Here is a 115343-nt window from a genome sequence, read left to right on the forward strand (position 1 = left end):
AAACTGCAGTGTATTATGCGGGATAGTCAGCCGGTTGCGCACCGCCAGTATGGTGCCGATGGCCGCAATAAAAATGGCATAAAAGTAGCTGTTATTGTTAATCCAGATCACCGGCACATCTAGAATAACATCACGCAAGGTGCCACCACCTATAGCGGTAACACTGGCCAGTACAATAACGCCAAAACCGTCCATCTGGTTACGCCAGGCGGCCAGTGTGCCAGAGATAGCAAACACTGCTATGCCCAACAAGTCTATCCAGTGAAAATACTGTTCCATACCGTCACCCCACTGTTATCTGGCTGCAACTTAACAGGCTTTGTACGCAGCGTAAACAGCTATAAGCCGCTAAAAATACGCGGCTATAAGGCTGTTCGCCCTCACAGCACTGTGTTAACATTTCAGCGTTTTATTAACAAAAACCAGTAAAGGATTAGTATGAAGAAGTCAGTGATTGCTTTGGTCGTGCTTGCAGCTGTTGCAGGTGGTGGTGTGTATTTTGCCAATCAGTATGCCGAAGATGTAGTAAAGCAGCAGGTTGAACAGGCAAACCAGAGCTATCGTCAGTTAGCGGCCAATGGCGACATGCCTCTTATTTCACTGACATACAAAGATGTGTCTGCCAATGTACTGACATCAAGCTACAGCATTGCCGGCTTAGAGGTAAGCATGGCTGAACTGGGCACGGTTGCTACGGTTGAACAGATTACCGCTAAAGGCGTGAAACCGCGTGAACTGGCAGACGAAGGCAGTGTGCATCTGGTTGGCGCCAAAGCCGCGCCGGCAATACTGCAATTACTGCCGCCACAAACCAGTGCTTTTGTGCAAAGCCTGGCGTTACATGGCGACTACAGCTATCAGTACCAAAATGACGGTCAGCTGTTATTTAACCAGCAAACCCGCATTAATGACGAATTCAGCCTCAGTTACAACTTCACCCTGGCGCAAATGCAGCAGTTCTGGCAATACGCCAAAGAGATCAGCGCCCTGGCACCAGAGCAGCAACAGCAACTGGTTGGCTCTGAAGCGTATGCCGAGCAAATCGTCGAAAAACTGCTGACCGGTGCGCTGAGTAATGGTGCTGTCAGTATTGAAAATAACGGTTTTATCGAGCGCGCTATCGCCATGACGGCAGAGCAAGGGCAAACGCCGGATTTAGAAACCATCAAAGGTATGGCGCTGATGAATATTTCGATGCTGGAGCCGCTGCCGCAAAATATGAAAGATGCGCTGGCACAGTTTGTAAACCAGCCAGAAAAGCTGCAGCTAAGCTTCAATTTTGCTGAACCACTGCAATTTGCCAAAGTACAAAGCGGCGAACTGATGCCAGAACTGGGCTCGCCCGAGGCCATTATTGAATTTGCTAATTTGCAACTTAAAGCCAACTAAACTGCAGACCAAACCCGCTGCGGCTTAATGCCAGTCAGTTAAGCTTGCAGCCGCCATCGGTTTGCCCACACCAACACGCCGTGAACCCAACCCCTGGGGGCTCCTCTCAGCCCATCCAGGGCTGAGACGGTTGGCTTAGGACAAACCAATTCCGCTTAAATGATTAGCAGCACGCTACAGCGGGTTTTGTTTTGTCCGGGCCCGCGGCTTACCTTGACATTTGTTAACAGCACAAGTATAAATGCGAACCATTTACATTTATGCTAACTGGTACTCTATGAAGCCGTTATCTGCGCTATCTCTTGCTTTACTTGTTTCCTCTTCGTTTGTTGCTGCTCAGCAGGATATTGAGCGCATTACCGTGAGTACCAGCCGCAGTAATGCACCGGTCAGTACAGTGCCGGCCACGATTACCGTTATCAGTCAGGAACAAATTGCCAGCCAGCTGGCGTTTACCCAGGATATCTCTGCGATTCTCGGCAACCTGTTACCGGGCTTTTCACCCAGCCGGCAAAAGCTGACCTCAGCCGGTGAAACACTGCGCGGCCGCGAGCCGCTGTATATGATTGATGGCGTGCCGCAATCTAACCCGCTGCGTAACGGCTCGCGCGATGGCAAAACCATTGACCCGGCAATGATCGAACGGATTGAAGTGATCCGCGGTGCAAATGCCATTCAGGGCATGGGCGCCAGCGGCGGGATCATTAATATCATTACCAAATCTGCCGGCGATAACCGCCATCAGCTCAGTGCTGGTTTTACTACACCTACTACCGGCGGCAGCGACAGCCAAAGCTACAAAGCCAGTTATCTGCACAGCTATCAACAGCAGGGTTTTGCCGTGGTAGCCGGTGTGTCGGCCAGTGATACCGGTATGTACCGCGATGGCAACGGCGATTTAATCGGCGTCGATGGAACCCAGGGCGACACCATGGACTCGCGCAGCATTGATGTGTTTGTTAAAGCGCGCCAGCAACTGAGTGGGCATGAAAGCCTGCAGCTGATGGTAAACCACTACAAATTACGTGGTAACGGAGACTATGTTCAAGTTGCCGGTGATGTTGACGCAGGTACTCCAGCCAAGTCTGAGCGTGGCGAAATAGAGGGCATGGCACCTCAAAACAAAGTGACCACAGCGACGCTGGATTACAGCAATACTGCAATCTTTGGCGGCAGCTTAAACTGGCAGCTGTTTCTGCAAGACTTCGCCGCACTATACGGCGGTGGGCGTTTTGCTGCCTTTCAGGACCCGGCACTGGGCGCCAATTTTTACGATCAGTCACAGAATAAATCGACCAAATACGGCAGCCGCTTAACCTGGTTTAAACCTAATCTGGCATTGAACGGGCTGGATTTAAGTACCGGTGCCGATTGGCTGCAGGACGAAACTTATCAGGAATTGGCGCTGAGTGGTCGTAACTGGGTACCGGAAACTGAATTTACCAACCTGGCCCCTTTTGCCCAGCTGCGATACAGCGCGCTGCAAAACTTTACCTTTAGCCTTGGTGGCCGCTACGAATATGGCAAGCTGAAAGTAGATGATTTCACCACGCTGGACGCTTACAAAAACACCTTTGTTGCCGGCGGCGAGCCGGACTTTAACGAGCTGCTGACCAATGCCGGTGTAGTGTGGCAATTTCACCCTAATGTGCGTTTGTACGGCAGCTACAGCGAAGGCTTCAGCATGCCGGATGTTGGCCGGGTATTGCGCGATATCAGCACACCGGGCTTATCGGTAGACAGTTTTTTAACGCTGCAGCCGGTGCTGTCAGACAATCTGGAACTGGGCATTGAGTTTAGCTTTGACAACTGGCAACTGCGCGCCAGCGCTTACCGCTCAGATTCGGATCTGGGTATGCGTTTACAAGCCGATGCCGATGGCATTTACAGTGTAAGACGCGAGAAAACCGAAATAGACGGTATTGAAGCCGAAGGCCAGTATTACTTCAGTACTGATAACCAAATAGGTTTCAGCTATGCCCGCACCAATGGTCGCTATGATAGCGACAACGATAACAATGTCGACTTTGATCTAGGCGGCGTGAATATCGCACCAGAGCGGTTAAACCTGTACTGGCAGCAGCAATGGCTGCCGCAGCTTAGCAGCCGGTTGCAGGCCAATATCCTGTTTAGCCACACATTGCATATCAGTAATAATTTAACTACCGGCAAACCTGTATATGAGCACTTTGACGGTTACACCACGCTGGATTTCAGCAGCAGCTATGACACGGCGTACGGCCGCTGGACGCTGGGTATCGAAAACCTGGCCGATAAACAGTACTTTACCTATTATGCGCAAAGTACACCTGCAGCAGCACGTTACTTTGCCGGTATCGGCCGCACAGTAAACCTAAGCTGGTCACACGCGTTCTGATATGCCAACTGCACGCACGCTGCACCGCTATCTGGGCTGGCTGATTGGCATCTGGTTGCTGCTGATCAGCCTAAGCGGTGCTGTGCTACTGTTTAAAAACGATTTGCTGCGCTGGCAGTACCCGCAGCTGCAAAACCTGCCGTTGCCGTCAGACATCAGCCAATGGGGACTTTTGCTCAATCAGTTGCAGCAAAATCCCGATTTTCGTTATGTAAAGTATCCGGATCAGGATGCGCACTGGCTGGAAGCCGTCACCCACAGCAATCAACGCCACTACTACAATGCCAGCCACACCTTAATGCTGACACGCGCGCCGCGTGGCGACTGGATAGACTGGCTGTATGATTTTCACCTGCATTTGCTGGGTGGCAAAACCGGCCATACAGTGCTGGGCGTCATCGGCCTGATTTGCCTGGTGCTGCTGGTTGCCGGCATAGTGCAGTGGTGGCCTAAGCGTTTTAACCGCCGGTTACTGGCCTTACCCAAGCCGGCACTGAATGCCCGCACGCTGCGCCAGTGGCACAGCCTGTTGGCGTTAAGTTTTGCCCCTTTACTGCTACTGACAACGGTAACAGGCAGCCTGATGGTATTTAATGCAGAATTTCGCAGTGTGCTGAGTGTATTTTCGGCCACGGCAGCGCCAGCAGCACCATTAAAAACCGCCGGTTATCAACCGCTGCCAGACACTGACTGGACAGCCGCGCTAACACAGGCGCAAGCACAATGGCCAGATGCCCAGCTAAGATTAAGCAGCCTGCGTACCGCTGCCGAGCAACCTATTAGTTTTCGCGCCCGTATGGCAGGCGAATGGCATCAAAATGGCCGCAGCGTGGTACAGATAGATGCGCTTAGCAATAAGACTATTTATGCCACGCCCGCCAGCGCTTTTGGTGCTACTGGCGCTATCGCCAACAGCCTGTATCCGTTGCACACTGCCGCAATCGGCGGCAAAATATACTTCTGGGCGCTGGCAATAAGCGGCCTGCTACCGCTACTACTGCTGCTAACCGGCCTGATGTACACCTGGGTTACCCGCCCCGGCAACCGAGCTTCAGCCGCCGCCTCGTCACTTAAACCAGAAAGCAACGGCTAATCAGCGCCAGCCAACACTTGCTGCACCCGCTGTTGCAGTAAGGGCAGAAGTTGCTGGGCAAACCAGGGGTTATGTGTTAACCAGATATTGTTGCGTGGGCTGGGATGCGGCAGCGGGATAATATCCGGCCAGTACTGCTGCCAGGCCGCAACAGTGTCCGTCAGCGAACCTGTCGCATCCGGCAGATGCCAGGCCTTGGCATACTGCCCAATCACCAGTGTTAACTTTAAATGCTTAAGCCCGTGCAGTAGTGTTGGCCGCCAGCTTGGCGCGCACTCTGGCCGTGGTGGCAGGTCACCACTTTTACCACGGCCGGGAAAACAAAAGCCCATCGGCAGTATTGCTATCAGTTTAGGGTTATAAAATTGTTCTGTAGTTAACCCCAGCCATTGCCGCAAGCGATCGCCACTGGCGTCAGCAAAAGGCTTTGCTGCATCATGTGCCTTTTGGCCCGGTGCCTGACCAGCAATTAAAATCCGTGCAGCTGGGTGCCACTGTAAAATTGGCCTTGGAAGCTGCGGCAAATGTGCTGCACATAAGCTGCAGTCACGTACCGTATCAGCGAGGTTGTGCGGCGGCATAAATCCAGCACTCGGTACCTGATTTCAGGCGGGCACTGACCCGCTGATAGGCATCGACTTCGTAATCATCAGCCTGATTAAGCTCTGCATCGGTCAGCTCAAACACCGTGCCAGCCACTTCATCGGCAAGGTTACCGGTATAACGCAGAATAGGATGAAACGCCTTACCGCTTTCATGTAGTACGCGCTCATCGGTAATTTCCACTTCACCCACCACATAACCCTGCAGCGTATCTTTACTGCCGCTTAGCTCACGGCCAAAGTTAGCCAGCTGCACGTTTTTTTGCTGCAAAGTGCCATAAGAAAACAGTTTTGGCATAACCTCTCCGCTCTGCATTACCTGATAAGGTTGATTCTGCGGCAAAGCTGGCAGTAAATGCAATCAGGTGTTGCTGGTTGCTCGGCAGTTTCCGGCATGCCTATCACTGGATATAGGCCGCAAGTTCCTCTGGCTCGCCGGTCGGAAAAGCGGCTTTTAAATGTTCAAGAAAAGCTGAAACCCGGGCATTGAGTAAACGACGGGATGGATAAAGTGCCCATAACTCGATTGCTGCCGCGTCGGCATCACCCCAGCAGACCAGTTTTCCAGATTGAATATCCTTAGCAACTAACGAGACCGGCAACAAGCCGGCACCGACGCCAGCGCGCACAGCGTCGCGCACCATTATCATTGACGAAAGTACAAGCACAGGGGTCACCGCAATACCGGACGTTACGTTCTCAGACATTACCTGCCAGACAGTGGTCGGTTTTTCAGACCCGCGCAGCACTACAGGTACGGGCGTATCGCCGGAAGGCCGCTGCAGATCAGGGTGGGCCACCACCACCAGGCGGTCATGTAAAATCGGCCGGCCGTACAGGTTCTCATCCGGCGCAGGGTTAACTCTGATCACCAGATCATAGCCCTGGTCGACCATATCGACCGGCTGATCGTCGGATATCACTTCCAGTTGTACATCCGGATATTTAAGAGCGAACTCTGCCGCCAGTCTGCCCATTGCCAGCTGGCAGAACAACAAAGGCGCGCTGATACGTAAGCGGCCCCGAGGCCGGGCGACGCCGGACGAAATAGCCAGCACGGTTTCATCCAATTCCGTCAACAGTGTAGCGGTGCGCTGATAAAGTGCCTCTCCCTCTTCGGTCAATACCAGCCTGCGCGCACCGCGTTCGAACAGCCGCAGCTGCAGGCTGTTCTCCAGTTCAGCGATCCGCCGGGACAGCGTTGCCTTAGGCCGCCCACTCTGCCGGGCGGCACGGCCAAAGCCACCATGCTTGGCAACCAGGTTGAAATCTGCAATAGCGGCTAAGTCCATAAAGTGTTCCATATGCAAGACAGTAAGTCCAACTTTAGCACCTATCGGCGAGAATATGAAACACCTAGAATGTGAATCGTCAGCAGACAATAACCTAACTGAATCGGAGTGAACTATGACTATTCTTGTAACTGGCGCAACCGGCCGGGTTGGCCAACACCTTGTAGCACAACTGGTTAAACGCAATGCAAACGTGCGGGTTCTGACACGGACCCCGGCAAAAGTTAACTTTGATGACGCGGTAGAAGTAGCGCAAGGCGATCTGCTGGATATTGATTCGCTGCGGCAGGCATTCAAAGGTGTGCGCAGCTTATTTTTGCTAAACGCGGTAACCGGCGACGAATTTACCCAGGCGCTTATCACGCTGAATATTGCGCGCGAAGCGGGTGTCGAACGGGTAGTTTATCTGTCGGTATTTGATGCCGATCAGGCGGTTAATGTGCCGCACTTTGCCGTCAAATATGGTGCAGAACGTATGCTGGAGCAGATGGGTTTTAGCGCCACTATCCTGCGCCCGGCTTACTTTATTGATAACGAGCTGATGATTAAAGACGTGATCGTAAACCACCACATTTACCCGATGCCGGTTGGCAGCAAAGGTATTGCAATGGTGGACGTGCGGGATATCGCTGAAGTCGCCGCTATTGAGTTACTGCGTCGCGATAACGCGCCGGATAAATTGCCGGTTGAAACCATTAATTTAGTCGGGCCCGACAACCTGACGGGTGAAGAAATTGCGGCAATCTGGTCAGACACACTGGGCCATACCGTTAACTATGGTGGCGATGATCCCAGTGGTTTTGAACAGAATATGGCGTCATTTATGCCCAAATGGACAGCTTACGAGATGCGCCTGATGGCTGAACGTTATGTCAGCCACGGCATGATAGCCAAAACCGGTGATGTGACGCGGCTAACCCAGATCCTGGGCCGCCCACTGCACAGCTATCGCGAATTTGCACGTACTGTGCGTGCACAAACACTCTGAGGACAAGGCACTTCGATCACGCCGCAGGATGTTGCATGTCAGTTAAGCAACACCCTGCCGTTGTGCTGGTGCCGTTCAGTCTTTATTCGCCACCATAATCAGCTTCACATTAACAAACTCGCGCAGGCCAAAGCCGCCATGTTCGCGGCCGTAGCCACTGTCTTTTACACCACCAAACGGCAGGTTAGGTTGTGCCAGCCCATAGCCATTTATGTTTACCATACCGGTATCAAAATGCTGTTTTGCCAGCGAAATAGCATGCTCAACATTGGCAGAAAAGATACCGCCACCTAAACCATAGCGTGAGTCATTGGCTATCTGCATGGCCTGGACATCGTCTTTCGCCCGGATCAGGGAGGCCACCGGGCCGAACAGTTCATCATCATAAGCAGGCATCTGCGGGCTGACATTTTCCAGAATCGACGGTGGATAGAAAAACCCTCTCTGTTCAGGAATTTCACAACCACATACCACAGTCGCGCCAGCCTCTATTGATTCTGTCACTTGCTGATGCAGTTTATCGCGTAAGTCGGCTCTTGCCAGCGGGCCGATATCAGTATCTTCTGCATTAGGGTCACCCATTTTTAAATGCGCCATCGCCGTGGCAAAAGCATGTTTAAAATCGGCGTAGTTTTTCTCTGTCACAATAAAGCGTTTTGCCGCCACACAGGTTTCACCGTTATTCACCATCCGGCCTTCAACACAGGTTTTCACCGCTAATTCAATATCGGCATCATCCAGGATCAGGTAGGCGTCGTTGCTACCCAGCTCCAGAACGGTTTTCTTCGCCAGTTTTGCAGCAGCACCGGCAACCGACTTACCAACTTCGTCGCTGCCGGTAAAGCTAACACCGCGTATCTTAGGATGGCTGATTAAACCGGTAGCGGTATCGCCGTCAATCAGTAGCGATTGATAGCAATGTGTCGGAAACCCTGCTTCAAGAAACATTGCGGCAATTTTTTCTGCCATGCCAAACACGTTGGACGCATGTTTTAACACTGTGGTATTGCCGGCTACCAGGTTAACAATGCTGTAGCGGATCACCTGATACAGCGGAAAATTCCACGGCTGTATGCCCAGAATCACGCCAATTGGTTGGTAGCTAATGATGGCACGGCCGTTTTCAGTGTCGCGCTGCTCGTCCGCTAAGACCTCTGCCGCCTGATTAGCGGTGTAACGACAAATTTCGGCGCAAAGCTGCACTTCCTGTAGCCCCTGCGTTTTAAGCTTGCCCATTTCATCAGTCATTAACTGCGCCAGCTGCTGTTGCTGGCTTTCCAGCACCTTTGCCAGGTTCAGCGCTAACTGTGCCCGCTCTTTAATACTGACAAGCTTCCAGCTCTGAAAGCATTTATCGGCATTATCCACCGCCTGCTGCGCGGCTTTTTCATCCAGTAAGCGATACTCTTTAATCGGATGTTCGGTGTAAGGGTTAATAGTAATAACAGTGTCAGCCATGGTGCTGCCCCTCCGTTTATGCAAATGAAGCTAAAAGGGTGCAAAGGCAGCGCCAAGTCTGACGCTATGGCAGATATAATTCTAACAAGATGATTATTCTGACTTTTAGTGCAACATCACTTTGCCTCTATCGGCATTTCAGCAACGCTGTATGAAAGATTTGCACTCAGCGGCCCCTGTTTTACAAAGCTGTTGGGATGGGTTGGCAGCTGACCTGGCGGCGATTGCCAGACGTTAACCGCCGTCTTTAATATCTTTAACCACTTCCCTGGTGGCGTGCCCTATTTCTTTGGCCGCATCACGCGAAGCGTGTCCCACTGCTTTGGTGACATCTCTGGTGGTATGGCCAACGGTGCGGCCAGCCTCTTTGATACTGGCGCAGGACGTTAACACTAAAACGAAAGCGACTACTGCCACTTTGGCGCTGGATAACTTCATGATTAACTACCGAGGGGAATAATTGTTAGCTTTAGATTACACCCAAACGTCATTTTCTGCCGTAAGTTCACCACCCGAGTCACCTGTATTAACAACACCCTTAGGCTCTACAAGCATAATTTTGCATTCACTGGCAGCAACAGGCTTGTGCTCTATCCCTTTGGGTATCACAAACATTTCACCAGAATTCAGGCTAACAACACCGTGCCGAAATTCAATATTTAGCGTGCCTTCAATAACAATAAACACCTCATCGGTATCCGGGTGGTCATGCCAAACAAATTCGCCCTCGACTTTTACCAGCTTAAATTGATAGTCGTTCATTTCTGCGATAACACGAGGGGACCAGTGCTCAGAAAATTTAGAAAACTTATCTTTAAAATTTATCGGGGTTAGCTTCATCGTTATTCCATATATTAAAGTACTGCCACTAACGCAAAGCTTCGGGGCGGCTGGAGCGCAGCGTAAGCCGTCCCAGCCACGATAGTGGCGACAACAGCGCCTTGTTAGTACTCAAGTTTATCCCATGCGATAACAATGTTTGGAACAACTTCCCGCACCCTATTACTGATATCTAGTACTATGTCATGGTTTATATCTGATGCTGCCAAAACATTAATACGTTGGATTTCACAATCGTTGTGAGCTTGTAATAAGTGCTTAGCAAACTCATCAGGGGATAACAGAACACTTTGAAAACGCACATTTTGTGCATCAACTATTTCAATTTTATGAGTCTCGCAACGAGTTAGACAACACATGCCCGGGCATTCTGTACTTGTAGATATCTCCAAGCCTAAATCATCTTTCTGGAAACTAAGGATTGCAAAGTACATAACTAGCGCTAGTAGAACTGACATAAAACCTAGCTGCATAGAGTTGTTCATCGGTCTTCGCCTTGATTACTAACACCTCAATAAGAGGCTTTTATTAGTTGGCTACAATGTGAAGCGAAGCGGAACTCAGCCAACTGATAAAAGTCCTGCTTGATTGGCTTGTTAGCTATTCTCTTACAAAGTTCTTACAGCTTACTCGGTATAGATTACCATTAGAAGTAAGCACTGAAGATGCATGACCTCTGTGATTAATCAATAATTCCCCAGATGATGTTAACCACGAAGTTTTTGGTGGAGCTACTAAACTATGAAGCTTTTCAGCAATATATTTTCCATTTTCGATTGTAACGAGATAAATAGAACCACGACTAAGTCCCATATGGCCTAGCCCTGCGGTAACAATGTAGCCGTAAGAAAACTTATAAATATCCTCGATATTATCGTCGATAATGTTTTGCTGTTCACCGCTGTTACTTTTAAAAACTAAACTTCCTCCCCATTCACCACGACCGCTGCCTAATAGCCACCCATTTTCCACAGGAAAAGCGACATGAGGAGTTTCATCAATTTCTTGAACATTTCGACCGTTTTCTCCATAACCAATAACATTAAACTTAAAAGTTAATTCAGCTAATTGGTCTTTGGCATTTCGCTGCAATAGTTTTGTAGGGCTTTGTTGGTCTGCGAAATCGGCATTAAAAACCTCACATTCTTGTTCTCTAATAGGAGAAGAATCTCCTGCAAAAAGATGAAATGAACACAATGAAAGTAATAATAATTTAATTCTAAACACTGAACCTCCCTGATAGCTAACGCCTAAATTTAGCGCGGAAAGCCGCGCAGCGGGTTGACGTCGCAGCCAGCGTTGTTTGCTGGCGATAAAATTTGATTGTTATGTACGTGCTTATTCATTGCCCATTTCCCAGAATGTATATCCTTTACCACCAACACGCTTCCACCATTTGGCTTGGGATATTTCTTCCATGTAAACCATTGGAGAATATTCAGATTTTTCGATTAAAGCACTTTGAAGCCATTTGTCATTTCGAATAAGTTGAACAGCTTTTTTTTCAGCGTCTTCTCTTGAGTCAGCCTTCACCCATCTCGTGGTGAAAAAGCCAAGATTTTTGATTTTACCTTCCCAGTTTAATTCAAAGTTTTCACCGCGAAGTAAAACCTGATATTTCATGGCGAACCTCTAAGTACATAACGCAAAGCACACGGGCGGAAAAACGCGTTAGCGTTTGACGTCCCAGCAGCCGCAGGCTGCGCGTGATGCGCCTTGTTATGTGTTTTTATAAGCTGCATAGTATTACCAACCACACAGCAATGTTTTTAGCCGACTAACAAAAGTAGCGGGCCTAATATTTTCAATATCTGAACTTTCAAAGTCATACTTACCGCAATCCTCTCCCGATGCAGGAACAAAAACCTTGGCTGAATGTACCGATAAGCTACGGATGACCTTACCACTTTTTAACCTGACATCTACCCGATAAAAGTCCCAATGTAGATTGCGGCCACATTTTTTCTGCAAGTGACTAGGGATAGATATAGAAATGTCAGGATTCACAGAACTTCCTTAAACACATAACGTTTGGTTAAGGGGCGGGCTTTAGCCCGTCCCAGTGAGCGAAGCGAGCGGTTTGAACCACTTGTTAGGCAACTTGCCGCTATTCGCAAAAAGTAAGTATTTTGGCAACGCAGGCCTCCACTAGAAAGGCCTCGACCTGCTCTTGAGCCGAAGGGGAAAGATTCGGGTACTCATCCGCTAAATATTCGATCACCTCGTCATGTTCCCAAGGGCCTAGCGAAGTTTTATAGCTCTCGTACTCGTCCTGAATTTCACGCCAAGACGTGTATGGATGTTTTGAGAGCAGCATATTGGTTTCGGTGTAAACGATGTGTAGCTGCACTGAGCCTTCCCTAGCTGCCTAACGCCTCAATAACCGGCGCAGCTTTGCTGCGTCCGGCGCCGTAGGCGCGAAGTTGATTGACTTGTTACGTGTTTTCATAGGCGATAGTCGATAAAGCCCTGCTCGGAGAATCTAGGTGAGTAAATTGGCTGCGACTCACCTCCATTGGGAATAACAGACCATCTATCATCACGGTCTAGTTTCAGATCCTCCCAAGAAATACAAAGCTCCTTTAACTTGGCCTCCCACATTATTTCTTCTTCAGCGTCATCTAGTCCAAGCTCATCCATTTCTAGATCGAAGGATGACATAGAAGATACTGCCACTAATTTTTCAAATAGTGAGTTGTCTTTGAACTTAACCTTTCCGGTAGCCCAAGGAGTCTCATAGCTAAAACTGAGAATTTCCCCTACGGTGATACCGTCTAATTTTAACTCAATTGGTGTTTTCATAGTGACACGTAACGCTGCAATAAAAGGCGAGCGTTAGCGAGTCCAGCCCACGTTTTTTGTGGGCGATTTTTCATTGCCTTGTTATGTGTTTTAAGCACGGACTAACCTCTATTAACCTTACCGGTGCCATTACAACGGTTACAGGGCACGAAACCCCACGATTCGGATTTTGCGATGTCTCCACAGTGACTACAATCAAAAGGCCTGCCTTTACCTTTGCATGCAGGACATTTGACTTGCCCTTTACCACTGCAAGAAGGGCAGTCTTTCACAGGTATATTTTTGTTATTCCCAACAATCATAGTTAAGAGATAATTCACCAATTAAACATAACGCCTTGCTTAACGGCGCGCGATTAGCGCGTCCGGTGGAGGCCACGTTTTTTGTGGCCGGAACGAATTACAGCAACTTGTTAACTGTTTTTAGTATGTAGTAACAGCAATCGTGGGAACCAGTAACTTTAATATTATTCATAGCCGCTTCATATAGCCACTCTACCGCCCCTTCTAGCGATACATTTTCCCACTGTCCACTTGACCCATGCATGCCCTGATACTTTTGTAGGGTTCCGCCATTTGTTTTTCGGATCTCTCTGGTGCAATCACCTACACTCATCTCTTTATATGGGATATGAGTAAAAGAAACTTCACATCCGACGATTAGTGATGAGAGAGCTTTTTCGATATCCTCCTTCTCTTTCCCTTCAGTGATTATCAAATCTTGGGAATCAATGAGTTTCTTCATTATGCGCTCGGTATTTCTCGTGAAGACAGTTAACGCATTGCTAATTGGCTGCCGCAGCGTAGCGTAGGCAGTCCAGTGGAGGCCACGCTGTTTGTGGCAGGAACGAAATTAAGCAACTTGTTAGAGCACATTAAATCCAGTCCCCAGTAACCGCCATGCCACCGATGAATAAAGTCCAAGTAAGCGCCCATAGGTTTAATATTTGCAATATATGAACCATCCGATTACCTCGGAACGTGAAAAACGAGTAAAACATTGCCACTAACGGAACCATACATAGTATTGCGAATGGAACCGCTAAATGTGGCCGATATTCAAGCGGCTTAAAATAGTGCAAACACATCGCTCCAAGGTAAATAAAAGCCCCTAATATGCCGTGAGAAGAGGTTAATAACCGAGCTGATAATTCATTTTTTCTTGAATCCGCCAAAAAATAGATAACGCTTATTGCGATCATTGTAATAGGCGCACCGTACCATTGAATTATGTTGCCAACCATCTGAAGTGCTCTAACGCTTGCAGCTGCGGTGAGCGCAGCGAATCCGCTGACTGCACTTGTTAGCTGCCCGAAACATTTTTTAAAAAGAAAGATACCGTACCAAAAATTAAGCCTAATAGGTATAACCCCATAAAAACTGAAAAATACCAAGTGAAAATTAACTTAACGTAATAGTAAGTTTTTATGACAAAACTAGCTTCTCGTTGAGGCTTGACTGGCAAACCACGGCATAAAACAAGAATGAACACCAAAGTAGCTGACCAAAACACTCCAAGCAAAATTAATATGTGGGTTAGCTCACTATACCCAATAGCGCTATTTTCTGAGGGCTGAGGCAGAAACCAATATGCAAGTAGCAGCGAAACAACAAAGCATGCAAATATCAACCACCGATATGGCTTTAGGATATTTGATATTTTAAACATTACTCTAGGAGTCATAGACCAGCTAACGCCTCAATAACCGGCGCAGCTTTGCTGCGTCCGGCGCCTGAAAGGCGCGTAGTTAATTGACTTGTTAGGGTAGCTGACTTGCATGATGTGATAGATATTCGAGCATGGGGCGCTCTAAAGGAAGCGCATTATGTGCAGGGTTAATTACAACGCCATCATATGTATTGCCCTGAAGTGCGAATGACCATACATCTTTGCTAGGTAATATCCATCCTGAGACTTTTTGATCTGTATATTGACTGAGAGCCTTCCAGTCTGTGAATAAAACCAAGTAATTTTTACCTGCGCTCTCCGCAGACAAAACTCCAAAGGTACTACCTTTTTCTATTGTTTGCTGATTGTCGTCATCGGACGATACCTTTAGACCATTAGAAAACATTGCAGCTAGGTAATTTGCCTGCAGAAGCTGTTTTAGAAGTTCATCTTTGGCTTCATCTGAACCTTCGCGAGCAACACGATCCATTGCAGAAACTAAAGCCGGATTTTCAACTGCCTGATTTACATCGATTCTTGATTCTTCCTGAGCCATCGCTTCGCTAACCCCAAATATGAGTAAGATGCCAATAGTATATTTAATTCTTCGGATCATAATTACCCTAACGCCGCCAACACAGGCCGAGCGAAGCGAGGTCCAGTGCAATGCGATTTTTGCATTGCACGATTGTGCTTGGCCTTGTTAGTGGTTTACGCAACCTGGACCTCTTTGAAATTCGGGTTTTCTTCTAGTAGCTTTTTGAAAAATACGAAGCAGCTGTCTGAAGTGGTCATTTTGTTCTTGCCGAAGAGCTTTTCTTTAAAACTTCGGTATTTATCTACTTGGAACACCCATTCTATTGGTTCTTGTGGATTATCGCCTTCTTCGAAGTAGGCACAAGCCCCGATCAGGTAATTGTTACCTTCGAACTCTAACTCACTATACCAACCCCAATCTTCGGCATCTGGCTCAGTAATCTCGATCTTTCCATCTAGCTCTGACCTAAGCCATTCGAGCAGGGATATTCCGTAGATCGGATTTATTGGGTTATCCCTCTCTTTAGAAACATCAAACATTGATGTCTTAAAATGTATGGCTTGGTTCATAGCTCTCCTTGACCACTAACGCCTGAATAAACGGTGAATAAAGTTAGGCTAAAATTGGCGAGGTACGAGCCGAGCCTAGCTTTATGAATCCGCTTTAATTTATTTGTTAGGTATCGCTTTAAATCCTGGGTAATCTTTTCTTAGTTCTTCGACTGCATTTAAGCATTTATTTTGTAAGGGTTCTGAAAACTGTGACACTACAAAGTCAATGGCAGACAGAAATACATCATAATAAATTGACTTAAACAAATCGAAAACCAACTGCATATTGTCGATGTTAGATTGAATGCCGCAAGCTAGCGTTACCTTTTTTTCATGCTCGCCAAAATAACCGCCTTCAAAGGTTTCTATAACATATTCGAAATATTGATGCTCTGGACTATCTATTCTTTCAAAAAAGTTACTAAAAGTCCCTATAACACTAAAGAGCATTAAAATACCCCCTATAATAAGATAATCATCCTTTTTCAATATCGAGTAAGGTAAGCCAATTGCTATGGTTAAGCAGCAAAGCCCTCCCCAATTTTCACCTTGAAAAAATAGTACCACCGAGTTTATGAAAAAATAGCAAAATACAAACAAGAGAAATAAAAATGAATAACGACTCATGAGATACCTAACATTTTATTCTTGAGCATGCTCGTTTTCTCAATTCTGATAGAGGAAACATAAATTGATAATTTATTGAAAAATAACTATAAATATTCAAGTTCTATTTTCACTTTCTGGAAAAACGAGCATGCGTTATATTTCGGTGGTCGTGCGTTATATTTCTGCGCACCACACTGGTAAGTACCTAATTTATCGTATGTAAACAGTATCAGCAATAAATTAGTATGCAATGTTAATAGTATATTTCACCTTGACTGTCTGAAATTTCAAATAATACTGTATATAAATACATAAAACTGAGTTTTCGTCATGTCTAAAAGTCCCTTTCTGGAGACGGTGCGTGAAAATATACGTTTGCGTGGTTACAGCCTGCGTACTGAACAAACTTACCTGCATTGGATCAGGCGTTTTATTTTATTTAACGGTAAAAAACACCCGCAGGATATGCATGCGGCCGAGGTTCGAGATTTTCTAAACTGGTTGGCCAATAAGCGCAATGTTGCGATTAACACGCAAAAAGTCGCCTTAAATGCACTGGTTTTTCTGTATAAACATATTGTTCAGCATGAACTTGGCGATTTAGGCTTTAACCATGCTGTCAAACAACGTTTCTTGCCGGTTGTATTAACACCCCAACAAGTGCTGTCGATTATTGAGCAATTAAACGGCCACCATAAACTGATTGTGTCTTTACTCTACGGCAGTGGTTTGCGTATTTCTGAATGTCTGCGCTTGCGGGTACAGGATATTAATCTGACAAATCTTTCACTTACCGTTAGAGACAGTAAAGGCCATAAAGATCGGCAAACGCTATTAAGTGCAAAGCTTACAGAGCCGTTACAACAACAAATTGCAGCTGCACTGCAGGTACAGCAACAAGATAATGCAAAGGGAATAGGCCCCTCTTTACCTTATGCGTTATCTCGTAAGTACCCTAACGCTTTTCGCCAACCAGGCTGGATGTTTGTTTTTCCGTCAACGTCACTTTGCCCTCACCCGCTGACCGGCGAATTGTGCCGCCATCACTTGCACGACAGCATTATTCGCAAAGCTTTAGCTCCCGCCGTGGCTATATGTCAGATCAGACAAAGGGTTGGATGCCATACTTTTCGCCACAGCTTTGCTACTCACTTGCTGCAAAATGGCTGCGATATCCGTACGGTACAAGAACTGCTTGGGCACAACGATGTTACCACTACGCAAATATACACCCATGTTATTGGCCAGCATTACGCTGGCACAATAAGCCCGTTAGATCGCAGCTGATAAAGCCTTAGTATTTAACCCAACCAGGGTTGGCTGGCTTTGCGGCTTTGCTCGTAATCGGCAATTTGTGGGTTTAGCAGCTCGCTTGAGCCGATAAAATCCAAGCCCGATAACAGGCGCTGTTTAATATCAGCGTCAATATTAAAGCCCATAGCGGCGTTGTTACCGAACAGTATTTCCTGGCTTTGTAAGTCTATTTGCCACTGCTGCGGGCCTTGGGCGCAGCGGTTAAACAGCAGCTCGATATTGGTTTTACTTAGCTGAATTAACAACATGCCGTTATTGACGCTGTTGTTAAAGAAAATATCCGCAAAGCTTTCGGCGATAATGACATTAAAACCGTATTGTTTAATGGCCCAGGGCGCATGCTCGCGGCTGGAGCCGCAGCCAAAATTAGCGCGGGTTAATAAAATACTGGCGCCCTTAAACTCTGGTTTGTTCACAACAAACTCGGGGTTAGGCGTACCGTCAGCCAGATAGCGCCAGTCGTAAAACATTGCCTGCGCAAAACCATCCCGGCTAACGCTGGTTAAAAATTGCTTCGGGATGATCTGATCAGTATCAACATTGTTTTTATCCAGCGGGCAGACTAAGCCCTGTGCAAAAATCTGGCTCATGCCCAGTCTCCTTTTTCATTCACTGCGGCAATGTTAACAAACTTACCGGCGATAGCAGCAGCAGCGGCCATAGCCGGGCTGACTAAGTGGGTACGCGCGCCACGGCCCTGACGGCCTTCAAAATTACGGTTTGACGTTGAAGCACAGCGCTGGCCGGCGTCTACTCTGTCGTCGTTCATGCCCAGGCACATGCTGCAGCCCGGTTCGCGCCACTCAAAGCCAGCGTCTTTAAAAATACCGGCTAAACCTTCGGCTTCGGCCTGGCGTTTTACCACGCCCGAGCCCGGCACCACCAATGCCCGCACACCTGCGGCGACTTTTTTGCCCTGCACAACACTTGCTGCGGCGCGTAAGTCTTCAATCCGACTGTTGGTGCAGCTGCCGATAAACACCACATCGACTTTACAGTCGGTCAGCTTTTGCCCCGGCTGCAGCCCCATATAGGCCAGCGCCCGTTCTGCGGCGTCGCGCTTAGTGGCATCACTGAAACTGTCCGGTGCCGGCACCGCCTGATCTACTGCAATAACCTGCTCAGGATTAGTGCCCCAGGTAATTTGCGGCGTAATGCTGGCAGCATCAATTTCGACTATCTGGTCAAACACCGCGTCAGCATCAGAGTACAGGCTTTGCCAGTACTGCACCGCTGTATCCCAATGTTCTGCTGCCGGCGCATGGGCTTTGCCTTTAATGTAATCAAAGGTGATTTGGTCCGGTGCAATCAGGCCGGCTTTGGCGCCCATTTCAATGCTCATATTGCACAGTGTCATGCGCCCTTCCATGCTCATAGCGCGAATAGCACTGCCGCTAAATTCAGCCACATAGCCATTGCCACCAGCGGTACCTAACTTGCCAATTACCGCCAAAATCACATCTTTTGGCGTGACATGAGCACTCAGCTGGCCATTGATCTCGACTTTTAACGTTTTTGCCTGTTGCTGCGGCAGCGTTTGCGTGGCCAGTACATGCTCTACCTCTGAGGTACCAATACCAAAGGCCAGCGCACCAAAGGCGCCATGGGTTGACGTATGCGAGTCACCACACACGATGATCATGCCCGGTTGGGTTAAGCCTTGCTCCGGGCCGATAACGTGCACGATGCCTTGGTCCGGGTGCGTTAAATCCAGCAGTGGGATCTGGTTTTCAGCGCAGTTGGCCGCTAAGGCTTCCAGTTGCTTGCGCGATGTCTCGCCGGCAGCGTCCAGGCTGCGGCGCTGGGTAGACACGTTATGGTCCATGGTAGCGAAGGTTAAATCTGGCCGGCGTACCTTGCGGTTAGCCAATTTTAAACCGGAGAACGCTTGTGGTGAGGTCACTTCATGAATTAAATGCCGGTCGACATACAACAGGTCAGTGCTGGGGTTTAATTTACCCACTACATGGCTGGCATAAATTTTCTGATATAAGGTTTGTGCTTTGGAACTAGCCTGGCTCATTAATGAGTCTCCTGCCGCAAAGTGGCAACAATAGCAGCGCCAACCGCTGCTGTGCCGTAAGTCGATTTCGGGTTAATGTCGCGTGTAACAATATGCTGCTCTAAGCAATGCTGCACCGCGCGCTCAATGGCGCAGGCTGCCTGTTCTTCGCCAAAGCTGTAGCGCAGCATCAGCGCAGCACTTAAAATTTGTGCTATCGGGTTGGCGATACCCTGGCCGGCGATATCGGGTGCACTGCCACCGGCTGGCTCGTACAAGCCAAAGCCGCTGCCGTTTAAACTGGCTGAAGGCAGCAAGCCTAAACTACCGGCAATAGCGGCCAGCTCGTCAGATAAAATATCGCCAAACAGGTTGTCGCACAGCATGACATCGAACTGCTGCGGGCTTCGGATCAGCTGCATAGCGGCGTTGTCGATGTACATATGTTCCAGTGCCACATCAGGGTAGTCTTTTGCTACCTGCTCTACCGTTTGCCGCCATAAAATGCTGGTTTGCAACACATTGGCTTTATCAATGGATGTCACTTTTTTACCGCGCTTTTGCGCTGCTTCAAACGCCACCCGGGCAATACGGGTAACTTCCGGCACGCTGTAGCGCTGGGTATCAAAGGCGTCGTTGTCGTTACGGCCTTTTTCACCAAAATAAATACCGCCAGTCAGCTCGCGCACGCACAATACGTCCATGCCTAAGCTGCTGACGCGCGGGTGCAGCGGCGATAAATCGGCAAAGGCCGGGTAAATCTGGCCGGGGCGCAGGTTGCAGAATAAATCGAAGGTTTTTCTAAGCGGCAGTAAAGAGCCGCGCTCGGGCTGTTTATCCGGTGGCAGGCCGGTCCATTTTGGCCCGCCGACCGAACCGAATAAAATAGCGTCGCTTTTTTTACACAGCTCTAAGGTGCTGGCGGGCAACGGCTCGCCGGTGGCATCCAACGCCGCGCCGCCGACTAAAGCCGGGGTTAACGTCAGGCCAAAACCAAACTTATCTGCGACGACCTGCAGCACTTTTTCCGCCTCGGCCATCACTTCCGGGCCGATACCATCGCCAGCCAGTACTGCTACCCTATACTGCTTTGTCATTGCTGTTCACCTGCTGCTATTTTTGTTGTGGTTTGCCGTGCGTGTTTATGGGCATCAATAGTTTGCGCGCGTTGGATCATATTCAGCACATGCACATAGGCCAGTACTGAGCTACGCACGATATCGGTAGCCAAACCGGCACCGTGAAAGCGACGGCCCTCGTGCTCGGCAATAATATCGACCTGGCCCAGCGCATCTTCGCCGCTGCCTTTGGCCTGTAAGTTAAAGTCGACCATCTTGATATCCAGCTTGCTGATGCGGGCAATCGCACTGAATGCCGCTTCAACCGGGCCATTGCCGGTAGCCGCCTCAGTAAAGACTTTATCGCCACAGCGCAAGCCAACAGTAGCGCTTGCCACATGGCCGGTATGGGTAGATGAGCTTAAAAATTCCAGTGCGTAATAATCGTTTTGCTCCTGCATGTTTTCAAAAAACACCAGCGCTTCTAAGTCATAATCAAACACGCGGCCTTTTTGGTCAGCCAGCGCAACGAAGCTTTTGTATACCGCTTCTAAGTCATAGTCAGCGTTGGTGTAACCCAGCTCGGCTAAGCGGTGCTGAATAACATGGCGGCCCGAGCGCGAGGTTAAGTTCAGTTCATTCTGGCGGATGCCGACTTGCTCGGGCGCCATAATTTCGTAAGTGTTTTGCGCTTTTAATACGCCGTCCTGATGAATGCCGGAGCTGTGCGCAAAGGCATTTTCACCGACAATGGCTTTGTTCGGCTGAATGGGCATATTGCAAATTTGGCTAACCAAGTGAGAGCTGCGGTAGATCTCGGTGGTTTTGATATCGCTATACAGCGGCGCTAACACATCTTTGCGGGTGTTGATAATCATCGCCACTTCTTCCAGCGAACAGTTACCGGCGCGCTCACCTATACCGTTGACGGTACATTCAATCTGCCGGGCACCGGCCTGTATTGCGCTGATGCTATTGGCTACCGCTAAACCCAAATCGTTATGACAATGCACACTTAAGCGGGCTTTATCGATATTTGGCACCTTGTTACGTAAGGCACTGATAATGGCAGCAAATTCGTTTGGTATGGTATAGCCGACCGTATCAGGAATATTAATGGTGGTGGCACCGGCGGCAATGGCTCGCTCGACAATCCAGCATAAATCGTCAATCGGTGTGCGGCCGGCATCTTCACAGGAAAACTCAATATCGTCGGTATAACGGCTGGCCAGTTTAATAGCCGCAACCGCCTGTTCGCTGGCCTGCGCCAGAGTTTTACGCAGTTTGTACTGTAAGTGCAGCGGTGAAGTAGCGATAAAGGTATGAATACGGCGGCGCTCTGCGTCTTTTAATGCTTCGCCACAAGCTTCAATATCGGCACTGACAGCGCGGGCCAAGCCGCAGATAATCGGGCCTTTTACTTCGCGCGCGATGCGTTGCACTGAGTCAAAATCGCCCGGGCTGGATACCGGAAAGCCGACTTCCATCACATCGACATTCAGCCGTGCTATCGCATGCGCCAGCTGAATTTTTTGTTTCTGGCTTAAGCTGGCGCGCAGTGCCTGCTCGCCGTCGCGTAAGGTGGTGTCAAAGATCCAGATTTTATTATCACCGCTCATTTTGTGTTTCCTGTTCCGTTGTTCGGTTTAGGTGGCAACTTTTGGCGGGGCGTAAAATGCAAAAAACCCCGGCCAGTGGCACGGGGTTTTAGCGTTATCGGTTCGGTACGTTTTTACCAATAAGCAGCACCCCGCGCGCCGGTGAGGAGCACGAGGAGGCTAATTGTTGAAACGCGACGGTTAAAATTCATTGATTGCTCTGTTTGGTTACTTGGTTAGCAAAACGCCAATAGTAATAGCATGGTTATTTTTTATCTGCAACAGTATAGATGGCTAAATGGCAAAAAACTTTATGCTTTATGCAGAGAACCTGCTTGCCCTAAGCACACCGTTGGAGCCCTGGACGGGCGTAAACGAGCCCCCAGGGATGGGTTTACGGCGTGTGTGCGTGGGCAAACAGGTTTTGCGCCAACGTAACCCGGCTTGCGCGTTCCGGGTCGTTAGAAATGCGCTTTTACCAATAAGTTTACGTTTGACTCATCGGTGCGAAACGCCGGGCTGTCGGCTATGCCATATTTGTTGCGCCAGTACACATACTCTACGCCGACATAGAGTTTGCTTTTCATATTCAGAAGCGGATGCAGTGCCCATTTTAACTGCGACGTCATATTCATACTGGCACTTTGATCTGCAGTGGCACTGCTCCAGTCCAGAAAACCGTCATACAAAAACTGCAGCTTGCCCAGGCTGAACGGGAAAGCCCAGGTGGTGGTCAGCTGCCAGTTGTCGGCAACGCCGTCATTATTGCGCCGGTAGAAGTTAAGCTTAACGTAATTAAACCCCGGCACGCTTAAATCAGTGGCCACGCCATAGAGAAAATTGGTTTGCAGTGATGACATCTCTACCGTGCTGGTAAACAGCAGATCTTTGACGATGCCGTATTTCAACTCAGTGTTGCTTAGTTTACCTAGGCTAAGCCTGGGCGACCACTCAGCATAATTGCTGCGCCGGCCATTATCGGCGCGCAGGTGATCGAAGAAGAAAAAGCTATCTCCCCAGCTGGTACCTGCTACATGCTCAAAGGTCAGCACCTGTTTATCCGGCCCGTCTACCCGGTAGTTGCTACCATTTAAATAGGTTAAGCTGACATCCTGCCACAGCAATTCTGCCTGTAGTGGCAGGCTGCATCCGGCACACAGGCCGGCCAACATCATTGCTTTGAACATGTTTATCCTAATACGTCAGTTGCTACACCTGTCAAAACAGCAACCAACATTAAACGACAGCAAATCAGATACACCGCGTAAAAATAAGCATAGCAGCGCAGTTCAATAAAGCTTTGAAATATAAGTAACAAAAATGGCGTGGTTTTGGTTAACAGTGCTACCGAAAGCAGAAAATAGCTTGCATAAAGTTGCAGGGTTACTTAAGATGCGCGCCGTCTTACCAAGCGCATTCGCGCCAACGACTCTGCCCGGGTGGTGAAATCGGTAGACACAAGGGATTTAAAATCCCTCGGGGGAAACCCCGTGCCGGTTCAAGTCCGGCCCCGGGCACCATTTAAGTTATTATCTATCTTTTGTTATTAACAATCTCACTATCCCGTTTTTACTAAGCTGTTTCCTGTCCCAAAGGAAGCATGCAGGTTGTCACGTGCTGACATATGGCGGAATTTATACCTGTATAAAACTAGTCGCTTATAGTTAACATCTTGCAATAAACAGTTAGTTCATAAAGAATTATCCATGAGGTTCACTTAAAAATGAAAGATATTATTTTCGTACTGGGACCAGATGACAACAAATCAAGCAAGATAACATATAGTACTGAAAATAAAATATCTGTAAAATTTGTAGGAATCCTTCCAATATATCCGACAATCCTACAGCTCCCAGAATTAAAGAAGAGAAGTCACTTAGTTATCTTGGGGATTCATAAAAAATTCATCCCCCCCAGAGAATTAAAAAATGTAAAACTGGTTAATCTGATAGGGAACCCGGACGGCAATTTCCATAGCTTAAAGATTACAGAAAATTTAATTACAGACCTATCGTTTGAAGATGTTATAAATAACCCAGTTAATATATATAAAACCTCTAGGCTTACTTTACCTAACTTGATTGGTGACATTAATAATGTCGTAATTTCAAAAACGGTAGCAGTGAGCGCTTCTACTTCTAGCGAGTTAATTGAGGCAGTTAATAAAAATGAATTTTCGTACCCAGTAATAGTCAGACTGGCCGGGTATCATAATGCTGAACATATGAAGAAAATCGACTCAGAGGCGGATTTTCACTCAATAAGAGATTGGTTTTCTACAAAGAGGAATTTCATTATTTTGGAGTATATTAATTGCCTTGGTGAGGATGGGTATTACCGGAAAGCTAGAATAGCTGTAGTTGGTGGAAAATTCCTCCCTCAGCACTTTTTAAGTTCAAAGACCTGGTGTGTAGATGTAAAAAATAGATACAACATAATGCTAAAAGAAGACCTGTTAAGAAATGATGAAAAAACATTCTTCGAATCATTTAAAAGAACGATATATCCAAAATATCAAAACCAGCTAAAAGAAATACACAGAAGAATAAATCTTGACATATATGGCATAGATTGTTTTTTTAAAGACAATGGTGAAATAGTAATATTTGAAGCTAACGCATGCATGGATTTTACCTCGATGTGGCTTGGGCCAAACAACGAATATCAATATAAAATACCATACAGAGCAGCAGTGCGTGATGCCATAATAAAGCTAATGAGCAATTAATTCTGCAATCTTTTTTTATAAAAAAGAAATATTTTTTGAAAAGTCATACGTCAAGCTTATAACCTTATTCTGGCAATATCACGTGCCGGCGGGCTACCAAACATGCGCGCATATTCGCGGCTGAACTGCGACGGGCTTTCGTAACCCACCTTATGTGCCGTGCTGGCTGCATCCATATGCTGCGAGATCATTAAACTGCGCGCTTCGACCAGCCGGACTGACTTCTGAAACTGCAGCGGGCTCATATTGGTGACCGCTTTAAAATGGGCATGAAACGACGATACACTCATCCCGGCCAAAGCGGCCAGCTCCTCTATGGTAACGGTTTGATCGTAGTCGCGGCGCAGTTTTTGAATAGCCACCGAGATGCGCTGGGTTGGCGTGCCCTTTAGCGATATTTGGGCAATTTCTTTGCCGTAGTTGCTGCGTAGCATACGATAGTGCATCTCACGGACCAGGCTTTCACCTAACACCGGAATATCATCAGGCACTTGCATCAGGGCCAGCAACCGCAGCAGGCTATCGCCCATTTGCGGATCTACCTGGCCGATAAACAGGCCGCTTTCTGGCTTGCGGTTTGCCACCGCCAGGTATTGCATTTGCAACAGCAACTCTGATAGCAGCCTGACATCAATATTGATCTGAATAACATAATACGGTTGCTGCTCTGACGCCTGCACCACAGTGCCCAGAATAGGCAAGTCGACTGACGCCACCAGAAACTCCAGCTCGCCGTAGCTTAGCATGTCGCTGCCAAGCATCACGTTTTTACGGCCCTGCACGATTATACACAGGCAAGGCTCATACACTGCAGGCATCGTGATCTGGGTGCGGCTAACCTTGTAGCAAAACACGTTGGGTATAGCGGTACTGTTTAAGCCTTCATTAACAGCGACCTGTTGTACCAGCTGCAACAGTTGTTGGTTCAGTGTACCTTGCGTCATCCGGCGCCTCTCATCAGGTTGGATAATCAGGCAATCATAACGGATCTTTGGGTATCCATAACAGTCTTTAATCGCTTTAGCATAACAGGCATCGGGTTAGCCCGTACTAAACCAGCAGTATTCCCTGTATCTACGAAGGAGTTTTTATATGACTAGCATTAAATCTAAAGTTGTTCTGATCACCGGTGCCAGCAGTGGTATTGGTGAAACTACCGCCGAAGTGTTAGCTAAAGCCGGGCACACCGTGCTGGTGGCGGCACGCCGCACCGACCGTCTGGAGGCATTAACCCAGAGAATTAAGCAAGCTGGCGGTACAGCGAAAGCCTATACGCTTGATGTTACATCACGCGAAAACTTTAAAGCGGTGGTGGCGGCTGCCAGCGAAGAGTTCGGCCCGGTTGATGTTTTGGTGAACAATGCAGGCTTAATGCCGCTGTCACCGATGGCCGCACTAAAAGCCGATGAGTGGAACCGGATGATAGACGTTAACATTAAAGGTGTACTGAATGGCATTGAATCCGTGCTTAGCGTGATGGAGCAACGTGGCGGCCACATTATTAACACTGCCTCTATTGCAGCCCATAATGTGTTTCCAACCGCTGCGGTTTACTGCGCAACTAAGTTTGCCGTGCGTGCTATTGCAAACGGTCTGCGTATGGAAACCAAGAAAGTCAGGGTAACGACGATCTCCCCTGGCGTAGTTGAAAGCGAGCTGGCGCACACCACCACAGACAGCGCAACCAAAGCCTGGCTGGAAGATTTTCGTCAGGTAGCGCTGAAGCCTGAAGCGATAGCAAATGCCATTGCCTACGCTATAGCACAGCCGGATGAGGTGAATGTCGATGAAATGATTATCCAGCCTACACAGTCGGCCAACTAAGAGCGCCGTTTAAGCCAGATTAAAACCCCGGCCGCGTCATGCGCACCGGGGTTTTCGTCACGAGTTGCTGCAGCCGTTTTACAGCGCCAGCTCCAGTATCTGCCTTGCTTTAGCTAAATCGATATCACCGTGTTCACCTAAGGCCGTCATACCATTACGCTCCAGGTTAGCGATAAGTTTATCGATATCGGCTGCGGCCAGGTTGTAATCTGACAGCCGGGTTTTCACACCCATGTGCTCGAAAAAGTCTTGCGTGGCTTTAATGGTTTTGTCGATCACTTCGTCGGCGTTGCCACTGTTTATGGCAAAAACGCGCTGGCCAAACTGTAGCAGCTTCTGCCGTTTTTGCTCACGCTGCGCATACATCAGCGCCGGTAACACTATTGCCAGTGTCTGGGCATGATCCAGGCCAAACAGTGCTGTCAGCTCGTGGCCAATCATATGGGTGGCCCAGTCCTGCGGCACGCCTTTGCCAATTAAACCGTTCAATGCCATCGTAGCGGCCCACATCACATTGGCGCGTACATCATAGTCTTGTGGTGTCGCCAGCGCTTTTGGCCCTTCGCTAATCAGGGTTTGCAAAATACCTTCGGCAAAACGGTCCTGCAGCGGCGCGTTTACCGGGTAAGTCAGATACTGTTCAATCACATGAACAAATGCATCCACCACGCCGTTGCCAACTTGTTTTACTGGCAGCGAGTAAGTGTATACCGGGTCCAGCACAGCAAATACCGGTTGCACCAGGTCGGAACCAAAGGCGCGTTTTTGCGCGGTGGCTTTGTTGGTCACCACAGAGTTACCGTTACTCTCTGAGCCCGTTGCTGGCAGAGTCAACACTGCGCCTATCGGCAAGGCTGACGCGAAAGAGGCACCTTTAGCCAGAATATCCCACGGCTCGCCGTCAAAGTTTGCCGCAGCAGCGATAAACTTAGCACCATCAATGACGCTGCCCCCGCCAACGGCCAGAATAAAGTTCAGCTGTTTACTGCGCACCAGCTCGACCGCCTGCATCAGGGTTTCCAGTGTCGGGTTAGGCTCTACGCCGGAAAACTCTTCGTACTGTATGCCGTTTAACAGCGTCAGCACATCATCGTACACGCCGTTACGTTTAATCGAACCGCCGCCGTACAACAGTAATACCCGGGCGTCTTGCGGTAACCGGCTTTTGGCCTCTTTAATCTGGCCTTTACCAAACAGAATTTCGGTTTGGTTTTTAAAGGTAAAGTTCAACATAACAACTCCTATCGTATCGGTTCACAGCATTATTCAGTGGCAGTTGCCAGTTTATCTAACATCGCAGCAGCCAGTGCTTTATCGGAAAACGGGTTTTGCCCGGTGATCAGCTCACGGTCGATAACCACATTCGGTGTCCAGGCTTCACTGTATTGCATATTGCCGCCGGCCTGTTGCATGGCTTTACCGGGGTAATACTGCAACTTGTCACCCTTTAACGATGTCTCAAATACCGTTTCTTCTGCGTCAGAGAAAATGGTCATTTTGTAGCCTTGGTAAATCCAGTTGCTGGCCACAGGTGTTTTTTGCTGTACCAGTGCCTGCTGGTATTGCTGCGGATTGTGCTGGGCAGACAGCAGCGCTATCGGGCCATGGCAGATTGCCGCCGTTGGTTTAGCCTGCGCATTAAAATGTGTCAGTATAGTACCAACCTGCGGGTTATTGGCTAAATCAATCAGCGGCGCATGGCCGCCGGGTATAAACACCGCTTCATACTGTGCCAGGCCACCGTCTATAACTTCCTGTAATGACAAAGTGTCGTCAATACCAGGAATGTCTGCTATCACCTGCTGAATACGCTGCATTTCTGCTTCGCTGCCACCAAAATATTGGGTCGTGACAGATTTCTCATCTACCACAGGCGCATTACCTTTGGGTGTGGCCAGTACCAGTTCATAGCCCGCCTGCATAAACGCATCTGCTGGTACGCCAAATTCATTCAGGTAATAACCGGTACTTAAGGTTTTACCGTCCTGCAGCTGCATTTGGCTTTCACTGGATAACAACACCAGGATCTGGCCCTTGCTGGTTTCTTCTGCCAGAGCCGTTTGGCTCAGGCTGCTTAATACTGCCACCGCTAAAAGTGTTTGCTTAAACATCCTATCCTCACTTGTCTGTTGTTAAGCTGCCCGTTGCAGCATCAGATGACACAAGCTTAGGCGGTTTCGCTTGCGATGAGAATTCAGCGCTTTTATGATCAGCCATCATATTTCTGATGGCTTATTGTAATGTCATACTTTGTTCAGCTCCGCACTTTTGTCGAAGTTTACCGCTGCCGCACGATCACCAAAGCTGCTGCCAATTTGGGGCTATCCCAACCCGCCGCTACGGCCCATATTCAAAGTATTGAATCGCTGATAGGGGTCGCGCTGTTTGAGCGCAAGGCACGTGGTGTTGAGCCAACAGCGGCTGCGCACGATTTAGCACTGCAGGTGTCAACGCATCTGGATGCGGTAGAACAAAAGCTGGCATCAGTGCGTAACCGCAGTAAAGCTGTATACGGCACATTAAACATCGCCGGGCCGGCAGAGTACATCAGCCATATTGCCGGGGCACAGTTTGCCAACTTGCTGCAGGCCGGCGAAGTGAATCTGGTGGTGCACATTGGCAACAAAGAGCGGATTTATCAGCTGCTGAGCGAAGGCACTGCAGAGCTGGCTATTACTGCCTCAACCCCCGACCCTGAAGCATTTGACTATCAGATTATTGATAGTGAACGGCTGATGCTGGTGGCAAACCGCTTTACCGGTACGCAGCTGCAGCAGTTGGCTGTTAGCGCCGAGCAACTGGCGCTGTATCCGGTCGTCAGCTACGACAGCACGCTACCGCTTATCCGGCAATATTTTAATGCCGTATTCAACCAGAGCTGCCAATCACCGATAGCTGCCATCTGCCCCGATATCAGGGCGATTGCCGGTATTGTCAAAGCCGGTGTTGGCTACAGCGTATTGCCGGATTACCTGTGCCGTGATGGCATTAAAAGCGGGGAACTGATTCGTTTAGGCGCAGCCGGCCCGGAAAATGTCATTTATCTGGTATGGCGTAAAGGGGCGCTTAAGCACCCCAGAGTAAGCTACGCCAAAGATATTCTGATGGCCTTTGCCAATATCAATAAATATGCTGCCGATACGGCTGGCTGAGCCTCACCACAGCGCTTTACTAACGAATCAAATGCCACTGTGTTTGCCGGCCCGCCAGATAGATCACCTGTTTACCGTCAAAGTAAGCGCTTTGCTCCAGCTTTATCTGTATCAGCTGGTTTTGCCACTCCGGCACCACCTGCTTAATATTGCCTTCAATGGCATAAGCGGTGTTGGCATATACCAGCCAGTCACCCTGCACCGCTGTCGGGCCCTGATTATCCCACATGCCGATAGTCGGTCCCGGCGCATGGCCGACAAACCCCAGCGCATGGGTGTAGGTACTGTGGTTAATCTTTGCCTTCGCCGCAGCTTTATGGGTTGCAGCCAGTATCTCGTTGCCACTGCGGCCGGTGCGAAATGCCTGTGTTAGTAAGTCCTGCCAACGGTTGCCGGTGGCCAATGCTTGTTTTAACCCTACAGGCACATCAGCTTCGCCATTATTCAGCACGTAAGCCATTTCCTGGGTATCGGTACACAGTTTCAGATAACAAATTCCCACATCAGTATGCAGTGCATCGCCGCGCTGAATAATACCACTGCTGCCGCAAAATGGGCTGTCAGCCCGACAACTTGTGCCTGCACGCTGTAAACTGACCGAGGGCGTAAACCATACCGGCAAATCCAGCTGCTCAAAGCGCTCGCGGATATACCAAACCACATCGTCAGTGGTTGTTACCCCGGGCGTGATCACCTTATTGCTAAAAGCTTCGGCGATTACGCCTCTGGCCAGTCCCACCACCTGCGGATATAACTGCAACTCAGTGGCAGTGCGCTGTTCAAACCAACGGATCACCAGTTTCTCGGCGCTGACCAGCCGCGGCTGATATTCAGCTGGCAATACCTTAAGCAGCTGCTGATGCAAACCTGAGGTTAAGCCATCCGCTACCGGCCAGTGCTCAGATACGTTAATACCAATTTGCTTAGGAGAGCGCTTTACAATTTCCGCTGCCAGTGCCTGCCACTGCGCCGCTAAATCGCCACCAGACCAGGCAGACTCATAGGGCGCCCCGAGCGGATAACGGTTAACCGATAGCTTCTCCACACTACCATCGGCTTTGCGGCTAAACAGCAACATAGTGGTGCGCCGGGCGGCAAACGTCGGCTGAGGTACCAGCGTAAAGTACACCGGGTCTTCGGCATATTCGCGGTTAACCACCAGCCACATATCCAAGCCCGCTTCCGCCATCAACTGCGGCAGCAACTGCTCAAGCCGCTCAGTTAAAATCTTATTTTCCGGCACGACCCGCTGCCGTGGTGTCAGCACCTGAAACTCGCTGGCAGAAAGGAGCTGACGCCCCTGAGCAAAAGTATCGGTTTTGGCTAACAGGTTGCTGGTCAAAAATGCACAGGCTATAGCCAGCAAGGTGGGGAAGGATTTCATTGCAGTTCCTTTAGCATTGTTGTTCTGATTATTGCTTTGTTTTAAGCCAGTTAAACCGCTTAAGCAAGCAAACAGAGGGTGAATATGACAGTAAAGCCACGAATAGCACTGAATTTGCGATACACTTAATGGCAGTGAACTGCCAAGGAGTTGTTATGCCGCGTTATTCTGCTGAATTTATCAAAGAGATGCCTAAATCCGACCTCCACTTGCATCTGGATGGCAGCTTGCGGCTCGAAAGCCTGATTGAAATGGCCAAACGTACCGGTACTAAACTGCCTGCCGATACCGTAGAGGGGCTTAAACAGCTGGTATTTAAAGACAAATACCATAATCTGGGCGAATATTTACACTGCTTTCAATACACCTGTGCCGTATTGCGCGATATGGAAAACCTGGAGCGTGCAGCCTATGAGTTGGCCATTGATAACCAACTGGAAGGCGTAAACTACATCGAAGTACGTTTTGCTCCCCAACTGCTTATCGACTTACCCAATGGCATCGATTTTGACCGTGTCATGCATGCCGTTAATAATGGTTTAAAACGCGCGATGCAGGAGTACAACCGCTCTGAACCGGTGCTTAGCGGCCTGAAGCCACCTTTTGCCTATGGCATTATTAACTGCGCCATGCGCATGTTTGGCGACAAAGGCTTCTCGCCTTATTACACCAACCTGTTTCAACTGATGCGTGATTTTGCACCGATGGATGTCATTAAACTGGCAGCGATGGAGCTGGTGCGGGCCAGCGTGCGGCTGCGCGATGAAGAGGGTATGCCAATTGTCGGCCTGGATCTGGCCGGCCAGGAAAGTGGTTACCCGGCCAGCAAGTTTAAAGAGGTGTACGAATACGCCCACCAGCATTTTTTACTGAAAACGCTGCATGCCGGCGAAGCTTATGGCGCAGAGAGCGTATTTGAAGCCATTACCGAATGCTATGCCGACCGTATTGGCCATGGCTACTCCATGTTTATTCCACAGATGATCAGCGATCCGGAAATTCACGACAAAGCGGCTTATATCCGTAATCTGGCGTCCTACATTGCCGACAAACGCATCGCTATTGAAGTCTGCTTAACCAGCAACCTGCAAACTAACCCGGCGATCACCGATATTAAGCAGCACAAATTTAAAGACATGCTGGAAAGCCGCATTGCTACGGTAATTTGCACCGACAACCGCCTGGTGTCTAACACCACTGTCAGCAAAGAATATCAACTGGCGCTGGATAACTTTGATATTCCGCTGAAACGCCTGAAAGACATGGTGGCTTATGGTTTTAAAAAGAGCTTTTTCCCCGGCACTTATGTTGAAAAACGCGAGTACGCCAAGCAATGTCTGGAATATTTTGACCGCGTCGCAAAAAAATATGAGTTTATATAATTAAATTCAATAACTTATATTTTGTGTCGCCAAAAGCATACACCATAAACATCTGATAAATAACAATATTATTTTCAAGCCAGATTAACTGTCGCCGAACTGCGACAGTTAATCTGCTCACTCCTGCTTTCGCATAAATAAAATACAAATAAACAATTGATTTATATGAAAATATAAATAATTTTCAAACTTGGCACAGCCCTTGTATTAAGTATACCAAGCGACGTTACAGGAGAATGTCGCAAGTGCAGGTTGCTAAGTGCCTTTGCCACATTCTCCTTCGAACTGACTGAACGCAGCACGCTGATGTAAAGCTGCATTTAACGGAGGTTGTTATGGACTTATTTCTGATGGGTACAGTGTTGTTTTTACTGGCTAACGTAGCTGTAGTGATCAGCATGCTGCGCCGTGTAAACCTGAACAACGACAGCGTGTTGGCATGGGAACAGGCTCAAATGGCCGCTACCCCAACACAACCAGTTGCAGTACCGGCATTACCGGCGGCAACGGCTTACCAGCCATCTTACCTGGCCGAGGCGGCTTAAGCCGCCAGCGCCACTATCCCATGAGTTCAGCGGCTTCGCTGAATTTTTGTAAGGCCAGAACCCCACTGGCCTTTTTTTTTTGCCGGTAAAATAGGGTATGCTTAATGGCCCTGCGATTACGACAAACGACTATGCGCTTTTCTTTGCAAACCGCTTCTTTGCGGCAACTGGTGTTATTGAGCTTTTTTCTCGCCCTGATCCCGGTGGCGGTGTTGATGTGGCAAAGCCACAGAGCGCTTAGTGGCGTTAGCCAAAACGCTGTCGCAGAAGCGGAATCTTCAATTGCTAGTGTACGCCGCGCTGAGAACATGCAGAACCTGGTGGTGGACATAGAACGGGCAGTGCGTCAGCACGCCGTGGTGAAAACCGAAGCCTTAGCACGGGTAGCCCAAACCCACCTGGATAACTATCAGGCCCTGCTGCAACAGGTGTGCGACAACGTCGGCCAACCGCAGTTGTGCCAGCAACAGCAGTATCAGCTGCAAATCATTCTGGACAATTTCACTGCGCTTAGTAGCAGCGAACTGGAACCGGTGATGCAGCAGTTTCGTTTGCAGCAACAACAACTGACGCAGCAAATCTGGCTGTTGCTGGAAAAAAATCTGCAACAACAGCAGCATTTTGTAGTGGAGAGCCAACAGCAACTGGCCTGGCAAACGGTCGCACTGGTGTTTCTGACCCTGTTGTTGGTGCTGTGGGCTTCTGGCCGCATTACTGCACCGGTGCGTAAGCTGGACAGAATGATCCGCGCTATCGGGCAGCAGCATCAGTTTCCGGAAGAAAAAATGACCGGCCCGCGTGAACTGACTGAACTGGGTGAGCAGCTACGCTGGTTAAGCTCGCGTCTGCAACAGCTGGAAGCACTCCGGCTGATTTTACTGCGCCACGCATCGCACGAGTTAAAAACACCGTTGTCCAGCATTCGTGAAGGTTGTTCATTACTCAGTGAACAACTGGTAGGCCCGTTAAACCCTCAGCAGCTGGAGGTGGTAGGCTTGCTAAACGGCAGCGCCGACCGGCTCAGTGTATTAACTGAGCAACTGCTGGATTACAACCGCTTGCTGCAACAGGCTAAGCCCGAACCAGACTGGCATTCACCGCAACAATTGCTGACCGATTGCTTTAACGACCATGCGCTGTCGTTACAGCAACGCGGTCAAAGTATCGATCTGAGTTGTCAGCTCAGCGCGATTTATACCGACGCTACGCTATTCCGGCGTATACTGGATAACCTGATTAACAATGCTCAGGCCTATGGCAGCCAGAACAGCCCGGTATGGGTAAAATTGTACCAGCAGGAACATCAGTTGTTTCTGGATGTCGCAAACAATGGTAATCCTATTCCTACTGCACTGCGCGAGAAGTTATTTGAACCCTTTCAGCGTGGCACCACACCAAGGTTTGATGCAGTACAAGGCTCCGGTCTGGGGTTATCTATCGTCGCCGACTGCGCACGCCTGCTGGGCGGCCATGCCGACATTGTTGATGTTATTTATGCCGACGTCTGTATTAGGGTGCGGCTACCGCTGTTAGAGGACAAACCAGCATGAAAAGCGGATTAATCATCCTTTTTAGCCTGACCCTGGCCGGCTGCCAGATAAAGCCGGCACCAGAGCCTATAGCGCCAGTGCCAGAGCCGTTACCGCAGACTGAGCCGTTAGTCGATTTTGCCGAGCAGCCAGAACCGGCTGCACCCGCGCTAAAGATCAGCGACGATGCCGATGCGTTACAAGCCTGGGTGAACTACCGCGCCGCTATGCTAAACCGGGTAAATGAAGAGCGCGAACTGCTTAACAGCGATACCACACAGAACGATGTCTGGATGCTCAAGCGTACTATTTTGCAACTGCATCCCGACACCCCATACCTGACGCGGCTGCGGATCCAGATGCAACTGGCCGATCAGCTGGCCAGCCTGCCGCCGCAGCTGGCTGCTTTGCTAAGCTGGGATTTGACGTTTAACCAGAAGTTGCTGGAAGCCGAATCCGCAGTCAGCGCACTGACGCGTTTAAATGCGCAGCAACATGACAACATAGAACGGCTGCAAAAAACCAACCGCGAGTTGCAGAAGAAAATAGATGCGCTGACCCAGATAGAGGCCCAGCTGAACCAACCTAAGGTGCAAGAGGATAATAATGGCCAGCGCTAAGCCCCGTTTATTGCTTGTTGACGATGACCCAAGCCTGCTGCGACTGTTAACACTGCGACTGGAAGGCGAAGGCTATCAGGTGATCAGCGCTGACAGCGCCGAGGCAGCTTTGCCTTTATTGGCTAAAAACAGTATCGACGTCGTGCTCAGCGATTTGCGCATGCCAGGCCTGGACGGTATGAGCCTGTTTGATGAGATTGCCAAACGCTACCCGGGGTTGCCGGTGGTGCTGATGACAGCGCACGGCTCGATCCCCGAAGCCGTTGCCGCTACCCAGCGCGGCGTGTTCGGCTTTCTCACCAAACCACTGAATACCAGTGAGCTGCGCGATATTTTACAAAATGCTGTACATCAATCAGTGCCGGAACAGGCTGAATGGCGCGAAGATATTATTACCCGCTCGCGCCTGATGGAAGACGTACTGGAGCAAAGTTACCGCGTGGCGCAGCGCGATGTCAGCGTGCTGATCACCGGTGCCAGCGGCACAGGTAAAGAGCTACTGGCAAAAGCAATACATAAAGCCAGCCCACGTGCAGCGAAAGCTTTTGTTGCCATTAACTGTGGCGCCCTGCCGGAACATCTGCTGGAATCTGAGCTGTTTGGCCATACCAAAGGTGCCTTTACCGGTGCAGTTACCGAGCATGGCGGCTTGTTCAGGGAAGCCGATGGCGGCACCCTGTTTCTGGATGAAATTGGCGATATGCCGGTTGCGCTGCAGGTTAAGCTACTGCGCGCGCTGCAGGAGCGGCAAATTCGCCCGGTCGGCAGCGCCAAAACGGTACCCATTAACGTCAGAGTATTATCAGCCACCCACCGCGATCTGCAGCAAGCTATGCAGGATGGCAGCTTCCGTGAAGATTTATACTACCGGCTGAATGTGGTTAACCTGCAACTGCCAAGCCTTGAGCAGCGACCCGAAGATATTCCTTTGCTGGCACGCCATGTGCTGCAGCAAAGTGTAGAACGGCATCAGGTTGATGTAACACGTTTTTCTGACGATGCAATGCAGCTACTGGCCACCGCCAAGTGGCCCGGCAATGTGCGTCAGCTGGTCAACGTGGTGGAGCAATGCGTTGCGTTAACCCATAGCCCGGTAATAGGCGCAGCTCAGGTGGAGCAGGCATTATCGCAGGACAGCAGCTACTGGCCACCGCTGACAGAAGCGCGCGATCAGTTTGAGCGTCAGTACCTGATCCGCGTATTACAAATGACTGAAGGCAATGTTACCCGCGCCGCTGAACTGGCCGGCCGCAACCGCACTGACTTTTATAAATTACTGAAAAAGCACGAACTCAGCGCCGCCCAGGTGGCCGAGCAAGGCGATGAAACTGAGTAAACTTTTATGACTGCAATCACACCACCAGATGCGCATCTGATCGATGATGAACATAACCCTGAACTGATAAAAGCCAAAATTATCAGTGAGACAGCCCGTATCAACTGGCTGGAGCTGCAAAAATTTTACGCTGCCGGTGCCGTAATTACCGTGTCAGCAGCGCTGGATTTGGTTGACGTAGCGTTTGCCTTTAGCCGCGATGACAAAACCCGCGTTACCGACTGGCTGGCGGCAGGTACTGTCGGCCGCACCAGCGAACAGCAGGCACAGCAGTGGTTTGATGAGAAAACCGAGTTGTGGGCCGTGGTTATTTCACCCTGGGTACTGGTGCAACACAAACCCACTCATGGCCTGAATTAGGCCAGACACAGCAGAGCAGTTATTCACTATTGCTTTGCTACACTTGGCTACACCCTCGTCAGTAAATAGAAGCCGTTATGAGCGAAGAATTTAAAAAAGGCAGCAGTTCACGCGTCACCCTGTCGCAGCTGATGCTGCCATCACACTCTAATTTCAGCGGTAAAATTCATGGTGGCTATCTGCTGTCACTGATGGATCAGATAGCCTTCGCCTGCGGCTCTAAGTTCAGTGGTAAGTACTGTGTCACCGCCTCGGTTGACAGGGTAGACTTTTTAAACCCGATTGAAGTCGGCGAGCTGGTTACGTTAAAAGCGTCGGTGATATTTGTGGGCAACAGCTCTATGGTGGTCGGCATCAGGGTAGAAGCGCAGAATATTCAAACCGGTAAGATAAAGCACTGTAACTCGTCGTATTTTACGATGATTGCCAAAGACGAGCAGGGTAACAACGTGCGGGTACCACGGCTTATTTTAACCAGCAAAGAAGAAGTGCTGCGCTTTGTTAAAACTACCCAGCGCCTGAAACTGCGCCACAGCTACGCTGAGCTGTGTGCCGACTTTGATGGTGATATGCAACAGGCGATAGAGCAAATCACCACGAATTATCAGGTGCAGGTGCAACTAGGTTAGTTAGCCCAGCCGTAAAACCGGCTTGCTCACACCGACACGCCGTAAATACGTCCCTGTAGGCTCGTTTATAAACTTCATCCATGAAGTTTATCCTACGGGACCAGCAAAGCTGTTCAAATTCGCTCCCGGCAAATTTGTCCGCCCATCCGGGGCTTCAACGGTCGGTTTAGAACAATCCGGTTTTAATCCTGTCTGTTCGTTTAGTAACCCGCAGCCTGGCCGTCTTTACGTGATTCAGACGCGCCCACCCAAACGCCGTTTTCATGATCGCGCATTATGGCCTGATAACCGCCGTAACCGCCTAAGCCGTAGCGCACATCATGGCCTTTTTTCATCAGCTCGCGCACTGTTTCATAAGGCACGCCGGTTTCCATTTCCACATAACCACCGTTTTCCAGATACATGTCGCTGCCGTCGGTCGGTTCCGTGCTGCCAAGGTGCTGCCAGCGCGCCGCATCACCGGCTTCCTGCAGGTTCATGCCGTAATCGGCCATATTGACCAGAATTTGCACATGGCCTTGCGGCTGCATAGCACCGCCCATGACACCGAAACTGATGAGTGGTTTATTATCTTTGGTAACAAAGGCCGGAATAATGGTCTGAAATGGCCGTTTTCCCGGCTGATAAGCGTTAACGTGTTTTTTGTCCATCGAGAACAGCTCGCCGCGGTCCTGGAAGACAAAACCCAGCCCCGGCACAACCACACCTGAGCCCATTCCACGGTAGTTACTCTGAATTAATGACACCATATTGCCGTCTTTGTCGGCGGTGGTCATATAAATGGTATCGCCCTGGTACAGCGCCGGGTTACCGGCATCAACCCGCTTGGCGGCTTTGTCACCAATTAATTTGGCACGCCCACGGCCATATTCTTCTGAAATCAGCCCCTTAATTGGTGCTTTGTTAAAGTCCTGATCGGCATAAAATTTGGCCCTGTCTTCAAAGGCCAGTTTTTTCGCTTCAATCAACAGGTGCAGGCTTTGCGGCGTATTAAAACCGGCGGCTTTTAAATCGAAGTTTTTCAGGATCTGCAACATTTGCAGCGCGGCTATGCCCTGGCCATTGGGTGGCAGCTCCCATAGCGTATAGCCTTTGTAATCGACACCGACAGGTTCTACCCAGTCAGAGCGGTGGTTTACAAAGTCGGCATAGCGTAGATAGCCGCCATTGGCACGCATAAAGCGGTCAATTTCTACGGCGATATCACCTTTGTAAAACGCATCCCGGCCTTCTTTTGCAACTTTTTTCAGTGTGTTAGCCAGTGCCGGGTTTTTAAAAATCTGGCCTTTCGCCGGTGCTTTGCCATTAATAGTAAAGGTACCGCTAAAATCGCCCGGCTGTTTGCTCAGCACTGGTACACTGCGGTCCCAGTAGTAGGCAATTAATTCGCTGACCGGGAAGCCTTTCTCGGCGTAGTCGATAGCAGGCTGCAAAATTTGCTGCATCGGCAGACTGCCAAACTTTTTATGCAGCTCAAACCAGCCATCCACGGCACCCGGTACACTGATCGGCAACATGCCGTGCGGCGGCAAACTGGTACGGTTAAGCTTTTTCAGCTCGTGCGCCAGCATTTCGTAACTTAAACTCAGCGGCGAGCGGCCAGACGCATTTAAGCCGTGCAGTTTCTGGCTTTTGGCGTCCCAGACGATGGCGTATAAGTCACCACCGATACCGTTGCCGGTCGGTTCCATCAAACCCAGGGCAGCGTTGGCAGCAATAGCGGCGTCGATAGCATTACCGCCCTGTTTCATCACATCCAGTGCAATTTGAGTGGCCAGCGGCTGACTGGTGGCAGCCATGGCCGACGGTGCTATGACTTCTGAACGGCTGGCAAAAGGAGCACCGGTAATACGATCGTACCCCTGTGCTGTGCCCGCCAGCACCAGACTGATGCCTACTGTAAGGCCAATAAACACGCTTTTCATAACACACTCCGGATTATTATTCTGCTTCGACGATAACCAGCCGTGCTTTACCATACCAGTGCTTTACGACCAGACCAAGGCTGACTGCGATAATTATCGCCGGACAATATTCGGCTGGTGAAGTTGGTTATACTGGGAGTGTGTGCTGCATCAATTGCTTTTTCTGCCCAGCGGTAATAGTGACGGCTTTATTGCTGTTGTAATCAAACTGCACCATTACCGCAGTGCCGGATACGGTTTTAACACCTTGCTGCCAGGCTTCCTGATACACATCAAATGAACTGCTGCCGATACGGCTGATATAGGTGCGTATTTCAACCTCAACACCAAAGTGAGTCTGGGCATGATAATCCAGTTTGATGCCGGCGATAATCAAAGGCCACTGCTGTAAGTTCAGGTTTGGCGTAAAAATCTTAAACACGCCCTGGCGGGCCCCTTCGAACCAGACCGCAAACACTGTATTGTTGATATGACCCAAGGCATCTGTGTCGGAAAAGCGCGGCTGAATAATTTCACTGAACATGGCGTCCCCTGTAACGCTAAAGCTGGAAGCAGTTAAGCGCAACATAATGCGTCAGTACAGATACTGAAACAAGTGCAAGTACTGAAACAACAGTAGCGGTCAGGTTTGCGCCCATTGCCTTAGCAAGTTGTGATACACCCCGGTCAGCTGAACTATTTCCCGGCTATCCGCCAGCTGTTGCCGCAGCGACTGTATAGCCATATCCATATCAAACAGCAGGCTGCGCTTTTCATCGCTGGCCACCATGCTCTGTAACCAGAAAAATGATGCCAGTCGCCGCCCTTTGGTTACCGGCGTGACTTTATGCAGGCTGGTCGACGGATATAACACCATATCACCGGCAGCCAGTTTCACACTGTGTGCACCATAGGTGTCTTCAATCACCAGTTCACCACCTTCGTATTCTTCAGGTTCAGAGAAAAACAGCGTCATAGATAAGTCGGTACGCACTTTCACCGGTGTTCCCGGTACCTGGCGGATAGCATTGTCGACATGTACACCGAATGACTGCCCGCCCTGATAACAATTAAATAGAGGCGGGAAGATTTTTAGCGGCAACGCCGCTGACATAAACAATTTATTCTGCGCCAGCGCCTGTAATACCAGATCACCCAGCTGGCGTGCTGCCGGGCTATTTTCCGGCAACTGCAGGTTATGCTTGGCTTGTGCCGATTGATAACCTGCGGTGACATTGCCATCAGCCCAGTCTGCATCCAGCAACACCTGCTTGCAGCTGGCAACCTGTGCTTTTGTTAACACCTGTGGAATTTTTAACAGCATACCCGCTCCTGTTATCTGTTCAGAGACAGCAAAGCCCCGCTGGCATCACGCTGGCGGGGCTTTAGTTTAACTATTACCGCTTAGAAACTGTAGCTGGCAGTAATACTGACATGGCGCCCTTCACCCGGAATAAAGTGACCACCGCCAAGTTGCTCAATGTAGCGCTTGTCCGACAGATTGACACCGTTTAACTGTAAACCCAGTTTATCGGTGGCCTGATAAGACAGCATGACATCGTAAGTGGTGTAACCCGGAGCTGTTTTACGGTTAGCAGACGAGTTATTAAAACGCTCACCAACATACTGTGCACCGGCACCAAACGCCAGTTTGTCGTTGTAATCATAACGGCTCCAGACACTGGCTGAGTGCTCCGGCGTACCTGACAGCGGCATACCAATCTGGCTGGCATCATCGCCTTCAGCGTGGGTAATTTCGCTATCCTGATAGGTGTAGGCAGCAATAAGTGTCCAGTTAGGCTGTATGTAGCCAACCGCGCTTAATTCCAGCCCCTGCACCCTTTGCTGGCCGTTCAGCGTATCAAAGCTGCTTTGGCCATCGGTAAAGTCCGGATCATCAGTACGGGCATGTTTTTTCTCGGTACGGAACAGGGCGGCACTGGTCAGTAAGCGGCCATCCAGTAAATCCCATTTGGTGCCAAGCTCGTAACTTACTGTTTCTTCCGGCTCTAAATCGATCAGGTTGCTGTTGCTATTGGTCGATACGGTAAGACCTTCAGCTGATGGGTTAAACGAATTACCCACGGCAAAGTAAATGCTGCCATTAGTGGCAGGTTTATACACCAGCCCGGCATTCCAGCTCAGCATATTGTCTTTGGTATCTACCTGCAAAGACGGGTCGGTATAGCTGTACTGATAATCTGTTTCAAAGCTGTCCCAGCGTGCGCCCAACGTCAGCTCCCATTGCGGGTTGAGTGTCAGAGTATCAAACACATAGAGTGCAATATTATCGCCTTCCGCTTCAATGCTGTTGCCATCACGGCCATAGCGGCCGGTAAAAGGTACCCGCGGATCCGGGTTATACAAATCGACTAGTGATGGCGTGCTGTCCAGATTGTCATCCACCAGATCCACCATATTCCAGCGCTTGAACGTTTCCTGTGCCCATTCAACCCCCGTTACCAGGTTATGTTTGATGCTGCCGGTCTGGTACTCACCCACCAGGTCAAGCTGCACAGCGGCCAGTGAGTTTTTCGTGTCACGGGTTTTTTCATCACTTTGCCGTACATTTGTACTGGTTTTCTGATCGATAAAACGCGGTGCGGTCACCACTCCTTCGCGCTCAACGGAGCCCACCCGCGCCTGTACCCGCAACATAGTGGTATTACTGAGATCCTGCTCAAAGCGGCCAGTCAGCGACTGCGCTTTAATCTCTTCATAGTCACGGAAAACGTTACCGTAAAAATTATCAAAACTTACCGGTGGTGCTTCGTTTACATAATCAGCCAGCTGCGGCACTGCAGCCGGATCTGACACCCATGGCAGGCCGTAATCCGGCATATTGTCCTGTTTTTGGTACTCGGCATTCAGGCTAAAACGTTGTGCAGAGCCTATACCGGTTGCCAGCGACAGTGCTGCTGCGTCTTTACTGTTGTTCACTTCGTTGCGGCCCGCCACATCGACGTCATCAGTCAGCAGGTTCAGCCGCAGTGCCGTGGTGTCACCCAGTGTGATATTGCTGTCCAGCGTGGCACGGTAATCCGACTCGCTACCCAGACGCAGGCTGACATCAGAGAACTGATCAAGCCGGGCGGTTTTCGATTGCAGATTAATGCTGCCGCCGGTAGCTCCACGGCCTGATACCGCCGAACCCGGGCCTTTGGCGACCTCAATGCTTTCCAGATTGTAGGTGTCGCGGCTGTAGCCGGCGATATCTCGGATACCATCAACAAAAATATCGGTTGTGGCGCTAAAACCGCGGATTGACATGCTGTCACCGCTTGGCGCACCACCTTCACCGGCAGCCAGCGAGATACCTGATACATTACGCAATGCATCGCGCAGGCTATCAACCGAACGGTCTTTCATGACCGCCTGCGGAATAACCGTAATGGTTTTGGCTGTATCCAGCAGCGGCCGGGTAAATTTAATGTTAGACGACTGCTCAACTTTAACGTCGTCCTCTGTGGTGGCTTTGGCCTGTGCCACAGCGAGCTCCTGCACCTGTTCGGCCTGCATCGCAGCGGCCTGAGTACTTAATACTGTGCATGCCAGCGCCACGGCAGCGGCCAGCGGGGCTTTATTAAAATGGGTACCGCTAAGCGCGGCTCCGGCAACTTGTGTCATTTCCTGCTCCAAATTTTTATCGGGCCGGCGCTGTATCAGCAGGCTTTGGGTAACATGCTGCACGCCGGGTTTTCAGTCAGCCGGCGGCATGCTAGCACCCGCTTAAAAAAATGTAAATGAGAAAGATTATCAGTTGTGTTTGATCTACCATTTTGACATAATGCGTTACCAGCTAACGTTGTAAATGACAGCCAGACAGCGGCAATTCATGAACAGATTGAACCAACTCACATCGACTTCAATGTTAACTCTATGTTTAGCATTACTTTTTTTCACACCCAGCCACGTACTGGCGCAAACTACTGCGGTTACTCAGCTTGATGCACTGGTGCAGCAGTGGCTGGCGCTGGAGCAACAGCAGCATCAGCTACAACAAGATTGGCAGCTGCGTAAGCAAAGCCTGCAGCAAGGCATCAGCTTGTTACAGGCTGAACAAAAGCAGCTGCAACAGGTACTGGAACGTAATAGCAAACAGCATGATGCAGTAGACGAAAAGCGGGCAGCACTGCTGGCGCAACAGCAACAGCTGGAGCAACAGCAGCAACAGGGCGGGCGCCAGATCAGCGCTTTACTACAGCAGGTACGCGTAATGCAGCCACAACTACCGCCACCACTGCAGCATATCTGGCAACAGGAACTGACTAGCCTGCCAGACAATGCTGATGCCTCAGTTCAGTTGCAACGCAGCTTGTTTTTACTGACCAAACTGGCCGAGTTTCAACAGCGCCTGAGTCTGGATGAAATGACGCTTAACACCGCCGACGGCACGCCGGTCAGGGTGAAACAGCTGTATCTCGGGGCAAGTCAGGCCTGGTTTAGCAGTGCTGATGGCAGCTATAGCGGCATGGGTTACCCCGGCAGTACTGGCTGGAGCTGGCAATTTGACAGCAGCGTTGACGGTAGTGAAGTGTTACAAGCAATTGCAATACTGGAAAAACGCGCTCAGGCAGAGCTGATTAGCCTGCCACTGCAGTTATCTGCAGAGGCTGCGTCGTCAGCCCGCAAGGAAACCACGCCATGAACAGCAGCAACGTTTTAGCACAAATCATCGGGCATGCTCTGTGCGCAGCGCTGTTATCCTTTGTTGCTCTCAGTCATCCCGCCACAGCGGCAGATATCAGCAACTCCGTGCTGGCAGATATCAAACAAGCGCAGCAAAACCTGAGTAATACCGAGCAACAAATCAGCCGTCAGCAACAACAGCTGGTGAGCCAGTACCAGACATTGCAACAGCAGGTACAGCAACTGCGTGATAAAACCGCTGTTGCGCGCCGTGCTGAAGATGAAAGTACACTGGGCCTTAATCAATTAACCGAGCGGCTGAAACGCTGGCAGGATCAACAACAATACCAGCAGAATCAGCTGGCCAGCTTTATCCGGCAACAGCAGTTAGACACTGTCGATACCTCTCTTACCAGCCAGTTGCAGGCGGCCAGTCACTTTGCCGGTGCATTGCAGCAAAGCCTTTACCCGGCCTGGCACAACCACGACATCATTTTACCCAGCGGTGAGCTGGTAAACGCCAGGGTACTGCAGGTAGGGCCAGTCAGTTGGTATTGGCAGGACGAACAGCAACAGGGCGGTTTATTGCAACACAGCAGCGACAAAACCGGCAACCTGAGTGTGGCATTGCCATTCAACGACGCCTCTGCCTTACAACAGCTGCAGCAGCAACAGCGCGCCAAGGTGTTATTTGATCCCAGTCTGAATAAAGCCCTGCTGCGTTCAAATCAGCATGAATCTGCGCTGAGTCATGTTAGTAAAGGTGGCATCTGGGCATTGCCAATACTGGCTTTTGCACTGGTGGCATTGATCATTGCCCTGCACAAAGCCTGGCAACTGTGGCGTCTGCCTGCAGTACAGGTTGCTGCCCTGCCTTCAGCACAGCTACAACACAGTACAGGTTTTGCCAGACAACTGGACAACTGTGCTAAACAATACCCGCTTGGTCAGCAACGTGACGATGCGTTATTTGCCGTGTTGCAACATAGCCGGCTGACACTGGACGCCCGCCTGGGTGCCATTGCAGTAACAGCTGCCGTAGCACCATTACTGGGGTTACTCGGCACCGTAAGCGGCATGATTGAAACCTTTAACATGATGACTTTATTTGGCTCCGGCGATCCGCAGGTTGTTTCCGGCGGTATTGCTCAGGCACTGATCACCACAGAGCTGGGGCTGGTCGTCGCTATTCCGGCACTGGTGCTGCATGCGCTGTTATCACGTAAAGCGCGCAATTATTACCATCAGCTCGAAGCGCTGGCGCTGCATATTTCGCAGCAACCAGGCCGTCATACTGCTACAACACAGGAGCAGGCTGCATGATAAGTATGTTAACCGATAACCTGGTGTGCTGGCTGATATTGGCTGCTGCACTTGGCAGCTACCAATTACTGCTACAGGAATGGCTGCTGTTACGCAGTGGCCACTGGCAGCAGTGTGGCCAATGGCAACAATTTAATACCGTGTTGATCGCCAGTATGCCGCTTTGCGGTTTGCTCGGCACTATTGTCGGCCTGCTCAGCGTATTCGCTGGCCTGGCCTCTGGTGACAGTGGCGCAGCCGAACTCAGCTCAGGTATTGGCGAGGCGTTATTCACAACCCAGCTGGGTTTAAGTTGTGCTATTCCGGCCTGGCTGTTGCAGTCTCTGGTGAATGCCAAACTGACGCGCGCCCGTGTCGCCCAACAGCACACACAGGTGGCATGATGCAGCAGCGTTTAGGTCAGCGGCTGGAACAACAGCATCAGGGCATTGATATGTCGCCACTGTTAGATGTGGTGTTTATTCTGCTGATATTTTTTATTGTCACGACCGTTTTTGTGCGCGAAACCGGGGTTGAAGTAGACAAGCCGCAAGCCGTATCCGCCAGCCAGTTGCAGCAACTGGTTATACTGGTAGCCATTACCGATAATGGCGGTGTTTATTACGATGGCAGCAATATCGGTGTCGAAGGGGTAAGGCCAACATTGGAGCAGCTGCTACGTGAGCGTGCCCGCCCTGTGGTGCTGCAGGTTGATAAAAATGTGCCGGCCGACTTGCTGGTTAAGGTGCTGGACGGCGCCAAACTGGCTGGTGCACCGCAGGTAAGCCTGGCGACGGTAGCGCAGTAACATGCAGGCCCGTATCCGCTTACTGGCGTTTGGCCTCAGCGTCACGTTGCTCAGCAGCGCTTTGTTATTGATGTGGTATGCGCGGCAGTTTCAGCCCCCTTCAGAGCAAAAGCTGCTGTTACGGCCACTGGATTTAGCCGCGCTGCCCACTCCGCCACCGCCACCACCGCCCAGTCCGCCGCAACCGGTTAACACGACACCGACGCTGGACTTACAGGTAAGCAATAGCAGTGCAGTACAGATAGCCGCACCCGATATTCAGCTGGTTAAACCCAAACTGGAACTCAGTGCGCCGCAGCCTCAGCTACAACAAGTGCAATGGCAACCATTACAGATAGAAATCAGTGCTTTCAGCCTGGATCAGCTCGATGCACTGCCGGTGCTGCAGACACCGCTGAATGCGGTGTTTCCGCGTAGTTTAAGCCGCCAGGGTATAAAAAAGGCCCTGGTGAAGCTGGATATACTGATTGATGAACAAGGCCGGCTGACGCTGCTGAATATTATAGAAAACCCTTACCCGGAACTGCGGCCGGAAATAGAACGGATAGTGCGCAGCAGCCGCTTCAGTGTGCCCACCAAAGGCACAGAAGCCGTCAGTGCACGCTTTATCTGGCCGGTAGAATTTAAACCTTGATGCAAAATGGTAAAGCGATGACGTCATTTTTAAAAACAGCTGTATTTACCACAACCTTGTTGCTGTGGGGTACGGCAGTATTTGCCAGTAACAACCCGGCTGGCACTTTGCAGGTAAAGCTGGACGACCCGGTATGGCAGGTGATGCTGAATAACAACGCCATTGCGCAGCGCACCGCGGCTATTATGCCAAACGAACAAAGTTTTGCCCGGCAGCTGCAGCCATTACTGCAGCAAAAAAACTATCAGGCGATTGCCGGGCTGTTCCGCCAGCGCCCGCTTGACGGTGACAGCGCCGCATTGCAGGTGCTGCGTGGTCAGGTGTTGTTGTCACTGACCCGCTATGATGAAGCCGCCAAAGCATTGCAGGCTGCACTTGGCAAACAGCCGGATCTGGCGCTGGCGCATCAGGCGCTGAGCTTGGTAAGGATGCAGCAACAGCAATATGCGCTTGCCAGGCCTCATTTAGTCGCCGCTATTAATCTTGGCGTCGCCGACGCCCAGGTATATGGTCAACTGGCTTATATCAACCTGAAAACCGCGCAGCCAGCCAGTGCAGTGGCAGGTTATCAGCAGGCGTTACTGCTGGAGCCTGACAACAGTCAATGGCAACAGGGTTTGCTGTATGCGTTAATCCAAAGCCAGGCCTGGTCGCAGGCACAAGCAATGCTGGAGCAATTGTTGCAGCAACAACCGGATAATAAAGCGCTGTGGCTGCAGCGTAGCCAGCTGGCGCTGAGTCAGGGTAACAGCACACAGGCACTTAGCAGTATCGAAGTTGCACTGCGTCTTGGCGAACACGCTGCTGACAATCTGCTGCTGGCAGCGCAGCTGCACTTTAACAGTGGCAGTGCCGAACGCGGTGCCAGCCTGCTGCAACAAGCTGTTAAGGCAAAACCGGACAGCCAGAACTGGCATACCCCGCTGATTCAGGCGGCAAGTTATCTGGCCTATCAGCAACAATGGCCGGCACTTAAAAGCCTGCTGAAACAGGGTGCTCTGCCGACACAACAGTTGCCGGTAAAGCAACAGGCTCAACTGGCGCTGGTCAGGGCGCAATTGGCCAGTGCGGACAATCAGCCAAAACAGGCGTTGACCGAACTGCAACAAGCCGTGGCATTGGACCCGTTGTCAGGCGAAGCCTTACTGACATTAGCGCAGTGGTATGAAAACCGCGGCAATATTGAACTGGCCAGCATCAATTACAGCCGGGCGGCAACGATTAAAGAGGTTCAGATCCCGGCGCTGCAGGCCCAGGCTCAGCTGGAAATTAACCGCCAGCAGTATCAAAGTGCATTGCGATTATTACAGCAGGTGTTCCAGATTGCACCACAGCGGCAGGACATTGCTGATAATATCCGTAGTCTGCAGCAACTGGTCAGGCAGCAGCGCTCAGGTTCAGCTTAACGGCGGGTTTTGCTCTTTTCTGCTGCTGCGCAATACAGTATGGTATTAACCTTATTACAACAAAGCGCGCCAAAGAGCAGCCGGAAATCTTATGACCGACTTTATTGAAGTCTATGACAATGCATTAAGCGCAGAATTCTGTCAGCAGCTTATCAACACCTTTGATACCAGCCCACATACTGTGCCTGGTCGCACCGGAGGTGGTGTCGACCCGAGCAAGAAAATCAGCACCGATTTATACCTGTTTCAGCATGCCGAGTATCAGCCGTTGCTGCAGCAGATCTGGCAGGCGACCACTCACTATGCCTGTGAGTACTTTAAGAAATACCATTTTGCATTGATAGGCCCAGTTGGCCTGACAATTGCGCACCCGCAAACCGGCCAGCCGGTGGCGATAACCAATGACAATTATGAGCAGCTTGGTAAAGCCAAAACCATGGATTTCATGCGGGTGTTGTTTCGCCTGGGTAATATACAGGCACAGAAATACCAGGCTGGGGTGGGTAATTATGGCTATTGGCACAGTGAGGTTTATCCGCAGCAGGGCAGCACAGAGCCATTACACCGGGCACTGCTGTTTATGTTCTACTTAAATGACGTTGCAGAAGGTGGCCAGACCGAGTTTTACTATCAGAACAAAAGCATTACGCCCAAAACCGGCCGGATGGTGATAGCACCGGCATACTTTACCCATACCCACCGCGGCTGCATTCCGGTATCAAACGACAAATACATTTTAACCAGCTGGATCCTGTTCAATACTGCCGAGCAAATATACGGCCCACCACAGCGCTAACCTTATAGCGCTGTTTGCCTCTCAACTTCAAATTGCACCACGTTGCGAGTACTGCTGACAAGATAAGTCATGATTTCTTCAGTTTTTAATTGATCTTGATAATAAGAATAATTATCATTCGCCAGCATATTTACCTAACTTAACAGACTGCGGTTACCCAACCGCTTTAGGTGTTCTTACAGGAGTTAATCATGTCTTTTCGCCCTACCACTCTGGCCTGCGCCGTTGCCGCCGCGTTTGCACTGCCATTAGCCCATGCGGAACTGGCTGCAGCCGCCGCGGCAGCGGATTATGATATGGAAGTGATTGTCGTAACGGCATCCGGCTTTGAACAAAAACTGGTCGATGCGCCAGCCAGTGTTTCAGTGGTAACGCGGGAAGATCTGCAAAGCAAACCCTTTACCAGCCTGGCAGATGCACTGCGCGATATCGAGGGTATAGACGTCGGCAGTGGCCAGGACAAAAATGGCAATATCAGCATTACCATGCGTGGCCTGCCGTCAGATTACACCCTGGTATTAATTGACGGCCGCCGGCAAAGCGATATCGGCGATATAGGACCGAATAACTTTGGCAACAGCCAGTTTATGTACATGCCGCCACTGGAAGCGATTGAACGGATTGAAGTGGTGCGCGGGCCAATGTCTACGCTGTATGGGGCTGATGCCATTGGTGGTGTAATTAATATTATTACCCGTAAAGAGCTCGACACCACGCATGGCAGCGTTACGCTGAGCAGCAATCTGCAGCAGGACGACCAATACGGCGATGATAAAAAAGCCGACTTCTATCTGACCGGCCCAACCGGTGCACGCGGCCTTACGTACGCCGTGCGCGGCAGCGTGTATGATCGCGATGAAAGCGAACCGACTTACAGCGAAAACCTGCCTTTGCCTGATGGGTCTACCTGGGTAGATGAGGGCAGTTTTGGTGATAAAAAAATTGTTGCCGCAAAAAACTGGAATCTGGGTGCTACATTAAATTACGCCATCAGTGAGCAGCAGTTTATCAGCCTGGAATATGATATTGCCAAACAGCGCTACGATAATACCGAAGGCCAAACCGGTACGCTGGATAGCCCGGTCAGCCTGTGGCGGGCCAGTGGCGCCGGTGTTATTCAACCCCGTGTCGGTTATACCCCGTATCAGCGTGTTGAGCGTGAACAATTTGTGCTGGCGCATGTTGGCCGTTTCGATATGGGTACACTAACCAGCAGCATCACGACAAGCCGCAGCGAAAACTTTGGCCGCTCGTTACCTCTGACAGTACAGGAACGCAGTGATCTGCAACTAATCTGGGATCAGGCAGTAATCGATCAGGCCAGCAACAAACCGCAACTGACCGATGCGTTATCAGCCCAGCTGCAATCGCAGTTTTTACCGCGCCCCAGCCGCACACTGAAAATAGACAACCTGATCTTAGACAGCAAGCTGGAATCGCAGTATCAGGACCACTACTTTGTAGTCGGTGCACAATATTTGAACGCTGAGATGGAAGATGGTGTTTTTGGTATGTACGGCGACGGTTTTCGCGATGGAACCAACCAGACTCACCGCCAGTGGGCCGTATTTGCTGAAGACAGCTGGGAGTTCCATCCGCAGTTTACCGCTACAGCCGGTGCACGCTTTGATGATCACAATATTTTCGGTGGCGAGTTCAGCCCGCGCGCCTACCTGAACTACCGTCCGACCGAGCAATGGACCATTAAAGGTGGTGTCAGCACCGGTTATAAAGCACCGAAACCAAATCAGCTGTTTCCGGGCATTACCGGTTTTGGCGGCCAAGGTGTCAGCCCCTTTGTCGGCACGCCGGATTTACAACCGGAGACCAGCGTAAACTATGAGGTAGCCGCCTACTACAGCGGTGAGGCCTTTAGCGGCAATATCACGCTGTTTTACAATGATTTTAAAGATAAAATTATCAATCAGGATAACCTGCCAAACTGTGAAACTGCTGCAGCTGGCACGCCTTGCGTCGATATCGGCCCCGGTTGGGCTGAACTGGGTTACAACAGCTTTACCCAGGCCGCTAATGTTGATAAATCAGAAACCCGTGGCGTAGAACTGGCCGGTAAATATGCTTTTAGCGACAACATCAGCCTGAGTGCTAATTACACCTACACCGACAGCGAAGTAAAAAGTGGCCGGGATGCCGGTTTGCCGCTGGTAAGTACGCCCAAGAATATGTTTAATGCCACGCTGAACTGGCAAGTGCTGCAGCAATTAAGCCTGCAACTGATTGCTGAAGTGCGTAGCGAGCGTTTTCGCGGTACCGCTAATATCAGTGGCCCTACAGGCCCTGAGACAATCAAGCAATACTACAAAGCTTACGAGTTGCTGCATCTGGGTGCCCGTTATCAGTATTCTGATCAGTTAAGCTTCAGTGCCCGCATTAACAATTTGCTGGACGACGACTTATCCAGCCGTACCTGCCTGCTGGCAGACACCGAAGATACCTATAACTGTACCTCTGACTACAACACCACAGAAAAAGCGCGCAGTCTTTGGTTGTCGTTAAGTTATAAGTTCTAATCTCTGTAGCGAAGCAACAGATAAAACCGGTTAGTTAACCGGTTTTATCATTTTTAAATGCGGTATATCGTCTTCCAGATAAGGCTCGCTGGCCGGTTTGAAGCCTAAGTCCTGGTAAAACTGCTGCAAATAACACTGGGCAGAAATATGAATATCGGTATCAGGCCAAAGCTCTGCTGCGACTTCGAGCGTACGTTCAACCAACACCTGGCCCAAGCCTAAGCGACGCGCTGTTTGTGACACGCATACCCGGCCAATACCCGGGTAGCCTTCAAAGCTGACTCCCGGCGCCAGCACACGGGAATAGGCGATGACCTTTTCCCCTTTTTTCAGAATAATATGTCGCGTTTGCGGATGCAGATCTTTGTCATCCAGCTCTGGATACGGGCAGTTTTGCTCTACCACAAACACATCTACCCGAAGTTGCAACATGCTGTATAGCGTGTATGTGTCTAACTCATCAAAGGTTAATACCTGCCACTGCATCTAATCTGGTTCCCTGGCTACGTAAAGCACCACTATACCAGAGGTAAAAGCGTCCCGCACAGCCTGAAAAACCAGCTTCGCCATCTTAGTGTCATCACAGCATCATAAAACTGCTACACAAATGTAACGCCACTGACATTAAGCCTGCGTTAAATACTGCAACAACTAAAACAACGCCAATACGGAGCCAAGCATAATGTCAGACAGTAAAACCGCCATCAGCATTGATAACTCGGGTATAGACCCGCAAACCAACTTTTCACTTAACCCAACCTTTGCAGCTGTTGTCGATGCTCGCATGGCGCGGCGTAAGTTTTTAAAAGGCAGTGTCGGTGCAGCCGTAGCCGCCTTTATTGGCGGTAATCTGGCAGCCTGCAGCAGCAGTGATGACGGCGAGCCGGTACCCGTAGTGCCGCCGGTTGCCGGCCCGGAACTGTTGGGTTTTACTGCAGTCGCCGCCAGCCGCACTGATGGCATAGTGGTGCCGCAGGGTTACACTGCCCGTGCGTTTCTGCCATGGGGTACACCACTGACCGGCAGCTATCCGGCATATCTGGCTGATGCCACTAATAGTGGCGCAGATCAGGAACAACAGGTTGGTATGCACCATGACGGCATGCATTTTTTCCCAATTGATACCCGTAGCGGTGGTGACAGCTCGACAGAAGGCTTGCTGGTGTTTAACCATGAATATATCGATAACAACCTGATTCACCCGAACGGCATCGATACCGTGCCGCGCATTGCCGATGAAGCACGTAAAGAAATAGCCGCCCATGGTGTATCGGTAGCCCATATTCAGCAACAGGCTGATGGCAGCTGGGCTTTGGTCAATAACAGCCCGTTTAACCGCCGCATTACCGGCGCCACCCCGATGGAACTGGCGGGCCCGGTGCGCGGTAGCAGCAAAGTCGTAACCAAATATAGCCCGGACGGCAGCCGTACCCGTGGCACCCTGAATAACTGTGGTAATGGTTATACGCCCTGGGGCACCTATTTAACCTGCGAAGAAAACTGGGCCGGTTACTTTGCCAATACTGATGCCAGCCAGCCGCGTGAACACAGCCGCTATGGTGTATCGGGCAGTAATGGCCGTTATTTCTGGGAAACCGCTACGCCCACTGCAGATATCTACCAGCGTTTTAATGCCTCAACCATCGCAGCAGACGCCAGCGGTGACTACCGTAACGAACCTAACACCTTTGGCTGGATTGTTGAGATTGACCCGTTTAACCCGGACAGCCTGCCGCAAAAGCGCACCGCACTTGGTCGTTTTGGCCACGAAGGCGTGATTTTTGGCAAGCTGGAAGAAGGTAAGCCTGTGGTGGTGTACTCGGGTGATGACTCAACATTCGAATACATCTACAAATTTGTTTCCAGCGCACCTTATTATAAAAATACCGCCGGTGGTCATTTGTTAAACGACGGTATTCTTTACGTTGCCCGTTTCAATGAAGATGGCAGTGGCGACTGGTTACCGCTGGATATCAACAATGCAGACTTTATGGCCAAAGCAGCCGCCGCAGGCGTAAGCTTTGCTGATCAGGCCGATATTTTGCTAAATACCCGCCTGGCTGCTGATGTAGCAGGCGCCACCAAAATGGACCGGCCGGAATGGGGCGCGGTGCACCCGGAAACCGGCGAAGTGTATTTCACATTGACCAACAATACGCGCCGCACAGACGCGCAAACAGATGCACCAAACCCCAGGGCAAATAACGCTACCGGCCATATTATCCGCTGGAATGAGCGTGAAGCTCAGGCAGCAACTGCTTTTGACTGGGATATCTTCCTGCTGGCCGGTGATGTGGGTACCGAAACACCGGGTACTGAATTGACGTTAACCGCCGACAACCATCTGGCCAGCCCGGATGGCCTGTGGTTTGATAAGAACGGCTTGCTGTGGATCCAAACTGATATGAGCGGTTCTCAGCAAGGCGAAGGCCCTTACGGTAATAACCAGATGCTGGTGGCTGATCCGGTGACCCGCCAGATTAAGCGCTTTCTGGTTGGGCCGACCGACTGTGAAGTGACAGGGATCAGCGCGACACCGGATATGAAGACGCTGTTTGTTAATATTCAGCACCCGGGCGATCGCTCAAAACCGGGCGATTTCACCAGCAACTGGCCGGATGGCGGCAGCAGCCGGCCACGTTCTGCTACCGTGATCGTGACCAAAGATGATGGCGGCGTGATCGGTAGTTAAACAGCGCTATGCCAATCAGATAAAAATAATGCAGGCGCTGGCCTGCATTCTTTTTTTAAAGGTAGCGTTGGTGTGGGCAAACCGATAGTTGCTACAGCCTTAATTACCCGTGTTTTGTTTCGGTGCCCGCCCTTGTGGTGCGCGCTGGCCATCACGGTGGCCCGTTTTCGCTACTTTGGGCTTTTTCGGTTTATAAGGCTTGGCATTCGGTTTCGATTCCGCCACGGCATTAACCGGTTCAAAGCCTGGCATTAGCTGACGCGGGATCGCCTGCTGGATCAAGCGTTCGATACCAAACAGTTCTTTGCCTTCATCAGCACATACCAGTGAAATAGCATGGCCTGCAGCGCCAGCCCGGCCGGTACGGCCAATGCGGTGCACATAATCTTCAGCGACATTCGGCAGTTCAAAATTCACTACCTGGGGCAATTGATCAATATCAAGCCCTCGGGCGGCGATATCTGTTGCCACCAGGGCCCTGACTGCGCCTGATTTAAAATCAGCCAGCGCTTTAGTACGGGCGTTCTGGCTTTTATTACCATGGATAGGCGCCGCTTTAATACCGGCCGTATCCAGATGCATACTCAGCTTATTCGCCATATGCTTGGTCTTAGTAAAAATAAGCACCTGTTGCCAGTTGTTGTCAGTAATAAGCTTGGTAACCAGTGCCGCTTTGCGGTTTTTATCTACCGGATAAATCAGCTGCTCTACCCGCTCGGCGGTGGTATTGGCCGGACTGACCGACACTTCCAGCGGATCATTCACCAGCGCTTTGGCTAACTTGCGGATCTCGTCAGAGAAAGTAGCGGAAAACAGCAGGTTTTGCCGTTTTTTCGGCAGCAGTGCCAGCACTTTTTTAATGTCATTAATAAAGCCCATGTCCAGCATACGGTCAGCTTCGTCCAGCACCAGTATTTCCAACTGACCAAACTTCACTGCATTTTGCTGGTATAAATCCAGCAAACGGCCCGGTGTCGCAACCAGCACATCCACGCCGCGGCGCAGTGTCATCATTTGTGGATTTATCTTTACCCCACCGAACACGACTGCACTGCGCAGCGGCAGATATTTGCTGTATACCGCGACGCTTTCCGCCACCTGTGCTGCCAGCTCGCGGGTTGGTGTTAATACCAGTGCCCGGATATGATTCGACTGTACTTTACGGCCCTGGCTTTGGCTGTCTGCCAGTAGTTGCAGCATCGGTAAGGTAAAACCGGCTGTTTTACCGGTGCCGGTTTGGGCAGCGGCCATTAAGTCACGCCCGGCCAACACGGCTGGAATAGCTTGCTGCTGGATAGGTGAAGGGGTGGTGTAACCTTTATCAGTAATGGCTTTTAGTAATTCCGGTGAAAGTTTTAAATCAGTAAATTGCATGCGAGATCCCGCAGTTAATGCTGCGAGAATAATCTGCCGCAGCTGCAGAGGCCTCCCTGATGGAGGGGCGCAGAGCTTACAGTAAAACGGCTACTACTGCGAGCTTTGTGTACCGCAGTGCATACTTTATTCAACTTGCCGGATCAGGTATTGTGGAAGCTATCTTGGCGTCGGAGACTCCTGCTTGCAAACCTCAACTAAACCAGCAGACAGCAGCTTTATGCGTGAGCTTAAGCGTATGCTGCACGCACTTACTTCGGTATCCGATGCCGACAGTCTGGTGAGCCTGCTTACCGACACGCACCGGTATCTGCGCTTTGCCGCCAGCACGCCTGCGGGCGATGCTCAGATCTCACACCCAGCCCTGATGCCGCAGTTATGGTTTCTGGCTGAGAAAATTCTGCGTCTGACCGAAGGTAACAATGCCGCAGACAGCCTGACCCGTTCAGCCCGCATGCTTGGCAGCCTGCAACTGACCGCCCCTGAGTCACCCAGACGCTGGCGTGAGCTACAGTTTGGCTATAAATTGCTATATCGCGCCACACTGACGCTGCGTTTGCTGGATAACGCCCTGGAACATCAGTTACTCAAAGACACGGTATTACAGCAGCACTATCAGCAGCGCCGCTTCGCCGACGACAATTGCCCGTACCGTTTACATGTGCAGCTACCGCTGGTGGTTGCTGTGATGCTGCTTGATTGCGGCTTACTGGATGTTGATGCGGTGACGTTGTTAACCGGTTATGCCGGTGAGCAGGACGCCAGCCGCAATATGGATGCAGATGAGCGCCAGCGTTATCTGGCGGTAAGTAAAGTAGCCATGCACCGGCTGCTATCCGATGCACTGCAACTGGTGCCATACCGTGGCAATAGCAAACAGGAAAAACAGCAGCACCAGCTGCAGCAACAACAACAAATAAAGTTTATTAAACAGCTTCTTAGTTCTGCCAGCGGCGAAACGGGCGCGCTGACACCGCTGCTTAGCCTGCCACAAGTGTACAGCTCTATTGTCCTGCCTGGCCGGCACCGTTATCAGTATGAAGCGCTGCCCAAAGCCAGCCTGTTATTAAAAGACAGTGTCAGCCGCGGCCAGTTTCCGGCCATCTGGGTAAAACACCTGCTGACTATTACCGGCATTTTCCCGCAAGGGTTTGGCATCGCTTTTATTCCGGCTAAGCAGGATAGCGCTTTTGCCGAAAAATATGAGCTGGCCATCGTTAATCAGCTTTATCCACCAAGCCCGGCAGAGCCGTTGTGCCGTATTGTCAGCCGCAATTTGCAATACCGCCGTGGCGGCCACAACTGCCAGGTCAGTGTTGACCACAATCTGTATTTTAAACCGGCGCGTAACCGTTTAGCCGTGATCCCGCCGCAGCGGTTGCAGGAAATTCTGACCCAGCTCAGCGCCGATTGGGAACCGGGCCAAATCCGCCGTTATATGCCACGTTGCTGGCAACCACAGCAGTTTTTCAGCCAAAGCGAACACCAGAACCTGTGGAATAATGCCCAGAGTAAAATTAACTAAAAGCAACCATAAAAAAGCCGCAGTCAGGCTGCGGCTTTGTTACGTCAAGCGCTATTATAACTTCGTAATCGTCATCACCGGTGCCTCCGGCACAGACGCATCGACACTAAAGCGGTAAGTACCAGCCTCTGTCACATTCAATGACAAGTTGCCCGCGTTATACTCCAGCGCCTTGGCCTCGCCCAGTGTAAAGGCACCATTGGCAGCACCATAGTTAATCGCTGCCCAGTTAGCATCGGCAAATTTAAACTCATAAGGTATCGCATCCAGACTGATATCAATCGAGTAAATGTTGCCGCCGGCGTACATCATCGGGCTATTGTTGGACCAGCCATTCATACTGCCTTTTAAGTACACAACAGTGTCAACACCGTAAGGTGGTAACTCTTGTACCGTTAGTACCGGTGCATCTTTATTATTGGCATCTAATACAAACACATAAGTTGCACCGTTTACCAGATTAAGCTGCAGGTTTGCACCACTGCGGCCCAGTGTTTTTGCCTGGCCAAGTGTTACTGCCTGGCCATCAGCACCAGCACCGAAGTCGACTGTCGACCAGTCTGCCGAGGCTACTTTAAACTCGTAGTTACCTGCAGCAATATCGATTGTCGCCATGTAGATACCGTCACCCTCGTAGCTGAAGGTATCGACCTCGCCCCAGCCATTCATCGCACCGCGTACAAATACCGTTGTCGCTTCATAAGGTGGAATATCCGGTGCGCCGCTGGTGGCATCTGCCGCCAGGCCTTCGCCCTGCATAGCACCCTGCGCTTTAACAAACACCGCCATAGTGTAAGCCGGCACGGTGAAGGTGCCTTCACCGACACCGGCGCTGAAGCTGGCCGTGGTGACGTTAGTGTCTGCCGACGCTTGCTGTATTGGGTGCAAATCGAACCCGGCAGCGGTAGGTACCGTATGGGATTGCTGCTGCGAGGTGCCGTTAATCACCACCACTAAGGCATCGTATGCCGGGTCAAGATCGGTTACCCCTATGCCGTCATCGAGGCTCATCACGATTAAGCCCTGCGTTTGGCCTTTGCCGATATTATGAAAGCCAACACGGTCTATCACGTCCTGCGCTGTGGTTAAGCGGAACAACGGGCTGCCGGCACGGATGCTTAAAAACTCTTTAAACACCTCACTGGCAAAGCGGATATCATCTGCTGCTGGCTTAGCGTTGGGATTGGTCAGAATTTCACCGATAGCGGCCCAGTTGTCGGCATTTTTCTCTGCCAGCGGCAAGCCAACCGCAAAGTTATTACTTTGCATAGTAAAATCGACATAGTTGAACCAGTCACCGGAATCGTAACTGTCGCGATCCATCGATTTAGACCGCAGCATATCGCTGCCCATCTGCATAAACGGAATGCCCTGGCTCATTAGCGGAATGGCTATAGCAATATTTTGCGCTCTTACACGCTCAGCGGTTGTCAGGCTGGCACTCAAACCATATTGCAGTTTGTCCCACAGGGTTTCATTATCATGCTTGGACACATAGTTAATAATGTCAGCCGGATCAGCTGCATAACCAGCACCACCAAAGCTGGATGCCGGGCCGGCAATACCCTGATAACTTTCCAGCACATAGTCTTTTAACGTACCGGCCAGACCTATACGGATCAGATCCTGCTTACGTAGATTTTCTTCACTGCCGTTATCGCTAAACAACACCGCATCACGCACAGGGTCACGTAGGCGGTCATTGAATGTGCCAATCTCAGTACCCGCCATATCAATTTGCTTGGCCTGCACAAATAAGCGGTTATCAGTAACCTCGCCGAAGTTCCAGCCTTCACCGTAGAAGTACACGTTAGGATCGAACGCCCGCACTACATCGCGTGCTGCCAGTATGCTGGCTTTGGGTGAATGCCCCATAATGTCAAAGCGGAAGTCATTAAAGCCAAAGTCACGCGCGAGGATCAGTAATGAATCCTGCATAAACTTATCAAACATACGGTGTTCAGTCGCGGTGTTTTCACAGCAGGTAGAACGTTCTATCGCACCTGTTGTTTCGTTATAGCGGTGGTAGTAACCCGGCACTATCTTGTCAAACACCGACGTGGTATTCAGGCCTGATGCACTGGTGTGGTTGTACACGACATCCAGCACGGTACGCAGGCCAAGGTCATTCAATGCCTTATTCATTGCCCGAACTTCTTTAATACGGGCCACACCTTCAGCGTTAGAGGCATAGCTACCTTCAGGGGCAATAAAGTGCTGCGGATCGTAGCCCCAGTTAAACCCGTCAATGCTACGTATTGCCTGCACCAGCTCCTGTGCTTTTTCACCAAAAGGTGAGTAGCTTTGCAGCAGTGACAACAAGGTTGTGTTTGCATCGGTATTGCCGCACACCGGCGCATCGGCTTTCAGCTGGCATAACTTAGCAACGGTATCGCTAAGCGCAATACGCTTGCTGGCATCTTCGTTAATGTTGGCCTGATCGTTTAGCGGCAACAGATGAAAATGGGTTAAGCCACTGTCAGCCAGCGCTTTCAGGTGCTGCACCGGCACCGAGTCAGTTTCGGTAAAGGCCAGATACTTGCCGCGGTTTGCTTCGGTAACACTTTGATCGCGAACAGAGAAATCGCGTACATGGCCTTCGTAAATAACGATATCCTCCGGTTTAGCAACCGTTGGCACAGTGCGCTCTGCCCAGCCCTCGGGGGCTAAGTCGGCATCAGCGAGATTAACAAACTGGCTGTAACGGCCATTTAACGACACATTGAGTGAGTAGGGATCTGTCGCTTCAATGGTTTCCACCTTGCGGGTCAGCGGGTGATATACCGTCACTTCATAGCGATAGAACTGCCGGTCCAGCGCGCTGCTGCCGTTGTAACGCCAAACACCAGTTGCGCTGTCTGCCGTCATCGCATAAGTGGCCGTCAGGCTTTTAGCGGCGTTATACACCTTAAGGTTTACGCTGCGCGCCGTAGGGGCCCAGACACTGGCAATAATACCGCCATCCTGATACTGAATACCCAATGTCGCTTCGTCCGCATCGGCATCACCTTTGGTGTATAGGTCATCCAGCACTTTTGCTGCCTGCACCCAGGTAGCGGCCAGTAGCTCGCCTTCAACATCACTCGCTGCCAGCACCAGCTGGTTTTTCAGCATGGCTTTGGCTTCGTCAGCAGTAAAATTGGCACTAAATGCTGGCTTGTCTGCCAGATGCGGTACCAGCGCTTTTTGCGCATCGGTCAGGTCTACAGGTGTTAACGTTAACGCATCTCCTACGATTTGATCATCAAAGTTAACTTCCAATACCGGCTCTGCAGAATAGTAGAGTTTTACCTCTGGTGAAGTGCGAGCAACCTCGCTATTCCAGATGAATGTATTAGCATCTATCCAGTGAGCAGAAGCACCGGTAATATTGACGCCTAGCGACTCAACTGGGTAATAATAGATATCTGCTGAGCCTGAAAACGTCCAATTCATCGTGGAAAAATCAGGCTCACCTTCTGGCTGTTGTTGGGTCAGAGGCATTGCCATATCAGACTGACTAAGATCCTTTTCATCGCCTTTATGAATGATGAAATTACCGCAAGCGTCTTCAGTACCGGCATAGCCAGGTTTTAAATCCAGAAGCCAATAAGCGCCGTAATGATCGTCAACCCCGTCGTGTACTAAACCGTTTTCCCATGACGCCGCTATAGACGAAGCTTGATAAGCATCGCAGGTCTCATTATTCCACGTATGAAGCACCCAGCCGTTGTAATTCCCATCTGACCGCTTATAAAACAGTACAGCTTGGTTGCTGCTTCCCATAACGATGGGATTCGGAGCAGCAGGGTCGTAACCGATAATGCACGATTCATTGTTAGCACTTGGCACACTGGGCTTTCTGCATTGCTTAGGCGGCGGGTCTATACACTCTGTACCAGCAGCATTAGGTATTTGCGGCACATTACAGGTCAGTAGTACTTCGCCGGGCTTTGTTGAGTCGCCACCGCCACAGGCCGCTAACAGATTAAGCGCCAGCAGCAACAACGCGGGCTTTAGCAGTTTTATCATTATCGTCATTATTTTTGCTCCATAATCCGCTTAAAAGGTATAAACCGCGCCGAGATAAAACTGGCGGCCAAAGAATTGCAGCGTGCCGGTTTGCGCTTTATCACCGAAATAACTCTTGGTGGGCTCGTCTGTCAGGTTGTTTACCTGAAACAGCACCTTAAAGTTGTCGTTAAGGTCGTATGAGGTTTGCATGTCAATCACCGTTTCACTGTCGAAGTTGGTGATCTGCTCATCAATACCTACCTGCGACGACACAAAAGGCGAGCGATAGCGGGCACTTACACGGGCATCAAAGCCCTGATAGTTCCAAAACACTGTGCCGGTAAACACATCCTGTGACAGACCTTCAAAGCTGGTTTCAATGCTGGGACCACCCAATTCATTAATCAGACTAACTTCACTCTCGGTGTAGGAGTAACTGCCCTGTACCCCCAGGCCGGACCAAAACTCCGGTAAGAAATCAAACACCTTGGTAAAGGCCAGCTCAGCACCGCGGATATAGCCACCCTCACCGTTATTAACCACAGTACTCAGTGAACCGTTGAATGTCGCAACCGGTTTCATGCTAAGCGGATCAGGGTAAATAAAGTCTGGTACCGAGTAGCCTGCGCCTTTGAAGTCAAACTTATCAATCGTATCGTTTTGAATAAAACTTATGATGTCCTTGTAAAACAAGGCAAAAGATACAGCACCAGTAGGCATATAGTATTCGTATGATAAGTCATATTGGTTAGCTTCAAATGGCCGTAAGAAAGGGCTGTTCGAACTGTCACCGTTAATTTCACCCAGATCACTGAATGTAATTGAGCTGGAAGACGCCAAGCGATTTATTGGTGCGCGGGAAAGGACTTTAGCCGCAGCAAAACGGATTTGCGAATTATCGGTAATACCGAAGTTCAGGTTTATCTGTGGTAGTACTTCAGTGTATTTAATACCTACAATTCCGGGCGCATAGCGATTATTGATTAAACCAGCTTCATCCGCGATATTTTGCGCGCCTTTTAGCGGATCTCGCCCTACATCAGCTAGGTCTGTAGCACGCTGATCTGTCTGCACTACCCGCACACCAATATTGCCGCTTAGCGGCATACCAAATAGCTCGGCATCTAAGTTTGCCATTACATAACCAGCCAAAACATCTTCATATACCTCGCCACTTTGTTGTACAGACCAGGCAGTATTTGGGCCTAGTCCGGGCGTGGGGCTATTAATCACGTCCGGGTTGCCGGTACCCCAGGTTTGTACTGGTTGTGGGATCCCCTCAGGGAACCAGGCTGATAGTGCTTTTTGCAGATCAATAGACAAGTAACTTGGGTAGACAGAAAAGGCGCCTTTAAAATCAACCACTTCAACCATATCGTCGGTCAGTTTCAGTGGTGGCTGCGAGGTTAAAAAACCGGCGTCACTGCCATACTCAAATACTGAACGGTCATTTTTATAGGTGCGTTCGGAGTAGCGCACGCCAGCCTCGAGCGAGGCGACGATCGGCAGATCAAGTATCCACTTACCGTCTAGTTTAAACGCCGTTACTTCATCTTCATTTACATAAGGATAAATACCGTACTTGCTGACCATCACTTTATCGATATCAGAAAACGCCGCAGCCTGGTTAAAGCCAACGCTGGGTAAATTCAGACCATTAAGCAAATAAGAAATTGATACATTAGTATCCAGCACCGGCACTTCTGCATTGGCATCTTCAGCCACTAAGGCCCACAGCAAGCCATTGCGGAAATTACTCTTGGCAGAGGAGTGCGATACGTCAAACGCCAGATTCACCGTATCGGTAAGGTCCCAGTCGGCATTGATGCCGAAACTACGCACTTCGTCAAAATCGCGGTTGTCATCATTAACAATTTCAACCCGGGTATTCCCAGTAGATGTTCTGTTGAATGTACCGCCAATCAGTGAAGAGCCGTTAAATACCGGATTTCCTATCGCGACATTGGCCCCTTCTAACTTAACGCGAAACCCACGGGCAAAGGCTTCTTTATCAAACTTAGATAAAAATGCATCAGCTTTTAACGTAAAGGCGTCGTGTGGTGTCCATTCCAATGCAGCCATATAACCATCGCGGGTTTCTTCACCGCCTTTATGCTGCAGCTCAAAGCCTTCGCTAATAAAACTGTCCTGACCGTCATTATCCAGATCGCGCCGCTCGTTATAAGCCAGCCCGACAAATTGAGTCGCCACACTGGGCTGATACAAACGGGCATAGCCGGCAGCAAAGCCTAAGGTATCATTCAGAAACTTACCCTGATAAGACATACTGAAACGGTGGCCAAAGTCGACGCCATCAGGCACTTCGTCTGCGCGGTCGTTGTACATACCCCGCACGTTAACGGTAAAAGTATGCTGTTTTTCGTTGCGCAGCGGGCTGGCGGTTTGCAGCTCAACAGTACCGGCCACGCCACCTTCGATCAGTGACGCCTTTGGCGATTTATATACTGCTGCAGATGTGATCAGCTCTGACGGGTACTGGTCAAACTCGATGTTCCGTTTGCCACTGGTTGATACCTGCTCACGGCCATTTAAGGTAGAAAATACAAAGCCACCCGACATACCGCGGATATTAATCTCAGCCGCCTGGCCGCCGGTACGTACCGCCGAAATACCGGGTAAGCGTGTTAGTGCATCGGCCATCGACACGTCTGGCAAGGCACCTAAATCGTCGGCGGAAATGGTTTCTGATACGGTATCGCCAAAACGCTTGGCATCAAGCGAGCGGAACAGGCTGCTGGCAAAACCGCGCACCTGAATTACTTCAACGCTGTCTAACGCTTGCTGGGAAGCGGCATTATCTTCTGCTGCTTGTTGATTTGCTGATTGTGGTGCCTGCTGTGCCGTTTGTGCAACAGCAGAACACGCCAGACTACCCACCCCTGCCATAGCAAGCGTGAGCAGACTAAGCCTGAACTTATTCATGCCCTGTATCCCCGTTTGTTTTTATTGTTGGTTGCGCGATCCATGCAACTGGCATGAACACTTGCAGCCTGCTTTATCAGTGTTCATTTATTAACCGTTAAGCGGCAAGCCGCAATATGAATACGTATTCAGTCTGCCAAATTGGTGCAAAACCTATGATGGCGTACCTTAAATTGCACTAAATTGGCACCAGGCACTTTGCATCAGAAATGCGCAGCAGCTACGCATGTTTTCATTCTGGTGCAACCACCTGGGGTTATTGCTGCAGAAAAGCCTGATGGGCAGGTAGTTGCTGCGTAGTGTGCGTAATGATGTGTTTTAAATCGCTTAAAAAGCTGCTCAACTGTTTATCAGTCAGGTTATCTGCCATCGGCTGATACCCTGTTGGTATTACCCCCTGTCCCAACATCACTTGCTGCCAGGCAACTTCAGTAAACAGTTCATCCTGTTGACGGAACACCAGCGCTGACTGCTTAAACAACTCGATACGTTGCTTTAGCGAATCTGGAAGCACCATCTGCCGGCAATACTGCCACAATCCGTTGTCATCACGCTGATTCAGATGGTAATGCAAAATGATGAAGTCGCGAATGGCTTCAAATTCTGCCTGCGACTGCCGGTTGAACTCCTGCCTGACAGTGTCGATATTGTCCGCACCGGGGAAGCACTGCACTAATCGCAACGCCGCACTTTGGATCAGATGAATGCTGGTAGACTCCAACGGCTCAAGGAACCCGCTGGATAACCCAATAGCAATACAGTTTTGTACCCATTGCTGTTTACGTCGCCCGGTAACAAAGCTTATTTTGCGCGGCTCTGCTAAAGCGGTGACATCCAGATTACTCAGCAATGTATTGCGTGCGGCCTCGTCAGTTAAAAACTGGCTGCTATACACCAGGCCATTGCCGGTACGATGCTGCAACGGAATACGCCATTGCCAGCCACCGGCGTGAGCTATAGAGCGGGTAAACGGCATTATGGGTAATGTTGTTGCAGTGGGCACCGCTAATGCAGTATCGCAGGGTAACCAATGGCGCCAGTCTTCGTAGCCAACATTTAGTTCCTGCCCTATCAACAGTGCGCGCAGGCCAGAACAATCAATAAATAAATCCGCCTTATAACTGCTGCCATCTTGCAGTGTCACAGAGGCAATATCACCAGATGTTGTTTTGTTTACGCTAGCTATAGTCCCTTCGGTACGTTGCACCCCCAATTGTTCGCTATAACGGCGTAGTAGCGCAGCATACAAACTGGCATCAAAATGGTAGGCATGCACCAGCCCCTGCAAAGGCGTGTTCGGGACCTGCGGCAATGGCGCATATTTACCGGTTTTCGCAGCCTGGTAATTAAGGGAGTAATCCCAGAAGCTGCTAGTGTCTCCGCGCGCTTGCGCTGCCAGCCAGTAATGATGAAATGAGGTTACTCCAAGTTGTCTGCCAACCGGACCGAAGGCATGCATATAACTGTCACCTTGCTTGCCCCAGTGTTCAAATTGAATACCCAGTTTAATAGTGCCCTGAGTTGCCTGAAGAAACTCTGCTTCGGGAATACCCAGCACCGCATTGAAATGCTGAATTGCCGGTATCGTTGCCTCTCCAACACCCACGCTACCGATGGCTTCGGATTCAATTAACCGGATCTTAACTGCAATACCAAGCAGCCGCGATAATAAGGCGGCGGTCATCCAGCCGGCGGTACCACCGCCGACAATTAGTATTTCTGTTTCTGGCCGGTTTACCATAGCAAACGTCTCCAACTTCAAATAAAAAAGCCCTGCTTAATGAGCTTAAAGCAGGGCTTGATAATCAGCTATACCACTATTTAAAACTTATAGGATAAGCCTGCCATAAAAGTACGGCCATAACGTTGATATTCGATCAAATTACCATTCTCGGTACGAACAAAGGGTTCGTCGGTAATATTATTAGCTTGCAGTAATAACGTCAGCCCTTCGAACTGGCCGTCATCAAAGTTATAACTTACCTGAGCATCAACCACAGTTTCCGCTTCAATCATTTTCAGATCACGGCCACTACCAAACCCGGATATCTCCCCCAGGAACTCTGAACGATAGCGTCCGCTGATCCGGGTCGCAAAACCACCGTTTTCATAGTACATCGTCAGGTTAGCAACACGTTTAGACAAGCCTGGTAAAGGCGTTGACGGGTTGTTAGGGTCTGATTCAATGCTGCTGTCAGTCCAGGAGCCAGTTAAAATAGTACCGAAGTTTTCCAGCATTGGGGCAATCATCGCACCACTCAGAGATAAGCTGAACTCAATACCATTGATCCGACCACCATTACCGTTTTGCGGTTTAGTTGCCACACCTTCGTTAATTACCGGTGTAATGCCGCCTGACGGGAAGCCGGTAAAGTCCTGAATGGTGTTTTGATCATAAATATAGGTTTCCAGATCTTTATAAAAACCAGCCAGAGACATATAGCCCAGACTGTCATCGAAATAGTACTCGTATGAAATATCCAGTGCATTTGCAATCCATGGTTTCAGCTCTGGGTTACCGCCATTTGCACTCCAGGGAGAATTGTTCTCTGGCGTCGCCTGAGCGTTGTTTTTGCCCGGATCAAAGCTGAAATCCTGGCTGGCGCGCAGCTGATCCATACGGGCACGCGCCATAGTACGGGCTAAACCAACGCGAACAAAGTGCCCAGCACCAAAGTCAAAACTCAGGTTCATACTTGGCAGCACTTCCCAGTATTTATCACCACCGTCCAGGCGGAAAGATGAAACATCAATACCTGTACCAGATGCAGCCAGTGCATATGATGACTGATCGGTGTGAACGACCTGAGTACCGAAATTACCGGTTACCGGAATATCGCCAACACTGCTGCTAATACCAACTTTAACAAACGCAGTAACAACATCTTCCTGCACATTCCAGTCTTTGATCAACACATCAGCGTTCGGGTTGCGAACCAGTTCTAACACACCGTCAGAAATCAATTGACGCGGGTCATAACTGACCATACCCGGAATACCAAACCCTGCCAGGCTGGTAGAGCCCGCCACATTAGGAATAGGGGCGCTGGTAGCACCGTTTGGCAAGCCCAGGAAATACTCGTTGGCTTTTTTATCTTTCTCACGGCTGCTGACGTTCAGGCCAAATTCCACTTCATCAAACACATCGTGCTCAATCAATGTTTTGGCACTTAAGCGGATTTGGTTTAACTCATCGGTAATGCCCGGCGAATTATAGTAGCCTAACTGGCCCCCTGGGATAATGTCGCCGCCCCAGCCTTGTGGGCTGGTCAGTAAAATCAGGCTTGGATCAGCATAGTTTAGACCCGCGTTAAACGTTGCGCCTTTGCCGTTCATCTGAAACTGAATGGTGTCCGTTGCACCCGTGCCGGCAGTACCTGTACCTGCATCGGATTCCAGAATCAGGTCGGTACGGTCTAATTTAGAGTGGCTCAGGTCAACGGTAGCGAACCAGTTGTCAGCCAGTTTAAACTCCGTTTTCCAACCGGCAGAGAACAGATCGCTTTCACGGAAGTTGCCGTGGTTACGAACAATCGCTTTAACACCACTGTAGGTGCCTGACGTGACCAGACCATTTTGTGTTTGATAACCAGGCTCCAAAGTCACAGGATGCGGAGGACCACCCCAAAGCAATGGCATCTCAATAAAGCTGGTACGCTGCGTTTCATCAAATTTTGAGTAGTATAAATCTACGGTTGAGCTGAAATCTGCATTTGGCTTGTATTCAAACACACCAATAAAGCCATCACGCTCTAACAGGTTAGAGTTGGCATAAACTTTTGCACCGCCGATAACCTTGTCACCGTCTTCTGTATCAGCATAACCCCAGGCTTCAAACCGCTCTATCTGTGTTGGGTTAGACATGTTGGCATAGCCAAGCGCGATACCGATAGTATCATCAGCAAACTGATCGATATAAGAGATACTCAGCCGCTGGCCATTATCATCTGCACCGGCATTTAGTGCATCGATCTGGTTCCACTCGTAACGGGCATTTACCGCCACCGTTGTTTCACCGTGTTTCAGCGGGCTGATAAGACGCATGTCAGCAGTACCTGATAAACCCTGACCAATCAGGGCCGCATCCGGTGTTTTGTAAACAACAACGCCGCTTAACAATTCAGACGGGTATTGGTCAAACTCAACGCCACGGTTATCACCCGAACTTACCTGCTCACGGCCATTTAGCAGCGCAGTACTGAAATCCGGCGACAAACCACGGATACTAATTACCTGGCCACGACCATTCAGTCGCTGCGCGGTAAGGCCCGGCAGACGCGCTAAAGACTCAGCAATACTCACATCCGGTAACTTACCGATGTCTTCTGCGGACACTGCTTCAACAATTGAAGTGTTAAACATTTTGATGTTCTGAGAATCCTGCAGGCTGCGGCGGAAACCCGTAACTGAAATTACTTCAATCTGCTCGTCAGCATTGTTTTGCTCAGAGCTTTGTTCTGTCGTTTGAGCGTAAGCTAAAGAACAGGAACCGGCTGCAGCCAGTGCCATTGTTAGCATACTGAGTTTAAATTTATTCATGTCCTTCATCCCCGGTGTGTTGTTTGTGTCGTCTGTCAGCTGTAAGCGCAACTGAAGCAGTACAACCAGACTTTTGTCTTAGCGTATTTATTAAACTTATTAGGGCAACAGCTCAATATGAATACGTATTCATACTGAACAATTTGCACGAAGGTGGCGCAAAGCCTACCCGCACTGCACCAATAGTGGGCGCCTTTAATTTTATGGGGTTAGCACCAACTTATGCCTCAATATTCGTTTTACGCACCGCCAACAAATTCAGCTCATCAGGTAACAGAATAGATTAAATTTTCTCTGCATACGTATGCAGCAGGTTTAATAAATGGCAGAGGCTGATTTATGCTTGCACCACCATATGGCAACCTGAAGCGATCTGCGGTTTTGCTTTGTTACCGCGCGGAGCAACCAATGAAAAACCAGAGTGTCACGGACAGCGGGCAAATCAGCTGTCATAGCAAGCAACAGGCAGCATCGCACGCCATGCTGCACAAACTTAGTCAGTTTATAATGCAGCAACTACCCAGGGTGCCCCGGCTAAGTGACGCCGCAAGTGCATTGAATATGAGCTGCCGCACTTTACAGCGTGAACTGCGCTGCACTGATAGCAGCTTTCGCCAGTTGCTCGCTGACTGTCGCCATACACTGGCGCAGCAGTATTTACAGGATGCCAGCCTGAGCCTGCAGCAGATTGCTTTCCAGCTTGGGTTTGAAGAACAAAGCAGCTTTCAGAAAGCATTTAAAAGTTGGCAAGGCTGTTCTCCGGGTATATTTCGTCAACGCAGACTGATGGCCGTAAGCAGGTGCCATCCTTTATCCGGCTTTTCCCGGTCGGTGTTACAGGTGAATTATGGAACTAATTAAGCAACTCGCTGTTTTAGCGGGGCTGCAAGACAGCTATGTACATGCGCAAGGCCATACCGAAGTGATTGGTCTGGATAAGCAACAGGCTATTTTACAAGCGATGGGCTATGACCTGTCCGGCGACGAAATAATACAACAACAGATTAGTCAACTCAGTGAGCAACACTGGTTTGAAGTCGTCGCACCGGTCAATGTCTGTCAACAGGATCAACCACTTGTACTGCGCCTGCAACAGTTGCAACAGCACGCAGTCAGTGACTGGCAATGGCAGATTATCACCGAAGAACAGCAGCAGTTCAGCGGTAGCCTAAGTATCGCGGCCAGTGATATCAGTGTGCGCCAGCCTACCAGCCGCGGTGAAGTGTTGCTGGCAGAGATGAAACTGGATGTCAGCTTGCCGCTTGGGTATCACCAGTTGCAGCTGAGCAATGGCACCCAGCAGTACAGCCAGCAATTAATCATTACACCACAGCGCTGTTTTCAGCTGCACGACAAAGCGGTTTTGCATAAAACTTTCGGCCCGGCTATTCAGCTGTATGCAGTGCGCTCGACGCGCAATTGGGGCCTGGGAGACTTTGCCGATTTGCAGCAAATGGTAGCCCCGCTTGCTGCACAAGGTGTTGATTTTATTGGGCTGAACCCACTGCATGCGCTATACCCTGAATTGCCACAAGATTGCAGCCCATACAGCCCTAACAGCCGGTTATGGTTAAACACCCAGTATGTTGCGCTGGAATATACCGAAGAATATCAACACTGTGACACCGCACAAAAGCTAGTCGCCAGTGAAAGCTTTCAGAAACAGTTACAACAACTGCGTAATTGCAGCGATGTAGACTACATCGGTGTGGCGGCATTGAAGAAAAGTGTTGCAGTATTACTGTGGCAACAGTTCAAGCAGCAACATCTGGCAAAAAATACCACCCGGGCGCAGCAGTATCATCAGTTTGTTGCGACCAGCGGTGACAGCTTACGCCAGCTAGCCATACATCAGGTATTACAAGGCCAGATGTTTGCAAAAGACTGGAATATGGCAGCCTGGCAGAGTTTTCCGCCCGAGCTGCAGGACCCGCAAAGCGCAGCAGTTGAAGCATTTGCCCGTGAACACAGCGATGCGATTGAACTGCAGCTTTATCTGCAGTGGCAGGCGCAGCAGCAGTTGGCTGAAGTGAAACGCCTATGTCAGCAACATGGTATGGCGATAGGCCTGTACTGTGATGTTGCGGTAGGTACCAGCCGCAGCAGTGCAGAAAGCTGGGGCGCACCGGAAGATTATCTGCTGGATTTAAGCGTGGGGGCACCGGCAGATATTATGGCGCCAAAAGGCCAGAACTGGGGCTTACTGGCGTACAACCCGCAAACCTTGCGTCAAAAAGCCTATCAGCCTTTTATTCAGCTGATTCAGGCCAATATGCGCTATGCCGGTGCACTGCGATTAGACCATGTTATGGCGCTGCTAAGGTTATGGTGCTGCCCACTCGGTGCCGATGCCACAGCCGGCGCTTATATCCGCTTTCCGGCCGCCGATTTATTTGCCATTCTGGCGTTAGAAAGCCAGCGTAACAGCTGTGTGGTTATCGGCGAAGATTTAGGCACAGTGCCGGTTGAGATCAGCCATCTGATGGCACAATATCAGGTACTGTCTTACCGCGTGTTTATGCTGGAGCAAAAAGCCGGTAGCTATGATCACGCCGCCCTGACGTATCCAGAACTCGCGCTTGCCACAGTAAGCACACATGACATGCCAACCATGGTCGGTTACTGGCAGGAATATGATCTGGCACTACGCCATCAGCTGGATTTGTTCCCCAACCCGCAGGTAGCACAAAGCCTGTACCAACTGCGTACAGATGAAAAACAGCTGATGCGGGGCAAACTGCAGCTTGAAGACGGTAACTACAGCCAGCTTATCCGTGCCAGCCATTTGTTTACTGCCAGCCAGCCAGCCAGGCTGTTTGCCTTCCAGTTGGAAGATTTATTGCAAATGACAACCCCGGTGAATATCCCGGGCACCAGCACCGAATACCCGAACTGGCGACGTAAACTCAACGACAATATTGATGCTATTTTGCAGCAGCCTGATGTACAGCAGATGATCAGCGAAATACGCGCCGCCCGACAATAACACCCTAAAGCGAAAGCCGCGATCACCGCGGCTTTTCCATTTAAGCAACATCACTGGCGATAAGACTTGTAAAATTGTGCGCTTTTGCGCAGGATCAGCGCAGTCTTAATTTCGAAGGGCCCAGTATGTTAGATACCGCTTTGACCTCTTTAGCCGGTTTACCCGCTTTCGCAGCCTATTTCGCACTGGCTGTTATCTTACTGCTGCTGTTTATCCGAATTTACAGCTGGGTAACGCCACACGACGAGTTTGGTTTGATCCGGGCAAATAACGCCGCAGCAGCCATTGCGTTTGGCGGCGCGCTGCTTGGTTTTGCCTGGCCGCTGGCCAGTGCTATAACGCATTCTATGTCGCTGCTGGACTGCGCCATCTGGGGTGCAGTAGCACTTGTAGTACAGCTTATTGCTTTTTTCTTTAGCTGCATTGCGCTCAAACCGCTGCCGCAACGTATTCGTGACGGCGAGCTCAGCGCAGGTCTCTTTTCCGCCTGTTGTTCAGTTGCCATTGGTATGCTCAATGCTGCCGCGATGACATATTAAGGAGCCAGAAATGACAACCTTTAAACGCAGTAAAACCGCCCGCCTGATTATGATGGCGCCTGCTGCCGGCATGATACTGGCAGGTTGTGGCGAGAAACCGGTAGAAGTGCAGGTATTTAACACGCCGGATGAATGTGCGGCATACTACAACCCACCCGCCGAATGTAAAGCGGCTTTTGAACAGGCCAAAGCCCTGCATCCTCAGGTAGCACCGCGTTACAGCAGCAAGACTGAATGTGAAGCCGATTTTGGTAGCGGCCAGTGCGAAACCGCACCGGTTCTGGCGGCCAACACATCAGAGCAACCTCAGCAACAAAGCCAGCAAAGTAGCGGCTTTTTTATGCCCATGATGATGGGCTTTATGGCCGGTCAAATGCTAAACCGTGGCGGTATGGCGACTAACCCGGCACCGCAAACAGCAACCGCCAGCCGTAACCCGGTACCCAGCCAACCGCTGTATAAATCACGCGATGATCGCACAACCTTCCGCACGGCAACTAATACCGCAGTAGCGACACAGCCCGGCCCTGCCAGCATACGGCCATCAGCTGTGCAGCCCAAGCCGGCCACGCTGGCCCGCCGCGGTGGTTTTGGTGCTCAGGCTGCCAGCCGCAATACCAGCAGCTATGGCGGATAAATAAGCATGAAACGGATCAGCAGTCCCCCCAGACCAGGCTGGAAAGCTTTTGCCGAAAGTGTTGGTTTTAATTTTCATACCTTTGACGGAGAGCCGTACTGGGATGAGAGCGCTTATTACCAATTCAGCCTGGAACAAATAGAGCGTGATCTGGAGGAGCCCACCGAAGAGCTGCATCAGATGGCACTGGCGTTAGTTGCCGATATTGTGCAGGACGAACACCAATTAACCCAACTGGCGATCCCTGAACAGTTTTGGGATGCAGTGCGTAACAGCTGGCAAAGCCAGCAACCGCACCTGTATGGCCGGATGGATTTCAGCTACAACGGCAACGGGCCAGCCAAACTGCTGGAGCTGAATTACGACACACCGACGTCATTATTTGAAACCGGTTTTTTTCAGTGGGTATGGCTGGAAGACCAACTGATGCGCGGGGCAATACCGCAGGGTGCCGACCAGTTCAACTCACTGCAGGACAAGCTGCAGCAGGCCTTCAGTGAGCTTAACTTACCGCGGCCATTTTACTTTGCCAGTGTGGCAGAAAGTATTGAAGATAAAGGCACTGTCGACTACCTGATGGATATTGCGCTACAGGCCGGACTTGACTGCCGTTACATACCGCTTGAACAACTCGGGGAAATCGAAGGCCAACTGGTCGATTTGGATGGCTTTGCAGTGCAGGGTTTATTCAAGCTTTACCCGTGGGAGTTTATGCTGCAGGAAGATTTCGCCGGCACGGTTTTAACCAGTCAGACGCAGTTTATCGAACCGCTATGGAAATCGGTATTATCGAACAAGGGTATCTTGCCACTGCTGTGGCAAAAGTATCAGGGCCACCCCAACCTGTTACCAACGTTTTTTGATGATGGCAGCCCATTACAACCTGGCTGGGTACGTAAACCGCTGTTTTCCCGCGAAGGCGCCAATATCGAACTGATTGATATGCAAGGTAAACGCCTGACACAAACCGGCCCTTATACGGACAGTGGCTACATCCGTCAGCAATTAGCCCCCTTACCAGACTTTTCCGGCAACTACACCCTGATTGGCAGCTGGGTTGTCGGCGACTGTGCAGCGGGTATCTGCATCCGCGAAGACAGCAGCCTGATCACCAAAGATAGTTCACGCTTTTTGCCCCACATTATTCTCGGATAACAGCATCCGCATTATCCGGTCCGACTGCTGCGGCTACCTACAAGTTGCTGCAGCGTTATTTACACTTTTACCTGTTAACGTTAATCCGACCCTAAAATGTGTAAAACAAGCCGACAGTTTTCTGCATAATTTTACTTTAAAGTTTCAATAGCTTAACGCCAGATCATAAAAATATCATTTAAATCTTAAGACAGTTTTTTGACAACGCTGTCATTTTTGCCATAGTCAGTACCGCTTATTTTCCAAACAACAGGGAGCCGTAATGCCGGGCAGGCAAGGCGGAAATAGCGCACTCGCTGGCAACGAAATTTTATTCGGTCAGCGTTTAAATCACTAAATAACGACTAAAAACTATAAGCGACAACACTGGAGGAAGTTATGTTTAAACAAAAAGTTAAGCAATGCGTCGGGGTGACATTCCTGCTCGTTGCAGGAGGCCTGAATGCGGCAACACCCAATGCACCGGTGATTAGCTGGATGCCAACTGATTACAGCTTGCAAAATGGCAGCGTACAGGTACCGGTACGCTGGGATATGTGGTGGGGCACCAACGGTAACAAATGGTATTTACTACAAAATGACAGCGTTGTCTTTACTGCAGCATTAACACCGAACGGCCAGAATGCGCAGACAGGCAGCACCACGCTGCAGTTTACTGCTGCAGGCAGCTATCAGCTGCAGGTAAAGTTATGTCAGGTCAATGGCGCCAATGAAGAATGCGCGCAAAGCAGTGTGACAACAGTAAACGTGAGCGGCGGCTCTGGTGGTGACAATGGCAGCGGTGATAATGGCGGCGGCGACGGCGCCTTTGATCCCTGGACTGATTTAGATTTAACCGCCTGGCCGCACCCGCTCAAACAGAGCAATTTACCCTATCAGAACACCAGCGGTAAGAAAGTCGGCGCCTACTTTGTTGAATGGGGAATTTATGGCCGGGCTTTCCATGCTGCAGATATTCCGGCACAAAACCTGACACACCTGTACTACGGCTTTATTCCGGTATGCGGCCCAAATGAAGGCCTGCGTCAGGCCAACCCGGAAGGCTATGCTGCGCTGAACAGCCAATGTGCCGGTAAACCAGATTACTCGGTGGTGGTACATGATAAATTTGCCGCGTTGGAAAAAAGCTACCCGGGAGATGTCTGGGATCAACCGGTAAGGGGTATCTTCGCCGAGTTGTACCGGCTGAAACAAACTCATCCGCATATTAAAATTTTGCCTTCCATTGGTGGCTGGACATTGTCTGATCCCTTATACGATGTGGGCACTAATCCGGCAGCGCGTGCGGTTTTTATTGATTCAGTTATCGATTTTATCCGCACCTACGACTTCTTCGATGGCATAGATATAGACTGGGAATTCCCCGGAGGTGGCGGCGCTAACCCAGCGCTGGGATCTGCGCAGGACGGCGCCGGTTTTGCCACTTTGATGCAGGAGCTTCGTGCTGCACTGGATGCGTTGAGCATAGAGACCGGTCGCAGCTATGAGCTGGCCGCTGCTATGTCCGGCGGAGTGGAAAAACTCAGTGTGGTCGATTGGGAAGATGCGGCCCAGTATATGGACTCCATCAACCTGATGACCTACGACTATTATGGTGCCTGGAACGGTGTGCTGGGCCACCAGACGGGGCTGTATCCGTCGCCTAACTCACCCACTACTGGCTTTAGCGCGCACGAGGCGGTGCAGTATCTGCTGAATCGCGGTGTACCTGCCGGCAAGATTTCGCTCGGTGCAGCTATGTACGGCCGGGGCTGGCAAAATGTCAGCGGCGTCAGTGGCAATAATCCGTTTACCGGTACCGGTGGTGACGGCATCAGCGGTGGCTGGGAGCGCGGCATTATGGATTATAAAAAGATCCAAACCGACTATATGGGCGGACCCGAAGCGAGCGGCGTTAACGGCTTTACCGTAGGCTGGGATGACACTGCCAAGGCAAGCTATGTCTGGGACCCGGCAACCAATACACTGATCAGTATTGATACCAAGCGTTCGGTACGCGAAAAAGGTGCCTACATTCTGCAGCATCAGCTGGGCGGTATTTTTGCCTGGGAAATAGACGCCGACAACGGCCACATTTTGAACGCGATGCACGAAGGCTTAGGCCATCCGCAGCAATAACCCATTCTGCCGCAGTCTGACCCTGTCAGGTTAGGCGAAACAGCGGGCAAGCCATTGCTGCCCGCTGAAACCACCTGAAGTGCGCTGCGGCCCTTTGCAGGATACTCACAATGAAATTAATCACTACTTTGCCGCTGTTGGCACTGCTGAGCGGTGTGGCATTTGCTCAGCAAACTACTGATAACAGTTGCCGGCCTGATGGCCTGTACCAAACCCCCGGCATCAATGTTCCCTACTGCACCGTATACGATGCGTCAGGGCGCGAAATTATCAGCCCTGATCACCCCAGACGTATTATTGGCTACTTTACCAGCTGGCGTCATGGCAAAAATGGCCAGCCAGCTTACCTGGCTTCAGATATTCCATGGGATAAAATTACCCATATCAATTATGCCTTTGCCCACGTTAACGCGGCCAACCAGATCTCGGTCGGCGATGTCACTGACAGCAATAACGCAGCAACGGGCATGGAATGGCAAGGCATTGCCGGTGCTGAGCTTGACCCTAACCTGCCATATAAAGGCCACTTCAATCTGCTGCAAAAGTATAAACAGCAGCATCCACACGTAAAAACCCTCATTTCGGTCGGTGGCTGGGCCGAAACCGGCGGCTACTTTGACAGCAGCGGCGATCGTATCGCCAGCGGCGGCTTTTACAGCATGACCACCAATAGCGATCTGAGCATTAACAGCCAGGGCATTAACACCTTTGCCGACTCTGCTGTCACCTTTATCCGCCAATATGGCTTCGACGGCGTTGATATAGATTACGAATACCCGACCAGTATGAATGATGCCGGCAACCCGGACGATTTTGCGTTGGCTAACAGCCTGCGCGGTGGCTTAATGCGCTCTTATATCGAGCTGATGAAAGTACTGCGGCAGAAACTGGACGCCGCTGGTGCGGCAGACGGCAAACACTACCTGCTGACCATTGCTTCGCCGTCTTCTGGCTATCTGCTAAGGGGCATGGAAGCGTTTCAGGTTACCCAGTATCTGGATTATGTCAATATTATGAGTTATGACCTGCACGGAGCCTGGAACCAGTTTGTTGGCCACAATGCCGCACTGTTTGATACCGGCATGGATGCAGAACTGGCAGCCTGGAATTATTACAACACCTCGCAATACCAGAATATTGGCTATCTCAACACAGACTGGGCTTATCATTACTTCCGCGGCACCATGCCGGCTGGCCGCATTAATATTGGGATTCCGTATTACAGCCGCGGCTGGAAAGATGTGCAGGGCGGCAACAACGGTTTGTGGGGCATGGCTGCTCTGCCAAATCAGAATGCCTGCCCGCCGGGTACCGGTGGCAGCACGGTTAGCAAATGCGGCAATGGTGCTGTAGGCATAGATAACCTGTGGCACGACAAAAATACCCAGGGAGGCGAAATGCCGGCCGGCTCTAACCCGCTGTGGCATACCAAAAATCTGGCAGAAGGCATTGTCGGCAGCTACGCGGCTGTGTACGGCCTGGACCCGGCCAACCCGGAGCATCAGCTGACCGGCACTTACAGCGAACATTACGATGCCACTGCCGTAGCGCCCTGGTTGTGGAATGCGCAGAAAAAGGTGTTTCTGTCGGTAGAGACTGAACAGAGCATTGCCGCCAAAGCGCAATATGTGATTGAAAACGGCATTGGTGGTGTAATGTTCTGGGAGCTGGCTGGCGACTATGGTTGGAATGCCGCCAACGGTGAGTATTTTATCGGCGATACACTGACAACACAGTTTTACAACAGCTTCAGAAATGCCAGCCCTTACGGCGCCGTTAAAACCAACCGCACTATGCCCTCGCAGGCGGCAGATATCCGCCTGAGCATCAGTGACTTTAAACTGGGCGATCAGAACTTCCCCATCAACCCCAAACTTACACTGACCAACCACGGCGAAGGCGCTATCCCGGGCGGCGCCAGCATCAGCTTTGATGTCCCCACAGCGATACCGGATACCATCAGCGACCAAAGTGGCTTTGGTCTAACTGTGATTGAAAGTGGCCGCAATGCCAGTGGCAATAACATCGGTGGCCTGAGCAGCGATTTTCATCGTGTTCGTTTTAATCTGCCTGGTTATCTGAGTGTCGCCAGTGGCGAAAGTGTCACTGTGACACTGAACTATCATCTGCCGATGCCAATGCCGTCAAACTGGATACTAAGTGCCAATGGTGCTGATTACGCCTTCGCACAAGAGTACCCACAATTACCCGTTGTGGCGATTGGTAGCGGTGACGGAGGCCCCGGCGATGGCGGCGGTAACGGTGAAAGCTGTGGCGGCGTGACGGCCACTATTTACCCCTACCCACAGTGGCCGCAAACCGATTGGCAAGGCTTACCCAGCCATGCCGTTGGCGGTGACTACCTGTCTTATCAGGGCAGCGTGTACAAAGCCAACTGGTGGACCAATTCAGTGCCCGGTAGTGATGGCAGCTGGAGCTTTATCTGTAATTTATAGTAAGCAAAAAGTGCTTAGACGGTGCATTCAGCACTCACTGTCTATGCTCTGATGCTTTTCCTGCGAGAGCCGTGGGCCTTATCAGGTCGCCACAGAGTGTCTGAGTGAGCACGCTAGTGCGAACGAGTTGCTGTGGCGAGCCTGAGAAGGTTCCGGCTAGGAGCGCCTTGCCTAAACAAGAGAAACGACTATGCAAAGTAAAAATCTATTCCCTATATCGCTTGCCTGTTTTGCGCTGCTTAATAGCCTGCAAGCTAACAGCCACGGCTATGTTGAATACCCCAAAGCCCGTCAGCAAATCTGCAAAGACGACGGCGGCTACTGGTGGCCGGATGATGGCAGTGGTATACCCAATACCGCCTGTCGTGCAGCCTATCTGCAATCTGGTGGCTATATGCTGACCCAGCACCATGAGTTCTCGGCCAATGTTGCCGATTACCGCAATATGGCAGCGGTGCAGAATGTTATACCCAACGGCACTCTGTGCGCTGCCGGCGATAGCAATAAAAGCGGTATGGACATCCCCTCTGCCGACTGGCAACGCACCGTAATCGATTTGAGCCAAAATCCAACGCTGACCCTGCGTTTTCGCGCCACTACGCCACATAATCCAAGCTTCTGGCAAATTTATCTAAGCAAGCCCGGCTTTGATACCGCTGCAGCGCCGCTAAGCTGGGACCAGCTGCAGTTGATCCATCAGCAGGATGATGTACCGGCTGAGGCTGGCTATTACACCTTACAGGTGCCAATGCCCGCAGACCGAACCGGCCCGGCCGTGCTTTATACCCGCTGGCAACGGGTAGATGTGGTCGGTGAAGGCTTTTACAACTGCTCTGATATTGAGTTGGCAGGTAACGGCTCTGAACCACCACTACAGGGCTGGTTTGACAAAGGTGTTTTTGTAAACCGGCAAACGCCGGCTGAAGTGGGTGGCTATGCCCGGCTACGGTTATTCGATGCCGATGGTCAGGAACTGGTTGATGAACGCTGGCAGATCACCGCAAGCAATATCGATAATACGCGTTGGGCAACAGAGCTGGCAGCACAGGTAAATACGCAATATGGTCACCTGCTGCAAATTGGCGTATTAAGCGGCAATAATGTGGCATTTAGCAGCGATCTGGCGGCCAACCGCGCTTATGCCACTGATAACAGCTACTTTTATAATCTAGACTTGCGCCCGGCTGCTGACGACGGTGGGGACAATGGCGGCGGCACTCCCGGCAATTGTCCCGGCTACGATTTAACGCAGGCCAATACCTACCCCAACTGGCCGCAAGCTAACTGGCAGGGCCAGCCGGATCATGCTGCCCAAGGCGACCAGCTGATATACCAGAATGCGTTGTATCAGGCGAACTGGTGGACACAGTCCATCCCCGGCAGTGATGACAGCTGGACCCGGTTGTGTAGCTGGTAGCCCATTACCTCAGACCAAAAACCCCAGGCCGCCGCAGCGGCCTTTCCTCTATGTAATAATCAAGGCAGCAATGCTTCAAGCGCTTGCTGCTTTAACGCCTCGGCCGCATCGCGCCCGGTAATGCCTTCGGCCAGGGTCAGCGTTTTGCCATCGCCGGCATCGGCTTGCAGCCGGTAATATTCTGTGCGCTCGCCTTCACCGGTAGTTGACACCATAGTCTGTTTAATCTGCAGTTGCCCCGGGGAGGTCAGTGATGCTTTGCGCTGATATAGCCGGATACCGAACATAGCGCGCAGCATCCTCACTTCGCCAGGCGCTATACTGGCTTCCAGACTCCGGCCAAGCCAGAATAGACCGAACGATAAAATCAGCGCGCCGATCGGCGTAAATAACAATGCCATAAGCCAGAGCATGCCGCCCTGCTGCATTGCTTCGATACTAAGAAAGATGCCAGATACGGTAAAAATGCCGCCGAATACCAGCATCGATAAAGCAGCAACAGTGTGCCGGCCAGCACGGCTGGTTAAATACAAGGTATTACCCTGCACCCTTTGCTGGATCTGGCTTGCGGCGGCGTCAAAAGCCGCGATCTGGCGCTGTTGCTGCTGTAACTCAAGCTCTGCCGCACTGGGCTGCCAGCCACACCGCGCGCTGCCTGCGATAACCGGCAATGTCCACTGGCGGTTAAATTCCAACTGCTCACTGCCTGCTTGCAACTGGCCTTTGCAGCTTAGTTGCCATTCAATACGGCCTTTGTAACGCTCATCTTTACCGGTAGCCGGCAAGGTTGAAGGCACATCCATTACCAGCCAGTGTTTACCTTCTATGCTGCGGGATACACTACACTTTTCAGCCCACAAAGACTGCCGGTGGGTGGTTCGGTTTTTACCGCTGCCACTCTGATACACATGCAGGCAACTAAGTTCAGCTTGCGGCATTTGCACGAACCGGCCGCGCTGCAGTATAAAGTAGCCACCTATCTGCCCCCCGGCTGCACCCGGAAAAGGGTCGGGAAAAAACGGTGTTTTACCAATCTTTTGCCAGTGTTTTAGTTGTTTGCGGCCGTGCCAACACAGACTGACACCAATTAGCGGAAATAGCAGCACCAGCAATACCGCATAGTTGCCTTTGGGTAATTGCTCTGCAACAGCCAGATAACTTACCGGCAAACCGATCAATGCAAATAGCCCTCCCATGCCCAACATCAGCTGATAGCTACCCTTGTTGTTGCTAACAATGCCCTCTACGGGTTTATTGCCAAGCAACATCGCCTTTTCAGCCTGTGCTTTTTTATGACCCAGCAACAGCAGAAACATCATCAAACCGGCAATACCACAAAACATCGCCATAAAAATCAGCCCGGCACCAGGCTGACCATCGCGGAAAAAAGCCACACCACCTGCGATGCCGGCCAGCATAAATACACTTAAAAAGACCAGGCCGAACCAGGGCAAACCTGTGTCATTGAGTTCCGTGTGTCGCTGTTTGCGCATCCTGTTCTCCGTCTAAGATTCTGTTGGATTGCCTGTTTAGCAGCTGTTTTACAATAGCACTGCTGCAGAGGCAACTGTTTGTTAACCGCAGCGCCAACAGAATAAATATGCTTAAAAAGTGGATACAAAACCATTAATCACATAAAATGCCGACTTTATCTGAGCAACAGTTGGCATTTTGTCATCTTGCTGCCATCTTTATGTCTTATCTGTACTTTGTCTTGTCAGAAGGAAACTCACAACCCGTGCGCACTACTGAACTTGTCTCCGGTTTTCGTCAATCTGCCCCTTACGTTAACGCCCACCGCGGTAAGACCTTTGTTGTAATGCTGGGTGGTGAAGCCATTACCCAGCCAGGCTTTCGCAGCATAATTAACGATATCGCCTTGCTGAACAGCCTGGGTATCAAAGTAGTACTGGTATACGGCGCCAGGCCACAGATTAACTCGGCGCTGCAACAAGCCGGACTGGAACCGACCTACCATAACCGTGTACGGGTAACAGACGATGATTCTTTCCGTCTTATTAAGCAGGTTGCCGGCGCATTACAGCTTGATATTACTGCCCGTTTATCGATGAGTTTAAGTAACACGCCTATGCAGGGCGCACAGATAAACGTAGTCAGTGGCAACTTTGTTATTGCCCAGCCACTGGGCGTGGATGAAGGCGTTGATTATCATCACAGCGGCAAAGTACGCCGCATTGACGTTGCCGGTATCCGTCGCCAGTTGGATAACAACGGCATAGTACTGATGGGACCAATAGCCGCCTCAGTTACCGGAGAAAGCTTTAATTTAACAGCAGAAGATATCGCCACTCAGGTTGCTGTCAAACTAAAAGCCGACAAGATGATCGGCTTTAACGAAATTGGCGGCATCATTGGCGAAAATGGCGAGATAACAGCTGAGTTAATGCCTAATGCCGCAGAAAAAATTATGCTGCAAATGGAACAGCAGGATGAGGATGCCTGCCCGGGTACGCTGGCATTTTTGCATGCTGCGATTACCGCTTGCCGGGCTGGTGTGCCACGCTGCCACTTAGTCAGTTACGATGAAGATGGCGCTCTGTTGCAGGAACTGTTCTCCCGTGATGGTATCGGCACGCAAATTGTTACCGAATCGGCAGAGAAACTGCGTCAGGCGACTATCTCTGATATCGGTGGTATTTTGGATCTGATCCGCCCGCTGGAGCAGCAAGGCCTGTTGGTGCGCCGCTCCCGTGAGCAGCTGGAGATGGAAATCAATCAGTTTACGCTAATTGAACGCGACGGCCTGGTCATTGGCTGTGCTGCACTATACCCATTTCCTGAGGAAAACGTCGGTGAATTTGCCTGTCTGGCGGTGCATCCTGATTACCGCGATGCCGACCGCGGCAGCATTCTGCTAAAAGCAGTGATCCAGCAAGCGCGCCAGCGTAAATATGCCAAACTGTTTGCGCTGACTACCCGCAGTATTCACTGGTTCCTTGAGCACGGCTTTGAGCTGCTGACGGTCGATGATTTACCTGCCCAGAAAAAGCAGCTGTATAATTATCAACGCCGTTCAAAGATCCTGGCGATTACGTTATAAACACTCTGAATGTTAATGAATGCCGGTTAGCCATCTGACTGGCTTTTTCGCACAACCTGTTTAACCACGCTTTTTGCCAGCGCCCTTGCTGTTGTCCATTTACCCCCGGATACGGTCAGCAGTTTACCCTGCCAGTTTAGCTGGTACTCACGGCTGGCCTTGCTGGCATTTGCACTGCCACTCAGTAAAGGCCTGACGCCGGCGAAATCTGCCAGCACATCGTCGATGCCAAGCTGCGGTTCAAAGTAATGATTATAGGTCGCCAGTAAGTAGTCACGTTCAGCCACAGAGCAGCGGATAGGCTCTGACAGCTGCTGACGTACCTCAGTGGTGCCGAGCAGAGTATTGCCCTGATACGGCAATACAAACACTATACGCGACTCACCCGGCACCTCCAGCATATGGCCATAAGCCCCGGTTGGCGGTAACAGCAAATGGCTGCCGCGCACCAGATCCAGTGGTTGCTGCGGTAAGCCGGATTGCTTTAATAACTGTTGGCTCCAGGGGCCGGCTACATTGATTATGCGGTCAAACGACCGCCAGCCGCTGGCCAGCTCAAGCTGAGCATCAGTACGAACCTGCAAAACCGGGCTCTGCTCGTGAATTTTAACGCCAGCCTTAGCGCACTGCTGCGCCATCCACTGCCCCAGCTTCGCATCGTCCATCTGACCATCAAAAAACAGGTAAGCGCCTTTTAAGCCTTCAGCTTTCAGTCGGGGCGAGCAGCGCTTTGCCTGTTCTGCGCTCAGCCAACGGTGCCGGCCAATGCCCTTGCGCCCGGCAAAACTGTCATACAGCCATAAACCGATTTTCAATTGCCAGCGGGCACGGCGCGAGTCAGCATACAACGGGTATAAAATCGGTAAACGCCGGGTTAAACGCGGCGCCTTTTTCAGCCACCAGCGCCGCTCCTGCAGCGCTTCGCGTACCAGCCTGAACTCACCCTGCTCCAGATAACGCAAGCCACCATGTAGCAGTTTTGACGACGCTATACTCGTTGCCTGCATCACGCCGTCACGTTCAAACAAGCTAACGTCGTAACCGGCCAGTGCCAGCTGCCAGGCCGAACTTAAGCCATTTATACCACCACCGATTACCGCTATTTTCATCTGCCACCTGTTTTTATGCTAAGAGGGCAATATCGTCCCGGTGCACCACAACTTCACTGGGGCAAAAACCCAGCGTCGTTGCAATTTGCTGGCTGTGTAACCCTTTGATTAGCTGCAGCTCTGTTGCGCTGTATTGGCAAATGCCTTTCGCCAGTTGCTTGCCAGCACTGTCACATAACCAGATAGCATCGGCTTTATCAAATTGCCCGTTAACTGCAGTTATACCTTTTGCCAGTATAGACGCACCTTTGTGCAGCAGCGCCTGCACCGCGCCGCTGTCAAGCGTAATACTGCCCTGACTTTTCAGGCTGTGTAGCATCCAGTGTTTCTTCGCACTCAACCGGTCTTGCTGACGAACAAACAAGGTACCTGCAGCTTCACCGCGCAGTAACGCTTCAAAGCTGTCAGGTCGCTGGCCATTGATGATCAGCGTATCGACCCCCTGCCGGGTGGCTTTATCAGCGGCCTGAATTTTCGTCAGCATGCCGCCGGTTCCGATAGCATGGTGGCTACCACCGGCCATAGCGTAAATATCAGCGTTTATCTGCTCTACACGCGGGATAAAGCGGGCCTCGGCGTTCGTGCGCGGATTAGCAGTGTACAGGCCATCAATGTCAGAGCAGATAATCAGCGCATCAGCGTCGACCAAAATAGCCACCATAGCTGCCAGGTTATCGTTATCACCCACTTTTAGCTCAGCTGTCGCGACGCTGTCATTTTCGTTGACGATAGGCAGTACCTGATTTGCCAGTAAGGTACGTAAGGTATTATCAATATTCAGATAACGACGCCGGTTGGAAAGATCATCGTGCGTCAGCAAAATTTGTGCACAGCGAAAATCGAACAGGTGGCTCCAGGCAGCCATCATCTCGGTTTGGCCAACTGCTGCCATAGCTTGCTTAACGTTGATTGGTAACGGCTGATGCGTAAAAGCGATAGCATTGCGCCCGGCAGCAACACTGCCTGAAGAAACGAGGACGACTTCAACGCCTTGTTGACGACACTCGTTGATAAAGCGGGCTATCGCCAACAGATAACGGGTAGAGCACCCTTTGGCATCAGGAGAGATCAGCGCACTGCCGACTTTAATGACAATGCGCCGCCAAACAGAATTCAACATAGACACACCTTTAAACTGAGCACTGCCAGCAGCTTAAAGTTTGGGCATCTATATGTCTAATTAATTCTGTGCACTGGCCATGGCTATTTCGCAATTTCCTGCAGTTAAGTGAGTAAAGCCACCGTAGGCAGCAATCACCAGTTGATCATCTGTCAGCTTTTTCACCTGCCAACTCACCTGACCGCTACCGAAAGCCGGGTGATCGATGACAAAAGAACCAGGGGATTGCCGTATCGGATATTTAAATGTATCCAGCCGTTGCCCCTGACTTATATGTTGCACCATCTGCCGCTCACTGAAAATCCAGGTTTTACGCAAAGCGTTGTCTTGCTGCACAGTGCCATCAGGCACGTTGGAAGTGCCTACTTCACACCAGCTGCCAGATATCAACTGCTCTACAACCTGTTGTTGCTGCTCAGAAAAGCGAATATCTAACTTTACCTCATCACCCTTACGACAAGGCTCTCCCTGAAACACCACTTCGCCGGCGGCATCAGTACATTTATACACATCAGCCTGTGCTGGCTGCATGATGTATGTACAGCTAAGCACTAACCAAAAGCGCAATATTTTATTCATTATGTAATCCTTTCCCTGTGCCACAGCTGTGCGAGTTGGCAACGAAACCCGCCTACAATACTGAAAAAATAAGCCGAAGTGAACAAAGGCGATAAAATAAACAAAAACTCAACAAAATTGTAAATACAGCGCTGATATAGTTCAGCAGCAATTCAGTTGTTTCTTACTAAGCTTTGCCCAATATGTTTTAAGGAGCTTTATTTATGCGCCGTTCTGTCTTAATTGTTTCTTTAGTCTCTGCCAGCCTTGCTATCGCAGGTTGTGCGTCAAATGAATATTCTAACACTGGTAAAGGTGCAGCCATTGGCGCTGTGGTGGGTGCCGTAGCAGGTAAAGCCACAGGTAACCATAAAGATAAACGTTTAGTTATTGGCGCAGCCGTTGGTGCGCTGGCCGGAGCGGCAGTCGGCAGTTATATGGATAAGCAGGAAAAAGCACTGAACCAGGAGCTTAGCGGCAGCGGTGTTAAAGTAGTGCGTGAAGGCGACAAGTTAAGGCTGGATATCCCAGCGCAGTTAACGTTTGACATTAACCGCTCAGACATAAGGTCAAGCCTGTATCCGGTATTCAATGATATTGCCAAAGTGTTGCGTGATTATGAAAAAACCATGCTGGTGATTGCAGGCCATACTGATGACACCGGCGCTTATCAGTACAATATGAATCTGTCGCAAGCACGTGCTGACAGCGTAAAACAGTATCTCATTGCACAAAATGTGCAGGCTATCCGGCTGGAAACTAAAGGTTATGGCCCTAATTATCCGATAGTGCCGAATACATCAGAATCCAACCGCGCGCAAAACCGTCGGGTAGAAATTCATATAGAACCGATTGTAGAGTAAAGAGTCCTCAGCCTAAAAAACAGCGCCCGGGGGCGCTGTTTTTCTTCTAGTCGCTAATAAAAGCGACAGCTGACTTGCTATAAATATATAGGCCACGAGGGTTATGCGCCCTTGAAGCATAACTTTATATCAGCATTTCCATAGCAAATGGCGAATTTTCATCAATCTCACCAGCCCTCCCTAAATGCAGTCGAAATAAATATTTTTGCAACATATATTTTATATATGTAAACAATGATAGAGTTGTTGCTGGACTATTACTCAGCAGTCCAAATCACATGAAGTTGGAATCACTATCTAATATGACGCTTGTGTGAGCATCAGCTCAGACATAACTACTTGTGGGAATACTGATATGAAATCATTTTTTTTATCGCTAATGTCAATAATGGCGGCATCCGCATTTGCAACACCAGAACCGGTAAATTGTAGGGAGATAATTAGTTACAAACCAATATATTCTGGCCCAGTGCAGTGTGATGACACTTATACTCAAGAAACTTGTAAAGTAATTAATAGCCGGACTATTGATCTGATTACCCAAACACATACAAAGACTTTGTATAGCTCCGCAGCGCCAACAACGAAATCTACAATGGTATTGCGTGAATTGATTACGTTTCAGGAATCCTACGGTGCCGGTCCTGGAGCTTGTACCATCCCCAAAACTGTGACTAGGGAGCTTAGCTGCATCGCAAATGTACCTTTCTCGCACAATGAAGAAGTTAAGAGTACCGTTTGCGATTACAAACCCGTTGCTGGCTTCTCAGTTTCTCCACGAGTTTCTTCATTTGTACTGACAAGCACTTCGAGCGACTATGATGGTTCAATCGTAAGTTATCGTTGGATTGTAAACGGCAGTGTGGCAAGTAGCTCTGCGAGTTTAACACTGCCTCATGTGCAATCTGAATACATAAATGGTAGGTCGTATTCTCGATATGAGGTGTCACTGGAAGTGACAGATAATCAGGGATATAAAAGCATATTCAGCAGATCACTGCTGGAATTGAACGATGAATGCCGCACACAGTCGTGCCGTAATCGTTGATTTTTTGTTACTGATTAGACCGGATATATAAAAGCTGGGATGACTCTTTGAAGGTAATTCCAGCTCTGGTTTGCTCAAGCCTTTCGTAGACCAACGAAAGGCCGTGGCAGCTTTCGCAGCACACCTCAAGCGCAATACGACACATTTATATTAAACTTTTTTTACAAAATACAAACTCTTAGCTAAGCTACTGCCTGAGCTTATCTGCAATAAGCCCATGTTACTGCTTGTTGTCTGGCTAACAGAACCTGTCAGACATGCTGTCAGCAGTTATTCAGACAATAACAATTAGGAATACTGCATGCGCACCCATTACTCAATAATATCGCTCAGTGCAATGGCTTTGACAACAACCCACGCCCTGGCACAGGACAATACTGCGGATAAAAGTGTTGAACGCATTGAAGTTACTGGCAGCCGGATTAAGCAAGCAGAGCTTGAAGGTCGCAGCCCTGTGCAAATACTAGATCGTGATGCGATAGACCGCTCTGGATTGTCTTCTATCGGTGACATTATTCAGAATATAACGGCCTCGGGCTCAGCACTTAATACTAAATTTAATTCCAGTGGCAACTTCGGCTTTCCACCAGATGGCGGTGGCGTTGGAGCCGGGGCTACCACCGTAGATTTACGCCATTTGGGCGCTAAACGTGTGTTGGTTTTGGTAGACGGCATTCGCTGGGTAAATGAAAGCTCCGCGTCTGGTGTTGGTGGCGTAGTAGATCTAAACACTATACCGCTGGCAATTGTTGAGCGAATTGAAGTGCTGGAAGATGGTGCTTCATCTATTTATGGTTCTGACGCCATTGCCGGCGTAGTCAACATTATAACCCGCCGTGCTGCGACCGGCGCAACGTTAAGCACCAGCTTCGGTCAATTCAGCGAAGGCGACGGTGATACCACAACCTTCGAACTAAGTTTTGGTGGCGAAAGCGATAAGCACAGCTATTTTATGGCTGCCAGTTATAACGAGCAAAAATCGGTATTCGCCAACACCCGCGAACAATCCAGCTTACCAGTACCTGGCACAGGATTGGCACTTGGTAGCTCTGCCATTCCGGGTGGACGTTTTATCATTACAGACCCCAATACCGGATTTACAATGGACCTGGTTCCCAACGCCGGAGTGGCCAGTCCGGACTACGACCCGACTCTGGGCGACAGTTGTGATAGGACTGACGACTTTCATTGCTTTACCACCGCAGACCGCTTTAACTATGCAAGCTACAACTTATTGCAGACCCCCAACAAACGTATTTCACTTTATGGGCAACAACGTTACGAGTTTAGCCCAGATACGCACTGGTATATGCGGGCGTTATACAACCAACGTAACAGCGTAAACCAAGCCGCACCAGAGCCTATGTTTATTGGTACCGCAGTGCCAAGTAACTTTTGGTTAGATAACCTTACAATTGCAGCGGACAATCCATATAATCCGTTTGGTTTTGATTTAGTTGCCGCAGGAGTTGATCCGACGCTGCAACTGGCCGGCAGACGTCCTGTAGAAGGTGGAGCTCGCCGCTTTGAACAAAACGTTGACACTTTTTATCTTGGCAGCGGTATTGAAGGGCAATTTGAGCTGGCCCAGCAACTGTTTTACTGGGATGTCAACGCCGCTTACAGCACCAACCGGGCAAAGCAGGATAATTTCGGCAGCTACAATGCCCGGCGTATTGCCACTGCCTTGGGCCCACTGGCTGCCTGCCAGGCTGATCCCGCATGCGTTCCGCTAAACATCTTTGGCGCCGGTAGCATTACGCCGACTATGTTTGATTATATTCGGCCTGTGGTACGCGATACCAGCGAAAACAAACTGAGTTTATATTCTGCCAACATTAGCGGTGAACTGATGGAATTACCCGCTGGCGCTCTCAGTTTCGCTTCCGGCTGGGAGTACCGTAAATATAGTGGCGAATACAATCCCGACGCTCTCACCGTAGCGGGTGATTATAATGGCGTTGTCTCTCTGCCAACCGCTGGTTCGCTTAATGTTAACGAGTTATTTGTTGAACTCAATGTGCCGTTGCTGGCAGATCTGTCCCTGGCGAAACAACTGGATTTAAGTCTCGCCAGCCGGTATTCGGATTATTCAACCTTCGGTAGTGAAACCACCAGCAAACTTGGTTTTCGTTGGCTAATGCAAGATGAGCTGTTATTCCGAGGTAGTTGGTCTGAAGGTTTCCGGGCACCGAATATCGGCGAATTATTCGGCTCAGCCAGCGGCTTTGATGCAGTACTGTCAGATCCCTGCTCACAGCCTGACGCCGCTCTGGTGGCAAATTGCGCCGCTCTTGGTGTGCCGGCTGATTATCAGCAGCCTAACCCGCAAATCAGTGTGGTAACTGGTGGTAACCGCGACCTGGCACCAGAAACATCAACCAGCTATAACCTGGGTATGGTGTTTAGTCCGGAATTTGCCGCAGCAACAGCCTGGTCAGAACGATTGGACGTTGGTGTCAGTTGGTACCAGCATGAGTTGAAAGGCGCTATTCAGGCATTGGATGCACAAACCCAACTTAATCTGTGTGTGCAAACACTGTCTGACACTTTTTGTAATGGCATAGGCCGCAACCAGCTGGGCGCTATCGACCAATTTAATAACGTTCTGACTAACATTGGTAGCATAGACACTTCAGGCCTGGATTTTGATATTGGCTGGCTGTTGCCGCAAACCGGTTTTGGTCAATTTGATGTGAAACTGCGTGCCACCCTGGTTGAAGATTACAAAGTGCTGGATGCCAACGGCCAGCAACAGCCAAAAACTGTCGGCATTGAAGCAAACGACTCTGCAATTCCTGAATGGAGCGGTAATCTGGCATTAAACTGGAAACATGACGCCTGGCAAGCCAGTTGGACCATGCGCTACACCAGTGATCTGGAGGAAAGTTGCGGTGACGCTGCCAGTTTTGCCATTTGCCGTAACAACCCAACAACAGGGCAAAACAGACTGGGTAGCACCACTTACCATGATGCACAGCTAAGCTGGCGCACCGATGCCGTGTTATCAGGCATGCAATTAAGTTTTGGTGTTAATAACCTGTTTGGCAAAGAACCGCCGGTATGTTTGTCCTGTTCGCTGAACGGCTATGACCCTTCAACTTATGATATGCCAGGTAGTCGTTACTGGTACCTGCGCGCATCTTTTAGTTTGTAAAAGCTACCCATAGTAAAAATCCACCTCCATAGGAGGTGGCTTTGCGTTGGCCCCCTATAAGGGGGCTTAATTATTTTCTACATCCAGCCTTAATTGACGTTCCTCGTCTTCTCTGCCCACTTTATCCTGATGCCTAACATAGCGCCGGATAATTTCTTCATTCGCGCCAACTGAGTCTACGAAGTAGCCGCGCTGCCAAAAGTGATTTCCCCACAGCTTTTTCTTACGAAGATACGGAAATTTATTAAATAGCCTGATTGCCGTTCTTCCTTTGAGGACTCCCATCAAGTCCGACACGCTGACATTCGGTGGTGTTCTCACGACTAAGTGCACATGATCTATCTGCACGTTCAGCTCTACTACCGTGCAGCGTTTCATCGAGCAATATACATAAATGCTGCGGTAAAGTTCTTTGCCAAGATTACCCGTTAAGAGCTTGTATCTGTACTTTGGCGTCCAAACGATGTGATACTGACAACGATAGAAGACGTGTGAAGCGGATTCATATCTACTCATGTTATTTACTTCCTCATTTGCTGGTTACAAACGAGCGAAGTATCTAACATGGGTACTCTACGGGCATAGCCCCGACTAAACGATCACCACCTCCATAGGAGGTGGTTTAAAGCTGACAACAAAAAGCCCCGCACTCGCGGGGCCTTATTTTATCAGGGATAAAAATGTTAGTTCTGTGCGTATTGCCGCTCAAGGCTAACCACTTTTGACTTCAGCGCCATCAGGTTACCCCTTTCAGCACTGATTTTTTCATCATACAACTCAGATAAGCGATCTATTTTCTGCTGCAGTGCAGCTAATTCTTCAGATTTAGGAAAACTGCGGCGAAGCTTATATAAATCAGCTTTCAGCTCATCCAGACGTTGCTGCTTTTCCTGCTCTAGTTTGCTGATCTGAAACTCAACAAAGCGGCTCTGCCGCCTTACCGCATCAACTTGCTGCTTAAACTCGCTGCGGGTACCAATCATGGCTGTGCCAAGCGGGCGCATATCTACCTGTTCAGCTTCCTCTGCACATGGAAACTGACTGAACTCTACTACGCCATTCTGCTCACACTTATATACCGCAGCCTGTACAGAAAATACGCTGAAAAACAGCAGATAACTATATTTCATCATTTTGGCACCCCACACATGAACAATAAATGTACAGAAAGCTTGCCAGTTAAGCAAGTATGGCCGTACATTTATTTTTTATTCAGTGTGGGCTCAGTTATTTCAGCTTAGCCGGCCAAAGCTTTGTGCATAAAATTAGGCCAGGCTGATGCCGCCTTGTGCACAGCTACATTGTAGTATTCCGTTGAGAACGGTGCGGCGGCAGCATCTGCTTCGCGGAAGCCGTCAAAGCCAGCACCTTTGCGGGCTAAAGTACAAGTCCACCAACCTGACGGATACACCATTTGCGGGAACAATAACGTTTGCAATGCATCAAAACCAGCGTCCTGCATAGCCTGACGCATATCTTTCAACAACGGCATATGAATAAGTGGCGATTCACTTTGCTGCACTAAAATTCCGCCCTGACGCAGGGCTTTACGGCAGCTGTCATAGAAAGCGCGGTTAAACAGGCCTTCACCCGGGCCAATAGGGTCGGTTGAATCGACGATGATCACATCGACTGATTCCGCAGCAGCTTCACGCATATATTTGATGCCATCATCAAACTTCAGTGTGGCACGCGGATCATTGTTCGACGCACACAACTCAGGAAAGTATTTTTCTGACATCCGCGTAACCTGTTCATCTATATCGATTTGGGTCACGGCTTCAACACCAGGATGTTTCAATACTTCACGCAGGGTGCCGCAGTCGCCGCCACCGATGATGACAACATTTTTCGGATTAGCATGCGTAAACAATACAGGATGGCTAAGCATCTCATGGTATAAGAAATTGTCCCGGCTGCTGAGCATGATAACGTCGTCAATTACCATCAGATTGCCGAAATGTGTGGTTTCGTACATCTCAATTTTTTGAAACGGCGACTGCACTTCATCAAGCTTTTTAGTAACTTGCAAACCAAAAGCACTGCCGCTTGCTGCAAAAACTTCTGTGTACCAATTGTTGTTAAAACCCGACATATCTCTTTCCCTTACTGTAACAGGGCGCGTATTGTGCCCTTTACTACGGCTACACTCAAATATTTCGTGTTTTTTGCTGCACCTGAGCAGTATTCGCCTTAAACTATGCACATCTCAATTTTAAAGGAACGACAATGGCCGACTGGGGTACTGAAAAAGCGCGCTCTATATACAATGTAGCTGTCTGGAGTGAAGGGTATTTTGACGTCAATGCTAATGGTGATCTGATCGCCTTCCCGGATCAGGATCATAGTAAAACCGGTATCAGTTTTCCGGAGCTGACAGCACGCTTTAAAGAAGAAGGCTTAACCTTACCAGTACTGGTGCGTTTTACCGATATTCTGCAGCATCGGGTCGACACGCTGATCAAATCGTTTATGCGCGCCAAAGCAGAAAAAGACTATCAGGGCCAATACACCGCGGTTTATCCGATTAAAGTAAACCAGCAGTTTTCTGTGGTTAAACGCCTTATCAGCCACGACAGTGGTAAAGTCGGCTTAGAGGCCGGCAGTAAGCCGGAATTAATGGCCATTCTTGGCGTGACCGAACAACCGCTGCAAATTGTCTGCAACGGCTATAAAGACAGCGAGTTTTTGCGCTTGGCGACTATCGGCCAGATGATGGGCCACACCGTGTATGTGGTGGTCGAAAAACTGTCAGAACTGAAAACTCTGCTGCGTGAAATTGACAATCTGGGCGCGGCTCCGCGCATTGGTATTCGCATCCGTCTGAATTCTGTCGGTAAAGGTAAGTGGCAAAACACAGGCGGCGAGAAAGGCAAGTTTGGTTTAACAGCCACCCAGGTGCTGCAGGCAATTGATATATTGCGTGACGCTGGCAAGCTTGACTTACTGCAGCTGGTACATTTTCACATCGGCTCGCAAATCGCCAATATCCGCGATATTCACAACGCCATCCGTGAATGCGCGCGTCACTATGCTGAGCTGCGCACCTTGGGCGTACCCATCAGCACTGTTGATGTTGGCGGTGGTTTAGGCGTGGACTACGAAGGATCGAAATCCCGTTCGGCCTGTTCGATGAACTACACCATGTACGAGTACGCCCGTAACGTCGTGAATGGCTTAAAAGAAGTCTGCGACGAGTACGACCTGCCACACCCGAATATTATTACCGAGTCTGGCCGGGCGATGACAGCGCACCACGCGGTGCTGGTTACCGATGCGATTGATATTGAGCGCGCTCCGGGCCTGGTAAATCTGCCGGAGCCGGGTGAAGACTCGCCTACCGTCATTCTTGGCTTGTGGGAAGCTTATCAGAATGTCACGCCGCGCACTGCTATTGAAGCCTACCATGACGCTGTACATTACTTCACCGACGCACATGCGCAATATGTACATGGTCTGCTGACACTGCAGGACTGGTCTTTGCTTGAGCAAATTTACTTCGCTACTATCAACAAAGTGAAAGCAAATCTGGATATGACAGCCCGCTCACACCGTTCAATTCATGACGAACTGAACGAAAAGCTGGCAGACAAGCTGTTTGTTAACTTCTCTTTATTCCAGTCGATGCCGGATGCCTGGGGTATTGATCAATTGTTCCCGGTGATGCCGCTGGAAAGGATGAATGAGCCACTGGATCATCGCGCCATTATTCAGGATATTACCTGTGATTCAGACGGCCAGCTAAAAAGCTATGCGGATGGCAATGGTATAGAACCCAGCCTGCCACTGCCGCTGTATAAAGAAGATCAGCAATACCTGCTGGGTATGTTTATGGTTGGCGCTTATCAGGAAATCCTTGGCGACTTACACAACCTGTTCGGTGATACCGACTCTGTGCATGTTGAACTGACTGACGACGGCGGCTATAAGCTGACCAACATCATCAAGGGCGATACCGTGGCCGATGTGCTGCGTTACGTGCAGTTTGATGCCAAGAAGCTAATCGCATCCTACACCAAGCAGCTATCTAAACTGGATATGGCTGATGGGCGCAAAGACGAGTTGCTGGACGAGCTGAAAGCCGGTGTTTATGGTTACACCTACTTTGAAGATTAAGGTACACTAGCTACTGATCCGATGTGTTAACAGCAGGCGAGCCTGCTGTTATCATTTTTACCGGTACTGTTTCCGGTCATTGTTATCAGGTGCTGCTATGCTACATTTTTTACCGCGCCCGCTTACGGGCGCCTTGTCGATGCTGTTGTACATTCTGAACACTCTGTTCTGGTCTGTCCCTATTATGTTGTTGGCGCTGTTAAAACTGCCACCTTTAACGCGCTGGCAAAGCTGGATGACGTATCTGCTGGACGCCTGTGCTGTCTCCTGGATCAGTGTAAATAACTTCACCACCCGTTTATTTACCCGTATACGCTGGCATATCAGCGGGCTGGACAGACTGTCGCGCAAAGATTGGTATCTGGTGTTAGCCAACCATCAGTCATGGGCCGACATCCTGGTGCTGCAAAACGTATTTAACCGTAAAATTCCTTTTATTAAGTTTTTCCTGAAAAAAGAGTTGATTTACGTACCTGTTATAGGTCTATGCTGGTGGGCGCTGGATTTCCCTTTTATGAAACGCTACAGCAAAGCGTTTTTGCAACGTAACCCGCATTTACAAGGTAAAGATATTGAGACAACGCGCAAAGCCTGTCGAAAATTCCGCTTTAAACCGGCCGCCATCATGAATTTCGTTGAGGGCACCCGCTTTACCCGCGAAAAACACGATAAACAACAAGCACCTTATCAAAACCTGCTCAAGCCTAAAGCCGGCGGTGCAGCCTTTGTTCTCGGCGCCATGGGTGAGCAACTGCATAAAATTCTGGATATTACTATTCATTACCCTAAAGGTATCCCAACCTTTTGGGATTATATCTCCGGTAAAGTTCGTGATATAACGGTGCAGGTTAACGTGCTGCCGATAACACCCGATTTGCTGGGCGATTATAACGACAACCAATACCGCGAACGTTTCCAGCAGTGGATTAACCAGTTATGGCAGCAAAAAGATCAACAGTTGACCGAACTGAAACAAGGAGTTAAGCAGTAATGTTAAGTTTTTTACCCGGCTGGCTGCTACTGCCGTTCAGTCTGACCCTGTTTAGCTGTAACCTGGCCCTGTGGGGCATACTGGTAACCCCGCTTGGCTTAATCAAACTGCTATTACCGTTTCCGGCAATACATCGTGTTACAGCGCTGGCAGGTAAAGGTTGCTACCGTGGCTGGACGTCAGGCAACACGGCACTGATTAATTTATTTAACCGCGCAGACTGGCAAATTACCGGTGCGCAGGCGTTGGATAAAGCCAGCTGGTATCTGCTGATATCAAACCATAAAAGCTGGTTGGATATTCCTGTAGTGAGCACCGTTGCACACAGCCGTATTCCCGAACCCAAATTCTTCTTAAAAGATGAGCTTAAATGGTTGCCGTTCTTAGGTACAGGTTGCTGGGCACTGGATATGCCCTTTATGAAACGCTACAGCGCTGCTCAGCTGGCTAAATACCCGCATTTAAAGGGGAAAGATATTGAAACTACCCGCCAGTCTTGCCAGAAATTTAAAACTGTACCGACAACTATTATTAACTTTGTTGAAGGCACCCGTTTTACTGAAAACAAAAAAGTACAAAAACGCAGCCCATTCCACTATTTACTGCCACCCAAAGCTGGCGGTATTGCCTTTACACTCGCCAGCATGGGCGAGCAGTTTAACGCGATTTTAGACTTCACCCTGATGTATCCGGATAACCCGAATAATGTCGCAATGGATATGTTAATGGGAAAGCTGAAGCGCGTCGTGGTTCAGGTGGAGGTATTGCCTGTCGACCAGCAGGTGATCGGTGATTACTTTAACGATGAGCAGTTCCGCGAGCGCTTTCAGCTTTGGCTGAACCAGCGTTGGCAACACAAGGAGCAGCTTATCGAACAGTTTTATCAGTCTGAAACCTTAAGAACATCAGCGGAGCAGTTGCCATGCTAAATGAACTGCTTACCCTGCTGGCCAACAGCATCATGCTGCCTGAGCGTTGGCACCATATCTTTATCCTTGGCTGTAACATTCTGATTGCTGTGTTTGTGGTAGCACTGTGCTTTATGTTGGTTCGGGCCTGGCTGCGGCCGATTCTGGCACGCATACTGGATAAACTGGATGGGCGCTTAACACACGAAACTGAACGCGAGCGCCGCAGCCTGGCCAGCCATCTGGCACATTTGCTTCCGGCCCTGGTGCTACAGGCGCTACTGCCGGTGTTGTTTAGTCAAAACGAACATTTGTCTGCCGTGCTCGGTGTGCTGGTTTGGCTCTACCTGTATTTGTTCCTTGGCCTGGCTGTAGCCGCAGCTATTACGCTGATCGCCAAAAGCTACGCCCACCTGGTGCCGAACCCTACCATTCCGTATCAGGGTATTTCACAACTGCTAAAACTGCTGACCTTTATTGTGTTCAGCATCCTAATTATCAGTACCACGCTGGGTAAATCGCCAACCTTACTGCTCAGCGGCTTGGGTGCGCTAACAGCAGTGTTATTGCTGGTGTTTAAAGACGCTATTCTCGGCTTTGTCGCCAGTATTCAGATCGCAGTTAATAACATGGTCAATGTCGGTGACTGGATCGAAATGCCCAAGTACGGCGCTGACGGCGATGTGACAGAAATCGCGCTGACAACGGTAAAAGTGCGGAATTGGGATAACACTATTACCACCATTCCTACCTATGCGCTGATTTCTGATTCTTTCAAAAACTGGCGTGGCATGCAGCAATCCGGCGGCCGGCGTATCAAGCGCGCAATCAATATCGATATTAATACTATCCGCTTTATTAAAAGCCCGGAGCTGGAAAAACTACAACAACGCCAACGGTTACACGATTTTTTTCAGCAACAGGATGTGCGTGATTTATTAAGCAGTGATGATGTTACCAATATCGCGCTGTTCCGTTATTACGTGCGCTGGACCTTACGTCACCACCCAAGCATCAATCAGGATATGACCCTGATGGTCAGGCAACTGCAGCCAACTGAAGTCGGCCTGCCTGTTGAGATCTATTGTTTCAGTGCAGATAAAAACTGGCTGAACTATGAAGCTATTCAGGCGGATATTTTCGATAAACTGTTTGCCATCTTGCCGGTATTCGACCTGGCGGCTTTCCAGCGCATCGGCTCACGTCAGTCACTGACACAGGGCAGTTAACTTTGCTTTATCGCGCTAAGCAGCAGGTTACGGGGCGTAATGTGGTAGTCGCACAGCTGTGTCAGACGAACCTCGTAACCGTGCTGCTGCAGATAAAGTGCTTTATCCAGCATCAACCATAGCTCCAGCGGCCGGCGGAACAGATGGCGTACCAGCTCAATGCGCTGCACCAGCTGCAGCCGCTTGCCCCCCAGCTGCAAGTAATGTGTCCAGTCGGTATTGACCGGTAACGTAAGCTGATGCTGAGCCGCAGCCCAGTGCGCAAAACCGGCGAAATCGCCGCTGAACCAGTGCTTGCCTACCGATGCCAGCGGCCGGTATTCCCGCTGGCTGCTGAGATCTGCACGCAGCTCATCATAAGCCAGCCGCCATAGCACTTCTGCACCACGCAGTTTTTCAATCCGGCCGCCCGCCGTAACCTGCCCCTGCACAACCAGCTTCAGATCATCTTTGGCCAGTTTTAGGTCCTGTGCAGCACCCATAGCAGACATCGGCTGGTAGCACGGCTGTGGGATCAAATGATAGCAGCAGGGTACCAGCAGTAACTGCTGACACCCTGCCTGCACTGCCTGCTGCAGCATCGAAATATGTAACTGCCCGCAGGCATGCAGCGCGACCAGTTGTTGCTGCGGTTGCAATACCTGCTGCAATGAATCGTTCAGTACATCAGCGCAAATAAACTGTTGCGCCAGCTTGTACTTACCAGCCAGCTCCTCGCCTTGCCGGCACAATGCAGCCTGCCACTCAATACTGGTAACCGGCGCGGTAAAGCGGTGTGCCAGGATCCGGCCAAGATGCCCCTTACCGGCGCACCATTCCACTACCGGCAGCATCTGCTCTGGCCATTGTTGGCAAACCGCATCGATTTGCTGCAGTTTGCGCCCGCCGATACCGTTTTCCAGCCAGAATGGCAAAGGTGCCAATGTTCGCTCCGGTGCACAACCGGTGAAATGCGGCACAGTAAACAACGCCGGGAAAAATGGCCCGAACACCTGTTGCTGCAGCTCGCCGCTATTATCAATTTGCTTTATCTGTTGTTCATCAAGCACCTGCAAACACTGCTGCAACTGCTGATCAGACCACGGCAGTGCATTGCAGGCAAAAGGCAGCAATTGCCAGTATTGCCGGTACTGCTGCAATACAGCGGTCAGCTGCCCGAACTGCTGCGATAAAGAGATTTGCATAAATAGCTGCCCGCTGTTTTGCCACACTGAAGCTTGTGCTTTATAGTAAGGCTGTCACTGAATCTAAGGCCGCTATGATAATTCAACGCGTTAGCAGTACCAGCAATTTTATTACCTGGTTTGGCAGCTTGTTGCTGCTGACATTTTTTGGCTGGCTTGGCTGGCAGGATTATCAGCAGCACCAAACCACTGATGTGTTGCAAAAGTGGGCGCTGGCGTTTTTGGTCAGTGAACTGCTGCTATTGCTGTTGTTATCAGATATGCAACGCGTCACGCGGCGGCTGATGCGTGAACTGCAGCAATCGCAGGAGCTAAAACAACAGCGTGAAACCCAGCAGAATAAACAGTATCAGCAGGCACTGAGTACACTGAACAATATTGCCGCCAGCTTCAACCCGGATTGGCGCGAACAGCTACGTCAGGCTTTGTTAGTTGCAGCTGATTATCTGCACCTGCCAATCGCTATACTGAGCAAAATAAACGACGATGACTATCAGGTGGTCGTCCACAGCGCGCCGGCTGGTTTACTGCAGGATGACTCGCATTTTGAGCTTGGCCAGACATACTGTAGTTTAACGCTGGCAGGCAACAGTGTATTTGCCGTGCATCATATGAGCGATAGTAAATACGCCAGCCATCCATGCTTCAGTGCTTTTGCGCTGGAAAGTTATATCGGCGCAGCAGTGCAGGTAGAGGGCACCCCGTTTGGCACCATCAGTTTTTCATCAGCCAAACCAAGAGTGCGGCCATTCAGCCAGCTAGAGCGCGATTTTGTCAGCCTGCTGGCACGCTGGGTGGGCAGCAATATCGAACGGCGCCGTTATCTGGAAGCACAGATTGAAGTGGCTGAGCGGTTGAAAAAAATATCCAGCCAGTTGCCGGGTATGGTGTTTCAATTCAGACAAACAGCTGAGGGTAAATTCAGCTTCCCTTACTGCAGTGAAGGCATTCGTACGCTGTTTCATTTGACACCCGAGCAGGTAAAGCAGGACGCCTCCCCGCTATTTGCATTAGTTCATCCTGATGACCAGGAATCAGTACAGCAGGGCATACACCAATCTGCCGAGACACTGTCGCTATGGAAACAGGACCATCGCATTCAGCATAGCGATGGCGAGGTAGTGTGGCTGGCAGGCCGTGCCGTGCCGGAAAGCCAGCCAGACGGAAGCATACTGTGGCATGGTTTTGTCAGCGACATTACCGAGCGTAAAAAAATCGAGCGGTTAAAAGATGAGTTTGTCTCTACCGTCAGCCATGAGCTACGTACACCACTGACAGCAATCAGCGGCGCCATCGGTCTGTTGCATGGTCAGGTGTTTGGTCAGCTACCGGCTCAGGCGATGCAGATGGCTGAGCTGGCACAGGCAAACGTTAAGAAGCTACAGTTGTTGATAAACGATTTACTGGATATGGATAAACTTATTGCCGGCAAAATGCAGTTTGATATGCAACCGCAACCTTTGCTGCCAGTAATAGAAACTGCAGTGCGGGATAACCAAAGCTACGCTCAACAGTATCAGGTGCAATACCGGCTGCAGGCCGACGCCAGTGATTTGTGGGTCAACGTCGACAGCATGCGTCTGCAACAGGTGATGACTAACTTACTGTCTAATGCCGCCAAGTTTTCTCCAGCCGGTGCCGATGTCGATATACTGGTGCAATGCCAGCAGCAACAGGCGCTGGTACGGGTAATAGACAAAGGTTGTGGCATCAGTGATGAATTTAAGAAAGACATTTTCAGCCACTTTTCCCAGGCTGACAGCTCTGACAGCAAGAGTAAAGGTGGCACTGGCCTGGGTCTGGCTATCAGCAAGCAACTAATGACCCGAATGCATGGTAGTATAGGTTTTCATTCTGAAGTCGGTAACGGTAGTGAGTTCTATCTGTTACTGCCACTGGTCAGTGAAACAGACCCCAGCGAGGTTGAGCTATGACAGAATTACAACGCATTATGCATGTTGAAGACGACCCGTCTATTCAACAGGTTGCCAAAATTGCTCTGGAAGCTGTTGGCGGCTTTACCGTACATACCTGCGGCAGCGGCCAGCAGGCACTGGCTGACTATCCGGCATTCACACCGCAACTGATCCTGATGGATGTGATGATGCCGGGCATGGACGGCCCGACAACCTTACAACAACTGCAACAGAAGTATGATCTGTCAGGCATACCGACTGTTTTTATGACCGCCAAAGTGCAAAGTAATGAAGTTTCATCTTACAAGGCACTGGGGGCGGCGGATGTAGTGGTAAAACCTTTTGATCCTATGACTTTATCAGAGCAAATCCGTCAGATTTGGCGTGATTTTCACAGTTAACCTGCCTGCGCCACCCTGATATCAATACAGCAAGCTGTATAACTTGCGCCGGTATTGGCTGGCCACACTATCCCCTTTTGGCAGGGCAGCCAGAATATCCAGAAACAGTTTTTTGCTACTGCCAAAATTTAAATCCTGCTGTAATACGGTAAATAACAGCGCTAATGCTTCTTCACTACGTTGTACCGCCTGGTACTGCACCGCCAACTTTTCTTTTAATTCGTTGTTAGCCGGTTCATTGCGCAGTGCGGCCTCTAATGCCTGTATTTCCGGGGTGTCGGCAGCTTCTTTTGCCAGTTGAAGCTTAGCCAGTACAGACTTATACAACGCATCCTGTTGCGCCAGTTTTATCTCTGCCAGCATAGCCTCGGCCTGAGTCAACTGCCCGAGACCTATCGCCGTATCAGCCAGCCACAATTTAATGTCGGTGCGCTCAGGTGCCAGCGCCAGCGCATCTTTTAACAACGGATAAGCAGCGGCATAATCCTGCGCTGCCAGTAATGGCTCGGCTTTTGCCAGCAACTCATCTTCCGGTTTTGGCAAATAAGCCGCCAGCTTAGTCAGGATAGCCTGCTCTGTCTCAACGCCGGCAAAACCATCCACCGGGCGGCCTTGCTTAATAAACATTACGGTAGGCAGTGACTGCACCCCAAACTGCATCGCCAGGTCCTGCTCTTTATCACAATCAACCCTGGCCAGTAACAGCTGCTGTGGATATTGCTGCACAATCCGCTCTAACACCGGGCTTAGTTGTTTACAACCCTCACTGCGGGCAGACCAGAACTGAAACAGCACCAGTTTCTGCATGGAAGCATCCAGTACTTCGCGGGCATTGCTCAAAGATACGTCAACGATCGGCTGTAACATAAAACCTGAAATCCTGTGTTAGTGGTTTATATCGCTATGTTAACTACTATGTGGGCATAACAGTGGCTTTGCAAGCCTTGTAAATGCTGATAAAAGCAGCAAATTCGACAGAAAAAGCATCGACATCGGGCTGGCTATCACGTAAATTAAACAGGCGCATTAAAAAACGACTGCACAGCAGCAAATAACCATAGCGCCATAGTTTGAGTTTAACAGCTTATCCTGTTTAACCAGTCCACGTAGCAAACAGAATAAAACAGCACAGAAGTGCTGTTTAAGTTATTCACCCGCGACTTTGTCCGCAAAGCCGTGGTGTGTTGTCGTTGCCACATCAAACTATGAGAAATCAAGATGACCAGCCAGACCAAGTCAGCCGACTTAGCCAGAACAACCGAGATGTTGTCCGGTGCCGCCATGGTAATTCGCGCTCTTGCCGATGAAGGCGTTGAATACCTGTACGGCTACCCGGGTGGCGCCGTATTACATATCTATGACGCGCTGTTTCAGCAAAATAAAGTCAAACATGTGCTGGTGCGGCATGAGCAAGCTGCCACGCACATGGCCGATGCTTACGCCCGTGCCAGTGGCAAAGCCGGTGTTGTACTGGTAACGTCCGGCCCGGGTGCCACTAATGCCGTCACCGGCATTGCGACCGCCTATATGGATTCGATTCCAATGGTGGTGTTAACCGGCCAGGTCATGAGCCATCTGATCGGCGGAGACGCCTTTCAGGAAACCGATATGCTCGGTATTTCACGGCCTATCTGCAAACATAATATGTCCGTACGCCGGCCGGAAGACATCCCGCTGTTAATTAAAAAGGCGTTTCATATCGCCCAAAGTGGCCGCCCGGGCCCGGTGGTGCTGGATATTCCAAAAGATATGACGATGCCTGATCAGAAGTTTCCGTATCATTACCCCAGCGATGTTAGCCTGCGCTCTTATCAGCCGAAACAACAGGGCCATGCTGGCCAGATCAAAAAAGCCGTTACAGCATTACTGGCAGCGAAGAAGCCTGTGTTATACGCCGGTGGCGGTGCAATTTTAGGTAAAGCGTCAGCAGAGCTGACCGAACTGGCACAATTGCTAAACCTGCCTGTCACCAATACCCTGATGGGGTTAGGTGCTTACCCGGCTGATGATAAACAATTTATTGGTATGCTGGGTATGCACGGTAGCTACGAAGCGAACCAGACCATGCACCATGCTGATCTCATTCTGGCGGTCGGCGCCCGCTTTGATGACAGGGTGACCAACAACACTAAAAAGTTCTGCCCGGATGCCACCATAATTCATATCGATATCGACCCGGCCAGTATCAGTAAAACGGTGAACGCGCATATTCCTATTGTCGGTTTGGTACAGCCAGTGCTGGCCGACATGCTGGCTTTGCTGAAACAGAAAAAGAAAAAACTGGATGCCTCAGCCCTGACACAGTGGTGGCAGCAAATTGAGCACTGGCGCAGCCTACATGGTGGCCGCTACGATACTGACGCCCCGCTGTTAAAACCGCAGTATGTTATTGAGCAGGTGAGTAAAATCACCAAAGGCGAAGCCTATGTGTGCAGTGACGTTGGCCAGCATCAGATGTTCGCTGCCCAGTACTATAAATTCAATCAGCCCAACCGCTGGATTAACTCTGGCGGCCTGGGCACCATGGGCTTTGGCCTGCCTGCCGCTATGGGCGTTAAATTGAATTACCCGGACGCCGATGTCGTCTGCGTAACGGGTGAAGGTTCTATCCAGATGAACATTCAGGAACTGTCGACCTGCAAGCAATACGGCCTCGGCGTGAAGATTATTAACCTGAACAATGGTTACCTGGGCATGGTAAAGCAGTGGCAGGACATGAATTATGAAAGCCGCTATGCCAGCTCTTACATGGACTCACTACCAGACTTTGTCAAACTGGCTGAAGCTTATGGCCATGTAGGCATTCGGGTAACCAAACCGGAAGAGCTGCAACCGGCGTTAGAACGTGCTTTTGCATTGAAAGATCAACTGGTGTTTTTAGATATTCATATCGACCCGAAAGAGCACGTCTACCCCATGCAGGTGCCTGGTGGTGCGATGAATGACATGTTTTTAAGCAAAACAGAGAGGACTTAACATGCGGCATATTATTTCTGTTCTGCTGGAAAACGAGTCCGGCGCTCTGGCACGTTTGGTAGGCTTGTTTGCCCAGCGCGGCTATAACATAGACTCGCTGAACGTGGCTCCAACTGACGACGCAACTTTATCACGCCTGACACTGGTCACCCACGGTAACGATCAGGTTATCGAACAAATCAGTAAGCAGCTGCATAAGCTGATAGAGGTGGTAAAAGTATCGGACATCAGCGAAGCCGCACATATTGAACGCGAGTTGATGCTGGTCAAAGTGAAAGCCACTGGTAACCAGCGCGAAGAAGTAAAACGCTGCGCCGATATTTTCCGCGGCCAGATTATCGACGTCACCCCTGCTACTTACACTATTCAACTGGTCGGTACCAGTGACAAACTGGATGCCTTTATTCAGGCGTTGGGCACTACCCCCATTATGGAAGTGGTGCGCAGCGGCGCTTCAGGTATCGCCCGCGGTGAAAAAACCCTGGCGTTGTAAAAACACGGCTGCAATACTCCCCCCCGGCTCGCCACAGCAACTCGGTCACGCTAAAGCGTGCGCTCAGACACTCTGTGGCAACCGGGTCGAGTTTCCAGCCTGCTTCTGAAGTTAAACCACACCGGTAAACCAGGCCAGAAACAACAACGCAAAACCAATCAAATACGCTAAACCCAGCCAACTCAGCAGCTTCAGCGGTTTACTGAGCACTATAGCGCCGTCGCCACGCATCAGGCTGTAGTTTAGCCAGGCGAATACCGGTGTGGTTAAAAAAGCCAGTGTCATGGCAAACGTCAGCATTGGCGCCAAAGCCGCTTTAAAAAACAGGATTAATGCCATACCGGCAGCGGCCTGTGCCAATAACCAGTAGTTCAGCGCTGCTTTGTGTTTAATAACCCCCAGCTGCTCAAAAGACGCATGTAAGGTGCGGGCATAGCCATCTAGTACAGTAATGCTGGTGCCAAACATACATAAAAAAGCAATAAAGGCCACCAGCGGCTGGGCCCATTGGCCTATAGTGCTGGCATACATTTGCATGAGCTGCTGCGCAAAAGCAGTGCCAGCCAGTGCTATTGGCTGCTCGCTACCATACTGCACCAGTGCCCCCAGTGACAGGAACACCAGCGCCAGCGCCGCTGTAAGCCAGTAACCAAGATTAAAATCGAACAGCCCCTGAGCGCGGGTAATATGTGTTTGCCGTTGCTTCGCCTGCAGCCAGAGTGAACTTATTGCCGAAATTTCAATCGGTGCAGGCATCCAGCCCATCAGCGCGACCAGAAAACCTAAACTGGCTAACGTCCACGGCGATGGGCCAACATAGCCGGCCGGTGCCTGAGCGCCGTTGTGCCAGGCAATCACTGCTGCTATTACCGTAGTAACTGTCAGTAACGTCATGATCAGCTTCGATACGCTATCGAGCGCCTTGTAATGACCCAACAGCAAAATAAGCAAACATAACGCCAGAATAAGCCAGCACAACAGTGTCACTGAAATGTTGCCAGGCAAGGCGTATTGCAGCAAGCTGGCGGTTAGCAACAGTACACCTGCTGTATTGACCACGGCAGCAATAACATTCAGCACAATAAAACTATAAAAATAGCCGCGGCCTTTGCGCTGATAGCCGTGTAACAGGCTTTCTTTGCGGGTTAACGTATACTCTACGCCAAAGCGAAAGAACGGATACTTCAGCACATTGACCAGCAAAATCAGCCATGCCAGTTGCCAGCCAAATAAAGCACCGGCCTGAGTTGATGCCACTAAATGCGAACCGCCAATTGCGGCAGTTGCCATCAGAATTCCCGGCCCTAATGCCTGAAAACGGCTACGCCAGCCAGTTTGTTGCTGCATAGTTATTGTTCTGTATTGTAATTTTTGTTGCGCCCAGCTTAGCCAAAGGCCCGGTTAATTACTATTGGGTAGGCGGTTTTTTCTGCTGTACATTGGCAATGCCTGCGAATTCTTTCATACTGGCCGCAAGCCGCTACAACACTGAGGTATTTATGAGCGAAGAACTGCTTGATCAGGCCATGTTATTTGAAGTTGTCGAGAACCAGCTGGCCGACAATTACCCAAAGCAGGTAACCGAAACCCTGATGCGCCTGCGCATGACAGGCCACAGCCGGGATGAAGCCATCGAGCTAATCGCCTGCGCGCTGGCACCGGAGATGGTGGATGTGATTGAACATCAGCAAAGTTTTAATTTAGAACGTTATGCTGCCCACCTGGCACAACTGCCTGAAACGCCCTGGCTGGGAGATGACGAGTGACAACCGCAGAAGTGCAACATCAACCGCAGCAGCAGCGCTTTGTATTGCACCTGGATGGTGCAGAAGCTGTACTGGACTATGCAATAACGGGCAAGGTTATCAATTTTCACCACACCTTTGTGCCGGTTGAATTTCGCGGCAAAGGCCTGGCAGAGAAGTTGGTTCGCCACGGCCTGGCATGGGCCAAAGCCCAGCAATACCAGATAACTGCCAGCTGCTGGTACGTACAGAAGTTTTTGCGTTAGAGCGCCATCACTGCCTCTACACACCACTTCGCACGTTTTCCCTGAATTGGCAAATTGTTTGCATAACCTGCCGGGCCGTTAATGGCAAAGCAGGGAGCAGTAACAGGTTATGCAGCAGTTTGTTGAACAACATAAAGACGTGCTTAAAGCCACGATGCCAGGCGTAAAAGGGCATGAGGTAAAACTGCAGCAACTGGATGACTGGTGGGGCAAAGTCAGCCTGATCGGCAAAATTAACAGCCTGCGGCTGGGCTCCGACATTTTAACCAGTATGGATGTTACCAAGCAGCGCTTCAATCTGCTGCAACATACACTGATAGACAACCTGCTGCAGGAACAAACCCGCAAAGTGCTGCTGTACGACAAAGCCTGCTGTCAGATGGCAATGGATGTGCTAACACGCAACCTGTTTGAGCGCACTGCCGATATTGGCTTTCTGGCAACCGATCAGCAAATCTGTCAGTTTATGGCGCAAGCTGATACGCAGGAGACAGAGCACGCCGCTTTGCTGCGCCATCTGCAGCATTACGTAGCAAACTATTCCGTGTATGACGATGTTGTACTGCTGGCTATGGATGGCCGTATTTTACTGCGGCTTAACCAACAGCACAGTGCAACGCACTCGCATGATCCTTTGCTGCAACTTAGCCTGGCCCAGGGCAGCAGCTATACCGAAACCTGCCGCTATTCTGATTTACAGCCGGATAAAGCCTTAAGTCTGATTTACTCGCAACCGGTATACGACGCACAGCAACAGGTACTGGGAGTATTATGCCTGTGTTTTAATATTGCTGATGAGCTAAATACCATTTTCAGCAAACTGCTGATGGCTAACCAGCACAGTATTATGGCGCTGGTTACGGCCGACGGCAGTGTGGCCTTCAGCTCGGACCAGACAACACTGCCTGTACTGAGCAAAGCTGAAACGGTACAGCGCCTGAAGCTGCAGCGGCATGAACAGAAAAACTATTTGATTAGCGTGGCCAGCAGCCGTGGTTATCAGCAGTACTACGGCCCCGGCTGGCAGGTGCAGATGTGGACGCCGCTGGATACACTGACACAAACGTCTACCTTGCCGGCCACTGACAACACACTGGCCGAGACCGGCCTGTTCCCGGCATTGTCAGCAATTAAACTCGAGTCGATGCAGGTTAATGACGAACTCAGCCTGATTGTACTAAACGGCGAGATAGCGGCAGCACGCAAGCATGCCATAGAGTTTATTCCGGTACTGAACGCCATCAGAGGCATCGGGCAGGACATTTATCAGGTGTTCTCCTCTTCAATCGACGAGTTAGCAGCCACTATTATGCACAGCCAGTTGCTCGAGCTGACTACACTGGCAGAACTGGCTGCCGACATCATGGACCGTAACCTTTACGAGCGGGCCAATGACTGCCGCTGGTGGGCGCAGAATGCCAGCTTCCGTCACACCTTAGCGCAGCACAACATCTCAGCGGAACAGCGCCAATTACTAACGCAGCAACTGGCGTACATCAATGGCCTGTACACGGTTTACCAGACAATTTATTTATACGACGCCAGGTTACAACTTGTCGCCTGCTCAACCGGCGATGCGGGCGGCGTCATGGAAACTAGCAGTGCTGCCGAAGCCTGTCTTAAACTGTCACAGCCACAGCAATATGTCGTCAGTGATTTTGTACCAAGCCAGCTGTATCAACAGCAACCCACCTATATCTACAATGCTGCACTATTTCACCCATCTGATAGCGGACAGGTTATTGGTGGTATTGGCCTGGTGTTTGACAGCACACCACAGTTCAGCGCCATGCTAAGCGATATTTTGCCTAAAGATGAACACGGCAACATAAAAGCCGGCTACAGCGCCTGCTTTACCGATGCCAGCGGCCGGATTATTTCCGCCGTAAACGCTAAATGGCAGGCCGGCACAATGCTGCCATTGCCAGCAGAGCTGTATCACCAGGCGTTACAACAAGCGCTGACGCGACAGTGCGAGCTGGACGGTCAGCAATTTCTGGTGGCGATTGCACCGACCAAAGGTTACCGCGAATATAAAACCAGCGACGGTTATCAGAACCAACTGTTCGCCTGCTTACTGCTGCGTATATAAGTGATATCAACGCTCATGTGCACCACAGTAGACCGCAGGTTATGCATAAACCTATCTACAAACCATTAACCTTAAGCTATAGTACGGCGCAGTATTCGCACCAACAGGAGTAAGGTGTTGCAAACCAACCAGTTACTGATCCAATTAATGCTTTATGTGTTTTTACCCCTTTGGGGTATCGCCGGTTTTATCGACTGGTGCTGCCACCGTGCTACCCGTATTGAGCATACGTCAGGTTTGAAAGAGTCGCTGGTGCACTCGTTAATGGGTATTCAGATGGCAATACCTATCCTGCTGTGTCTGCTGTTTCAGGTAAATGTACTGATTATGCTGATCTGTATAGCCGCCTGGCTGGCCCACGAGGCCGTGGCGCATTACGACGTGCACTATGCTGCGCCGAAACGGCATATCAGCGTCTGGGAGATGCATGCCCACAATTATCTGGCCACTTTGCCGCTTTATATGCTGCTGCTGATCATCGTGATTAATTATCCGGTCTTTATTAAGTTAATCAGCTTTGACTGGCAGGGCGAATTTTACTTTGCCCGTATGCCGTACGCCCACGGCGGTGACACTTACCTGCCGTACTACCTTGGCTTTATGGCACTGGTATGTGTACTGCCTTACATGGAAGAAAACCTGCGTTGTCTGCTGGCAGCATTAAAACAGCGGCGGGTAAGCGCATGAGTGTTTATATTACGTCCAGCGGCCACTTTTTACCCGGGCCGGCCATCAGCAACGACGAGATGGAGCCGCTGCTGGGCTATGTACATGGCAAACCCAGCCGGCTGAAACGGCGTATTTTGCAGTCAAATGGTATTAAAAGCCGCCACTACGCCATAGATGCCAACCACAATACCACTATTTCCAATGCTGCTATGGCAGCCAAAGCCGCCGAGCACTGCCTGAGCCAGAGCTTTCTGGGTAAACGCCAGATCAAAATGCTCAGCGCCGCCACCAGCCAGGGCGATATTGTGCTGCCTGGCTTTGGTTCTATGCTGCAGGCCGAGCTGGGGCTTAACGATATAGAGCTGCACAGCAGCCATGGTATTTGCTCCAGCAGCTTGATGGCTTTGAAAGCGGCTTTTACTAACCTTAAAGCCGGTGAGCAGCAAAATGCGCTGGTAGTGGCAAGTGAACTGACTTCACGCTTGTTTAAAGCCAGCCGCTATGAGGCGGCGGGCACAGCGCCGGATTTTAACGCCGAGTTTCTGCGCTGGATGCTATCGGATGGCGCCGGCGCCCTGCTGCTGGAAACCCAGCCACGTAATAAGTGTTTTCGCATTGATTGGATCCGCAGTTTCTCCCATGCCGATGCTTACCCGGTATGCATGAGCGTTGGTTACCCGACAGACAACAGTATCAATCGCAGCTGGCAGGATTACCCAACCTATGCCGCCGCCGAAGCCGATGGCGCTCTGTTGATCCGGCAGGATGTCAGGTTGCTGGAGAATATCGTAAAGCTTGGTGTCGATGGTTATTTACGCCTTATCGCCGAAGGCCGGGTGCAAGCGGATAACATAGACCATGTGTTGTGCCACTATTCCTCGCATTATTTTCGCGGCAAAATTTTCGACATGATGCAGCGCGCCGGTGTGGGCATAGCCGAACATAAGTGGTACAGCAATCTGTATAGCCGCGGCAACACCGGCTGCGCCTCCATTTTTATTATGCTGGACGAGTTTCGCCGCACTCAGCCATACAATGTTGGCGATACTATCTTATGCATGGTGCCCGAAAGCGGCCGTTTTAATAATGCTTATATGCAACTTACAGTGGTGGAAGCATGACCGAGCAGCTGTTAAGCCCGCAAGGGCAACAATGTTTACAAGCCCTGATGCGGGTGTGGTTTGAATTTGAACGCCAGCTTGGCCGGGTACCTTTGCTGCAACGGCTTGAGCGCGGCCAGTTCAGCAAAGCCGATTATTGTCAGCTGCTGCTAAACTGGCGCCAGCAGGTTATTGAAGGCTCGCGCTGGATCAGCCGCTGTGCCTCAAGTTTTGACCGCGATTACAGCGATGTGCGCTCGGTAATCATCGGTCATGCCCGCGAAGAGCACCGCGACTACGAAATGCTGGAGCAGGATTATATGGCTGCAGGTGGCAGCTTAAGCGATATTCAGGGTGCAGCGCGTAATGTTGGCACTGAGGCATTACATGGTTTTTTAATGTACCGTGCCAGCCAGCCTAACCCGGTCGATTTAATTGGCGCTATGTGGATAATCGAAGGCTTAGGGCAAAAAATGGCCAGCGGCTGGGCCGGCCAGATAGACAGCTGCACCGGCGGCGATGGCAGCTATACCCGTTTTATGCGCTACCACGGCGCCAACGACGACGACCATATGCAAAAGCTGTATCAGCTGATTGACCGGCTATGCCAAAGCCCGCAGCAGCTTAACGCAATAGTGCGCACCGCCCGTGTCACCGCAAGGCTGTATTGCCTGCAGCTGGAGGAAACCGATAATGAGTATTAAGCCAAACCACGGTCCCAGCGCCTATATAAAAGCTATCGCCAATGACAATTCACTGCCCATTGAGCAGGCCGCGCTGGATTTATGGCAGCAAGATCTACAAAACCCGCTACGCTGGAGCATCCGCCCGCTGCTGCAGTTTATTTTCGCCATTTTGCTGCATCTTACCTGGCTGTTTAAGCGCCTGCCGCTACCACAATTCAGTGCCCACACCACGCTGCAGCGGCTGATTTGCTGGTTTTGTACACATTTTGTCAGCAAAGAAGCGAACTTACTGATTTTACGTCACTACGCCACTGAATCGAATATCCTGAATTTTCTGGCGGCCAACAGTGGCAGCGATACAGCGACGCCGGTTCAGCTTTACCCAAAATGTATTGCCGATATGCAGCATGCCAGTTTTGTGCAGCACGATCAGGAGCTATTCCGCCTGTTTGCCGAACTTGGCCGCCATCAAAAACCAGCCACGCCACGCAGTAATGCAGAGCTTAACTGGCAGCACTGGCAACCGCTTGATATGGCGCAGTTTCAGCTTCAGGAAAAACGCACACAAAAGCTGGATTTTGAAACCTCGCATGCGCTGTTTATGTGTTTGTTCTGCTTGCTGCTAACACGTGAAGAATACCGTGATGCGATTAACGGTTTTAACCTCGACCAGTCAATTGCTATCCGTATAGGCCATTTAGTCAGCGATAACACTCTGACTGAAATGGCCTATAACAAATATCCGCATTATCTGGTCGGGCCCTGGAACCTGGGTCAGCGTTTTCTCATGCACGGTTTTTTTACCGAGCACTTGTATGCCTACCTGCAGCAGCGCTATAGCACAGAGAAAACTGACGTATGAAGCAGGTTGCACTGGTAACGATACACGGTATGGGCGAAACCGAACCCGACTACGCGGCAACGTTATTCCAGACGGTGCAACAGGGCTTGGTGCAGCCTGCGCAGCTGTATTGCGGCACAGTGTATTATCAGGATCTACTGCAATATAACGAACAACGGGTGTGGCAAGCCACGGGTTTCAGGCTGCGCTGGAGTAAGCTGCGCCGCTTTATGTTATTCGGTTTTGCCGACGCTGCCGCCCTGGAACATCGCAAAGAGCAGCCGCACAGCCTGTACCATTACAGCCAATTGAAAATAGCCCGCGCCTTGTATCTGGCCAAACAGCAACTGACCGCAGATGGCAAACTGGTATTACTGGCACACTCATTGGGCTGTCATGTGTTGTCATGCTATTTGTGGGATGCGCAACAAGCCAAAGCCGGCGTTAAACCTGCCGCCGGTATCTGGCGGGATATAAAACGTTATCAGGCGGGTATCAGTGGCGATACACCATTAACCGATGATGATATTGCTTTTTTACGTGGCGATCGGCTGACAGCCTTGATTACAACCGGCTGTAATATTCCAATTTTTGTTGCCGCCCATGCCATCGAGCAAATTGTACCCTTTACCAAACCCCGCCACGACTTTATCTGGCATAACTATTACGATAAAGACGATGTGTTAGGCTGGCCGCTGGCCGACTTGTCTGACAGCTATGCAGCACTGGTTACGGATATCGAAGTAAATGCCGCAGGTGGCTTTTTCGGCTGGCTGGCCGCCAGCTGGAACCCGTTGTCGCATAACCAGTACTGGCGTGAACCTAAAATAATAACGACATTGATTGCATTACTGCATAAAAGTATTGGTGATACTAACTAACCCCAAATAAGGCCATTTCGCATATAGAAAAGTCATTCTTGTTCTTTATGTTTAACGGCAGCGTCCAATGTACTTAACAAACGTTGCATATATTGCTTGCGGAACCTTGTTCTGGTTAGTTCATTGCCAATTACAGAAACAAGCAATACGTTCAATGATTCCAAAACTATGTTGTCGTCGGGGTCACTCTTCGATAATTCAGAAAGCATTGTAATGTAACTTGGTTCAAAATCTGCCAAAACAGCATCAAACTCACTCTGTAAGTTTACCTTTTTCTTTAATGTCTCAATTTCAGCTTTCTGAGCGTTCGCTGCAGCAAGTTTTAGTAGCATTTCCATGCCTGACAACATACTGAGTTCAGTCTTTGCATTTGCTTTTAAATTAACAAAGCTACTCTGAGCAGCTTTATAATGTGCAGCATCAGGTAACGCACCATTGTTAAAAAAAGCGTTGGCAACAATCTGCAACTCTTTGTAGACATGCTGCATCATCAAAACAAATTGATACTGTGCAGACAACCAAGCGTCATAGTCTGCATATTCATTAGCTTCGAATGTATAAAGCAATTCCAACGCAATTAATTGCGGATTCACGATTCTGTTATAACGCTCGCTAACAATTTCCGCAGGCAAAACTTGACCATCGGCTGGAAAAACATCGGTATCGCTGGTAACCATATCAATTAATGACAACAATGAATTGTCACAGGCAGCGACAGCTTGCTCCATATTTGCAATAAAAGCATCGTCGCTTTTTAGTAACTGTGTCAAACGGGGCACGGTTTTAGCTGAGTTTTTCTGAACTTTTTCCTTAATTTTCATCAATTCAGCGTGAATATTTTCTTGGTTCTCTATCAATCCCTGCTTCAGGCTTTCCTGGCTGCCGTCATAGAATTTTTTTAACAAAATTCCAGCTTCGTCAAATGCGGACATACAACGATCACGTGATGCGGAAGCATAAGTTAGTATATGTACCGAGTGATTTATCTTCAGCCTGGGTTTCTTGGGTTCTGACGCAACGGCCTGCTGTAGTCTTGTATTCGGTTGCGCTGGCGCAGCAACTTTACCTGAGCTACATGCAGACAATGAAAAGAGCACGATAGAAAACGCCAACAAGTATGAATACTTCAACACCACTTCTCCCCTTTACGCTTCAATAGCTCATCAGATAAAAACCGAAACCAATGATTTAAAATATCTTTTGTAAAGACTGGTTAGAGTTTTTTACCAAATTTCTCGGCAAATTCCCGCACTTTGTACATGTGAGCATTTTCAGCCAGATCTGTCAGTACCGATTTGTATTTACTGTTGCCCGAGCTCCCCAGTACCCGGCAACTCCAGGCATGGAAATCTGCAAATTTGCCATAACGGTGGCGCGGTATCTTGGCTTCCTGTTGTAAAATGCGGCTTAATTCGTCTAACAACGTTTCGTTCGTAAGATGCTGTTTATAAATTTGTTTTACCGCATAGAGTCGAAGGTCAGCATCGCTGCTACGCAACATATTCAATAGTTGGTTAGTTTGCCAATCAAGCTCCGGGGACATAGTTGATATATCATGGATCACTCTAGCTTGCTCTATCCGGGTAGCCATAGCGCTAAGATAGTCTTCAACATAATTTTGTAATTTTGGCGGGGTATTGCCTTGCAGCACCGTATCAAGCGTTGAACGGTAACGCTCCAAGCCTGAGTATGCCAATGCTTTTATCGCCCAAATCATTTCACCCATATCAGTGGTATTTTGATAGTTAGCTAACACTCTTTCATTAATCACATCATATACTGCCGTGCTATTGACCCATTCAGCTATCAGCTGTTTGTATACCGCGATACGCGCAGCAGTGTCGCCCTGCGCTAGCGAACTCAGGTACCCTTGTATCAACT

98 protein-coding genes and 1 tRNA gene (2 of these 99 only partly in view) are annotated in these 115343 nt (G+C 50.1%); 53 read left to right on the forward strand and 46 right to left on the reverse strand.

Features of this window, described 5'->3' with window-relative positions:
• A protein-coding gene (locus tag AC5SV9_RS09110) for a trimeric intracellular cation channel family protein (RefSeq protein ID WP_475148285.1) crosses the window boundary here: on the reverse strand, positions 1-279 show its beginning. 354 nt of this gene lie to the left of the window's left edge; only the first 279 of its 633 coding nucleotides appear in the window; the start codon lies at positions 277-279; its stop codon lies off the left edge, out of view.
• Between the two features lie 159 nt (positions 280-438).
• Between AC5SV9_RS09110 and AC5SV9_RS09115 the strand changes: the two genes are divergently transcribed.
• The 3 genes from AC5SV9_RS09115 to AC5SV9_RS09125 all read left to right on the forward strand — a co-directional run bounded on the left by AC5SV9_RS09115 (position 439) and on the right by AC5SV9_RS09125 (position 4859).
• Positions 439-1389, forward strand: coding sequence for an aq_1923 C-terminal domain (locus tag AC5SV9_RS09115; protein WP_475148287.1), 951 nt, complete (start codon positions 439-441; stop codon positions 1387-1389).
• 277 nt (positions 1390-1666) lie between these two features.
• Positions 1667-3766 carry a TonB-dependent receptor gene (locus AC5SV9_RS09120; RefSeq protein WP_475148288.1) on the forward strand — a complete coding sequence of 700 codons (2100 nt, stop codon included), beginning with the start codon at positions 1667-1669 and terminating at the stop codon, positions 3764-3766.
• A gap of 1 nt (position 3767) precedes the next feature.
• Positions 3768-4859, forward strand: a complete 1092-nt coding sequence (locus tag AC5SV9_RS09125; protein ID WP_475148291.1) for a PepSY-associated TM helix domain-containing protein — start codon at positions 3768-3770, stop codon at positions 4857-4859.
• On the opposite strand, the gene AC5SV9_RS09130 is transcribed toward AC5SV9_RS09125, so the two are convergent.
• The 3 genes from AC5SV9_RS09130 to AC5SV9_RS09140 form a co-directional block, all read right to left on the reverse strand.
• Complete coding sequence (locus AC5SV9_RS09130) at positions 4856-5440, reverse strand: uracil-DNA glycosylase family protein (protein ID WP_475148292.1); 585 nt, start codon at positions 5438-5440, stop codon at positions 4856-4858. The genes AC5SV9_RS09125 and AC5SV9_RS09130 overlap by 4 nt on opposite strands.
• A complete protein-coding gene (locus tag AC5SV9_RS09135; RefSeq protein ID WP_475148293.1) occupies positions 5418-5759 on the reverse strand; it encodes a gamma-glutamylcyclotransferase family protein in 342 nt (113 codons plus the stop codon). Before AC5SV9_RS09135 ends, AC5SV9_RS09130 begins: the two co-directional genes overlap by 23 nt.
• 103 nt (positions 5760-5862) lie before the next feature.
• Positions 5863-6753 carry a LysR family transcriptional regulator gene (locus tag AC5SV9_RS09140; RefSeq protein ID WP_475148295.1) on the reverse strand — a complete coding sequence of 297 codons (891 nt, stop codon included), beginning with the start codon at positions 6751-6753 and terminating at the stop codon, positions 5863-5865.
• A gap of 115 nt (positions 6754-6868) precedes the next feature.
• Between AC5SV9_RS09140 and AC5SV9_RS09145 the strand changes: the two genes are divergently transcribed.
• Positions 6869-7741, forward strand: a complete 873-nt coding sequence (locus AC5SV9_RS09145; protein WP_475148298.1) for an SDR family oxidoreductase — start codon at positions 6869-6871, stop codon at positions 7739-7741.
• 75 nt (positions 7742-7816) lie between these two features.
• Here AC5SV9_RS09145 and AC5SV9_RS09150 read toward each other — a convergent pair whose 3' ends face one another.
• The 11 genes from AC5SV9_RS09150 to AC5SV9_RS09200 form a co-directional block, all read right to left on the reverse strand.
• A complete protein-coding gene (locus AC5SV9_RS09150; protein WP_475148300.1) occupies positions 7817-9199 on the reverse strand; it encodes an NAD-dependent succinate-semialdehyde dehydrogenase in 1383 nt (460 codons plus the stop codon).
• A 234-nt stretch (positions 9200-9433) separates the two neighbouring features.
• The gene (locus tag AC5SV9_RS09155; RefSeq protein ID WP_475148302.1) at positions 9434-9637 is read right to left on the reverse strand and encodes a hypothetical protein; all 204 of its coding nucleotides are present in this window, start codon (positions 9635-9637) and stop codon (positions 9434-9436) included.
• A 36-nt stretch (positions 9638-9673) separates the two neighbouring features.
• On the reverse strand, positions 9674-10039 hold the full coding sequence (locus AC5SV9_RS09160) for a cupin domain-containing protein (RefSeq protein WP_475148304.1): 366 nt from the start codon (positions 10037-10039) through the stop codon (positions 9674-9676).
• Between the two features lie 104 nt (positions 10040-10143).
• Complete coding sequence (locus tag AC5SV9_RS09165) at positions 10144-10524, reverse strand: hypothetical protein (protein ID WP_475148306.1); 381 nt, start codon at positions 10522-10524, stop codon at positions 10144-10146.
• A gap of 115 nt (positions 10525-10639) precedes the next feature.
• The gene (locus tag AC5SV9_RS09170) at positions 10640-11266 is read right to left on the reverse strand and encodes a hypothetical protein (RefSeq protein WP_475148307.1); all 627 of its coding nucleotides are present in this window, start codon (positions 11264-11266) and stop codon (positions 10640-10642) included.
• 111 nt (positions 11267-11377) lie between these two features.
• Positions 11378-11662 (reverse strand): hypothetical protein, encoded by a 285-nt coding sequence (locus AC5SV9_RS09175; RefSeq protein ID WP_475148309.1) that lies wholly within the window; start codon positions 11660-11662, stop codon positions 11378-11380.
• A gap of 822 nt (positions 11663-12484) precedes the next feature.
• Positions 12485-12841 carry a hypothetical protein gene (locus AC5SV9_RS09180; protein ID WP_475148310.1) on the reverse strand — a complete coding sequence of 119 codons (357 nt, stop codon included), beginning with the start codon at positions 12839-12841 and terminating at the stop codon, positions 12485-12487.
• Between the two features lie 399 nt (positions 12842-13240).
• Positions 13241-13585 (reverse strand): hypothetical protein, encoded by a 345-nt coding sequence (locus AC5SV9_RS09185; RefSeq protein WP_475148311.1) that lies wholly within the window; start codon positions 13583-13585, stop codon positions 13241-13243.
• Positions 13586-14600: 1015 nt separating this feature from the next.
• On the reverse strand, positions 14601-15125 hold the full coding sequence (locus tag AC5SV9_RS09190; protein WP_475148314.1) for an SseB family protein: 525 nt from the start codon (positions 15123-15125) through the stop codon (positions 14601-14603).
• 95 nt (positions 15126-15220) lie between these two features.
• On the reverse strand, positions 15221-15616 hold the full coding sequence (locus AC5SV9_RS09195) for a hypothetical protein (protein WP_475153364.1): 396 nt from the start codon (positions 15614-15616) through the stop codon (positions 15221-15223).
• A 99-nt stretch (positions 15617-15715) separates the two neighbouring features.
• On the reverse strand, positions 15716-16225 hold the full coding sequence (locus AC5SV9_RS09200; RefSeq protein ID WP_475153155.1) for a hypothetical protein: 510 nt from the start codon (positions 16223-16225) through the stop codon (positions 15716-15718).
• Between the two features lie 312 nt (positions 16226-16537).
• On the opposite strand from AC5SV9_RS09200, the gene AC5SV9_RS09205 reads away from it, so the two are divergent.
• Positions 16538-17494 (forward strand): integron integrase, encoded by a 957-nt coding sequence (locus tag AC5SV9_RS09205; protein WP_475153156.1) that lies wholly within the window; start codon positions 16538-16540, stop codon positions 17492-17494.
• A gap of 14 nt (positions 17495-17508) precedes the next feature.
• Here the strand turns inward: AC5SV9_RS09205 and leuD are convergent, their stop codons facing one another.
• From leuD to AC5SV9_RS09230, 5 genes are all read right to left on the reverse strand, one after another.
• Positions 17509-18111, reverse strand: a complete 603-nt coding sequence (leuD, locus tag AC5SV9_RS09210) for a 3-isopropylmalate dehydratase small subunit (protein WP_475153158.1) — start codon at positions 18109-18111, stop codon at positions 17509-17511.
• Positions 18108-19544, reverse strand: a complete 1437-nt coding sequence (gene leuC / locus AC5SV9_RS09215; protein WP_475153159.1) for a 3-isopropylmalate dehydratase large subunit — start codon at positions 19542-19544, stop codon at positions 18108-18110. Before leuC ends, leuD begins: the two co-directional genes overlap by 4 nt.
• Entirely contained in the window at positions 19544-20620 is a 1077-nt protein-coding gene (gene leuB, locus AC5SV9_RS09220; RefSeq protein WP_475153160.1) for a 3-isopropylmalate dehydrogenase, read from the reverse strand. Before leuB ends, leuC begins: the two co-directional genes overlap by 1 nt.
• Positions 20617-22200 carry a 2-isopropylmalate synthase gene (leuA, locus tag AC5SV9_RS09225; RefSeq protein ID WP_475153161.1) on the reverse strand — a complete coding sequence of 528 codons (1584 nt, stop codon included), beginning with the start codon at positions 22198-22200 and terminating at the stop codon, positions 20617-20619. Before leuA ends, leuB begins: the two co-directional genes overlap by 4 nt.
• Positions 22201-22640: 440 nt before the next feature.
• Positions 22641-23366: an outer membrane protein OmpK gene (locus tag AC5SV9_RS09230; protein WP_475153163.1), complete on the reverse strand. Its 726-nt coding sequence runs from the start codon at positions 23364-23366 to the stop codon at positions 22641-22643.
• A gap of 246 nt (positions 23367-23612) precedes the next feature.
• Between AC5SV9_RS09230 and AC5SV9_RS09235 the strand changes: the two genes are divergently transcribed.
• A tRNA-Leu gene (locus AC5SV9_RS09235) sits at positions 23613-23699 on the forward strand.
• A gap of 203 nt (positions 23700-23902) precedes the next feature.
• Entirely contained in the window at positions 23903-24907 is a 1005-nt protein-coding gene (locus tag AC5SV9_RS09240) for an arginine repressor (RefSeq protein WP_475153164.1), read from the forward strand.
• 56 nt (positions 24908-24963) lie between these two features.
• On the opposite strand, the gene AC5SV9_RS09245 is transcribed toward AC5SV9_RS09240, so the two are convergent.
• The gene (locus AC5SV9_RS09245; protein ID WP_475153166.1) at positions 24964-25851 is read right to left on the reverse strand and encodes an AraC family transcriptional regulator; all 888 of its coding nucleotides are present in this window, start codon (positions 25849-25851) and stop codon (positions 24964-24966) included.
• A gap of 148 nt (positions 25852-25999) precedes the next feature.
• On the opposite strand from AC5SV9_RS09245, the gene AC5SV9_RS09250 reads away from it, so the two are divergent.
• Positions 26000-26731: an SDR family oxidoreductase gene (locus AC5SV9_RS09250; RefSeq protein WP_475153168.1), complete on the forward strand. Its 732-nt coding sequence runs from the start codon at positions 26000-26002 to the stop codon at positions 26729-26731.
• Between the two features lie 78 nt (positions 26732-26809).
• On the opposite strand, the gene AC5SV9_RS09255 is transcribed toward AC5SV9_RS09250, so the two are convergent.
• Both AC5SV9_RS09255 and AC5SV9_RS09260 read right to left on the reverse strand, forming a co-directional pair.
• Entirely contained in the window at positions 26810-27964 is a 1155-nt protein-coding gene (locus AC5SV9_RS09255) for an iron-containing alcohol dehydrogenase (RefSeq protein ID WP_475153170.1), read from the reverse strand.
• Positions 27965-27993: 29 nt separating this feature from the next.
• Positions 27994-28842, reverse strand: coding sequence for a type 1 glutamine amidotransferase domain-containing protein (locus AC5SV9_RS09260; protein ID WP_475153171.1), 849 nt, complete (start codon positions 28840-28842; stop codon positions 27994-27996).
• Between the two features lie 129 nt (positions 28843-28971).
• Between AC5SV9_RS09260 and AC5SV9_RS09265 the strand changes: the two genes are divergently transcribed.
• Positions 28972-29883: a LysR family transcriptional regulator gene (locus AC5SV9_RS09265; RefSeq protein WP_475153173.1), complete on the forward strand. Its 912-nt coding sequence runs from the start codon at positions 28972-28974 to the stop codon at positions 29881-29883.
• A gap of 19 nt (positions 29884-29902) precedes the next feature.
• On the opposite strand, the gene AC5SV9_RS09270 is transcribed toward AC5SV9_RS09265, so the two are convergent.
• The gene (locus tag AC5SV9_RS09270; RefSeq protein WP_475153175.1) at positions 29903-31267 is read right to left on the reverse strand and encodes a M24 family metallopeptidase; all 1365 of its coding nucleotides are present in this window, start codon (positions 31265-31267) and stop codon (positions 29903-29905) included.
• Positions 31268-31422: 155 nt separating this feature from the next.
• Here AC5SV9_RS09270 and AC5SV9_RS09275 point away from each other — a divergent pair, with 155 nt between their 5' ends.
• From AC5SV9_RS09275 to AC5SV9_RS09305, 7 genes are all read left to right on the forward strand, one after another.
• A complete protein-coding gene (locus AC5SV9_RS09275; RefSeq protein WP_475153176.1) occupies positions 31423-32649 on the forward strand; it encodes an adenosine deaminase family protein in 1227 nt (408 codons plus the stop codon).
• 335 nt (positions 32650-32984) lie between these two features.
• On the forward strand, positions 32985-33194 hold the full coding sequence (locus AC5SV9_RS09280) for a hypothetical protein (protein ID WP_475153177.1): 210 nt from the start codon (positions 32985-32987) through the stop codon (positions 33192-33194).
• A 104-nt stretch (positions 33195-33298) separates the two neighbouring features.
• Positions 33299-34744 carry a sensor histidine kinase gene (locus AC5SV9_RS09285; protein ID WP_475153179.1) on the forward strand — a complete coding sequence of 482 codons (1446 nt, stop codon included), beginning with the start codon at positions 33299-33301 and terminating at the stop codon, positions 34742-34744.
• Entirely contained in the window at positions 34741-35343 is a 603-nt protein-coding gene (locus AC5SV9_RS09290; protein WP_475153180.1) for a hypothetical protein, read from the forward strand. Before AC5SV9_RS09285 ends, AC5SV9_RS09290 begins: the two co-directional genes overlap by 4 nt.
• Complete coding sequence (locus AC5SV9_RS09295) at positions 35330-36679, forward strand: sigma 54-interacting transcriptional regulator (RefSeq protein ID WP_331924359.1); 1350 nt, start codon at positions 35330-35332, stop codon at positions 36677-36679. The genes AC5SV9_RS09290 and AC5SV9_RS09295 overlap by 14 nt, the downstream gene beginning before the upstream one ends.
• A gap of 6 nt (positions 36680-36685) precedes the next feature.
• Entirely contained in the window at positions 36686-37039 is a 354-nt protein-coding gene (locus tag AC5SV9_RS09300; protein WP_475153182.1) for a DUF2288 domain-containing protein, read from the forward strand.
• A gap of 77 nt (positions 37040-37116) precedes the next feature.
• Entirely contained in the window at positions 37117-37668 is a 552-nt protein-coding gene (locus tag AC5SV9_RS09305) for an acyl-CoA thioesterase (RefSeq protein ID WP_475153184.1), read from the forward strand.
• Positions 37669-37868: 200 nt separating this feature from the next.
• Here the strand turns inward: AC5SV9_RS09305 and ggt are convergent, their stop codons facing one another.
• From ggt to AC5SV9_RS09325, 4 genes are all read right to left on the reverse strand, one after another.
• Positions 37869-39593 carry a gamma-glutamyltransferase gene (ggt, locus tag AC5SV9_RS09310; protein ID WP_475153185.1) on the reverse strand — a complete coding sequence of 575 codons (1725 nt, stop codon included), beginning with the start codon at positions 39591-39593 and terminating at the stop codon, positions 37869-37871.
• 127 nt (positions 39594-39720) lie between these two features.
• Positions 39721-40116, reverse strand: a complete 396-nt coding sequence (locus tag AC5SV9_RS09315) for an acyl-CoA thioesterase (protein ID WP_475153187.1) — start codon at positions 40114-40116, stop codon at positions 39721-39723.
• Between the two features lie 99 nt (positions 40117-40215).
• Positions 40216-40896 carry a Fe2+-dependent dioxygenase gene (locus AC5SV9_RS09320; protein ID WP_475153189.1) on the reverse strand — a complete coding sequence of 227 codons (681 nt, stop codon included), beginning with the start codon at positions 40894-40896 and terminating at the stop codon, positions 40216-40218.
• Positions 40897-40976: 80 nt separating this feature from the next.
• Entirely contained in the window at positions 40977-43199 is a 2223-nt protein-coding gene (locus tag AC5SV9_RS09325; protein WP_475153191.1) for a TonB-dependent receptor, read from the reverse strand.
• Between the two features lie 208 nt (positions 43200-43407).
• Between AC5SV9_RS09325 and AC5SV9_RS09330 the strand changes: the two genes are divergently transcribed.
• The 8 genes from AC5SV9_RS09330 to AC5SV9_RS09365 all read left to right on the forward strand — a co-directional run bounded on the left by AC5SV9_RS09330 (position 43408) and on the right by AC5SV9_RS09365 (position 51678).
• Entirely contained in the window at positions 43408-44220 is an 813-nt protein-coding gene (locus tag AC5SV9_RS09330) for a DUF3450 family protein (protein ID WP_475153193.1), read from the forward strand.
• Complete coding sequence (locus AC5SV9_RS09335) at positions 44217-45524, forward strand: MotA/TolQ/ExbB proton channel family protein (RefSeq protein ID WP_475153195.1); 1308 nt, start codon at positions 44217-44219, stop codon at positions 45522-45524. The genes AC5SV9_RS09330 and AC5SV9_RS09335 overlap by 4 nt, the downstream gene beginning before the upstream one ends.
• Positions 45521-45907, forward strand: coding sequence for a MotA/TolQ/ExbB proton channel family protein (locus tag AC5SV9_RS09340; protein ID WP_475153196.1), 387 nt, complete (start codon positions 45521-45523; stop codon positions 45905-45907). Before AC5SV9_RS09335 ends, AC5SV9_RS09340 begins: the two co-directional genes overlap by 4 nt.
• Positions 45904-46311 (forward strand): ExbD/TolR family protein, encoded by a 408-nt coding sequence (locus AC5SV9_RS09345; RefSeq protein WP_206109432.1) that lies wholly within the window; start codon positions 45904-45906, stop codon positions 46309-46311. Before AC5SV9_RS09340 ends, AC5SV9_RS09345 begins: the two co-directional genes overlap by 4 nt.
• A 1-nt stretch (position 46312) precedes the next feature.
• Positions 46313-46945 (forward strand): energy transducer TonB, encoded by a 633-nt coding sequence (locus tag AC5SV9_RS09350; protein ID WP_475153198.1) that lies wholly within the window; start codon positions 46313-46315, stop codon positions 46943-46945.
• Positions 46946-46962: 17 nt separating this feature from the next.
• Complete coding sequence (locus tag AC5SV9_RS09355) at positions 46963-48351, forward strand: tetratricopeptide repeat protein (RefSeq protein ID WP_475153200.1); 1389 nt, start codon at positions 46963-46965, stop codon at positions 48349-48351.
• A gap of 91 nt (positions 48352-48442) precedes the next feature.
• The gene (locus AC5SV9_RS09360) at positions 48443-49147 is read left to right on the forward strand and encodes a 2OG-Fe(II) oxygenase (RefSeq protein WP_475153202.1); all 705 of its coding nucleotides are present in this window, start codon (positions 48443-48445) and stop codon (positions 49145-49147) included.
• 191 nt (positions 49148-49338) lie between these two features.
• Entirely contained in the window at positions 49339-51678 is a 2340-nt protein-coding gene (locus tag AC5SV9_RS09365; protein ID WP_475153204.1) for a TonB-dependent receptor domain-containing protein, read from the forward strand.
• Between the two features lie 30 nt (positions 51679-51708).
• Here AC5SV9_RS09365 and AC5SV9_RS09370 read toward each other — a convergent pair whose 3' ends face one another.
• Positions 51709-52164 (reverse strand): GNAT family N-acetyltransferase, encoded by a 456-nt coding sequence (locus tag AC5SV9_RS09370; RefSeq protein ID WP_397472906.1) that lies wholly within the window; start codon positions 52162-52164, stop codon positions 51709-51711.
• 196 nt (positions 52165-52360) lie between these two features.
• Here AC5SV9_RS09370 and AC5SV9_RS09375 point away from each other — a divergent pair, with 196 nt between their 5' ends.
• Entirely contained in the window at positions 52361-54370 is a 2010-nt protein-coding gene (locus AC5SV9_RS09375) for a PhoX family protein (RefSeq protein WP_475153205.1), read from the forward strand.
• 99 nt (positions 54371-54469) lie between these two features.
• On the opposite strand, the gene AC5SV9_RS09380 is transcribed toward AC5SV9_RS09375, so the two are convergent.
• Positions 54470-55744 carry a DEAD/DEAH box helicase gene (locus AC5SV9_RS09380; protein ID WP_475153206.1) on the reverse strand — a complete coding sequence of 425 codons (1275 nt, stop codon included), beginning with the start codon at positions 55742-55744 and terminating at the stop codon, positions 54470-54472.
• 184 nt (positions 55745-55928) lie between these two features.
• Between AC5SV9_RS09380 and AC5SV9_RS09385 the strand changes: the two genes are divergently transcribed.
• A complete protein-coding gene (locus AC5SV9_RS09385) occupies positions 55929-57269 on the forward strand; it encodes a hypothetical protein (RefSeq protein ID WP_475153208.1) in 1341 nt (446 codons plus the stop codon).
• A 54-nt stretch (positions 57270-57323) separates the two neighbouring features.
• On the opposite strand, the gene pulA is transcribed toward AC5SV9_RS09385, so the two are convergent.
• From pulA to AC5SV9_RS09405, 4 genes are all read right to left on the reverse strand, one after another.
• Positions 57324-61289 carry a pullulanase-type alpha-1,6-glucosidase gene (gene pulA / locus AC5SV9_RS09390; RefSeq protein WP_475153210.1) on the reverse strand — a complete coding sequence of 1322 codons (3966 nt, stop codon included), beginning with the start codon at positions 61287-61289 and terminating at the stop codon, positions 57324-57326.
• Between the two features lie 21 nt (positions 61290-61310).
• Positions 61311-64205 carry a TonB-dependent receptor gene (locus AC5SV9_RS09395; RefSeq protein WP_475153211.1) on the reverse strand — a complete coding sequence of 965 codons (2895 nt, stop codon included), beginning with the start codon at positions 64203-64205 and terminating at the stop codon, positions 61311-61313.
• Positions 64206-64461: 256 nt separating this feature from the next.
• Complete coding sequence (locus AC5SV9_RS09400; protein ID WP_475153213.1) at positions 64462-65967, reverse strand: tryptophan halogenase family protein; 1506 nt, start codon at positions 65965-65967, stop codon at positions 64462-64464.
• Between the two features lie 59 nt (positions 65968-66026).
• Positions 66027-68744, reverse strand: coding sequence for a TonB-dependent receptor (locus tag AC5SV9_RS09405; RefSeq protein WP_475153215.1), 2718 nt, complete (start codon positions 68742-68744; stop codon positions 66027-66029).
• A 408-nt stretch (positions 68745-69152) separates the two neighbouring features.
• On the opposite strand from AC5SV9_RS09405, the gene AC5SV9_RS09410 reads away from it, so the two are divergent.
• The 8 genes from AC5SV9_RS09410 (at position 69153) to AC5SV9_RS09445 (ending at position 80052) form a co-directional block, all read left to right on the forward strand.
• A complete protein-coding gene (locus AC5SV9_RS09410; protein WP_475153217.1) occupies positions 69153-69605 on the forward strand; it encodes a helix-turn-helix domain-containing protein in 453 nt (150 codons plus the stop codon).
• Entirely contained in the window at positions 69592-71730 is a 2139-nt protein-coding gene (malQ, locus tag AC5SV9_RS09415; protein ID WP_475153219.1) for a 4-alpha-glucanotransferase, read from the forward strand. The genes AC5SV9_RS09410 and malQ overlap by 14 nt, the downstream gene beginning before the upstream one ends.
• Positions 71731-71855: 125 nt before the next feature.
• On the forward strand, positions 71856-72269 hold the full coding sequence (locus AC5SV9_RS09420; RefSeq protein WP_226766267.1) for a DUF350 domain-containing protein: 414 nt from the start codon (positions 71856-71858) through the stop codon (positions 72267-72269).
• Positions 72270-72279: 10 nt separating this feature from the next.
• Positions 72280-72906 (forward strand): DUF1190 domain-containing protein, encoded by a 627-nt coding sequence (locus tag AC5SV9_RS09425; RefSeq protein WP_475153221.1) that lies wholly within the window; start codon positions 72280-72282, stop codon positions 72904-72906.
• Positions 72907-72912: 6 nt separating this feature from the next.
• Positions 72913-74061, forward strand: coding sequence for a glutathionylspermidine synthase family protein (locus AC5SV9_RS09430; protein ID WP_475153222.1), 1149 nt, complete (start codon positions 72913-72915; stop codon positions 74059-74061).
• Between the two features lie 378 nt (positions 74062-74439).
• The gene (locus AC5SV9_RS09435; RefSeq protein ID WP_475153224.1) at positions 74440-76179 is read left to right on the forward strand and encodes a glycosyl hydrolase family 18 protein; all 1740 of its coding nucleotides are present in this window, start codon (positions 74440-74442) and stop codon (positions 76177-76179) included.
• 110 nt (positions 76180-76289) lie between these two features.
• Positions 76290-78635 carry a glycosyl hydrolase family 18 protein gene (locus AC5SV9_RS09440; RefSeq protein WP_475153226.1) on the forward strand — a complete coding sequence of 782 codons (2346 nt, stop codon included), beginning with the start codon at positions 76290-76292 and terminating at the stop codon, positions 78633-78635.
• A 190-nt stretch (positions 78636-78825) separates the two neighbouring features.
• A complete protein-coding gene (locus AC5SV9_RS09445; RefSeq protein WP_475153228.1) occupies positions 78826-80052 on the forward strand; it encodes a lytic polysaccharide monooxygenase in 1227 nt (408 codons plus the stop codon).
• 59 nt (positions 80053-80111) lie between these two features.
• Here AC5SV9_RS09445 and AC5SV9_RS09450 read toward each other — a convergent pair whose 3' ends face one another.
• Positions 80112-81545 (reverse strand): hypothetical protein, encoded by a 1434-nt coding sequence (locus AC5SV9_RS09450; RefSeq protein WP_475153229.1) that lies wholly within the window; start codon positions 81543-81545, stop codon positions 80112-80114.
• Positions 81546-81790: 245 nt separating this feature from the next.
• On the opposite strand from AC5SV9_RS09450, the gene argA reads away from it, so the two are divergent.
• Positions 81791-83113: an amino-acid N-acetyltransferase gene (gene argA, locus AC5SV9_RS09455; RefSeq protein ID WP_475153238.1), complete on the forward strand. Its 1323-nt coding sequence runs from the start codon at positions 81791-81793 to the stop codon at positions 83111-83113.
• A gap of 26 nt (positions 83114-83139) precedes the next feature.
• Here argA and AC5SV9_RS09460 read toward each other — a convergent pair whose 3' ends face one another.
• The 3 genes from AC5SV9_RS09460 to AC5SV9_RS09470 are packed head-to-tail and all read right to left on the reverse strand — an operon-like array spanning position 83140 to position 85921.
• Positions 83140-84222, reverse strand: coding sequence for a glycerol-3-phosphate dehydrogenase/oxidase (locus AC5SV9_RS09460; RefSeq protein ID WP_475153230.1), 1083 nt, complete (start codon positions 84220-84222; stop codon positions 83140-83142).
• Between the two features lie 13 nt (positions 84223-84235).
• A complete protein-coding gene (gene proB, locus AC5SV9_RS09465) occupies positions 84236-85342 on the reverse strand; it encodes a glutamate 5-kinase (RefSeq protein ID WP_475153232.1) in 1107 nt (368 codons plus the stop codon).
• 60 nt (positions 85343-85402) lie between these two features.
• Positions 85403-85921: a DUF4124 domain-containing protein gene (locus AC5SV9_RS09470; protein WP_475153234.1), complete on the reverse strand. Its 519-nt coding sequence runs from the start codon at positions 85919-85921 to the stop codon at positions 85403-85405.
• 203 nt (positions 85922-86124) lie between these two features.
• On the opposite strand from AC5SV9_RS09470, the gene AC5SV9_RS09475 reads away from it, so the two are divergent.
• Positions 86125-86763 carry a YiaD family glycine zipper/OmpA-like lipoprotein gene (locus tag AC5SV9_RS09475; RefSeq protein ID WP_475153235.1) on the forward strand — a complete coding sequence of 213 codons (639 nt, stop codon included), beginning with the start codon at positions 86125-86127 and terminating at the stop codon, positions 86761-86763.
• A 1349-nt stretch (positions 86764-88112) separates the two neighbouring features.
• Positions 88113-90968 (forward strand): TonB-dependent receptor domain-containing protein, encoded by a 2856-nt coding sequence (locus AC5SV9_RS09480; RefSeq protein ID WP_475153237.1) that lies wholly within the window; start codon positions 88113-88115, stop codon positions 90966-90968.
• Positions 90969-91034: 66 nt separating this feature from the next.
• Here AC5SV9_RS09480 and tnpA read toward each other — a convergent pair whose 3' ends face one another.
• The 3 genes from tnpA to speE form a co-directional block, all read right to left on the reverse strand.
• On the reverse strand, positions 91035-91484 hold the full coding sequence (gene tnpA, locus AC5SV9_RS09485; protein ID WP_475153362.1) for an IS200/IS605 family transposase: 450 nt from the start codon (positions 91482-91484) through the stop codon (positions 91035-91037).
• A gap of 167 nt (positions 91485-91651) precedes the next feature.
• On the reverse strand, positions 91652-92101 hold the full coding sequence (locus tag AC5SV9_RS09490; protein ID WP_475151914.1) for a DUF4124 domain-containing protein: 450 nt from the start codon (positions 92099-92101) through the stop codon (positions 91652-91654).
• A 104-nt stretch (positions 92102-92205) separates the two neighbouring features.
• On the reverse strand, positions 92206-93063 hold the full coding sequence (gene speE, locus AC5SV9_RS09495) for a polyamine aminopropyltransferase (protein WP_475151915.1): 858 nt from the start codon (positions 93061-93063) through the stop codon (positions 92206-92208).
• A 134-nt stretch (positions 93064-93197) separates the two neighbouring features.
• Here speE and speA point away from each other — a divergent pair, with 134 nt between their 5' ends.
• The 4 genes from speA (at position 93198) to AC5SV9_RS09515 (ending at position 98212) form a co-directional block, all read left to right on the forward strand.
• Positions 93198-95084, forward strand: coding sequence for a biosynthetic arginine decarboxylase (gene speA, locus AC5SV9_RS09500; protein ID WP_134053086.1), 1887 nt, complete (start codon positions 93198-93200; stop codon positions 95082-95084).
• Between the two features lie 97 nt (positions 95085-95181).
• Positions 95182-96075, forward strand: coding sequence for a 1-acylglycerol-3-phosphate O-acyltransferase, YihG family (gene yihG / locus AC5SV9_RS09505; protein ID WP_475151919.1), 894 nt, complete (start codon positions 95182-95184; stop codon positions 96073-96075).
• Positions 96075-97004, forward strand: coding sequence for a 1-acylglycerol-3-phosphate O-acyltransferase, YihG family (gene yihG / locus AC5SV9_RS09510; RefSeq protein WP_475151920.1), 930 nt, complete (start codon positions 96075-96077; stop codon positions 97002-97004). The genes yihG (AC5SV9_RS09505) and yihG (AC5SV9_RS09510) overlap by 1 nt, the downstream gene beginning before the upstream one ends.
• Positions 96998-98212 (forward strand): mechanosensitive ion channel family protein, encoded by a 1215-nt coding sequence (locus tag AC5SV9_RS09515; protein ID WP_226766252.1) that lies wholly within the window; start codon positions 96998-97000, stop codon positions 98210-98212. The genes yihG (AC5SV9_RS09510) and AC5SV9_RS09515 overlap by 7 nt, the downstream gene beginning before the upstream one ends.
• Here AC5SV9_RS09515 and AC5SV9_RS09520 read toward each other — a convergent pair.
• Positions 98209-99396 (reverse strand): methyltransferase, encoded by a 1188-nt coding sequence (locus tag AC5SV9_RS09520; protein WP_475151924.1) that lies wholly within the window; start codon positions 99394-99396, stop codon positions 98209-98211. The two genes, AC5SV9_RS09515 and AC5SV9_RS09520, sit on opposite strands and share 4 nt — an antisense overlap.
• 74 nt (positions 99397-99470) lie before the next feature.
• On the opposite strand from AC5SV9_RS09520, the gene AC5SV9_RS09525 reads away from it, so the two are divergent.
• Positions 99471-101330, forward strand: coding sequence for an ATP-binding protein (locus tag AC5SV9_RS09525; protein WP_475151926.1), 1860 nt, complete (start codon positions 99471-99473; stop codon positions 101328-101330).
• The gene (locus tag AC5SV9_RS09530) at positions 101327-101713 is read left to right on the forward strand and encodes a response regulator (RefSeq protein ID WP_475151927.1); all 387 of its coding nucleotides are present in this window, start codon (positions 101327-101329) and stop codon (positions 101711-101713) included. The genes AC5SV9_RS09525 and AC5SV9_RS09530 overlap by 4 nt, the downstream gene beginning before the upstream one ends.
• A gap of 21 nt (positions 101714-101734) precedes the next feature.
• Here AC5SV9_RS09530 and AC5SV9_RS09535 read toward each other — a convergent pair whose 3' ends face one another.
• Positions 101735-102580: a tetratricopeptide repeat protein gene (locus tag AC5SV9_RS09535; RefSeq protein ID WP_475151929.1), complete on the reverse strand. Its 846-nt coding sequence runs from the start codon at positions 102578-102580 to the stop codon at positions 101735-101737.
• A 351-nt stretch (positions 102581-102931) separates the two neighbouring features.
• Here AC5SV9_RS09535 and AC5SV9_RS09540 point away from each other — a divergent pair, with 351 nt between their 5' ends.
• Positions 102932-104689 (forward strand): acetolactate synthase 3 large subunit, encoded by a 1758-nt coding sequence (locus tag AC5SV9_RS09540; RefSeq protein WP_475151932.1) that lies wholly within the window; start codon positions 102932-102934, stop codon positions 104687-104689.
• 1 nt (position 104690) lies between these two features.
• Positions 104691-105182, forward strand: coding sequence for an acetolactate synthase small subunit (gene ilvN / locus AC5SV9_RS09545; RefSeq protein ID WP_475151934.1), 492 nt, complete (start codon positions 104691-104693; stop codon positions 105180-105182).
• 111 nt (positions 105183-105293) lie between these two features.
• Here ilvN and AC5SV9_RS09550 read toward each other — a convergent pair whose 3' ends face one another.
• Entirely contained in the window at positions 105294-106529 is a 1236-nt protein-coding gene (locus AC5SV9_RS09550; protein WP_475151936.1) for an NRAMP family divalent metal transporter, read from the reverse strand.
• A 152-nt stretch (positions 106530-106681) separates the two neighbouring features.
• Between AC5SV9_RS09550 and AC5SV9_RS09555 the strand changes: the two genes are divergently transcribed.
• From AC5SV9_RS09555 to AC5SV9_RS09590, 8 genes are all read left to right on the forward strand, one after another.
• Positions 106682-106948 carry a hypothetical protein gene (locus AC5SV9_RS09555; protein WP_475151939.1) on the forward strand — a complete coding sequence of 89 codons (267 nt, stop codon included), beginning with the start codon at positions 106682-106684 and terminating at the stop codon, positions 106946-106948.
• Positions 106945-107193 (forward strand): GNAT family N-acetyltransferase, encoded by a 249-nt coding sequence (locus AC5SV9_RS09560; RefSeq protein ID WP_331924033.1) that lies wholly within the window; start codon positions 106945-106947, stop codon positions 107191-107193. The genes AC5SV9_RS09555 and AC5SV9_RS09560 overlap by 4 nt, the downstream gene beginning before the upstream one ends.
• 109 nt (positions 107194-107302) lie before the next feature.
• Positions 107303-109285, forward strand: a complete 1983-nt coding sequence (locus AC5SV9_RS09565; RefSeq protein WP_475151941.1) for a cache domain-containing protein — start codon at positions 107303-107305, stop codon at positions 109283-109285.
• A gap of 114 nt (positions 109286-109399) precedes the next feature.
• Positions 109400-109972: a diguanylate cyclase gene (locus tag AC5SV9_RS09570; protein WP_475151943.1), complete on the forward strand. Its 573-nt coding sequence runs from the start codon at positions 109400-109402 to the stop codon at positions 109970-109972.
• A complete protein-coding gene (locus AC5SV9_RS09575) occupies positions 109969-111075 on the forward strand; it encodes a beta-ketoacyl-ACP synthase III (RefSeq protein ID WP_475151946.1) in 1107 nt (368 codons plus the stop codon). Before AC5SV9_RS09570 ends, AC5SV9_RS09575 begins: the two co-directional genes overlap by 4 nt.
• The gene (locus AC5SV9_RS09580; RefSeq protein WP_475151947.1) at positions 111072-111758 is read left to right on the forward strand and encodes an iron-containing redox enzyme family protein; all 687 of its coding nucleotides are present in this window, start codon (positions 111072-111074) and stop codon (positions 111756-111758) included. Before AC5SV9_RS09575 ends, AC5SV9_RS09580 begins: the two co-directional genes overlap by 4 nt.
• On the forward strand, positions 111748-112602 hold the full coding sequence (locus tag AC5SV9_RS09585) for a DUF6999 family protein (protein WP_475151949.1): 855 nt from the start codon (positions 111748-111750) through the stop codon (positions 112600-112602). The genes AC5SV9_RS09580 and AC5SV9_RS09585 overlap by 11 nt, the downstream gene beginning before the upstream one ends.
• The gene (locus AC5SV9_RS09590; protein ID WP_475151951.1) at positions 112599-113462 is read left to right on the forward strand and encodes a hypothetical protein; all 864 of its coding nucleotides are present in this window, start codon (positions 112599-112601) and stop codon (positions 113460-113462) included. The genes AC5SV9_RS09585 and AC5SV9_RS09590 overlap by 4 nt, the downstream gene beginning before the upstream one ends.
• Positions 113463-113494: 32 nt before the next feature.
• Here the strand turns inward: AC5SV9_RS09590 and AC5SV9_RS09595 are convergent, their stop codons facing one another.
• Together AC5SV9_RS09595 and AC5SV9_RS09600 are read right to left on the reverse strand one after the other, a co-directional pair.
• Positions 113495-114595 (reverse strand): hypothetical protein, encoded by a 1101-nt coding sequence (locus AC5SV9_RS09595; RefSeq protein WP_475151952.1) that lies wholly within the window; start codon positions 114593-114595, stop codon positions 113495-113497.
• Positions 114596-114675: 80 nt separating this feature from the next.
• Positions 114676-115343 carry the final stretch of a hypothetical protein gene (locus AC5SV9_RS09600; RefSeq protein WP_475151954.1) on the reverse strand. The gene runs 685 nt beyond the window's last position, so only the last 668 of its 1353 coding nucleotides appear in the window; its start codon lies off the right edge, out of view — the gene reads right to left on this strand; it ends in the stop codon at positions 114676-114678.

The sequence above is a fragment of the Rheinheimera sp. ATLC3 genome (assembly GCF_059429535.1).

What these genes read in the sequence shown, in the direction of transcription:
- AC5SV9_RS09115 (WP_475148287.1), top strand. Translation starts at nt 439, where the DNA reads ATGAAGAAGTCAGTGATTGCTTTGGTCGTGCTTGCAGCTGTTGCAGGT.
- AC5SV9_RS09120 (WP_475148288.1), top strand. Translation starts at nt 1,667, where the DNA reads ATGAAGCCGTTATCTGCGCTATCTCTTGCTTTACTTGTTTCCTCTTCG.
- AC5SV9_RS09125 (WP_475148291.1), top strand. Translation starts at nt 3,768, where the DNA reads ATGCCAACTGCACGCACGCTGCACCGCTATCTGGGCTGGCTGATTGGC.
- AC5SV9_RS09130 (WP_475148292.1), bottom strand. Translation starts at nt 5,440, where the DNA reads ATGCCGCCGCACAACCTCGCTGATACGGTACGTGACTGCAGCTTATGT.
- AC5SV9_RS09135 (WP_475148293.1), bottom strand. Translation starts at nt 5,759, where the DNA reads ATGCCAAAACTGTTTTCTTATGGCACTTTGCAGCAAAAAAACGTGCAG.
- AC5SV9_RS09140 (WP_475148295.1), bottom strand. Translation starts at nt 6,753, where the DNA reads ATGGACTTAGCCGCTATTGCAGATTTCAACCTGGTTGCCAAGCATGGT.
- AC5SV9_RS09145 (WP_475148298.1), top strand. Translation starts at nt 6,869, where the DNA reads ATGACTATTCTTGTAACTGGCGCAACCGGCCGGGTTGGCCAACACCTT.
- AC5SV9_RS09150 (WP_475148300.1), bottom strand. Translation starts at nt 9,199, where the DNA reads ATGGCTGACACTGTTATTACTATTAACCCTTACACCGAACATCCGATT.
- AC5SV9_RS09155 (WP_475148302.1), bottom strand. Translation starts at nt 9,637, where the DNA reads ATGAAGTTATCCAGCGCCAAAGTGGCAGTAGTCGCTTTCGTTTTAGTG.
- AC5SV9_RS09160 (WP_475148304.1), bottom strand. Translation starts at nt 10,039, where the DNA reads ATGAAGCTAACCCCGATAAATTTTAAAGATAAGTTTTCTAAATTTTCT.
- AC5SV9_RS09165 (WP_475148306.1), bottom strand. Translation starts at nt 10,524, where the DNA reads ATGAACAACTCTATGCAGCTAGGTTTTATGTCAGTTCTACTAGCGCTA.
- AC5SV9_RS09175 (WP_475148309.1), bottom strand. Translation starts at nt 11,662, where the DNA reads ATGAAATATCAGGTTTTACTTCGCGGTGAAAACTTTGAATTAAACTGG.
- AC5SV9_RS09180 (WP_475148310.1), bottom strand. Translation starts at nt 12,841, where the DNA reads ATGAAAACACCAATTGAGTTAAAATTAGACGGTATCACCGTAGGGGAA.
- AC5SV9_RS09185 (WP_475148311.1), bottom strand. Translation starts at nt 13,585, where the DNA reads ATGAAGAAACTCATTGATTCCCAAGATTTGATAATCACTGAAGGGAAA.
- AC5SV9_RS09190 (WP_475148314.1), bottom strand. Translation starts at nt 15,125, where the DNA reads ATGATCCGAAGAATTAAATATACTATTGGCATCTTACTCATATTTGGG.
- AC5SV9_RS09195 (WP_475153364.1), bottom strand. Translation starts at nt 15,616, where the DNA reads ATGAACCAAGCCATACATTTTAAGACATCAATGTTTGATGTTTCTAAA.
- AC5SV9_RS09200 (WP_475153155.1), bottom strand. Translation starts at nt 16,225, where the DNA reads ATGAGTCGTTATTCATTTTTATTTCTCTTGTTTGTATTTTGCTATTTT.
- AC5SV9_RS09205 (WP_475153156.1), top strand. Translation starts at nt 16,538, where the DNA reads ATGTCTAAAAGTCCCTTTCTGGAGACGGTGCGTGAAAATATACGTTTG.
- leuD (WP_475153158.1), bottom strand. Translation starts at nt 18,111, where the DNA reads ATGAGCCAGATTTTTGCACAGGGCTTAGTCTGCCCGCTGGATAAAAAC.
- leuC (WP_475153159.1), bottom strand. Translation starts at nt 19,544, where the DNA reads ATGAGCCAGGCTAGTTCCAAAGCACAAACCTTATATCAGAAAATTTAT.
- leuB (WP_475153160.1), bottom strand. Translation starts at nt 20,620, where the DNA reads ATGACAAAGCAGTATAGGGTAGCAGTACTGGCTGGCGATGGTATCGGC.
- leuA (WP_475153161.1), bottom strand. Translation starts at nt 22,200, where the DNA reads ATGAGCGGTGATAATAAAATCTGGATCTTTGACACCACCTTACGCGAC.
- AC5SV9_RS09230 (WP_475153163.1), bottom strand. Translation starts at nt 23,366, where the DNA reads ATGTTCAAAGCAATGATGTTGGCCGGCCTGTGTGCCGGATGCAGCCTG.
- AC5SV9_RS09240 (WP_475153164.1), top strand. Translation starts at nt 23,903, where the DNA reads ATGAAAGATATTATTTTCGTACTGGGACCAGATGACAACAAATCAAGC.
- AC5SV9_RS09245 (WP_475153166.1), bottom strand. Translation starts at nt 25,851, where the DNA reads ATGACGCAAGGTACACTGAACCAACAACTGTTGCAGCTGGTACAACAG.
- AC5SV9_RS09250 (WP_475153168.1), top strand. Translation starts at nt 26,000, where the DNA reads ATGACTAGCATTAAATCTAAAGTTGTTCTGATCACCGGTGCCAGCAGT.
- AC5SV9_RS09255 (WP_475153170.1), bottom strand. Translation starts at nt 27,964, where the DNA reads ATGTTGAACTTTACCTTTAAAAACCAAACCGAAATTCTGTTTGGTAAA.
- AC5SV9_RS09260 (WP_475153171.1), bottom strand. Translation starts at nt 28,842, where the DNA reads ATGTTTAAGCAAACACTTTTAGCGGTGGCAGTATTAAGCAGCCTGAGC.
- AC5SV9_RS09265 (WP_475153173.1), top strand. Translation starts at nt 28,972, where the DNA reads ATGTCATACTTTGTTCAGCTCCGCACTTTTGTCGAAGTTTACCGCTGC.
- AC5SV9_RS09270 (WP_475153175.1), bottom strand. Translation starts at nt 31,267, where the DNA reads ATGAAATCCTTCCCCACCTTGCTGGCTATAGCCTGTGCATTTTTGACC.
- AC5SV9_RS09275 (WP_475153176.1), top strand. Translation starts at nt 31,423, where the DNA reads ATGCCGCGTTATTCTGCTGAATTTATCAAAGAGATGCCTAAATCCGAC.
- AC5SV9_RS09280 (WP_475153177.1), top strand. Translation starts at nt 32,985, where the DNA reads ATGGACTTATTTCTGATGGGTACAGTGTTGTTTTTACTGGCTAACGTA.
- AC5SV9_RS09285 (WP_475153179.1), top strand. Translation starts at nt 33,299, where the DNA reads ATGGCCCTGCGATTACGACAAACGACTATGCGCTTTTCTTTGCAAACC.
- AC5SV9_RS09290 (WP_475153180.1), top strand. Translation starts at nt 34,741, where the DNA reads ATGAAAAGCGGATTAATCATCCTTTTTAGCCTGACCCTGGCCGGCTGC.
- AC5SV9_RS09295 (WP_331924359.1), top strand. Translation starts at nt 35,330, where the DNA reads ATGGCCAGCGCTAAGCCCCGTTTATTGCTTGTTGACGATGACCCAAGC.
- AC5SV9_RS09300 (WP_475153182.1), top strand. Translation starts at nt 36,686, where the DNA reads ATGACTGCAATCACACCACCAGATGCGCATCTGATCGATGATGAACAT.
- AC5SV9_RS09305 (WP_475153184.1), top strand. Translation starts at nt 37,117, where the DNA reads ATGAGCGAAGAATTTAAAAAAGGCAGCAGTTCACGCGTCACCCTGTCG.
- ggt (WP_475153185.1), bottom strand. Translation starts at nt 39,593, where the DNA reads ATGAAAAGCGTGTTTATTGGCCTTACAGTAGGCATCAGTCTGGTGCTG.
- AC5SV9_RS09315 (WP_475153187.1), bottom strand. Translation starts at nt 40,116, where the DNA reads ATGTTCAGTGAAATTATTCAGCCGCGCTTTTCCGACACAGATGCCTTG.
- AC5SV9_RS09320 (WP_475153189.1), bottom strand. Translation starts at nt 40,896, where the DNA reads ATGCTGTTAAAAATTCCACAGGTGTTAACAAAAGCACAGGTTGCCAGC.
- AC5SV9_RS09325 (WP_475153191.1), bottom strand. Translation starts at nt 43,199, where the DNA reads ATGACACAAGTTGCCGGAGCCGCGCTTAGCGGTACCCATTTTAATAAA.
- AC5SV9_RS09330 (WP_475153193.1), top strand. Translation starts at nt 43,408, where the DNA reads ATGAACAGATTGAACCAACTCACATCGACTTCAATGTTAACTCTATGT.
- AC5SV9_RS09335 (WP_475153195.1), top strand. Translation starts at nt 44,217, where the DNA reads ATGAACAGCAGCAACGTTTTAGCACAAATCATCGGGCATGCTCTGTGC.
- AC5SV9_RS09340 (WP_475153196.1), top strand. Translation starts at nt 45,521, where the DNA reads ATGATAAGTATGTTAACCGATAACCTGGTGTGCTGGCTGATATTGGCT.
- AC5SV9_RS09345 (WP_206109432.1), top strand. Translation starts at nt 45,904, where the DNA reads ATGATGCAGCAGCGTTTAGGTCAGCGGCTGGAACAACAGCATCAGGGC.
- AC5SV9_RS09350 (WP_475153198.1), top strand. Translation starts at nt 46,313, where the DNA reads ATGCAGGCCCGTATCCGCTTACTGGCGTTTGGCCTCAGCGTCACGTTG.
- AC5SV9_RS09355 (WP_475153200.1), top strand. Translation starts at nt 46,963, where the DNA reads ATGACGTCATTTTTAAAAACAGCTGTATTTACCACAACCTTGTTGCTG.
- AC5SV9_RS09360 (WP_475153202.1), top strand. Translation starts at nt 48,443, where the DNA reads ATGACCGACTTTATTGAAGTCTATGACAATGCATTAAGCGCAGAATTC.
- AC5SV9_RS09365 (WP_475153204.1), top strand. Translation starts at nt 49,339, where the DNA reads ATGTCTTTTCGCCCTACCACTCTGGCCTGCGCCGTTGCCGCCGCGTTT.
- AC5SV9_RS09370 (WP_397472906.1), bottom strand. Translation starts at nt 52,164, where the DNA reads ATGCAGTGGCAGGTATTAACCTTTGATGAGTTAGACACATACACGCTA.
- AC5SV9_RS09375 (WP_475153205.1), top strand. Translation starts at nt 52,361, where the DNA reads ATGTCAGACAGTAAAACCGCCATCAGCATTGATAACTCGGGTATAGAC.
- AC5SV9_RS09380 (WP_475153206.1), bottom strand. Translation starts at nt 55,744, where the DNA reads ATGCAATTTACTGATTTAAAACTTTCACCGGAATTACTAAAAGCCATT.
- pulA (WP_475153210.1), bottom strand. Translation starts at nt 61,289, where the DNA reads ATGACGATAATGATAAAACTGCTAAAGCCCGCGTTGTTGCTGCTGGCG.
- AC5SV9_RS09395 (WP_475153211.1), bottom strand. Translation starts at nt 64,205, where the DNA reads ATGAATAAGTTCAGGCTTAGTCTGCTCACGCTTGCTATGGCAGGGGTG.
- AC5SV9_RS09405 (WP_475153215.1), bottom strand. Translation starts at nt 68,744, where the DNA reads ATGAATAAATTTAAACTCAGTATGCTAACAATGGCACTGGCTGCAGCC.
- AC5SV9_RS09410 (WP_475153217.1), top strand. Translation starts at nt 69,153, where the DNA reads ATGAAAAACCAGAGTGTCACGGACAGCGGGCAAATCAGCTGTCATAGC.
- malQ (WP_475153219.1), top strand. Translation starts at nt 69,592, where the DNA reads ATGGAACTAATTAAGCAACTCGCTGTTTTAGCGGGGCTGCAAGACAGC.
- AC5SV9_RS09420 (WP_226766267.1), top strand. Translation starts at nt 71,856, where the DNA reads ATGTTAGATACCGCTTTGACCTCTTTAGCCGGTTTACCCGCTTTCGCA.
- AC5SV9_RS09425 (WP_475153221.1), top strand. Translation starts at nt 72,280, where the DNA reads ATGACAACCTTTAAACGCAGTAAAACCGCCCGCCTGATTATGATGGCG.
- AC5SV9_RS09430 (WP_475153222.1), top strand. Translation starts at nt 72,913, where the DNA reads ATGAAACGGATCAGCAGTCCCCCCAGACCAGGCTGGAAAGCTTTTGCC.
- AC5SV9_RS09435 (WP_475153224.1), top strand. Translation starts at nt 74,440, where the DNA reads ATGTTTAAACAAAAAGTTAAGCAATGCGTCGGGGTGACATTCCTGCTC.
- AC5SV9_RS09440 (WP_475153226.1), top strand. Translation starts at nt 76,290, where the DNA reads ATGAAATTAATCACTACTTTGCCGCTGTTGGCACTGCTGAGCGGTGTG.
- AC5SV9_RS09445 (WP_475153228.1), top strand. Translation starts at nt 78,826, where the DNA reads ATGCAAAGTAAAAATCTATTCCCTATATCGCTTGCCTGTTTTGCGCTG.
- AC5SV9_RS09450 (WP_475153229.1), bottom strand. Translation starts at nt 81,545, where the DNA reads ATGCGCAAACAGCGACACACGGAACTCAATGACACAGGTTTGCCCTGG.
- AC5SV9_RS09460 (WP_475153230.1), bottom strand. Translation starts at nt 84,222, where the DNA reads ATGAAAATAGCGGTAATCGGTGGTGGTATAAATGGCTTAAGTTCGGCC.
- proB (WP_475153232.1), bottom strand. Translation starts at nt 85,342, where the DNA reads ATGTTGAATTCTGTTTGGCGGCGCATTGTCATTAAAGTCGGCAGTGCG.
- AC5SV9_RS09470 (WP_475153234.1), bottom strand. Translation starts at nt 85,921, where the DNA reads ATGAATAAAATATTGCGCTTTTGGTTAGTGCTTAGCTGTACATACATC.
- AC5SV9_RS09475 (WP_475153235.1), top strand. Translation starts at nt 86,125, where the DNA reads ATGCGCCGTTCTGTCTTAATTGTTTCTTTAGTCTCTGCCAGCCTTGCT.
- AC5SV9_RS09480 (WP_475153237.1), top strand. Translation starts at nt 88,113, where the DNA reads ATGCGCACCCATTACTCAATAATATCGCTCAGTGCAATGGCTTTGACA.
- tnpA (WP_475153362.1), bottom strand. Translation starts at nt 91,484, where the DNA reads ATGAGTAGATATGAATCCGCTTCACACGTCTTCTATCGTTGTCAGTAT.
- AC5SV9_RS09490 (WP_475151914.1), bottom strand. Translation starts at nt 92,101, where the DNA reads ATGATGAAATATAGTTATCTGCTGTTTTTCAGCGTATTTTCTGTACAG.
- speE (WP_475151915.1), bottom strand. Translation starts at nt 93,063, where the DNA reads ATGTCGGGTTTTAACAACAATTGGTACACAGAAGTTTTTGCAGCAAGC.
- speA (WP_134053086.1), top strand. Translation starts at nt 93,198, where the DNA reads ATGGCCGACTGGGGTACTGAAAAAGCGCGCTCTATATACAATGTAGCT.
- yihG (WP_475151919.1), top strand. Translation starts at nt 95,182, where the DNA reads ATGCTACATTTTTTACCGCGCCCGCTTACGGGCGCCTTGTCGATGCTG.
- yihG (WP_475151920.1), top strand. Translation starts at nt 96,075, where the DNA reads ATGTTAAGTTTTTTACCCGGCTGGCTGCTACTGCCGTTCAGTCTGACC.
- AC5SV9_RS09515 (WP_226766252.1), top strand. Translation starts at nt 96,998, where the DNA reads ATGCTAAATGAACTGCTTACCCTGCTGGCCAACAGCATCATGCTGCCT.
- AC5SV9_RS09520 (WP_475151924.1), bottom strand. Translation starts at nt 99,396, where the DNA reads ATGCAAATCTCTTTATCGCAGCAGTTCGGGCAGCTGACCGCTGTATTG.
- AC5SV9_RS09525 (WP_475151926.1), top strand. Translation starts at nt 99,471, where the DNA reads ATGATAATTCAACGCGTTAGCAGTACCAGCAATTTTATTACCTGGTTT.
- AC5SV9_RS09530 (WP_475151927.1), top strand. Translation starts at nt 101,327, where the DNA reads ATGACAGAATTACAACGCATTATGCATGTTGAAGACGACCCGTCTATT.
- AC5SV9_RS09535 (WP_475151929.1), bottom strand. Translation starts at nt 102,580, where the DNA reads ATGTTACAGCCGATCGTTGACGTATCTTTGAGCAATGCCCGCGAAGTA.
- AC5SV9_RS09540 (WP_475151932.1), top strand. Translation starts at nt 102,932, where the DNA reads ATGACCAGCCAGACCAAGTCAGCCGACTTAGCCAGAACAACCGAGATG.
- ilvN (WP_475151934.1), top strand. Translation starts at nt 104,691, where the DNA reads ATGCGGCATATTATTTCTGTTCTGCTGGAAAACGAGTCCGGCGCTCTG.
- AC5SV9_RS09550 (WP_475151936.1), bottom strand. Translation starts at nt 106,529, where the DNA reads ATGCAGCAACAAACTGGCTGGCGTAGCCGTTTTCAGGCATTAGGGCCG.
- AC5SV9_RS09555 (WP_475151939.1), top strand. Translation starts at nt 106,682, where the DNA reads ATGAGCGAAGAACTGCTTGATCAGGCCATGTTATTTGAAGTTGTCGAG.
- AC5SV9_RS09565 (WP_475151941.1), top strand. Translation starts at nt 107,303, where the DNA reads ATGCAGCAGTTTGTTGAACAACATAAAGACGTGCTTAAAGCCACGATG.
- AC5SV9_RS09575 (WP_475151946.1), top strand. Translation starts at nt 109,969, where the DNA reads ATGAGTGTTTATATTACGTCCAGCGGCCACTTTTTACCCGGGCCGGCC.
- AC5SV9_RS09580 (WP_475151947.1), top strand. Translation starts at nt 111,072, where the DNA reads ATGACCGAGCAGCTGTTAAGCCCGCAAGGGCAACAATGTTTACAAGCC.
- AC5SV9_RS09585 (WP_475151949.1), top strand. Translation starts at nt 111,748, where the DNA reads ATGAGTATTAAGCCAAACCACGGTCCCAGCGCCTATATAAAAGCTATC.
- AC5SV9_RS09590 (WP_475151951.1), top strand. Translation starts at nt 112,599, where the DNA reads ATGAAGCAGGTTGCACTGGTAACGATACACGGTATGGGCGAAACCGAA.